This is a genomic window from Nocardia sp. NPDC050710, assembly GCF_040654375.1.
In the GTDB taxonomy this organism is placed as follows: domain Bacteria; phylum Actinomycetota; class Actinomycetes; order Mycobacteriales; family Mycobacteriaceae; genus Nocardia.
In genome coordinates this window covers 57672-173014 of sequence record NZ_JBFAHV010000007.1, presented here as the reverse complement: position 1 = coordinate 173014, position 115343 = coordinate 57672, and the positions used below count along the sequence as shown (strand labels likewise).

90 protein-coding genes and 2 pseudogenes (1 of these 92 only partly in view) are annotated in these 115343 nt (G+C 66.3%); 62 read left to right on the top strand and 30 right to left on the bottom strand.

Translation table 11 applies throughout. The annotated features are described in order from the left end of the window. Positions 1-38: the final stretch of a phytoene/squalene synthase family protein gene (locus AB0H61_RS15760; RefSeq protein ID WP_357304527.1), read on the top strand. It extends 973 nt beyond the left edge of the window; the window shows 38 of its 1011 coding nt (coding positions 974-1011); its start codon lies off the left edge, out of view; its stop codon occupies positions 36-38. A 12-nt stretch (positions 39-50) separates the two neighbouring features. Here AB0H61_RS15760 and AB0H61_RS15755 read toward each other — a convergent pair whose 3' ends face one another. Beyond that, positions 51-419: an Rv2175c family DNA-binding protein gene (locus AB0H61_RS15755; RefSeq protein ID WP_357304307.1), complete on the bottom strand. Its 369-nt coding sequence runs from the start codon at positions 417-419 to the stop codon at positions 51-53. A 201-nt stretch (positions 420-620) separates the two neighbouring features. Here AB0H61_RS15755 and pknB point away from each other — a divergent pair, with 201 nt between their 5' ends. Then, positions 621-2588, top strand: coding sequence for a Stk1 family PASTA domain-containing Ser/Thr kinase (gene pknB, locus AB0H61_RS15750; protein WP_357304304.1), 1968 nt, complete (start codon positions 621-623; stop codon positions 2586-2588). Positions 2589-2647: 59 nt separating this feature from the next. On the opposite strand, the gene AB0H61_RS15745 is transcribed toward pknB, so the two are convergent. Both AB0H61_RS15745 and AB0H61_RS15740 read right to left on the bottom strand, forming a co-directional pair. Continuing rightward, on the bottom strand, positions 2648-4036 hold the full coding sequence (locus AB0H61_RS15745) for a class II 3-deoxy-7-phosphoheptulonate synthase (protein WP_357304301.1): 1389 nt from the start codon (positions 4034-4036) through the stop codon (positions 2648-2650). A 217-nt stretch (positions 4037-4253) separates the two neighbouring features. Then, positions 4254-4424, bottom strand: a complete 171-nt coding sequence (locus tag AB0H61_RS15740) for an HNH endonuclease (RefSeq protein WP_357304524.1) — start codon at positions 4422-4424, stop codon at positions 4254-4256. Between the two features lie 388 nt (positions 4425-4812). On the opposite strand from AB0H61_RS15740, the gene AB0H61_RS15735 reads away from it, so the two are divergent. Then, entirely contained in the window at positions 4813-5301 is a 489-nt protein-coding gene (locus AB0H61_RS15735) for a polyadenylate-specific 3'-exoribonuclease AS (protein WP_357304299.1), read from the top strand. Between the two features lie 252 nt (positions 5302-5553). Here the strand turns inward: AB0H61_RS15735 and AB0H61_RS15730 are convergent, their stop codons facing one another. From AB0H61_RS15730 to AB0H61_RS15715, 4 genes are all read right to left on the bottom strand, one after another. Further along, positions 5554-7173, bottom strand: a complete 1620-nt coding sequence (locus AB0H61_RS15730; protein WP_357304296.1) for a cytochrome bc complex cytochrome b subunit — start codon at positions 7171-7173, stop codon at positions 5554-5556. Further along, complete coding sequence (locus AB0H61_RS15725; RefSeq protein ID WP_357304293.1) at positions 7170-8372, bottom strand: ubiquinol-cytochrome c reductase iron-sulfur subunit; 1203 nt, start codon at positions 8370-8372, stop codon at positions 7170-7172. The genes AB0H61_RS15730 and AB0H61_RS15725 overlap by 4 nt, the downstream gene beginning before the upstream one ends. A 223-nt stretch (positions 8373-8595) precedes the next feature. Beyond that, on the bottom strand, positions 8596-9459 hold the full coding sequence (locus tag AB0H61_RS15720) for a cytochrome c (protein WP_357304292.1): 864 nt from the start codon (positions 9457-9459) through the stop codon (positions 8596-8598). Between the two features lie 57 nt (positions 9460-9516). After that, entirely contained in the window at positions 9517-10128 is a 612-nt protein-coding gene (locus AB0H61_RS15715; protein WP_357304289.1) for a heme-copper oxidase subunit III, read from the bottom strand. A 203-nt stretch (positions 10129-10331) separates the two neighbouring features. Between AB0H61_RS15715 and AB0H61_RS15710 the strand changes: the two genes are divergently transcribed. The 3 genes from AB0H61_RS15710 to AB0H61_RS15700 all read left to right on the top strand — a co-directional run bounded on the left by AB0H61_RS15710 (position 10332) and on the right by AB0H61_RS15700 (position 12373). Further along, on the top strand, positions 10332-10787 hold the full coding sequence (locus AB0H61_RS15710; RefSeq protein ID WP_357304286.1) for a hypothetical protein: 456 nt from the start codon (positions 10332-10334) through the stop codon (positions 10785-10787). Positions 10788-10840: 53 nt separating this feature from the next. Continuing rightward, positions 10841-11902 carry an anthranilate phosphoribosyltransferase gene (gene trpD, locus AB0H61_RS15705; protein ID WP_357304283.1) on the top strand — a complete coding sequence of 354 codons (1062 nt, stop codon included), beginning with the start codon at positions 10841-10843 and terminating at the stop codon, positions 11900-11902. Between the two features lie 189 nt (positions 11903-12091). Then, complete coding sequence (locus tag AB0H61_RS15700) at positions 12092-12373, top strand: hypothetical protein (RefSeq protein WP_357304281.1); 282 nt, start codon at positions 12092-12094, stop codon at positions 12371-12373. A gap of 7 nt (positions 12374-12380) precedes the next feature. Here AB0H61_RS15700 and AB0H61_RS15695 read toward each other — a convergent pair whose 3' ends face one another. Continuing rightward, the gene (locus AB0H61_RS15695) at positions 12381-12656 is read right to left on the bottom strand and encodes an Lrp/AsnC ligand binding domain-containing protein (RefSeq protein ID WP_357304279.1); all 276 of its coding nucleotides are present in this window, start codon (positions 12654-12656) and stop codon (positions 12381-12383) included. 47 nt (positions 12657-12703) lie between these two features. Beyond that, complete coding sequence (locus tag AB0H61_RS15690) at positions 12704-14500, bottom strand: DEDD exonuclease domain-containing protein (protein WP_357304277.1); 1797 nt, start codon at positions 14498-14500, stop codon at positions 12704-12706. Between the two features lie 592 nt (positions 14501-15092). On the opposite strand from AB0H61_RS15690, the gene AB0H61_RS15685 reads away from it, so the two are divergent. From AB0H61_RS15685 to AB0H61_RS15640, 10 genes are all read left to right on the top strand, one after another. Beyond that, positions 15093-15668, top strand: a complete 576-nt coding sequence (locus AB0H61_RS15685; protein ID WP_357304274.1) for a C40 family peptidase — start codon at positions 15093-15095, stop codon at positions 15666-15668. A gap of 233 nt (positions 15669-15901) precedes the next feature. Continuing rightward, complete coding sequence (locus AB0H61_RS15680; RefSeq protein WP_357304271.1) at positions 15902-16927, top strand: NlpC/P60 family protein; 1026 nt, start codon at positions 15902-15904, stop codon at positions 16925-16927. Positions 16928-16933: 6 nt separating this feature from the next. Then, complete coding sequence (locus AB0H61_RS15675; RefSeq protein ID WP_357304269.1) at positions 16934-17932, top strand: hypothetical protein; 999 nt, start codon at positions 16934-16936, stop codon at positions 17930-17932. A gap of 198 nt (positions 17933-18130) precedes the next feature. Further along, positions 18131-19258 (top strand): glycosyltransferase family 4 protein, encoded by a 1128-nt coding sequence (locus AB0H61_RS15670; RefSeq protein WP_357304266.1) that lies wholly within the window; start codon positions 18131-18133, stop codon positions 19256-19258. Between the two features lie 202 nt (positions 19259-19460). Continuing rightward, positions 19461-19844 carry a polyketide cyclase / dehydrase and lipid transport gene (locus AB0H61_RS15665; RefSeq protein ID WP_357304264.1) on the top strand — a complete coding sequence of 128 codons (384 nt, stop codon included), beginning with the start codon at positions 19461-19463 and terminating at the stop codon, positions 19842-19844. Positions 19845-19916: 72 nt separating this feature from the next. Further along, positions 19917-20354 (top strand): SRPBCC family protein, encoded by a 438-nt coding sequence (locus AB0H61_RS15660; protein ID WP_357304262.1) that lies wholly within the window; start codon positions 19917-19919, stop codon positions 20352-20354. Next, on the top strand, positions 20351-21607 hold the full coding sequence (locus tag AB0H61_RS15655) for an ArsA family ATPase (protein WP_357304521.1): 1257 nt from the start codon (positions 20351-20353) through the stop codon (positions 21605-21607). The genes AB0H61_RS15660 and AB0H61_RS15655 overlap by 4 nt, the downstream gene beginning before the upstream one ends. Next, a complete protein-coding gene (locus AB0H61_RS15650) occupies positions 21604-22098 on the top strand; it encodes a hypothetical protein (RefSeq protein WP_357304259.1) in 495 nt (164 codons plus the stop codon). The genes AB0H61_RS15655 and AB0H61_RS15650 overlap by 4 nt, the downstream gene beginning before the upstream one ends. Further along, positions 22095-23108, top strand: a complete 1014-nt coding sequence (locus AB0H61_RS15645) for an ROK family protein (RefSeq protein WP_357304257.1) — start codon at positions 22095-22097, stop codon at positions 23106-23108. Before AB0H61_RS15650 ends, AB0H61_RS15645 begins: the two co-directional genes overlap by 4 nt. A 281-nt stretch (positions 23109-23389) precedes the next feature. Continuing rightward, the gene (locus AB0H61_RS15640) at positions 23390-24118 is read left to right on the top strand and encodes a lysophospholipid acyltransferase family protein (RefSeq protein ID WP_357304254.1); all 729 of its coding nucleotides are present in this window, start codon (positions 23390-23392) and stop codon (positions 24116-24118) included. A gap of 91 nt (positions 24119-24209) precedes the next feature. On the opposite strand, the gene AB0H61_RS15635 is transcribed toward AB0H61_RS15640, so the two are convergent. Continuing rightward, positions 24210-24905 (bottom strand): DUF4189 domain-containing protein, encoded by a 696-nt coding sequence (locus AB0H61_RS15635; RefSeq protein WP_357304252.1) that lies wholly within the window; start codon positions 24903-24905, stop codon positions 24210-24212. A gap of 172 nt (positions 24906-25077) precedes the next feature. Here AB0H61_RS15635 and AB0H61_RS15630 point away from each other — a divergent pair, with 172 nt between their 5' ends. The 3 genes from AB0H61_RS15630 (at position 25078) to AB0H61_RS15620 (ending at position 28432) form a co-directional block, all read left to right on the top strand. Further along, positions 25078-25848 (top strand): sporulation protein, encoded by a 771-nt coding sequence (locus AB0H61_RS15630; protein WP_357304250.1) that lies wholly within the window; start codon positions 25078-25080, stop codon positions 25846-25848. Between the two features lie 147 nt (positions 25849-25995). After that, positions 25996-26871 carry a hypothetical protein gene (locus AB0H61_RS15625; RefSeq protein WP_357304247.1) on the top strand — a complete coding sequence of 292 codons (876 nt, stop codon included), beginning with the start codon at positions 25996-25998 and terminating at the stop codon, positions 26869-26871. 163 nt (positions 26872-27034) lie between these two features. Then, entirely contained in the window at positions 27035-28432 is a 1398-nt protein-coding gene (locus tag AB0H61_RS15620) for an AarF/ABC1/UbiB kinase family protein (RefSeq protein ID WP_357304244.1), read from the top strand. 15 nt (positions 28433-28447) lie between these two features. On the opposite strand, the gene AB0H61_RS15615 is transcribed toward AB0H61_RS15620, so the two are convergent. After that, the gene (locus tag AB0H61_RS15615; RefSeq protein ID WP_357304242.1) at positions 28448-29929 is read right to left on the bottom strand and encodes an FAD-dependent oxidoreductase; all 1482 of its coding nucleotides are present in this window, start codon (positions 29927-29929) and stop codon (positions 28448-28450) included. 173 nt (positions 29930-30102) lie between these two features. Here AB0H61_RS15615 and AB0H61_RS15610 point away from each other — a divergent pair, with 173 nt between their 5' ends. The 3 genes from AB0H61_RS15610 to AB0H61_RS15600 all read left to right on the top strand — a co-directional run bounded on the left by AB0H61_RS15610 (position 30103) and on the right by AB0H61_RS15600 (position 34112). Continuing rightward, entirely contained in the window at positions 30103-31662 is a 1560-nt protein-coding gene (locus AB0H61_RS15610; RefSeq protein ID WP_357304239.1) for an alkaline phosphatase D family protein, read from the top strand. Between the two features lie 201 nt (positions 31663-31863). Then, positions 31864-33141 carry an FAD-binding oxidoreductase gene (locus AB0H61_RS15605; protein ID WP_357304236.1) on the top strand — a complete coding sequence of 426 codons (1278 nt, stop codon included), beginning with the start codon at positions 31864-31866 and terminating at the stop codon, positions 33139-33141. Positions 33142-33278: 137 nt separating this feature from the next. Then, positions 33279-34112: an SDR family NAD(P)-dependent oxidoreductase gene (locus AB0H61_RS15600; RefSeq protein ID WP_357304234.1), complete on the top strand. Its 834-nt coding sequence runs from the start codon at positions 33279-33281 to the stop codon at positions 34110-34112. 57 nt (positions 34113-34169) lie between these two features. Here AB0H61_RS15600 and AB0H61_RS15595 read toward each other — a convergent pair whose 3' ends face one another. Together AB0H61_RS15595 and AB0H61_RS15590 are read right to left on the bottom strand one after the other, a co-directional pair. Further along, positions 34170-34586 carry a cytochrome c oxidase subunit 4 gene (locus AB0H61_RS15595; protein WP_357304231.1) on the bottom strand — a complete coding sequence of 139 codons (417 nt, stop codon included), beginning with the start codon at positions 34584-34586 and terminating at the stop codon, positions 34170-34172. A 14-nt stretch (positions 34587-34600) separates the two neighbouring features. Continuing rightward, positions 34601-35581 carry a cytochrome C oxidase subunit II gene (locus tag AB0H61_RS15590; protein ID WP_357304229.1) on the bottom strand — a complete coding sequence of 327 codons (981 nt, stop codon included), beginning with the start codon at positions 35579-35581 and terminating at the stop codon, positions 34601-34603. Between the two features lie 647 nt (positions 35582-36228). On the opposite strand from AB0H61_RS15590, the gene asnB reads away from it, so the two are divergent. Then, complete coding sequence (asnB, locus tag AB0H61_RS15585; RefSeq protein WP_357304226.1) at positions 36229-38172, top strand: asparagine synthase (glutamine-hydrolyzing); 1944 nt, start codon at positions 36229-36231, stop codon at positions 38170-38172. Positions 38173-38292: 120 nt separating this feature from the next. On the opposite strand, the gene AB0H61_RS15580 is transcribed toward asnB, so the two are convergent. Beyond that, on the bottom strand, positions 38293-39261 hold the full coding sequence (locus AB0H61_RS15580; RefSeq protein ID WP_357304224.1) for a carbohydrate kinase family protein: 969 nt from the start codon (positions 39259-39261) through the stop codon (positions 38293-38295). A gap of 84 nt (positions 39262-39345) precedes the next feature. Further along, entirely contained in the window at positions 39346-39696 is a 351-nt protein-coding gene (locus tag AB0H61_RS15575) for an iron-sulfur cluster assembly accessory protein (RefSeq protein WP_357304222.1), read from the bottom strand. Positions 39697-39950: 254 nt separating this feature from the next. Here AB0H61_RS15575 and AB0H61_RS15570 point away from each other — a divergent pair, with 254 nt between their 5' ends. Continuing rightward, entirely contained in the window at positions 39951-40619 is a 669-nt protein-coding gene (locus AB0H61_RS15570) for a DUF3043 domain-containing protein (RefSeq protein ID WP_357304220.1), read from the top strand. A 65-nt stretch (positions 40620-40684) separates the two neighbouring features. Here the strand turns inward: AB0H61_RS15570 and AB0H61_RS15565 are convergent, their stop codons facing one another. Continuing rightward, positions 40685-40846 (bottom strand): hypothetical protein, encoded by a 162-nt coding sequence (locus AB0H61_RS15565; protein WP_357304217.1) that lies wholly within the window; start codon positions 40844-40846, stop codon positions 40685-40687. Positions 40847-40932: 86 nt separating this feature from the next. Here AB0H61_RS15565 and AB0H61_RS15560 point away from each other — a divergent pair, with 86 nt between their 5' ends. Both AB0H61_RS15560 and AB0H61_RS15555 read left to right on the top strand, forming a co-directional pair. Next, entirely contained in the window at positions 40933-41907 is a 975-nt protein-coding gene (locus tag AB0H61_RS15560; RefSeq protein ID WP_357304215.1) for a helix-turn-helix domain-containing protein, read from the top strand. Positions 41908-41973: 66 nt separating this feature from the next. After that, positions 41974-42525 (top strand): bifunctional adenosylcobinamide kinase/adenosylcobinamide-phosphate guanylyltransferase, encoded by a 552-nt coding sequence (locus tag AB0H61_RS15555; protein WP_357304212.1) that lies wholly within the window; start codon positions 41974-41976, stop codon positions 42523-42525. Positions 42526-42764: 239 nt separating this feature from the next. Here the strand turns inward: AB0H61_RS15555 and AB0H61_RS15550 are convergent, their stop codons facing one another. Further along, the gene (locus AB0H61_RS15550) at positions 42765-43355 is read right to left on the bottom strand and encodes a carboxymuconolactone decarboxylase family protein (protein WP_357304210.1); all 591 of its coding nucleotides are present in this window, start codon (positions 43353-43355) and stop codon (positions 42765-42767) included. Positions 43356-43604: 249 nt separating this feature from the next. Here AB0H61_RS15550 and AB0H61_RS15545 point away from each other — a divergent pair, with 249 nt between their 5' ends. The 4 genes from AB0H61_RS15545 (at position 43605) to AB0H61_RS15530 (ending at position 47591) form a co-directional block, all read left to right on the top strand. Continuing rightward, positions 43605-44483 carry a sigma-70 family RNA polymerase sigma factor gene (locus AB0H61_RS15545; protein ID WP_357304208.1) on the top strand — a complete coding sequence of 293 codons (879 nt, stop codon included), beginning with the start codon at positions 43605-43607 and terminating at the stop codon, positions 44481-44483. A 123-nt stretch (positions 44484-44606) separates the two neighbouring features. Next, entirely contained in the window at positions 44607-45722 is a 1116-nt protein-coding gene (gene cobT / locus AB0H61_RS15540; protein WP_357304205.1) for a nicotinate-nucleotide--dimethylbenzimidazole phosphoribosyltransferase, read from the top strand. Continuing rightward, the gene (locus AB0H61_RS15535) at positions 45719-46468 is read left to right on the top strand and encodes an adenosylcobinamide-GDP ribazoletransferase (protein WP_357304202.1); all 750 of its coding nucleotides are present in this window, start codon (positions 45719-45721) and stop codon (positions 46466-46468) included. Before cobT ends, AB0H61_RS15535 begins: the two co-directional genes overlap by 4 nt. Positions 46469-46877: 409 nt before the next feature. Continuing rightward, positions 46878-47591 (top strand): MBL fold metallo-hydrolase, encoded by a 714-nt coding sequence (locus AB0H61_RS15530; RefSeq protein WP_357304199.1) that lies wholly within the window; start codon positions 46878-46880, stop codon positions 47589-47591. Positions 47592-47644: 53 nt separating this feature from the next. On the opposite strand, the gene AB0H61_RS15525 is transcribed toward AB0H61_RS15530, so the two are convergent. The 4 genes from AB0H61_RS15525 to AB0H61_RS15510 form a co-directional block, all read right to left on the bottom strand. Next, positions 47645-48994, bottom strand: a complete 1350-nt coding sequence (locus AB0H61_RS15525; protein ID WP_357304197.1) for a PQQ-binding-like beta-propeller repeat protein — start codon at positions 48992-48994, stop codon at positions 47645-47647. 72 nt (positions 48995-49066) lie between these two features. Further along, entirely contained in the window at positions 49067-50167 is a 1101-nt protein-coding gene (locus AB0H61_RS15520) for a branched-chain amino acid aminotransferase (RefSeq protein ID WP_357304194.1), read from the bottom strand. 133 nt (positions 50168-50300) lie between these two features. Continuing rightward, the gene (gcvT, locus tag AB0H61_RS15515; protein ID WP_357304191.1) at positions 50301-51401 is read right to left on the bottom strand and encodes a glycine cleavage system aminomethyltransferase GcvT; all 1101 of its coding nucleotides are present in this window, start codon (positions 51399-51401) and stop codon (positions 50301-50303) included. A gap of 73 nt (positions 51402-51474) precedes the next feature. After that, the gene (locus tag AB0H61_RS15510) at positions 51475-52095 is read right to left on the bottom strand and encodes a GNAT family N-acetyltransferase (RefSeq protein ID WP_357304189.1); all 621 of its coding nucleotides are present in this window, start codon (positions 52093-52095) and stop codon (positions 51475-51477) included. Between the two features lie 85 nt (positions 52096-52180). On the opposite strand from AB0H61_RS15510, the gene AB0H61_RS15505 reads away from it, so the two are divergent. Both AB0H61_RS15505 and AB0H61_RS15500 read left to right on the top strand, forming a co-directional pair. Beyond that, the gene (locus tag AB0H61_RS15505; RefSeq protein ID WP_357304187.1) at positions 52181-52990 is read left to right on the top strand and encodes a TetR/AcrR family transcriptional regulator; all 810 of its coding nucleotides are present in this window, start codon (positions 52181-52183) and stop codon (positions 52988-52990) included. A 9-nt stretch (positions 52991-52999) separates the two neighbouring features. Continuing rightward, the gene (locus AB0H61_RS15500) at positions 53000-54511 is read left to right on the top strand and encodes a leucyl aminopeptidase (RefSeq protein ID WP_357304184.1); all 1512 of its coding nucleotides are present in this window, start codon (positions 53000-53002) and stop codon (positions 54509-54511) included. Between the two features lie 52 nt (positions 54512-54563). Here the strand turns inward: AB0H61_RS15500 and AB0H61_RS15495 are convergent, their stop codons facing one another. Next, entirely contained in the window at positions 54564-54926 is a 363-nt protein-coding gene (locus tag AB0H61_RS15495) for an oxidoreductase (protein WP_357304182.1), read from the bottom strand. 257 nt (positions 54927-55183) lie between these two features. Between AB0H61_RS15495 and sucB the strand changes: the two genes are divergently transcribed. The 5 genes and pseudogenes from sucB (at position 55184) to lipA (ending at position 61583) form a co-directional block, all read left to right on the top strand. Then, positions 55184-56959: a 2-oxoglutarate dehydrogenase, E2 component, dihydrolipoamide succinyltransferase gene (sucB, locus tag AB0H61_RS15490; protein ID WP_357304180.1), complete on the top strand. Its 1776-nt coding sequence runs from the start codon at positions 55184-55186 to the stop codon at positions 56957-56959. Positions 56960-56995: 36 nt separating this feature from the next. Then, positions 56996-57904, top strand: coding sequence for a TIGR01777 family oxidoreductase (locus AB0H61_RS15485; protein WP_357304178.1), 909 nt, complete (start codon positions 56996-56998; stop codon positions 57902-57904). Positions 57905-58338: 434 nt separating this feature from the next. Next, positions 58339-58872, top strand: coding sequence for an N-acetyltransferase family protein (locus AB0H61_RS15480; protein WP_357304175.1), 534 nt, complete (start codon positions 58339-58341; stop codon positions 58870-58872). A gap of 336 nt (positions 58873-59208) precedes the next feature. Then, positions 59209-59940: pseudogene (lipB, locus tag AB0H61_RS15475) on the top strand (lipoyl(octanoyl) transferase LipB); the annotation flags it as partial. Positions 59941-60566: 626 nt separating this feature from the next. Next, positions 60567-61583, top strand: a complete 1017-nt coding sequence (gene lipA / locus AB0H61_RS15470) for a lipoyl synthase (protein WP_357304172.1) — start codon at positions 60567-60569, stop codon at positions 61581-61583. A 108-nt stretch (positions 61584-61691) separates the two neighbouring features. Here the strand turns inward: lipA and AB0H61_RS15465 are convergent, their stop codons facing one another. After that, positions 61692-68459, bottom strand: coding sequence for a DUF3320 domain-containing protein (locus AB0H61_RS15465; protein WP_357304169.1), 6768 nt, complete (start codon positions 68457-68459; stop codon positions 61692-61694). Positions 68460-68992: 533 nt separating this feature from the next. Between AB0H61_RS15465 and AB0H61_RS15460 the strand changes: the two genes are divergently transcribed. The 13 genes from AB0H61_RS15460 to AB0H61_RS15400 all read left to right on the top strand — a co-directional run bounded on the left by AB0H61_RS15460 (position 68993) and on the right by AB0H61_RS15400 (position 96945). Then, positions 68993-69427, top strand: coding sequence for a hypothetical protein (locus AB0H61_RS15460; RefSeq protein ID WP_357304167.1), 435 nt, complete (start codon positions 68993-68995; stop codon positions 69425-69427). Further along, positions 69424-73134, top strand: coding sequence for an AAA domain-containing protein (locus AB0H61_RS15455; protein WP_357304164.1), 3711 nt, complete (start codon positions 69424-69426; stop codon positions 73132-73134). Before AB0H61_RS15460 ends, AB0H61_RS15455 begins: the two co-directional genes overlap by 4 nt. Positions 73135-73252: 118 nt before the next feature. After that, complete coding sequence (locus AB0H61_RS15450) at positions 73253-74164, top strand: VWA domain-containing protein (protein WP_357304162.1); 912 nt, start codon at positions 73253-73255, stop codon at positions 74162-74164. Further along, on the top strand, positions 74164-74862 hold the full coding sequence (locus AB0H61_RS15445; protein WP_357304159.1) for a hypothetical protein: 699 nt from the start codon (positions 74164-74166) through the stop codon (positions 74860-74862). Before AB0H61_RS15450 ends, AB0H61_RS15445 begins: the two co-directional genes overlap by 1 nt. Continuing rightward, positions 74859-77228: a hypothetical protein gene (locus AB0H61_RS15440; RefSeq protein ID WP_357304157.1), complete on the top strand. Its 2370-nt coding sequence runs from the start codon at positions 74859-74861 to the stop codon at positions 77226-77228. The genes AB0H61_RS15445 and AB0H61_RS15440 overlap by 4 nt, the downstream gene beginning before the upstream one ends. 280 nt (positions 77229-77508) lie before the next feature. After that, entirely contained in the window at positions 77509-82053 is a 4545-nt protein-coding gene (gene pglW / locus AB0H61_RS15435; RefSeq protein ID WP_357304154.1) for a BREX system serine/threonine kinase PglW, read from the top strand. Positions 82054-82287: 234 nt separating this feature from the next. Further along, entirely contained in the window at positions 82288-85908 is a 3621-nt protein-coding gene (gene pglX, locus AB0H61_RS15430) for a BREX-2 system adenine-specific DNA-methyltransferase PglX (protein ID WP_357304151.1), read from the top strand. 1 nt (position 85909) lies between these two features. After that, a complete protein-coding gene (locus tag AB0H61_RS15425) occupies positions 85910-89770 on the top strand; it encodes a phage resistance protein (protein ID WP_357304148.1) in 3861 nt (1286 codons plus the stop codon). 31 nt (positions 89771-89801) lie between these two features. Then, positions 89802-92645 carry a BREX-2 system phosphatase PglZ gene (gene pglZ / locus AB0H61_RS15420; RefSeq protein ID WP_357304145.1) on the top strand — a complete coding sequence of 948 codons (2844 nt, stop codon included), beginning with the start codon at positions 89802-89804 and terminating at the stop codon, positions 92643-92645. Positions 92646-92721: 76 nt separating this feature from the next. Beyond that, positions 92722-94059 (top strand): BREX system ATP-binding protein BrxD, encoded by a 1338-nt coding sequence (brxD, locus tag AB0H61_RS15415; protein ID WP_357304142.1) that lies wholly within the window; start codon positions 92722-92724, stop codon positions 94057-94059. A gap of 94 nt (positions 94060-94153) precedes the next feature. Then, positions 94154-96301, top strand: a complete 2148-nt coding sequence (locus AB0H61_RS15410) for a DEAD/DEAH box helicase (RefSeq protein ID WP_357304139.1) — start codon at positions 94154-94156, stop codon at positions 96299-96301. A gap of 137 nt (positions 96302-96438) precedes the next feature. Continuing rightward, positions 96439-96714 (top strand): hypothetical protein, encoded by a 276-nt coding sequence (locus AB0H61_RS15405; RefSeq protein ID WP_357304136.1) that lies wholly within the window; start codon positions 96439-96441, stop codon positions 96712-96714. A 12-nt stretch (positions 96715-96726) separates the two neighbouring features. Continuing rightward, positions 96727-96945 (top strand): hypothetical protein, encoded by a 219-nt coding sequence (locus tag AB0H61_RS15400; protein WP_357304133.1) that lies wholly within the window; start codon positions 96727-96729, stop codon positions 96943-96945. Positions 96946-97129: 184 nt separating this feature from the next. Here the strand turns inward: AB0H61_RS15400 and AB0H61_RS15395 are convergent, their stop codons facing one another. From AB0H61_RS15395 to AB0H61_RS15370, 6 genes and pseudogenes are all read right to left on the bottom strand, one after another. Further along, positions 97130-97507 (bottom strand): hypothetical protein, encoded by a 378-nt coding sequence (locus tag AB0H61_RS15395; RefSeq protein ID WP_357304130.1) that lies wholly within the window; start codon positions 97505-97507, stop codon positions 97130-97132. Between the two features lie 25 nt (positions 97508-97532). Further along, positions 97533-98786 (bottom strand): hypothetical protein, encoded by a 1254-nt coding sequence (locus AB0H61_RS15390; protein ID WP_357304127.1) that lies wholly within the window; start codon positions 98784-98786, stop codon positions 97533-97535. Next, a pseudogene (locus AB0H61_RS15385) lies at positions 98680-99090 on the bottom strand (WXG100 family type VII secretion target); the annotation flags it as partial. The pseudogene AB0H61_RS15385 and the gene AB0H61_RS15390, both read right to left, overlap by 107 nt. Positions 99091-99121: 31 nt before the next feature. Next, a complete protein-coding gene (locus tag AB0H61_RS15380; protein WP_357304124.1) occupies positions 99122-99466 on the bottom strand; it encodes a WXG100 family type VII secretion target in 345 nt (114 codons plus the stop codon). A gap of 174 nt (positions 99467-99640) precedes the next feature. Further along, positions 99641-100753 (bottom strand): CBS domain-containing protein, encoded by a 1113-nt coding sequence (locus tag AB0H61_RS15375; RefSeq protein WP_357304121.1) that lies wholly within the window; start codon positions 100751-100753, stop codon positions 99641-99643. 530 nt (positions 100754-101283) lie between these two features. Next, a complete protein-coding gene (locus AB0H61_RS15370) occupies positions 101284-101439 on the bottom strand; it encodes a DUF2399 domain-containing protein (RefSeq protein WP_357304119.1) in 156 nt (51 codons plus the stop codon). Between AB0H61_RS15370 and AB0H61_RS15365 the strand changes: the two genes are divergently transcribed. The 5 genes from AB0H61_RS15365 (at position 101405) to AB0H61_RS15345 (ending at position 107322) form a co-directional block, all read left to right on the top strand. Next, a complete protein-coding gene (locus tag AB0H61_RS15365) occupies positions 101405-102493 on the top strand; it encodes a hypothetical protein (protein ID WP_357304560.1) in 1089 nt (362 codons plus the stop codon). The genes AB0H61_RS15370 and AB0H61_RS15365 overlap by 35 nt on opposite strands. Continuing rightward, positions 102490-103575 (top strand): hypothetical protein, encoded by a 1086-nt coding sequence (locus tag AB0H61_RS15360; RefSeq protein WP_357304116.1) that lies wholly within the window; start codon positions 102490-102492, stop codon positions 103573-103575. The genes AB0H61_RS15365 and AB0H61_RS15360 overlap by 4 nt, the downstream gene beginning before the upstream one ends. A 153-nt stretch (positions 103576-103728) precedes the next feature. After that, a complete protein-coding gene (locus tag AB0H61_RS15355; RefSeq protein ID WP_357304114.1) occupies positions 103729-105213 on the top strand; it encodes a hypothetical protein in 1485 nt (494 codons plus the stop codon). Further along, the gene (locus tag AB0H61_RS15350) at positions 105213-106511 is read left to right on the top strand and encodes an AAA domain-containing protein (RefSeq protein ID WP_357304111.1); all 1299 of its coding nucleotides are present in this window, start codon (positions 105213-105215) and stop codon (positions 106509-106511) included. The genes AB0H61_RS15355 and AB0H61_RS15350 overlap by 1 nt, the downstream gene beginning before the upstream one ends. 124 nt (positions 106512-106635) lie before the next feature. Further along, positions 106636-107322, top strand: coding sequence for a phosphoribosylanthranilate isomerase (locus AB0H61_RS15345; protein WP_357304108.1), 687 nt, complete (start codon positions 106636-106638; stop codon positions 107320-107322). Positions 107323-108186: 864 nt separating this feature from the next. Here AB0H61_RS15345 and AB0H61_RS15340 read toward each other — a convergent pair. Next, complete coding sequence (locus tag AB0H61_RS15340; RefSeq protein ID WP_357304105.1) at positions 108187-108849, bottom strand: hypothetical protein; 663 nt, start codon at positions 108847-108849, stop codon at positions 108187-108189. A 97-nt stretch (positions 108850-108946) separates the two neighbouring features. Between AB0H61_RS15340 and AB0H61_RS15335 the strand changes: the two genes are divergently transcribed. From AB0H61_RS15335 to AB0H61_RS15305, 7 genes are all read left to right on the top strand, one after another. After that, positions 108947-109258 (top strand): hypothetical protein, encoded by a 312-nt coding sequence (locus AB0H61_RS15335; protein ID WP_357304102.1) that lies wholly within the window; start codon positions 108947-108949, stop codon positions 109256-109258. Then, complete coding sequence (locus AB0H61_RS15330; protein WP_357304100.1) at positions 109255-111021, top strand: alpha/beta hydrolase; 1767 nt, start codon at positions 109255-109257, stop codon at positions 111019-111021. The genes AB0H61_RS15335 and AB0H61_RS15330 overlap by 4 nt, the downstream gene beginning before the upstream one ends. Continuing rightward, positions 111018-111731: an LppA family lipoprotein gene (locus AB0H61_RS15325; protein WP_357304096.1), complete on the top strand. Its 714-nt coding sequence runs from the start codon at positions 111018-111020 to the stop codon at positions 111729-111731. The genes AB0H61_RS15330 and AB0H61_RS15325 overlap by 4 nt, the downstream gene beginning before the upstream one ends. A gap of 31 nt (positions 111732-111762) precedes the next feature. Then, on the top strand, positions 111763-112353 hold the full coding sequence (locus AB0H61_RS15320; protein WP_357304093.1) for a DUF3558 domain-containing protein: 591 nt from the start codon (positions 111763-111765) through the stop codon (positions 112351-112353). A gap of 92 nt (positions 112354-112445) precedes the next feature. Then, a complete protein-coding gene (locus AB0H61_RS15315; RefSeq protein ID WP_357304090.1) occupies positions 112446-112874 on the top strand; it encodes a hypothetical protein in 429 nt (142 codons plus the stop codon). Next, positions 112871-114106, top strand: a complete 1236-nt coding sequence (locus tag AB0H61_RS15310) for a hypothetical protein (RefSeq protein WP_357304088.1) — start codon at positions 112871-112873, stop codon at positions 114104-114106. Before AB0H61_RS15315 ends, AB0H61_RS15310 begins: the two co-directional genes overlap by 4 nt. Further along, complete coding sequence (locus AB0H61_RS15305; protein WP_357304085.1) at positions 114106-114882, top strand: ESX secretion-associated protein EspG; 777 nt, start codon at positions 114106-114108, stop codon at positions 114880-114882. The genes AB0H61_RS15310 and AB0H61_RS15305 overlap by 1 nt, the downstream gene beginning before the upstream one ends. The last annotated feature ends 461 nt before the right edge of the window (positions 114883-115343 follow it).

Below are 115343 nucleotides of genomic sequence, written 5' to 3'. Positions count from 1 at the left end.
CCGAATTCACCGCGGCCGCATTACACCGAGCCCGCTGACGGCACGGCCGACTAGAACGGATCGGCGGCGGCGCGGCGCAGTACCTCGCGCGCCAGCGGTCCGTGCAGGGCGTCGACCGGCTTGCCGGGCAGGCTGTCGTCCTCGGTGAAGATCCATTCCAGGATCTCCTCGTCGGTGTACTTGCCGTCCTTCATGACGGTGATCAACCCGGGCAGCGGCTTCACCACCGCGCCGGTCTCGTCGAAGAACCGCTCGGGAATGCCGATGACGCCGGCACGTCGCACGGCGAGTAGTTGGTGGTCGCGCAGCATCTGATGCACCCGGGTCACCACAATCCCGAGATTGTCGGCCACCTCGGGTAGCGGCAGCAGGGCCACCGACTCCGGAAGGACGTCATCGCTGCAGGGAAATGCACTCACCGGGATAACGGTAGACCGTACGGAATCGCGCATTGTGAGACACCCGGGGCGAACTCGGCGCCAACGGGCGAGCCAGCCCGCCGAGCCGCCGGGGCAGGCAGCCAAACACAGTTACGATCGTGGGGAGCCGCACCGGGCGGCCGGTCACTTGTCGGCCTATCGGCGAGGGGTGAGAACTTTGTGAAAGCCGGAGGACATCACTTGATCGGGCAGATGCTGGAAGGGCGCTACCGGATTGACGCGCCGATCGCGCGCGGCGGGATGTCGATGGTCTTCCGCGGTGTGGACACTCGCCTCGATCGCCCTGTCGCCATCAAGGTGATGGATCCGAAGTTCGCCGCCGATCCCCAGTTCCTCTCGCGCTTCGAATTCGAGGCGCGTGCGGTGGCCAAGCTCAAACACCCGTCCCTGGTCGCGGTGTACGACCAGGGCGTGGACGGCGATTGCCCGTTCCTGATCATGGAGCTGGTGGAGGGCGGCACGCTGCGCGAACTGCTGCGCGAGCGCGGCCCGATGCCCCCGCACGCGGTGCGCGCGGTTGCCGAGCCGGTCCTGGCGGCCATCGGTGTGGCACACGCGGCGGGCCTGGTACACCGTGACATCAAGCCGGAGAACGTGTTGATCTCCGATTCCGGCGATGTGAAGATCGCCGACTTCGGGCTCGTACGCGCGGTCGCGGCCGCGAATACCACCTCGGCCAGCGTAATTCTCGGAACCGCCGCCTATCTCTCCCCCGAGCAGGTGACGGCGGGCACCGCGGATTCCCGTAGCGACGTCTACTCGTTCGGCGTGTTGATCTTCGAGCTGCTGACCGGCCGGGTCCCGTTCATCGGCGATACCTCGCTGTCGGTGGCGTATCAGCGCATCGAGAACGACGTGCCGAGCCCGAGCCAGTTCATCTCCGGGGTGCCGCCGGAGTTCGACGAGCTGGTGGCCGGGGCCACCGCACGGGAGCCTGCGCACCGCTTCGCCGACGCCACCGAGATGGCGGCCCAGCTGCGCTCCATCGCGACCGCGTTGAATCTGCCCCCGTATCGGGTGCCGGCGCCGCAGGAGTCGGCCGAACATCTGAGCGCCGGCTTCACCTCGGTCGCGGATCCGGATTACGGCCGCCCGGCCCCGACACCGCGCCCGGGCGCCGATCCGCACACGCCACAACCGGTGCAGCACACCAAGGTGGTCACCGCGGCGCGACCGCGGGTACCGGATTACGGACCGCCCGGCGGGCACGATCCGCAATCCGCCGCCCTGCGCCAGCCCGCGCCGTATCAGGACTTCGTGCCGGATCCGCAGCGCTCGCGGCGCACCACCTTGCTGTGGGTCGCGATCGTGGCCATTCTGACCCTGATCGTCGGGGTCGGCGGCTGGTGGCTCGGGGTCGGCAGATATTCCGCGGTGCCGCCGATCGCCGGACTCACCACCGATCAGGCGACCGTCGCCCTCCAGGAGGCGGGCTTCGAAACCGATATCAGGCAGAAGGCGTCGGACACCATCCCGGTCGGCGGCGTGGTCGGCAGCGACCCCGCAGCCGGATCCCGGGTCACCAAGGGTTCCACGGTGTCGGTGCTGGTCTCCAGTGGCAAACCGGCGGTGCCGCAGGTCAAGCCCGGTGACGATGTGAAGAAGGTCAACCAGCTCATCCGGGATGCCGGACTGCAACCGGTGGACGCGGGCGAAACCGGAAGTCAGGCGCCCAAGGGCAGTCTCGCGCGGGTCGATCCGGGGCCGGGCACGGTGCTCCCGATGGGCGCGCAGGTCAAGGTCTTCCGCAGCAACGGCGCACAGCCGGTCAAGGTCCCCGATGTGCGCGGCAAGACCGCCGAGGAGGCCATGCGGGCGCTCACCGCCGCCGGCATCAAGGTGCGCGAAACCCGCACCGAATACGACAAGGCCATCGAGGCCGACCAGGTCATCGGCACCGACCCCGCGGCGGGCAGCACCGTCAGCTCCGGTGACGGTGTGGCGCTGATCGTCTCCAACTCGGTGAAGCTGCCGTTCCTGGTCGGTCAGAGCGTCGGGGACGCCCGTGAGAAGCTGGTGGCCCTCGGGCTGAACGTGCAGGTCCAGCAGCTGACTCCGTCGGACAATTCGGTGGTGATCGGTCAGAGTCCCGGCGCGGGCAGTAAGACCGCCCCCGGCAGCACGGTCACCCTGACCGCACTCCCCTAGACGCTCTGACAGGCCGAATGCGGCGCCGGATCACCCGACGCCGCATTCGAATCCGTTTCTCAGCGCAGCATTTCCGCGACGAGGAAGGCCAATTCGAGTGACTGCTGGGTGTTCAGGCGCGGGTCGCACGCCGTCTCGTAGCGGTCGTTGAGATCCAGGTCGGAGATATCCTGGGCGCCGCCGAGGCATTCGGTGACGTTCTCGCCGGTGAGCTCGATGTGCAGGCCGCCCGGGTGGGTGCCCAGCGCGTGGTGCACCTCGAAGAAGCCCTGCACCTCGTCGACGATCCGGTCGAAGTGGCGGGTCTTGTAGCCCGTGGAGGCCTCATGGGTGTTGCCGTGCATGGGGTCGCACTGCCAGATGACCTGGTGGCCGGTGGCCTGGACCTTCTCGACGATGGGCGGCAGCACATCGCGCACCTTGGTATTGCCCATGCGCGAGACGATCGTCAGCCTGCCCGGCTCGTTGTTCGGGTCGAGTCGCTCGACGTACTCCACGGCCTGATCCGGCGAGGTGGTGGGGCCGATCTTGAGACCGATGGGGTTGGCCAGCAGCTCCGCGAACGCGATATGCGCGCCATCCAGCTGACGGGTCCGCTCGCCGATCCACAGGAAGTGCGCGGACAGGTCGTAGAGCACCGGTTCGCCGGTCGACGGATTCTCGCCGAGACGCAGCATCGCGCGCTCGTAGTCGAGCACCAGCGCCTCGTGACTGGCGTAGATGCGGGCCGACTGCAAGCTCGGGTCGTTCACCCGGCAGGCGTTCATGAAGGCGAGGCCGCGATCGATCTCCCACGCCAGGGCCTCGTAGCGGGCGCCCGCGGGCGACTGGGCGACGAAGTCACGGTTCCAGTCGTGCACCTTGTGCAGATCGGCCATGCCCGCGCCGGTCAGCGCGCGCACCAGGTTCATCGCGGCGCTGGCGTTGGCATAGGCGCGGACCAGGCGGGACGGATCGTGCTCACGCATCGATGCGTCGGCAACCAGCGAGTTCACCATGTCGCCGCGGTAGGACTTGAGGCCGAGCGCATCGGTGTCGGCGGAGCGCGGCTTCGCATACTGGCCCGCGATCCGCGCGACCTTGACCACCGGCAGGCTGGCGCCGTAGGTCAGCACTACCGCCATCTGCAGTAGGGTCCGGATATTGCCGCGGATATGCGGTTCGGTGTTGTCGGCGAAGGTCTCCGCGCAGTCACCTCCCTGCATGAGGAAGGCCTCGCCCCTCGCCACCTCGGCCAGCCGCACGCGCAGCTCCTCGACCTCGGCGGGTACGCAGATCGGCGGCACACTCTCCAGCACGGTGCGCATATTCGCCGCCTGCTCGGGGTCCCACGACGGCTGTTGTAGCGCGGGCCGGGCCAGCGCGTCGTCCAGACGTCTACGCAACTCGTCGGGGAGCGGCGGAAGTTCCGGCAAACGATCGATGGGTACGTCGACGGTCCAGTTCACGAGTCCAGCTTACGGACCGCGCGGTCGCGGAGATACCCGGAGGTAGGGGTGGACTGATTGCCACCGGGGGGCGAAAAACCAACCCCAGGAACCCTTGCGCAATCCCCGCCGCGCTCCCGACATAGGGTTGGCACTCATGTGGAGCTTCAACAGGCGCCGCGCATTCGACACGGCGCCCGTCGACTTCCGGCTCAGATCACACCGCGCTGTCTTCGCATCAGCCGTACTGCTCGATGATTTCCCGAGCCCACATAACCAGATCTGCTACTCGCCGACCAGTCGGCTGCCCGGTCGACCACAATTCCAGGTTTTCGGGTCGGTTATCGAGTTTGTCACCATTGATATGATGAACATTCTCGCCCGGACGAAGCTTGTGATCAGCTTCGATTCAATCACCAATCGATGCTCCAGCACCCGACCACCCGCTTCGAGCCGAAGCATCCGGTATCCACAACTCGAAATTCGAATACCGTCGTGAGAGCTGTTCCTTTTGCGATCCGGCGTACCCCTTCCGGCGCAGCCTCGACCGATCCCCAACGTCGTATTTTTCGCATATGCGGCATGCATATGCGATGCTTCAGAATCGCCGGGCGAGAACAACCTCGATGGAGCATCGAAGATGTTCTCGTTCAAGGTCAGCTGATGTGCGTGCTGCACATCCCGCGATGGAGCGCAACCCTGGAACAATCAGAAGAACTGCAATCAGACCGATTCACAAAGACACCCCCAGGAAGTTGAAATGTATTACAGCATGATATCAGAAGGGCGGGAAGCGCTTGCGCTATTTTTATGATGCAGAATTCATCGAAGACGGCAACACGATCGACCTCATCTCGATCGGATTTGTCTGCGAGGATGGTCGCGAATACTATGCCGTCTCGACCGAATTCGACCCGGAGCGTGCCGGCCCTTGGGTACGCAAATACGTGCTGCCCCAGCTGCCGCCGCCGTCGTCGCCGCTGTGGCGCAGCCGCGAACAAATCCGCAACGACCTCTACAAATTCCTGGTCCCCCGCCCCACCGTGCAGCCCGAACTGTGGGCCTGGGTCGGCGCGTACGACCATGTCGCGCTCTGCCAACTGTGGGGCTCCATGATCGATCTTCCCAACACCCTTCCCCGCTACACCAACGAACTCCGCCAGCACTGGGAGTACCACGGCCGCCCGGAGTTGCCCCCGGTCCCGCCGGACGCCCACGACGCGTTGGCCGACGCCCGCCACAACCTGGCTAAATTCGAGGCGATCGAGGCAGCGCGCCGCCGCTGAGTATTCCGGTGCTGTCATCCGGTGCGACAACGGCACTCGAAGGCAGATGACCGGGGGACCAGTAATGCAGGAGCAATCGTGGGACCGGCGACGGCCCAGGGGCCGATGGTGCGGGTCACGGCCGTGGCCGACTGGCTGACTGCACCGATCGGACAGTGGAGGGATCGCCCGGCGGACGCCCAGCCCCCGAGTCGGAAAACGCAAAGGCCCCGAGCCGGATTCGACTCGGGGCCTTTGTTCGAACTGTGGCGATCAGTGGCCGCGTGTGCCGCCGCGCGCCTTGTCCTGGGCCTTCTGCAGGACCGAGAGCTGCTTGTGCTCCTCGGCCTCTTCGATCTCGAAGTGCTGCTCGGACTCGTGCCAGGGGTCAGCGCGGAGGAACGAGCCGGTGCCGGGCTTGCCCGCGGCGCCGAGCTTGTTCATCTTCTTCGGGACATGCGCACCCTGGTACTCCAGCGGGATCGGGTGGCCGTGGTCGTCGACCGGGCCCAGCGGCTGGTGCACCTCGATGTACTCGCCGTGCGGCAGACGCTTGATCACACCGGTCTCGATGCCGTGCTCGAGCACCGCCCGGTCACTGCGCTGCAGACCGATGCAGAACCGGTAGGCGATGAAGTAGGCGAGCGGCGGAACGACCAGCAGACCGATACGGCCCATCCAGGTCGTCGCATTCAGCGAGATGTCGAACTTCAGCGCCAGGATGTCATTGACGCACGACAGGGTCAGCACCACGTAGAAGGAGATCGCCATGGCACCGATCGCGGTCCGCACCGGCACGTCGCGCGGACGCTGCAGCAGGTTGTGCGGGGCAGTGTCGCCGGTGAGACGCTTCTCGATCCACGGGTAGGCGATCAGCAGCGTGAACACCAGACCCATGATCAGCGCGACCCAGAACACGGCCGGAACCGTGTAGTTACCTATGTACAGCTCCCACGGCGGCATCAGACGCGCCATACCGTCGGTCCACATCATGTAGAAGTCGGGCTGCGAACCCGCGGAGACCTGCGACGGGTTGTACGGACCCAGGTTCCAGATCGGGTTGATCTGCAACACGCCGCCCATGATGCCGACGATGCCGAGGGTGAAGGCGAAGAACGCACCCTGGTCGGCGGCGAACACCGGCACGATGCGAGCGCCCACCACGTTGTTCTCGGTGCGGCCGGGGCCGGGGAACTGGGTGTGCTTCTGGTACCAGACCAGCGCCACGTGCGCCGCGATCAGCGCCAGGATGATGCCGGGGAACAGCAGCACGTGCGCGATGTAGAGGCGTGGAATGATGATGTCGCCGGGGAAGTCACCACCGAACATCAGCCAGTGCATCCAGGTGCCGATGACCGGGATCGAGATGGTGATGCCGGAGAACGCGGCACGCAGACCGGTACCGGAAAGCAGGTCGTCCGGCAGCGAGTAGCCGAAGAAGCCCTCGAACATCGCCAGGATGAGCAGCAGCGAGCCGATCACCCAGTTCGCCTCACGCGGCTTGCGGAACGCGCCGGTGAAGAAGATGCGGAACAGGTGGACGATGATCGACGCCGCGAACAGCAGCGCCGCCCAGTGATGCACCTGGCGGACGAACAGACCGCCGCGCACCTCGAAGGAGATGTTCAGCGCCGTCTCATACGCCCGCGACATGGTCACGCCGCGCAGCGGCTGGTAGGCGCCGTTGTAGACGACCTCGCTCATCGACGGATCGAAGAACAGGGTCAGATACACACCCGACAGCAGCAGGATGATGAAGCTGTAGAGCGCGATCTCACCGAGCAGGAACGACCAGTGGGTCGGGAAGACCTTGTTGATCGAGCGTTTGACGAACGCGGCGGCGCGATACCGCTCGTCCATCTCATTGGCTTGGGCTGCGACTGAAGGGCTCATGAACGACGCTCCCAGTAGGCCGGGCCGAGCGGCTCGATGAAGTCGCCGTTGGCGACCAGGAAGCCCTCGGAATTGACGGTGATCGGCAGCTGCGGCAGTGCGCGAGCGGCGGGACCGAAGACCGGCTTACCCCATTCGGTCGCCAGGAACTGCGACTGGTGGCAGGGGCACAGGATCTTGTTGGTCTGCTGCTCGAACAGCGACGTCGGGCAACCGAGGTGGGTGCAGATCTTCGAGTAGGCGAAGTAGTCGCCGAAGTTGAAGCTCTCCTGACCCTTGCGCTTGATCGCCTTCTGCGCGTCTTCGGTGCGCAGACGGATCAACATGACGGCGTTGCGGATGCCGCGCAGCGACTGCAGGGTCGCGTGCTCGTCACCGCGCCACTTCTCTTTCCACGGGAATACCGTCTCCATCGAACCCGCGTCCAGATCCTCGGGGCGCACCAGCACGATGTCCTCGGGGCGACCGGTGTCGCGGCGGATGTAGATGGTCTCGCCCGGGAAGTCCGGGGTCCAGCCCGAGACCCACAGCGGCGACTTGTCGCCCTTGGCCCACGGGTTCTTGATCATGCCGCCGACGAAGACCAGCAGCGCGCCGACACCGAGTACGCCGACACCGGCGCCCGCGGTCCGGGTGATCATCTTGCGACGACCCAGGGTGGAGGTCTCCAGCGAGTCGCTGAGCTGCGCCGCCAGGGTGCGGCGCTCGACCTCGGGCGACGGCCCGTCGTGGCGCTCCTGGATGGACAGTTCGGCGGGGATGAACTTCTTGCGGATCAGCACCACGGCGATGCCGATGGCGAGGACCGAGACACCGAAGGCGATACCGACCAGCGGGGTGTACAGCAGGTAGGCGCCGTGATCTTCGTTCCCGTAGCCCTTGAACTCCCAGGGCCAGAACAGGAAGACACCGACCAGCGCGGCGGCGAACAGACCGGAGATGGCGAACCAGAAGGTCACCTCGCGCTCGGCCCGCTTCTCGGCCCTGGTACCCGGGACCGGGAAGCGCTCGCGCCGGTAGGCGACGTCGACGCCGTCCCGCTCGGTGCCGAGCTTGACCAGCTCGTCCCGAGTCATCGCGTCGAGTTCTTCTTCGGTGGGCTCGGCCGGGGCGTGCCCGGTGCTCTCCGTCTTCGACAGCTCCACGTCGTCGTGGCCCTCATCCGGCCGACCCATGTCGTTTGGCTCCTTGTCCGTCATGGCTGTGTCCTTTGGGTCATGAGCGCGGGCCCTGCGTGGTTACGCTGCGCTACCGCCTCCGGGCCTGACGCACTCATGACGGTCCTTTGGGTCATGAGCGCGGGCCCTGCGTGGTTACGCTGCGCTACCGCCTCCGGGCCTGACGCGCTCATGACGGTCCTTTGGGTCATGAGCGCGGGCCCTGCGTGGTTACGCTGCGCTACCGCCTCCGGGCCTGACGCGCTCATGACCGTGATCCGATCCACATCGCGGCGCCGACAACCAGCGTGATGCCGACCACCCAGATGGCCAGACCCTCGGTCGCGGGGCCGAACCCGCCCAGGCCGTAGCCGCCAGGAGCGCCTTCTTCCTGCGCGTTCTTGATGTAGGCGATGATGTCGCGCTTCTCTTCCGGCGTCAGCTGCCGGTCCGAGAACTTCGGCATGTTCTCCGGGCCGGTGAGCATCGCGGTGTAGAGCTGCTGCTCGGTGGCCTCGTCCAGCGGCGGCGCGTACTTACCGGAGGACAGCGCGCCGCCCCGGCCGGTGAAGTTGTGGCAGGACGCGCAGTTCATGCGGAACAGCTCCGAACCGCGAGCGGCGTCGGAGCCGCGCAACGACTCCTGCGCGATCTCGCCGTTGGCGTCGCGCACGACGGTCGGACCGCCGCCGTTGGAGGCGACATAGGCCATCAGCGCGTCGGTCTGCTGCGCGTCGAACTTGACGGGCTTGCGGGTGGCCTGCGCCTGGTTCGCGGCCAGCGGCATGCGGCCGGTGGAGACCTGGAAGTACACGGCGGCCTCACCGACACCGATGAGGCTCGGGCCGCGATCGGTCACACCCTGCAGATTCGCTCCGTGGCAGGTGATGCAGGACGTGTCGTACAGCTGCTTGCCCTCGCGGATCAGCGCGGACTGGTCCTCGTGCGCCGTGGCGATCTGCGGCTCCGGGGTGAGGGCCGTGGCCAGGAAGCCGGCTCCGACCAGACCCACCAGGAGCGCGAGCCCACCCGCAATGCGCCGTCGAGTGCGTCGCTGCTTGCGGATCTTGCTGGCCTCACCGTTCCCGGGGCTGGCGGGCTCTGGCGCTGACGGGGGAGATGAACTCATCTGTGTCCCTTTGGAGTAGACGGAACCGACTTGTACAAATGCTTGGGGTCGCTGCAATCAGCGGACGAAGTAGATCGTCGCGAACAGACCGATCCAGACGATGTCGACGAAGTGCCAGTAGTACGAGACGACGATCGCGGCGGTGGCCTGCGCCGGGGTGAACTTACTGACCTTGGTGCGGATCAGCAGGAACACGAACGCGATGAGACCGCCGATGACGTGCAGGCCGTGGAAGCCGGTGGTGATGTAGAACACCGAGCCGTAGGCGCTGCTGGAGATCGAGGTGCCCTCGTGGACCAGGTTCATGTACTCGTAGCCCTGACCGAGGACGAAGAACGTACCCATGATCAGGGTGATGACGTACCAGCGGCGCAGGCCGAACACGTCACCTTTCTCCGCGGCGAACACACCCATCTGGCAGGTGAAGGATGAGGCGACAAGCACGGCCGTGACCGGGACGGCGAGCTTCAGATTCAGCTCGGTCGGTTCCGGTGGCCAGTGGCCGTGGGCCTGGGCACGCGCGACGAAGTACATGGCGAAGAGTCCGGCGAAGAACATCAGCTCGCTCGACAGCCAGATGATGGTACCGACGCTGACCATGTTGGGCCGGTTCAGCGAGTGCACACGCTGGGTAATGGCCGATCCTGGGGTCCCTACTGCGGTCGTCACGGGGCTAAGTATGACTCGTCGTAGTACGACAGCAGTAGCCGGGTGCGAAACTTGCCCTTCCGTGTTGGAAAACGCACGGACAGACAGGCTCTCGACCGGGTGTCGGCGTGTCCGCGTTTGCGCACTTCGGGGCGGTTCGACGCCGGTGACGCGGGGGCGGCGGCCCGCGCAACTATGACAGCCTTGGGTAAGGAAAAGCTGAGATGGAGGCGAATGTGGCGGGACTGTGGCGGCGCTTGTTCGGACGCGGCGATCCGGAGCCGCTGGACCCGGACCGGACCGATCTGGTGGTGGTCGCGTCGAGCTTCGATGACGCCGAGGCGTGTTCGACGGCGTTGGCCCGCGCGACCGGGTTGGCGGCCGACGAGCCCGCCGTGCTACGCCACCACCTGCGGATACCAGCCGCGCAGCGCGAGCGGGTATGCGAGATCGCGGCGCAGGACGGCTACGCGCCCGCACCGCACCCCGACCCGAAGGCGGCGGATGGACTCGAAATCCTGATCCTGCGGCGGGTGCAGGTGGTGGATGCGCTGCACTGCTCACAGGAAAAGTCCCGGATGGCGGGTCTGGCGCAGCGCCACGACGGATTCGCGGACGGCTGGGACGCGATGCAACCCCGCACCGCGACCGAACCGCGGGAAAAAGGTATGGCCCACTAGGCTGCATCGCGACAAACTGGTGCGCGATTCAGCGTGACGGGAGAATGTGGGAGATGACGGTGCGCAGCTGGCCCCAGGTGCTCGGAGCCCTCGCCGATGGCGGCGACCTGGCCGCTGACGATACGGCGTGGGCGATGAACGAGATCATGTCGGACAACGCGACGTCGGCACAGATCGCCGCGTTCGGGGTCGCGATGAAGATCAAGGGCCCCACCCCGCAGGAACTGAGCGGACTCGCCACCGGCATGCTCGAGCACGCCCGCCTGGTGCATATCGACGGTGACGCGGTGGATATCGTCGGCACCGGCGGCGACCGTTCCGGCTCGGTGAATATCTCCACCATGTCCTCGATCGTGGTGGCCGCGGCCGGGGTTCCGGTGGTCAAACACGGCAACCGCGCCGCATCCTCCAAAAGCGGCGGCGCCGATGTGCTCGAGGCACTCGGGGTGCGGCTCAATCTGGGGCCGGAGGCGGTGGCGCGGTGCGTGCGCGAGGTCGGCATCGGCTTCTGCTTCGCCCCGGTATTCCATCCCGCGCTGCGGTTCGCCGGTGCGGCCCGTAAAGAAATAGGCATCCCGACCGTCTTCAATATCCTCGGCCCGCTCACCAATCCGGCCCAGCCGCGCGCCGGGCTGGTCGGATGCGCGTTCGCCGATCTGCTTCCGGTGGTCGCCGGGGTATTCGCCGAGCGCGGGGGCAGCGCCCTGGTGGTGCGCGGGAACGACGGCCTGGACGAGATCACCACCTCCGACACCACCGAGGCCTGGGTGGTCTCCGGCGGACGGCTGCGCCGGACCACCATCGACCCGACCCGAATCGGCATCGCGCGCGTCGATCTGGACGCGCTGCGCGGCGGTGACGCGGAGACCAATGCCGGTGTGGCCCGGGACGTTTTCGCCGGTTCCCCGGGCGCGGTCCGGGACGCGGTACTGGTGAACTCGGCCGCCGCGATCATCGCCTACGACCTGTCGCGCGGGGAGGGCGATCCGGAGGCCGACGTGCACGAGGCACTGGCCGCCGGGATCGAACGGGCGGCCGTGGCGATCGACAGCGGCCGCTCGGCGGCATTGCTGGACGGTTGGGCCAAGCTCACCAACACCCTCGGCGACGCCTGAGCGGGCGTTCTCCGGTATCGGTAGTGACACTTTCACATTTCACTTGCGCATACCGACCGGTTTTGATGAGCACCGTTGCGGCGCGCGGGGCACAATCCTCGATACAGCCGGACGCCGCCGCTAATGTTGCGGCACCCGATCCGGCGGTGCCCTGTGTTCAGGGCGTTCGACTTGCGAGGAGCACAAGGAATGATGCGCGCAGCACTGGGCGTGCTGGCGGTGATGGGGATGATCGCCACTGCTCCGACAGCTTTCGCGGCCCCGGGCAGCATTGTCGTGAACGGCTCCGTCTACCGCGACCCGGTGAGCTGTCTGCAGGTCAGCGGTGGCCCGATATATCTCGCGGTCGAGAACCACACCGATACCATCGTGATCGTCTACAGCTGGCCCTGGTGCCGGGGCGAGGTGACCGCGGTGCTGGCGCCCAACCAGAGTGCCACGACCACCGGCGCCTCGATCCAGATCTCCTGAGCCGGACTCACTCCCCCAGCGAGAATCCCGCCTCCACGTCGGCGCGCGAATAGGACTTGAACGCGATGTGCGTGGTGGTACGCAGCACGCCGGGGGTCTTGTCGATCCGGCCGGTCACCACGTCGGCGATCTGCTCGTGGTCGCGCACCCGCACGATCGCGATCAGATCCACATCACCCGCGCACGAATAGACCTCGGCGACGCCATCGGTATCGGCCACCGCCTGCGCGGTCTCCGGGATGCGGCCGTTGTCGGCGTGGATCAGCACGATCGCGTTAATCATGGTTGCCAGCCTAAACGGCGCGGGCTGTCGCCGGTCCGGGTCGTAGCTCAGGACCGGCCGCGCCCCGCCGCACCCTCCGCGGCATTCAGATACTCCGCCCCCGCATGCTCGACCCGCGCCGCCGCCTCCGCGGCCTCCGCCCACCCCAGCCACCGCGCGGCACCGTGCACCGGTTCGCGGTAGCCCTCGGTGGTCCGCACGATCCGTACTCCCGGTCGCGCCGACCAGCGCGCCACCAGCGCCACCTCCTCCGGCGCGGCGCCACGCAGCGGCGGCCCCTCCGGAATCACCGTCTCCGCGGCGGCGACGAGGTGTTCCACCACGGGCATGGGTGGTGTCCCGCGCCGGGCTATGCCCGCCGCGGCAAGGCGTCCGTACCGGATCACCGCGAAGTCCCACCCGCCCGCCTCGCCGGGGTGGGCCAGGATCAATTCGGCGATCCGGGCGATGGCGGCCAGGCGCTGAGTGCGGCGCAGGGCGCGGACCACCGCGGCGGTGCGGTCGCGCAGGCGCGCGGCGGCCTCGAAATGTTCGGCGCGGGAGTGCGTTTCGATGCGGTCGAGCATATGTCGGAGGATGGCGTCGGACCGGCCGTGGAACAGGTCGCGCACGGCCGCGGGCGCGGGCGCGTATTCCTCTTTATCAAGCGGGATTCCGGAGAGGGTAGCGGCGGGGCAGCCGCCGACCGCGGCGGGCGGGCAGTCGTGGACGCCACGCCCGGTCAGCTTGGCGGTACAGGTGCGCAGACCGGCGTGCTCGGCGATGGTGGCCCCGAGATCGACGGCGTCCACGCGAGAGTGGAACGGGCCCAGCGCATCCCGGGTCGGGGTGCGGACCACCGCGAAGCGTGGGAACGGCTCCTCGGTCAGCGTGAGCCACCACGCCCGCTTGGGAAATTTGGACCGCCGGTTATAGGGCGGCGCGTGCGCGACGAGCAGCCGCAGTTCCCGCACGCCCGCCTCCAGGGCGTGCGCGCAGACCACATGGTCGACCCTGGTCGCCAGCGCCACCATCTCCTTCATCCGGCCACGGGTTTCCGAGCCGGTGAAGTAATTGCGAACGCGGCGGCGCAGATTCACCGCGGTTCCGATATAGAGGACCTCGTCGGCGGGCCCACGGAAGAGATAGACGCCGGGTTCCGGCGGCAGGTCGGTCGCGAGTACGCGTTTGGCGCGCTGCCGCGTCGTGACGCCAGGTAGATAGTCCATCAACTCGGTCAGGCTGTGCACGCCCTGGTTGCCGACCCGCCCGATCAGCGCGTGCAGCACGTCGACAGTGGCCCTGGCGTCGTCGAGGGCGCGGTGGGTGGGTTCGGTGCCCGCGCCGAGCACCCGGGCCAGTACGCCGAGCCGCACCGAGGGCGCCTCATCCCGGGTCAGCACCCGCCTGGCCAGTTTCACCGTGCACAGCACCGGACCGTTCGGCCACGGGGTGTCGCTGCGCGCCGCGGCGGCGCGCAGGAAGGCCATATCGAATCGGGCGTTGTGCGCGACCAGCACCGCGCCCGCGGCGAACTCCAGGAAGCCGGGCAGCACCGCCTCGATCCGGGGCGCCGCGTAGACCATCGCGGTGGTGATGCCGGTGATGTGGACGACGGCGGGCGGAATCTCCCGGCCGGGGTTGACCAGGGTGGCGAATTCGCCGAGCACCTCACCGCCGCGCACCTTCACCGCGCCGATCTCGGTGATCGCGTCGCCATCCGGGCTCGTCCCGGTGGTTTCCAGGTCGACGACCACGAAGGTGGTGTCGTAGAGCGGCGTATCGAGCTCGTCGAAGGCCAGCTGTTGGGGACGGTGGGTCGGGCGGATCACGGCGGCGGCCGGGTGCGGCGGGGGGTCGGGCACGGCGTGCAGCGTAGAGCCCGGGTACGACAGATGCGGGCACGCGGAAATCCACGCGAATTGTCCGAATTACATCGCGAGGATTTCGTTTCGATGCCCCCGAATTGATCTAGTACACCCAAAAGAGACGCAGCTCACAGTGACGCCGAAAATGGATTAATCGGTCGGGCGTGTCGGATTCCGTCGGAGTGGCTTCGGGAGCATGCTGCCGCCCCCGCGGGGCCGATTGGTCACCCGACCGGTTCCGAGACGGCCGTACCATCCGAATCAGCGCCACGACCTGGGGAAATGCTTGTCATACGTACCGCCTATCGCCGGTCCGGCCACCTGCGGCCGAGCGCGGTAGCGGCCGAGACGCTACCCGTCAATCGCCCGCCGTTATCGTTTCGTGATTGCTGTGAGATACCTCGCACATAATCTTCGCCATTTGTGTTGATTACCGGCATTTCTGATGCGGCGGGCTTTACAAAACACCGTGATGTGTTCGTAACCTTTTCGAGACCTCACGGAGTCCACCGGCCCCACACGGACCGGTGACACGCAGTCCGCCGCACCACCGGGTGTGGCGTCGTGGGGCAGATTGGAAGTACGCATCATGGCGTCCAACACCGTCAAGCGACAGGCGCGGCGTGCCGTTGCCGCTGGAGCCGTCGGCGCTGCCACCATCGGCGCGATCCTCCTGCCCGCCGCTCCGGCATCGGCGCAGCCGGTGACCATCCCAGGCATCGGAACCTTCGAGGTTCCCAACGAGATCCCGATCCCGGGCAACGTCCCGGGCATCGAACTCCCCGGCGTACCGGCGCCGCTGCCGTTCTTCGCCCCGAAGAAGAGCCTCGGTGAGGTCGCTCTCGACGCGGCGATGACCAAGCTCGGCGCCCCGTACGTGTACGGCGCCGCAGGCCCGAACGCCTTCGACTGCTCCGGCCTGGTGCAGTGGTCCTACCGCGAGGCGGGCATGGAACTGCCCCGCACCAGCGGCGCCCAGCTGGCCGCCGGCTCCCCGGTCTCGCTCGACGACCTGCAGCCCGGCGACCTGGTGTCGTTCTACGGCGGCGGCCACTCCGGCCTGTACGCGGGCGACGGCAACATCATCCACGCCTCCACCTCCGGTACCCCGGTGATGATCGCCCCGATCTCGTCGATGCCGTTCGCGGGCGCGCGCCGCTTCTGACCTGCCGAGCCGGGCCGTACGATGCGGCCCGGCTCCTGGACGGCCCGGTTGATCGGTTCGTTGCCCACTGGACACAGACCTAGGCCGTTCCGTAACCTAATCGAGACCTACCCGGGATGTCGGGTCGTCGGACCTTCCCGCTCCCTCGGGCCCGTCCGGAGAACAACGTCGCTCGAGAGAACGGGGCAGCGCAGGCCGTGTCAGCACACCGAAGACATTCGACAAAACGTCTGGTGGGAGGAATACTGTCGGCCGGAGTGCTGGCCACCGCCCTCTGTGGTGGCGGACCCGCGGTCGCCGATCCGGTCGCGATGCCCGCGACGGCCAGCGAGGCCGTACAGCGCATGATCGAGCTGTCACGCCAGTCCGAACAGCTCAACCAGCAGGCCCTCGCCGCCCAGGACGACCTCGACGCGAAGCTCGCCGTACAGAGCGATGCCGATGCCCTGCTGGCCGTCAAGACCGAAGCGGTCACCGCGGCCCGCAACGAGGTACGCAAGTTTCAGCCGGTCATCGACCGCACCGCGATCGCCGCCTATCAGGGCGCGCGCACCAATCGGATGTTCGCGGTACTGGTGAGCGATTCTCCGCAGCAGTTGCTCGATCAGATGTCGACGCTGGATGTGGTGCAGGCGCAGACCACCGACCAGCTCAAGCAGTTCAAGAAGGCCAGCGACGCCGCCGAGACCGCGGAGTCCGCGGCCCGCTCGGCCGCCGACGCCGCGCGCGGCGCCGCCGACAAGGCGAATCAGGTGCGCGCCGACCTCGAGCGCAAACGCAGCGAATTGGGCGGGGCCATCGCGCAAGTGGTCGAGGCGTGGAGCTCGCTGTCCATCAAGGACAAGTCGGCGCTGGCCGGTTCGCCCTTCCCGCCCGGCTTCGATCGGGACACCCTGCTGCAGGGTCTGGTTCCGGGTAGCGGAACCAGCGCGCTCGCCGCGGGCCTGACCCGGGTCGGCGATCCCTACGTGTGGGGTGCGACCGGGCCGCGCCAGTTCGACTGCTCGGGTCTCGTGCAGTGGGCGTTCAAGCAGGTCGGCAAGAATGTGCCGCGGACCAGCTCGCAGCAGGCGGCTTACGGCACCCCGGTCGCCAAGAAAGATATGCAGCCCGGCGACGTCATCTTCTTCTACCCCGACATTTCCCATGTCGGCATCTACGCGGGCAACGGACTCATGTTGCACGCCTCCACATTCGGCGTCCCGGTCGCCGTTGCCCCCATCTCGACGACACCCTTTCATTCCGCTCGGCGATACTGATTCGCTATGAGGATGCGAAGGGCTCGGGCCTGGTGCACGGCGCGCGGTCGCTGGCAGTTCGCCCTGACTCTCGCCATGGTGGTGGTTCTGACCGGTGCCTGCGGCGCGCTGCTCATGCTGCCGAACGTCGCCCTACCGCGGATCCGGACAGCGCAACCGTCCGTGGCGCAGTCGCTGGGCCAGGCTCCGGCCGAGGACCCGCGGCTGGCCGCGGTGCGCCGGACCCTGGAGCCCTTCGGCCCGATCGTCGCCGACCGCGTCGCGACCGGTGACGGCCGGGAGTCGCTGTTGGTCGGCCATTCCGGGCAGCGCGTCGAAATGGATATCCTGCGGAGCGAACTCGCGCCGGCCACCGCCGCCATCACCGAGCTCTGGGGTCCGGGCTGGGCACAGTCAGCGCTCGTCGTCGTCGCGAGCAATCCCTCCGAGTTCGCCGCTCTGGTGCGTGCGGGCTCGATCATGCCGAGCGAGGTCGCCGCGGTCTCGGTCGCGGACCCGTTCGCCCGCGGCACCCAGCCGACCGGGCAGCGCGTGGTCTTCAGCCCCGACGCGGGCCGACGCCTGTCCCCCGACGAACTGCGTACTCTGCTGCGCCACGAGCTCACCCACGTGGCGACCCGAGCCGACACCGTCGACGGCGCACCCCAGTGGATGCTCGAGGGTTTCGCGGAGTACGCCGCGCACCGCGCACAGAATCACCGCTTCGCCGATATCGCCCCCACCGTCTACGCGCGGACGCGGGTGGGCGATCTCCCCACCGAGTTACCCGCCGACCCCGACTTCACCGGCGCCCGGGCGGCCACCACCTATGAGACGGCGTGGTCCGTCTGTGCTTTCGTCGCGGACCGGTACGACGAAGCCCATCTGGTCGAGCTCTATCGCCGCATCGCCGCGGGCAAACAGGATTCGGTGAGTGAGGATCGCATCCTGCGCGAGGTCCTCGGCACCGATCGCTCCGGCTTCGTCGCGGGGTGGCGTGAGTGGCTCTCGGCCCGGACCGCGTAGTGCGAGCCCGGCCGGTGATCGCGCCGCGAACAGACCCCGTTCGACGCCACCGGAACCGGCCGACCACCCGGTTCCCACAACGTCCCCGCCGCCAGATCCGCCGACCATGCCCGGACCGCCCGCACCGGCAGCCGAGCGTCGCCGCACGGGTATGCCCACGGCGACGGTGCGGCACCCGAACACAGTAGGTTGTCCTCCATGGCCCGAACTCTGCTGGTTACCAATGATTTCCCGCCGCGGCCGGGCGGTATCCAGTCGTATCTGCAGGCGCTCGCCGGTGAACTGCCGCCCGATGATCTGGTCGTTTACGCACCACGCTGGCGCGGTGACAGCCACCTGAAGTTCGATGCCAAACAGAAGTTTCAGGTGGTCCGCCACCCCACCACGCTGATGCTGCCCACCCCGCTGGTGTTGCGCCGGGCCGCGCGCCTGCTGCGCGGCGAGAACTGCGACACCGTCTGGTTCGGGGCCGCGGCGCCGCTGGCATTGCTATCGCCGATGCTGCGCCGCGCGGGTGCCGAGCGCATTCTGGCCAGCACGCACGGACACGAGGTCGGCTGGTCCATGCTCCCCGGCGCGCGGCAGGCGCTGCGGTCGATCGGCGAGAACACCGACGTCATCACCTATGTCAGCAAATACACCCGTGCCCGGTTCGCCTCCGCCTTCGGGCCGGCGGCCGGGTTGGAGTATCTGCCCCCCGGGGTCGACACCGAGGTGTTCCGGCCCGATCCCGCGGCCCGCGCGGAGTTGCGTGAGCGCTACGGACTCGACGAACGCCCGACCATCCTGTGCCTGTCCCGGCTGGTCCCGCGTAAGGGCCAGGACGCGTTGATCGTCGCGATGCGCGAGATCCGCGAGCGCATCGACGGCGCGGTGCTGGTGATCGCGGGCGGCGGTCCGTTCGAGGAGAAGCTGCGCGGTCTCGCGGTGGCCGTCGGCGTGGCCGACGACGTGGTATTCACCGGCCGGGTGCCCTCGGCCGAACTCGCCGCGCACCACACCATCGCCGATGTCTTCGCCATGCCGTGCCGCACCCGGGGCTCCGGGCTGGACGTGGAGGGCCTCGGCATCGTCTATCTGGAGGCCTCGGCGACCGGAGTCCCGGTGGTGGCGGGCAATTCGGGCGGCGCGCCCGAGACCGTGATCGAGGGCAAGACCGGACGCGTCGTCGACGGCCGCAGCACCTCGCAAGTCGCCAACGCGATCGTCGACATCCTGGCCGACCGCGATGCCGCCGCGAAAATGGGCGCCGCGGGCCGCGCCTGGGTGGAGCAGCAATGGCGCTGGGACAGCCTCGGCGCCCGGCTTCGCCATCTGCTGCGCTGACCCGCGGCACCCGACGAAAACTGAGCGGGTTCGTCGTGCACTACGCTCAGCGGTGTGAGGCAGCATCGGCATGCGAACAACAGGCACAGCGCGCCTGAACCGCGCGTGAGCGAGGTGGAGTCGTGAGGGAGCGTCAGCGAGCGAACCGTCGACACAGCGCGCCGCTGCGCACGGCCGGACCGAGCGTCAGCGAGGTGCGGTCGTGAGCAGCATTCAGGTCGCGGACCAGACATTCATCGCCGCCTCGGGGGCCGCCGTCGCCGACGTACTCGACGGTCCGAACAATTGGCGCAAGTGGTGGCCCGACCTCACCGTCGAGGTCCGGGAAGACCGCGGTGACAAGGGGATTCGCTGGACCGTGAGCGGGCCGCTGACCGGCACCATGGAGGTGTGGCTACAGCCCTCGCTGGACGGGGTGATCCTGCATTATTTCCTGCACGCCGAACCGCAGGGCGTCGAGCGGATGTCACCGCGCGATCTGCTCGCGGCGAACCGGGTGCGCCGGGTGGCGGGTAGGAATATGTCGTTCGAGATCAAGGCGCGCCTGGAGGCGGGCCGCCCGGCGGGCGTGACACCCGCAGCCTGATCCACCGCGCTTGCCCAACCGAATATCGTCCATGGGACGAGCACCGTCGCTGGAAAGGAACCGTTGACCACCATGGCCGACCGGACCCAGAGGTCGATCCTCATCGAGGCCCCCTCGCAGCGGGTGATGGCCGTCATCGCCGACCTCGAGTCCTATCCGGAATGGGTCTCGGCGGCGAAGTCCGTCGAGGTGCTGGAGAAGGACCCCAGCGGCCGGGCGCACACCGCGCGCTTCGTGCTCGACGCGGGCGTCGTGAAGGACACCTATGTGCTGTCCTACACCTGGCGTCCGGACGATAAGGCGGTCAGCTGGCAGCTGATCAGCGGTGACCTGCAGAAGGCGCAGGATGGCACCTATGAACTCATCGATCGGCCCGACGGCAGCACCGAGGTGGTCTACGAGCTGACCGTCGACCTGAACATCCCGATGATCGGCATGTTCAAGCGCAAAGCCGAGAAGGTGATCACCGATACCGCGCTGAAGGAACTGAAGAAACGGGTCGAAGGCTGACCGGGCGGCGGACCCATCTGGAACTGTTCATCGGCAAGGGTGGGGTCGGCAAGACGACGCTGGCGTGCGCGACCGCGATGTCCTATGCCCGTGCCGGTCGCCGGGTGCTGATCGCCTCGCTCGATCAGGCGCATTCGCTCGGCGATGCGCTCGGGTTCCGATTCCCGCACGATCCCGGCACCGTCACCGGGATCGCGAATGTCCTACCGGATCTCGATGTGATCGAGGTGGATTCGCTTGCGCTGCTGGAGGATCGGTTTCGCGAGGTGGTCCGGATGCTCGGCGCGGGCACCGGCCACGACCACGGGATCGATCTCGCCGCCCTCGATCCGGCCGAACTGACCGGCCTGCCCGGCGTCCAGGAGCTGTTGATGCTGGTGGAGGTCGCACAGCTGGCCGACGAGGACGACTGGGACATCATCGTCCTGGACTGTCCGCCGTCGGCCGACATGCTGCGCATCATGACCGCGCCGGAGACCCTGCTCGGATACCTGGAGCGGGTCTGGCCGCCGCACTCGCGGGCGATGAGCACCGTCAGCACCGATCTGCGCCGGGCCGTGCTCGCGGCGACGGTGGAGAAGATCGTCGCCGCGGTCACCGAGGTGCGCGACCTGCTCGCCGACCACCGGCGCACCGGCGCCCGGCTGATCACCGTCGCCGAACGGGTCGCGGTCGCCGAGTCCGAGCGGGTGCGGTCCGCGGCCGCACTGCTCGGCCTGCGCCTGGACGAAGTGATCGTGAACAAGGTGCTGCCGCCCGCGCCCCCACCCGACGGGCCGAGTGAACATCCCGCGGTGCACTGGTATCTGAACCGGCGCGCCGAACAGCTCGAGGTGATCGCGCAGCTCCGGCGGGGCTTGCACGGCACCCCGGTGCTGATCGCCCAGCACACCGGCCCGGAGCCGGTGGGTATCGGATCGCTGTCGGCGCTGTCCCACGCGGTGGACGCGAACCCTTTGCTGGGCGACAATCCGGCGGAGGTTCGCACAAGTTCCGGTGAACCGGTGGTTCGATTGGAGTCGGGCACCGGTGTGCATTCGGTGTACGCGTTGCGGATGCACCTGCCCGTCGCCGATGCGGCGACGCTGCGACTGGGACGAGTGGAGGACGATTTGATCGTGGGAGCGGACGGGGTCCGGCGCCGGGTGCGCCTGGCGCCGGTGTTGCAACGGTGCACAGTCGACGGCGCCGAACTCGACGACGGATACCTGGTCGTGCGTTTTCGTCCGGATCCGGAAGTGTGGCCCCGATGACGGAGCCGCGCAATCTCGACGGCGAAGGGTTCGGTGAATTCGCCGAAGAGTTGAAACTGCTGGCCGAGACGGTGCTGGAGCGGGTGGAGCCGGTGCTGCGCCATGCCGCCGACGGGCAGACCGACTGGTCGAGCTGCTCGTGGTGCCCGGTATGCGCGGCGGCGGCGCTGATGCGCGGGGAGCATCACGATGTGGTCACGGCGATCGCCGATCACGGGACCGCGATCGTGACGGTGTTGCGGGAGGCGCTGGCCGGGATACCGGTGGAGCCCGTGCTGCCGCCCGACGCCGATCCGGAAGACGCTGTGCCGCACGACCATCGGGGGGCGCATCGGCATTCGCACGGTTTATCCGAGGACACCGAGGGCGAGACGACCACCGATAAGGACGCCGCGAACGGCGCCCCGCGCGACGAGCGCACCGAAAGCTCCGCGACGGGCGGGCGTCGGCGCTCCCGCTACGTCGGCATCCCCGTGACGATCAAGGTATGACACACCCGATGGCAGGTACCCGTCCGCTGACGGTCGGAATCGACGTCGGCGGTACCAACATTCGCGCCTCGGTGGTGGATGGCGACGGCGAGGTGCTCGACACCGTGCAGTCCCCCACGCCGCATTCGGCCCGCGCGTTGGAGAATGCGCTGGACCGGGCGGTCCGCGAGCTATGTGAGCGGCATCCCATCGGTGCGGTCGGGCTGGCGGTGGCCGGGTTCATCAGCGGCGACCGCTCCACCGTCCGTTTCGCCCCGCACCTGCCGTGGCAGGACACGCCGGTGGCGCAGCGACTCACCGAACGGCTCGACCTGCCGGTCATCCTCGAACACGACGCCAACGCCGCCGTGTGGGCCGAGTACCGCTTCGGCGCGGCGGCGGGTGGACACAACGTCGTCCTGGTCGCGATCGGGACCGGTATCGGTGCGGCATTACTCATCGACGGTCAGCTGTATCGCGGGACGCACGGCGTCGCACCGGAACTCGGTCACCTGCAGGTGGTGCCGGAGGGCCGGGCCTGTCCGTGTGGCAAGCATGGCTGCTGGGAGCGGTATTGCAGCGGCACCGCGCTCGCCGACACCGCGATCGAATTGCTTGCCACCGACCCGGTGCGTTCCACCGTGCTGGCCCGCGAGGTGTTCCGGGATCCCGGTTCGCTGACCGGTCGCCGGGTGGCCGGCGCGGCGCAGGACGGCGATCCGATCGCGATGCGGGCCATGGCGGATTTCGCGCGGTGGCTCGGGCTCGGACTCGCCTTCGTCAGCGACATCTTCGATCCGGATCTGGTGGTTATCGCCGGTGGCGTGAGCAGTTCCGCGCCGCTCTATCTGGACGAGGCGCGCGAGGAGTACGCCCGCGCGGTCACCGGCGCCGGGCATCGCCCCCTCGCCCGCATCCGCACCACCCAGCTGGGTGAGGCCGCGGGCATGATCGGCGCGGCCGAACTGGCGCGGGCGGTGCTCGTCGAATCCGATCGACGTCCCTCCCGCGTCGCCCGCACCGGCCGCTGAGCGGGGCGAGTACGCCGCGCACACCGTCATGTCCCGTGCCCGGAACCATCCAGCGAATCATGTGCGGGGGCACCGATTCGTGCGGCGTGAGATCCGCGGCGGCGGACATCCGTTCGAATGGGAATGACCGTCAAGAGGTCTGGCGCGAGTCGATGCCGGACCTGATGCCGGGAATGTGGTGAGATACCTCGCTGAGGTTGGTTGTGATATCCGACCAGCGGTAAAGTCGGCAACGAACGCAGGTTTGCTCGCTTCTATCCCGGTCCCGGGGGAAGGACGTCATGTTCTACTGGCTGCTGAAGTACGTGCTGCTGGGACCGTTGATGCATCTCTACAACAGGCCCACCGTCGAGGGTGTGGAGAATGTGCCGGGCGATGGGCCCGCAATCATGGCGGGTAATCATCTCTCCTTCGCCGACTGGTTGTTCGCGCCGCTGATGAGCCCGCGCCGGATCAACTACCTGGCCAAGGCCGAATACTTCAACACCCCGGGTTTCAAGGGCCGCCTGCAGAAGTGGTTCTTCAGTACCTCCGGCCAGTACCCGATCGACCGCACCGGCGCCGACGCGGCCGAGGACGCCCTCAACGCCGCCCGCAAACTCCTCGACCAGGGTCGCCTCGTCGGTCTCTACCCCGAGGGCACCCGCTCCCCAGACGGTCGCCTCTACAAGGGCAAGACCGGCCTGGCCCGCCTCGCCCTGGAAACCGGCGTCCCCGTCATCCCGGTCGCCGTCATCGGCACCGACGAGGTCTCCCCGCCCGGCCCCTTCCGTTGGCGCCGCCGCAAGGTCACCGTCAAATTCGGCACTCCCATCGACTTCTCCCGCTACGACGGCATGGGCGGCAACCGTTTCGTCGAACGCGCCGTCACCGACGAGGTCATGTACGAGCTGATGCAACTCGGTGGCCAGGAATACGTCGACGTCTACGCCCACAGTCTCAAGAAGGGCGTTCCCTCCGGAAGCGCACCCAAGGCCGCCACCCGGATCCCCGAATCCGCGGCCAGCTGAATCTCCTGACAAAAGCCCCGAGGCCCACCTCGGGGCTTTTTCATGTCGACGTCCGCGGTCGGCGAGCCGCCGATCGAGGTGGGGCACAAGCTCATTCGAAGGCGCACTTGGACCAGAGGTTGAATGGGCCGGAGACGCCGATATTCCGGGCGAAAGCGATGGCCTTGGACTCGGCTTCGGGGATGGTGTTGCCCCATTCGGAGCCCCAGCCGCCACGCTGGCCGATCGCGAGGGCGATGCAGCCGTTGCGGGACCAGCGGGCGGGTGGGCAGCCAGGGCCACAGGCGGATTCGACTTCGGCGGACGCGTGTTCGCTGCCGATCGAGGAGCGGGTCCAGGAGACCCGGTCGGTCACGCTGTTGTAGGTGGCGGCGATCCATATATCACTGCGCGTGGGTGGCGGCGGCGCCGGGCGGGTGGTGGTCGTGCGGGTCGGTGGGGCGGTCGTGAAGCTCGGCAGTTCGAGGCTCGGCGGGGCACTGCGCTGGGAGGTTGAGTGGCCGTCGCGGGCATGACGGGCCTCGTTCTTGGCCTGGTTCTTGACGACGCGCAGGCCGATGATCGCGGCGATGGCGAGGACGCCGACCAGAATCGAAACGAGTACCGCGGCAACCTTTCCGCCGCCACCACCGCCGGAACCGCCGGGCGGATACGGCGGCGGCGCCGGAAAGGGTTGTCCCATCTGCGGACCGGGCGGATACGGCTGACTCGGACCGGGTGGATACGGCTGGCCCTGGCCCGGCGGCTGATACGGCTGCCCCGGATATTGGCCATGCGGATACGACATTCATCCCCCCAAAACTTTCTGCGTGCTTCGATTGCGGCACAACCTTATCGGTCGACCACCCAGCTTGCGAACTCACGCCCCGGGGCCGATCGGGGCCCGACGCACATGACCTTCGTCACATGCCAAGCCGACGACAAGCCGTTCTTATGGTGTGGCGGCGAGACTTCCGAGCATGTTCAGGAAATTGTTGGCCGCCGCAGGTGTGGGCGGGGCCGAGGTGGAGACCGAGCTGTTCACGCCCGGTGTGCAGCCGGGCGGTATCGCCGAGGGCGTGGTTCGGTTGCGGGGCGGTGGTGTCGCGCAGGAGATCACACGCATCGCGGTCGAATTCGTGACGCGGGTGGAGCACGAGTACGACGATCACGAGGGCAGCGGTGCGATGGGGTTCGGGTGGACCCAGGTGCACGGCCCGCTGCACCTGCCGCCGGGCGCCTTCCTGGAATTCCGGTTCGGTGCGCGAGCACCGATGGAAACTCCCATCACCTTTTACAACGGCCGGCACCTACCGTGCCCGCCGGTCGCACTGCGCACCATCGTGGAGATTCACGGTGCGGTCGACGCCGCGGATACCGATCCGATCGGGATCGGCGCCCTGCCCGCGCAGCATATGGTTTTGGAAGCGGTAGAGCGCTTGGGATTTCCGCTGCGCAGTGCCGACGTCGAGGCCGGGCGGATCCGCAACACCCCGCAGCAGCTGCCGTTCTATCAGGAGATCGAGTTCGGCGGTTCGCATCGCTATCCCCGGCTGAACCAGTTGGAGGTCACCTTCATCGCGGCTGAGCACGGGATGAGCGTCGTTCTGGAGGCGGATAAACGCGGCACCTGGCTCTCCGAGGGCAGTGACGTATTCGACGCGCTGTGGGTCGACTACGCGACCTCGGGCCAGCGGGACTGGGCCGCCGAGTTGCATCACCGGCTGGAGGGCATGGCCTCGCGGCATTGACGCCCGAGGCCGATCTGTCCAACATCGACCGCAAATCCCCGCGCCGGTGCACAATCACTGGGTACGTCTTCCGGGTCCGCCACTATGCGGGGCATCGGCACGCGACGCCGAAACCCTGTGCTCCGCAATACGAGCGAGGGGGCCGTCGTGTCCGAGTCATCGCCCGATCTGCTCATGTCGCTGGCCGTCGCGGCCGCGCACCAACTGGGATATTCCTGCCGGATCGCGGCTGCCGACGATGTGGTGCTCTCCGGGCCGACCGGCGATGTACTGGTCGGTCTGACGAACCTGCGCCGGATGGCCGCCGACGAACCGCGCGAGCAGTGGCCCGCGCTGGTCGCGGACTATCTGAGTACCGGCCTGATCGATATGGATACCGACCACGAACCGCTCGACACCACCGATTTCGCCATGATGCGCGGCCTGATCCGCACCCGGCTCTACTCCGCCGACGGCGGCGCCCCTGACGTAGTACATCGCCGGATCGCACCGGGCCTGGTGCAGCGGGTCCTCATCGATCGGGTGCACACCATGGCCCCGGTCACCTACCCCATGCTCGACGGGTGGCCGATCGACGCGGAGGACCTGTTCGAACTGGCCGAACGCAACACTCGCGCCGACGGCCCGCTCGAGGTGGTCACCCACGATTTCGACAGTCCCCGCTCGGCGCATATCGAAATCACCATGCTGTGCGGCATTTCGGACTACATCACCGCGCACGCCAAGTGGCTCGGCCACGACTATCCGGTGGCGGGCGCGGCGGGTGCGGTGTTCGTGGTGCCCTCGCAGCGCCATATCTACGCGCACCCGGTGGCCGATATGCACGTCATCCGGGCGACCACGCTGCTGGCTCAGTTGGCGGTGCTCGAATACACCCAGCGCCCCTGGCCGGTGAGCCAGGACGTCTACTGGTGGCACCACGACACCATCGACCTGGCGGCCTCCATCGAGAACAACGGCGATCAGTTGTGTATCTACCCGTCGGACGATTTCCTGGCGACCCTGGACCGGCTGGCCTCGTAATCCGCAGCGCCCCGGCCGCGTTCGCCCGCCCGATCACGGTCGGGTCTTCGATGCCGAGACCGGACCCGCCGCCGAGTCGTGTTGGTAGCCTTACTCGGGGCACAACGCTGGACAGGGGCACAAATAGGGGTGTTCTCGCATCGGTGTGCGAGGTGAGGTGAGCATGGTCCGCCGCGACACCGGTGGTCGAATCTTTCCATTGACGCGGCGGACGCCGGTCGAGCGCGCCGGGAATCCTCCGACCGGACAGGTCCGCCGGGGCGCCAAGCTGGCGGCGGTGCCGGTCGCCTACGCGGGCAGGCGGGTGGCGGGTGCGGGCAAGCGCGTCCTCGGTCGCTCGGCGGCCGAGGTGGATCGGCAGATCCGGGCCCGGACCGCACAGCATGTATTCGAGGTGCTCGGCGAAATGAAGGGCTGCGTGGCCAAACTCGGCCAGATGCTCGCGGTGTACGAGTTCGCCCTCCCCGCCGATGTGGCCATCCCGTATCGGGAGGCGCTGTGCAAACTCCAGGATTCGGCGCCCGCGATGCTGCCTGGCACGGTGCACGCCGTACTCGCGGCCCAGCTCGGCGACGACTGGCGCGCACTGTTCCGGGACTTCGACGACCGGCGGCCCGCCGCGGCCTCGGTGGGTCAAGTGCACCGCGCGGTCTGGCACGACGGCAGGCCGGTGGCGGTGAAGGTGATGTATCCCGGTGCTCGCCAAGCCATCAACGATGATCTACAGGCCTTGCGCCGCATCGGGCCGCTGTTCAGCGCGCTGCTCCCCGGGGCCGACGCCAGGTCGGTGATCGAGGCGCTGTGCACCTACATCGGCGAGGAACTCGACTACGGGCTGGAGGCGGCCAATCAGCGCGCCTTCGCCACGGCCTATGCGGACGATCCGGATTTCGTGGTGCCCGGTGTCGTCGCGCAGTACCGGGATGTGCTGATCACCGAATGGCTCGACGGCGTCTCGCTGTCGCGCATCATCGCGCGCGGCGCCCCGTTCGAACGCGATCGTGTCGGCCTGCTGATCCTGCGGTTCCTCCTGTCCAGCCCGACTCGCGCCGGACTGCTCTACGGAGATCCACACCCCGGCAATTTCCGGGTCATGCCGGACGGGCGGCTCGGCGTGGTCGATTTCGGGGCGTGCGCGCCATGGCCGCCCGGATATCTGGAGATGGTCAAGGATTTCGCGCCCGCCCTGCTGTCGTGCGCACCCGATGAACTCGAGGCCGCGATCCGCCGCAACCGGTACGTCGAACCGGGCAGACCCCTCGATAGCGATACCGTCGCCGCGCAGCTCATCCCGCTGCGCGACGCGGTGCTCGCCCCGACCATCGACCTCGATCCGGACTGGTTGCGAACACAGCTCGCCGCCGTCACCGACCTGCGGCTGACCAATGTGATCCGGCAGCTGGCCATGCCATCGGAGCACACACCGGTGGCCCGCACGGCCGTCGCCGGACTCGGCGTACTCGGCCAGCTCCAGGCCGAATTGCCGCTGCGCAGCGAGTTCGAGCAGTGGTTTCCCGAGGTGGTCGGTGTCCTCGACGTCGACCGTATCCGGCAGGCCTGAGGAAGCAGGCGGCGCTCAAGCGGCCAGCACCTCACGGGCGGCGCGTTCGCCGCTGCGGATGGCGCCGTCCATGTAGCCGGTCCAGAAGTCGGCGGTTTCGGTTCCCGCCCAGTGGATTCCGCCGACCGGCTGACGGAGGGCGGGACCGAAACGCGTGAGGACGCCGGGACGGGTGGTTGCGGTCGGGCCGCCCCAGGACCACGGATCGTTGTCCCATTTCTTGAAGCCGTAGTCGATGGCGCGGGTGCGGGCCTCGGGACCGAAGTACCGGACGAAGCTGTCCAGGCATTGCTCGACGAATTCCGCATCGGGGCGATTGTCGAGCACGGCCATGGCGTCGGCGGAGATGAAGCCCATCAGCACGTGGTGGCCCTGGCCGTAGCTCTCGTAGGTGACATCGATCGGGACGCCGTCGCCGACCACCTGCCCGGTCAGCCCGGCATCACGCCAGAAGGCCTGATCGTAGACGGCCAGGAACTTGGCGATGCGGCCCATCGTGTGGCCGCGGCACACCTCGATCCGCTCGGCCGGCAGTCCGGGCCGGTAGTCGATCCGATCGCTGATGGCGGGCGACATGGCGACGATCACCTTGCTCGCGGTGAATGTGCCACGGTCCGAGGCGACTTCGAGCCGTCCGCCGGGCCCCTCGACGATGGCGCGCACGCCCGCGCTGTACACCATGCTGTCGCCCATCTCCGCGGCCATGCGCAGCGGCACGAGCGCCGCGCCGCCGTCGAAGAAGCGTTCCTGTGCGCCGCCGTCCACGCCGAGCAGGCGCGAAAAGGAACCCGGATTCCGCTCATTCCCCGCCGCGGCGAAGTAGTTCATCATGTACAGCGCGGAAAGTTCGTGCGGGCGTATCGACAGCGGCGCCGATTCGGCCAGTGCGAGGAAGAGCTTGCCCTCATAGGTGTGCGCGTGCGCATCGATCCAGTCCTGCCAGGTGATCGAATCCAGGTGGGCGGCATGGGGATGACGCCAGGGCTCGCCGACCGGGAATCCGAGTGCGGTGGTATCGATTTCCGCCATGGCGAGCGCGGCCTCGGCGGTGCCGGGCAGCACCGGCAGCGGCACCGCCGCCGGAACCCGGTGCGCGACACCCTGAATCCAGAACAGCGACTCGCCCTGGTTGTAGGTCGGCAGGGTGGCGACACCGTATTCGGTGGCCAGGGCGGCGATCCGGTCCTGGGTCGGGCCGAGGAATTCGGCGCCGCCGTCGACGGTCACCCCACCCCGGGTCCGCACATTGTGTACCCGCCCGCCCGCTCGTTCGCGGGCCTCCAGCACCAGGACCCGTCGTCCGGCCGCCCGCAGCGTCTTGGCCGACGCGAGCCCGGACATGCCACCGCCGACGACGATCACATCGGCATCGGCCGAGGCCGCGGGCGCACGCCGGATCGGCGCCGCCGCCGCGATACCCGCCGCGGTGACGGCCGTTCCGGCGGCCGCGGCCGCCACAGCGCCGCGCAACAGCGTCCTGCGATCGATCTCGGTCATGTGCATCCTCTCAGCATCAGCGACAATCCGATCTCATATTGGTCACTTGTCCAGTTGTGGCCATTTCCCGCGCGTTAAGAGTGCGAAAATCCGTACCGGGCCTCGGCCCGAGTTGTCCGACTCGACCGCGGCAGTTCACACTGCGTTGACATGGCTCCGACATCGTGACCCCCATGGCACCCAGCGATTCGGATTTCGGCATGTCGCGGCGCACCCTGTTACGTACCTCAGCCCTCGGCCTGGTCACCGCACCGGCGCTGGCCGCGTGCTCCTCGAACGATAGCCCCGCCCTGGTGCGGCAGCGTCCGAAACTCACCCACGGCGTCGCGGTCGGCGACCCGCGCACCGACGGCGCGCTGATCTGGGCCCGCTCCGACCAGCCCGCCACACTCATCGTGGAGACCGCCGCCACCGAATCCTTCACCGACGCCAAGCGTTTCACCGGGCCGCTGCTCACCCCGGCCGCCGACGGCACCGGGCGAATCCGGGTAGCCGGGCTGCCCGCGGGTCAGCTGGTGCACTACCGGGTCACCCTGGAGGGCGAGGACGGCGCCACCTCCGAACCGCTGACCGGCGTCTTCCGAACCGCCCCGACCATGCCCGGCGATATCAAGTTGCACTGGTCCGGCGATGTCGCGGGCCAGGGATACGGCAGCAATCCGGATCTCGGCGGTATGAAGATCTTCGCCACCATGGCCGCCCGCGACCCACATCTGTTCCTGCATTCCGGCGACGCGATCTACGCCGATGTCCCGCTACAGGAATCGGTGACACTGCCGGACGGGCGCATCTGGCGCAATGTCGTCACCGAGGCCAAGAGCGCGGTGGCGCAGACCCTCGACCAGTTTCGCGGTCAGTACGCCTACAACCTCACCGACCAGAACTATCGCCGCTTCAATTCCACGGTGGCCCAGCTGGTCCAGTGGGACGACCACGAAACCGTCAACAATTGGTACCCCGGCGGCACCGTCGCCGCGGATAAGGGCTATACCGAGCGGAGTATGGACACCCTGGCCACCCGCGCCTGGCAGGCTTTCCACGAATGGATGCCGCTGGATCCGAGGGAGGCCGTCGACGGCAGGCTCTACCGCAAGATCTCCTACGGTCCACTCCTGGATGTCTTCGTACTCGATATGCGCACCTACAAGGACGCCAACGGCGCCAACACCGCTCCCGACGGCCGGATTTTCGGTCCGGCACAGACGAAATGGCTGATCGAGGGCCTGCGGGATTCGAAGGCCACCTGGAAGATCGTGGCCAACGATTTGCCGCTGGGGCTGGTGGTGCCGGACGGCAAGACCGCCTTCGAGGGTCCGGCCAACAGCAATCCCGGCGCCCCGTCGGGCCGGGAAACCGAGATCGCCCAGGTACTTTCGGCCATCAAGGCGAATCGGGTGGGCGGTGTCGTATGGCTCACCGCCGATGTGCACTACACCGCGGCCCACCACTACACCCCGGAGAAGGCCGCCTTCACCGATTTCGACGAATTCTGGGAGTTCGTATCGGGCCCGCTCAACGCGGGCGCCTTCGGCCCCAATACGCTCGACCCCACCTTCGGCCCGGAGGCGGTCTTCGTGCACGCCCCGCCCGCGCCGAACACCTCGCCATTGGACGGCGCCTTCCAGCATTTCGGGGAGGTACTGATCGACGGCGGATCCCGGGAGCTGACGGTGAATCTGTGCGATGCGGCGGGCACCGTCCTCTTCACCCAACGCCTCGCGCCGAGCCGCTAGGCCGAGTTCATAGAAGGACACCGCCACCGGAGCCGATCGGAGACAGTGATGAACGAATACTCGAGACGGGCCGGCGCGGCCGGTGACGGCGGTCCGACCGCCTCCGCATAGTCGCAGGTCGGAGCGGGTGCGCGCGAAGTGATGCAAGCCCCCCTGACTTCGGGTGCGCATCGAGGGCCCGGCTGTGGTTAGCTTCGTGCCATGAGCACGCCGCACACTGTCTCCGCCGAAGAATTTCTACCTCGTGACACCGCGGATGTCGTTCGCACCGTGCGTGATTCACGGGGGCGCACGGAACGGCTGACCGTGCGCGGCGGCGAACTCCTCGACGACGGCCTCGCACTACCGGATCAACGCACCGTGGTGTCGCTACGGCGGATGAATTCAGTGCTGGATATCAATCTGGGCCGTCGCACGGTGCGCGTGCAGGCGGGTGCCAAGCTCTCCGATATCGACCGCCGCCTCGGCGCGCACGGACTCGGACTGCCGATCGTCGGCGACCACCGCGATATCACCGCGGGCGGTTTCGCATCGGTGGGCGGCGTCAGCAGCGCCTCGCACCGATACGGCTTGTTCACCGATCGGATCGTCGATCTGGAGTACGTCGATCCGGACGGGCGCATCGGCACCTGCGGACGTCACCACCACACCGAGCGATTCCACCGGATCCTCGGCGCGGGCGGGCGCTCGGGCATCATCACCGCGCTAACCCTGGACGCGATCGATATCGACAAGGACCACACCTGGCTCACCACCGACGCCGACCGGTTCCTGGATTTCGATTCGTTCGTCGAGCATGCGCACGCCGAGATCCTGCGGCCGGGCAATGCCGCACTCCAGGTGGGCCGCTGGGTCGATACCGCACCACTGAAGGTCTCCCGACCGGTCGGTACCGGGCACGTGCAGCTGGGCACCGTGCGGTTCGGGCAGTGGTCCAGCCTCTACCCCACCACACCGACGCGTTCGCTGCGTGCGCGCCGCGAGGTCGGCACCCGCACCCGGAAGTCACTGGGCGCCATCGCCTCCGCCGCGGGCGGACGCGCGGGTATGCCGGTGCGCAACGCGGCGGCGGGCGCTCTGATGTTCGCACCGAAGGTGCTGACGCTGCGCGACGCGGAGTACCTGGCCGACACCGTGATCAGCTCGTCCGAGCGCGGACCCGCCTACCGGGTCGGGATTTTCGCGCCGCTGTCGAGCTACACCTCGGTCTTCTACCGGCTGCACGACCTGTTCTCCGGGCACCGCGAGCGGACCGGATGCTTCACGGTCATCTCCGCGATGACCTACGGCGTGCGCTCGGCCTACCTACGGGCCGAGGCCGAGGCGCGCAACCTGCCCACCGAGGACCACGGGCTGATCACCTTCACCTGCCGGTTGCGCCCGTCGGCGCTGCCGTCGGAGCTGTTGCGCGACATCGTCGCCGGAATAGATGACATCTGCGCGTCCGAACACGCCCTGCGGTACGACTCGGCCGATTAGACTGTGCCGAACCGCAAATAGTCGCTGGACGGTAGCTCCACCTGACGAGCTGCCCTCCGGCGCTAGCGGCTTCGGCACTGTCGGCGGGGTGTCGATGCGTTTGATCAGCGTTCATCGACTGTGAGGTTGCTGTTCCAATGCTCGAATTCCGCCCTGCGCCCGTCCGTTTCACCGACCGCATCCGTCGCCCCGGCCGCGGCGAGCGGTGTCCCGCCGATTCCCTGGCGGGTTTGTGCATTCTGGTCACCGATGCGTGCTCCGATATCGGCCGTGCCACCGCCACCCGGCTGGCCATGCACGGCGCCCGGCTGGTGCTGGTCGCGCGGCGCTCCGACCAGCTCATCGGGGTCTGTCAGGAGATCACCGCGACCGGTGGCCTGGCACGCTGGCACCGCTGCGATATCTCCGCCCTCGGCGATATCGATCAGCTGGTCGATTGGGTGCGCGGCGAATTCGGCACCGTCGATGTGCTGATCAACAATGCCGGCCGCCCACAGCGCAGGCCGGTGACCCAGTCGTTGGACCGCTTCCGCGACTATCAGCGCACCATGGCCACCAACTATTTCGGTCCCTTGCGGCTCACCCTCGGACTGCTACCGGCCATGCTGCAATCGGGCTCCGGGCAGGTCATCAATGTCGGCCCGTGGAGCATGAACGCCGCGGCCGCACCGTATTTCGCCTCCTACGCCAGCTCCCAGGCGGCGTGGACCACCTTCGGCCAGTGCGCCGACGCGGAACTGGCGCCGCACGGCATCCAGGTGACCGCGGTGCAGTATCCGGTGATCGGCATCGAGTCCGAGGACGACGCCGCCGATTTCGCACTCACCTCCGCGCAGGCGGCCCGCACTATCGAGGCCACCATCCGCAGCCGTCAGGACCGGCCGGAGCCCCGTCTCACCCGAGCCCTGCGCGGCATCGCGGGCGTGGCCCCGCGCTCCACCAACCGCTTCTTACACGCCTTCGGCATCTGAGTACGAAAAACGAAGCGCCCCACCGGATACTCCGGTGGGGCGCTCGATGAGTCGGGCTCAGTGCTTCTCGGGGCCGAGGTAGTACTCGAACACCAGGCCAGCGGCGGCGGCGAGGATGCAGACCACGCCGATGCCGATCAGCCAGAACTGGAAGAAGGCCAGGCCCAGCGCGGCGATGGAGCCCGAGGCCGCGAGCAGGATGGGCCAGAAGCTACCGGGCGAGAAGAAGCCCAGATCGCCCGCGCCGTCCACGATCTCGGCGTCCTCGTAATCCTCGGGACGCAGGTCGAGACGCCGCGCAACGAAGCGGAAGTACGTGCCGACAATCAGCGACAGGCCCGCCGACAGCACGATGGCCGTGGTGCCCGCCCACTCGACGCCGGTGCGCGACTGGGCGGTGAAGAAGCCGTACACCACCGCCACGAGGACGAAGAACACCGTGAGCAGTTCGAAAATCCGCGCTTCGATCTTCATATCGGATCAGTCCCTTACTTTGCCTCGGCCGCGGTCTTGGTCGTGCGATCGGTGTTGAACGGCCGGGTCGAGGTGGCGACCGGGGACTCACCGATGGACTGGAGCGCCTCGGCGTTGGTCTTGCCCGCCTTACGCGCCTCGATGTACTTCGCGAAGTTCTGCGGCGAGACCGCGCGGACCTCGAAGTTCATCATGGAGTGGAAGGTGCCGCACATCTCGGCGCAACGGCCGACGAACGCGCCTTCCTTCTCGATCTTGGTGATCTGGAAGACGTTATCCGAGTGGTTTTCCTTCGGGTTCGGCATCACGTCACGCTTGAACAGGAATTCCGGCACCCAGAAGGCGTGGATCACGTCCGCTGCGGCGAGCTGGAACTCGATGACCTTGCCGGTCGGCAGCACCAGGACCGGAACCTCGGTCGACGAACCGACGGTCTCGATCTTGTCGTAGTGCAGATAGGACAGGATGTCGTTCTCCGGCTTACCGTGCACCGGGCCCGGCTGCGGGTGGCCGTCCTTGGTGCGCTCGGCGTACTCCTCGAGCTGCGCCTTGGCGGCATCCTCACGGACGGTGTCGATGCCGTCGAACTTGAAGCCTTCCTTGAAGTCGACATCGCGGTAGCCGAACTTCCAGTTCCACTGGAAGGCGGTCACGTCGATGGTGACGTCCGGGTCGGCCACCTTCTCGTGCACGTAGTTCTGCACGACGACGGTGAAGTAGAACAGCACCGCGATGATGACGAACGGGATCGCCGTGTAGGTCAGCTCCAGCGGCACGTTGTAGCCGGTCTGGCGGGGGAACTCCGGCGAGTCCTTCTTCTTGCGGTGGAAGGCCACGGTCCAGAAGGTCAGACCCCACACCAGCACGCCCATCACCAACGCGGCGATGACCGACCAGGTCCACAGTTCCCGCATCCGGGTGGCCTGCGGCGTGATACCCGAGGGCCAACCGAACCGCAGCCAAACATTGTCGATCGAGCAGCCCGAGACGAGCATCGCGGTGATCCCGAGGGACACCGCCAGCCCGGCCCGCCGAAGGACCCGGCCTCGGGGACGGAGAGCCGGCGAAGCCGGTGGGGTGGGTGAACCCTGCCGACCCCGGGCGGGTCGTGCCCCGATCTCTTCGCTCGCCTTGTGCGCCACGCTCACGCCTTCCTGGTCGCCACACATTCCGACATATGCGCCGTCGGGGGTGCGATCGCCCTGACGACACGTTCCAAGCACGTTTCAGGTCGTTCTTCGCGGGCAGCCGCTTTCGCGCACACGCCAGCTGAGAATGACCTGAGTACTACGCAGCGTAGACCAAACCGGTGCGCTCTTTGTCGTCGGGTCGCATTCGACACCCCGCCGGTCCCGGGCAGGTGTCGGCCATCGTCGATTCGGTGCGGCAAAAGCCCTGGACACGGGTCGGAATGGCCGTCGAAGCGGCAGGCCGGGCGGGTAAGGCCCTGCCGCGACGCACGAATTCGGCGCGTGCGGCATACTCGGACACAACATTTCGGCCGCTGTGCTCTACCCGACGGTCGGCCCCGGCACGTCCCGGAGCGACCGCTCGCGCCAGACACCGCGCACCGCCCCCTGAAGACATTTTGGACGCCCCGTGGCCGGGGTGCCCCGACCGGAGAGACGAGGTTGCCGACACCGTGTGCGGACTGCTCGGATTCCTGACAGCTGATGCGGCGACATCCGATGTGGTCGACCAGGTCTACGACGCCCTGCATTGCATGCGCCACCGCGGCCCGGACGAGCGCGGCACCTGGCACGACGACCACATGATCTTCGGCTTCAACCGGCTGTCGATCATCGATATCGAGCACTCACACCAGCCGCTGCGCTGGGGCCCGGCCGACAACCCGCAGCGCTACGCGCTGACCTTCAACGGGGAGATCTACAACTACCTGGAGCTGCGCGAGGAGCTCGCGAAGGCGCACGGCGCGGAGTTCCCGGACGGGAAGATGTTCGCCACGGAGGGGGACTCCGAGGCCATCGTCGCGGCCTTCCACTATTGGGGCGCCGACGCGGTCCAACGGCTGCGCGGCATGTTCGCCTTCGCGATCTGGGATACCGAGACCGAGGAACTGTTCCTGGCGCGCGACCCGTTCGGCATCAAGCCACTGTTCCTGGCCACCGGGCCCGGTGGAACCGCTTTCGCGAGCGAGAAGAAGAGCCTGCTCGACCTGCTGCCCGCGCTCGGCCTGTCGAATGACCTGGACCCACGCGCGCTGGAGCACTACACCGTGCTGCAGTACGTGCCGGAGCCGGAAACCCTCCACGCGGGAATCCGCCGCCTGGAATCGGGCACCTACGCGACCGTGCGGGAAGGCGCCGAACCGAAGCAGACCCGCTACTTCCGGCCGGACTTCCGGGTGCGCTCCTTCGCGGCGGGCGCCGAGGCCGCGCGCTACCGCGAGATCGCCGCCGCGCTCGAGGACTCCGTCGCCAAACATATGCGCGCCGATGTCACGGTCGGCTCGTTCCTCTCCGGCGGCATCGACTCCACCGCGGTCGCGGCGCTGGCCATGCGGCACAACCCGAAGCTGATCACCTTCACCACCGGATTCGAGCGTGCGGGCTACTCCGAGGTCGATGTGGCCGCGGAGAGTGCCGAGGCGATCGGCGCGCGGCATATCGTCAAGGTGGTCTCGCCCGCCGAATTCGCCGCCGCTATCCCCGAAATCGTCTGGTACCTGGACGATCCGGTGGCCGACCCGGCACTGGTGCCGCTGTACTTCGTGGCCAAGGAGGCGCGCAAGCACGTCAAGGTGGTGCTCTCCGGCGAGGGCGCGGACGAACTGTTCGGCGGGTACACCATCTACCGGGAGCCGTTGTCGCTCAGGCCCTTCGAGTACCTGCCGCGCGGGCTGCGGCGGCTCGCAGGCAAGCTCTCGGAGCGGATTCCGGACGGCACCCGCGGCAAGAGTCTGCTGCACCGCGGCTCGCTCACCCTGGAGGAGCGCTACTACGGCAACGCCCGCAGCTTCAGCGACGCCCAGCTGCGTTCGGTGCTGCGTGAGTTCCGGCCCGAGTGGACGCACCAGGACGTGACCGCGCCGATCTACGCGCAGTCCGCGGGATGGGATCCGGTGGCGCGCATGCAGCACCTGGACCTGTTCACCTGGCTGCGCGGCGACATTCTGGTCAAGGCCGACAAGATGACCATGGCCAACTCGCTCGAACTGCGGGTGCCGTTCCTGGACTCCGAGGTGCTGAAGGTCGCCCACGGCCTGCCCTACGACCAGAAGATCACCAAGGAGACCACCAAGTACGCGCTGCGCCAGGCGCTGGAGGGCATTGTGCCCCCGCACGTCCTGCATCGCGCCAAGCTCGGTTTCCCGGTTCCGCTGCGGCACTGGCTGCGCGGCACCGAACTCTTCGACTGGTCCCAGGCGCAGATCGCGGACTCGCAGACCGACCATCTGCTGGACAAGGCCGCGATCAAGACCATGCTCGACGACCACCGCGCGGGCCGTTCCGACCACAGCCGCCGCCTCTGGACGCTGCTGGTCTTCATGGTCTGGCACGGCATCTTCGTCGAGGACCGCATCAAGCCCGAGATTCAGGAGCCGGTCTACCCGGTCTCGCTGTAGCTCCCCGTTGTCCGGGCGGAGCCCCCTCGGCCTCGATGGCGGAGGGGGCATCCGGTCGATATTCGGGCCGGAACGCAGAACGCCCCCGGGCCGAAAGCCCGGGGGCGTCGCAGACTCGATTCAGAGCAGCGGCTTGATTTCGGCCGCCGCCTCGGGTCCGTAGGCCTGGGTCAAGCGCTCGAGGGCGTCATCCTTGTTGAGGGTCCACTCCTGGGTACCCATGGTCTCCAGCACCAGCACCGCGATGAGGGAACCGAGCTGCGCGGCGCGCTCCAGGCTCAGTCCCGCGGTATGACCGGTGAGGAAACCGGCGCGGAAGGCATCGCCGACACCCGTCGGTTCGACCTTCTCCTTTTCCGGGACCACGCCGACATGCACCTCGGTGCCGTCGCGGTCCACGATCCGCACGCCTTCCGCACCGAGGGTGGTGACCCGGATACCGACCTTCGCGGCGATCTCGGCCTCACTCAGCCCGGTCTTCTGTAGCAGCAGCGCCCACTCGTACTTGTTGGTGAAGAGGTAGGCGGCGTCGTCGATCAGCCGCACCGCCTGGTCACCGTCGAGGCGGGCCAGCTGCTGGGAGGGGTCGGCGGCGAACGGGATGCCCAGTTCGCGGCATTCCTCGGTGTGACGCAGCATCGCTTCGGGGTCGTTGGCGCCGACCAGCACCAGATCCAGCGAATTCGATTCGGCGAGGGCGGCGATCGAGATGTCGCGGGCTTCACTCATCGCACCCGGGTAGAACGAGGCGATCTGCGCCATATCGTCATCGGTCGTGCACACGAAACGCGCGGTGTGCGCCCGTTCGGAGATGAGGACCGTCGAGCAGTCCACGCCGTGCTTCTCCAGCCACGTGCGGTACTCGGTGAAGTCCGCACCCACGGCGCCGATCAGCAGTGGGGTGCGATTCAGGATTCCCATGGCGTAGGCGATATTTCCCCCCACCCCGCCGCGCCGGATCTGCAGATCATCGACGAGGAAGCTCAGTGAGACGTGGTCGAGCTGATCGGCCAGCAGTACGTCGGCGAACCGTCCGGGAAAACGCATGAGGTGGTCGGTCGCAATGGACGCGGACACGGCGATTGACACGAGGCTGAGCCCTTCAACGGAGTAGGCGGCACAAGATGAGGACCGGGACCTTGCGGTCCCTGTCCTCACCGTATCAATCCGAGGTCAGTTGAAGGAGTCGCCACAAGCACAGGAGCCCGTGGCGTTGGGGTTGTCGATCGTGAAGCCCTGCTTCTCGATGGTGTCGACGAAGTCGATCGAGGCGCCCTGGACATAGGGAGCGCTCATGCGATCCACCGCGAGGGTGACGCCGTCGAAGTCGACGGTCAGGTCGCCGTCGAGTGAACGGTCGTCGAAGAAGAGCTGGTAGCGCAGGCCGGCACAGCCGCCCGGCTGCACCGCGATGCGAAGCGCCAGATCGTCGCGACCTTCCTGATCGAGCAGCGCCTTCGCCTTGCTGGCGGCGGCATCGGTCAGGGTCACACCGTGGGTGGTCGTCTCGTTCTGCACAGTCATGAACTCTCCTAAGGACAGCTGTGGTCAACCCGTGAACAGCGCACGGCTCCGTGGTCCTCAACACCACTCAGCGGGCTGCTATTCCCTATCTTGCCACCACCGCGCCGGGACGTGACCACAACCTCCGCTCGAGGACGGGTTATCGGCGGGCGACGTGTCCGAACCGACCGAACGGCGCGCGCCTGAGACACACCACACGCCCCGTCCGCCGACCGCATTTCCCGGCGCGCGCCGCATCGAATAGCCTGGTCGCTGTGAAATTGTTCCGTCGCGGCGAGTCCAGCAGCACCGACGCGACCGCCGACACCACGGCGGACGCGAACGGTGGCGTGGCCACCGGTACTTCTCCCAGTTCCACCACGGCGACCCTCGGCAAGGGTCGTCCCACCCCGAAACGCCGTGACGCGCAAGGCAAGCGGCGCGGTCCGGTCGCACCCGCACCGCTCACCGCCAAAGAGGCCAGGGCCCGGCGCAAGGCCGTCCGCGGCACCAAGGAAGAACGCAAGGCGGCCTCCGCCGAGCGCAAACTCGCGGCCCAGGATCGGCGTGCCCGCATGCTCGCGGGCGAGGACAAATACCTGCTGCCCCGCGATCAGGGCCCGGTGCGCGCCTATGTGCGCGATGTGGTCGATGCCCGCCGCAACCTGGTCGGGCTGTTCATGCCGATGGCGCTGGTGCTGATCCTCTCGATGCTCGCACCGCGGCTGCAGACGATTGTGACCCTCGCCATGTTGGTCATGATGCTGTTCATGATGATCGAAGGCGTCCTGCTCGGCCGGATCGTCAACAACCGGGTTCGCGAGCGTTTCCCCGACAGCACCGATACCGGGTACAAGGTCGGCTGGTACGCGTTCGTCCGCGCCTCGCAGATCCGCAAGATGCGCGCACCGAAGCCGCGGGTCAAGCCCGGCGACGCGATCTGAAAATCCCCCTGGACAGCACAGGCCTCCCCGCCCGCGGGGAGGCCTGTGGCGTTCCGGCGCACGGATCAGTGATGGTTCGACGCACGGCCCAGGATCGCATTCAGTTCGGCCTGTAGGCGCTGGGCGTCGCGGTCGACGATATCGGCGGAACCGGCCAGAGCACGTCCGCGGGCGATCAGAACCCCGAAGGCCACGATGGCCGCCATGGTGAGAAGAAAAGTAGTCATGGCAGTAATTTTGCGCTCGTGAAATTACCGCCGAAAGTGGCGGTTCTGTCATTGTTCGCAAAGATTCAGCCAGGTACCCTTGGTGGATGCTGTCCAAGGTCGCCGTGGTGCTCTCCGAGCCCCTCGCCATGTTCGAATTCGGCGTCATCTGCGAGGTGTTCGGACTGGACCGCTCGGCCGACGGGCTACCCGCCTTCGACTTCCGGGTGTGCGGGACCGAACCCGGAAAACCGTTGCGCTCCACCACCCCCGGGGTCACCGTCACTCCCGACTACGGGTTGGACGCGCTCGCCGACGCGGACCTGATCGGGATCGCCGCCTTCCATGTCTCGGCCATGGACAATCCGGCCAGCCGACAGATCGTCGACGCGGTGCGGGCCGCCGCCGACTCCGGAGCGATCGTGCTCACCGTCTGTTCGGGCGCCTTCCTGGCCGGTGCGGCCGGACTGCTCGACGGACGCAAGTGCACCACCCACTGGAAATACGTCGACCAACTCGCCGCCCGCTTCCCGGACGCCACGGTCGACCCCGACGTCCTGTTCGTCGACGAAGGCAACCTGATCACCAGCGCGGGCACCGCCGCGGGCATCGACGCCTGTCTCCATCTGGTGCGTCGCGAGATCGGCAGCGCCGCCGCCAACGCCATCGCCCGCCGCATGGTGGTACCACCCCAGCGCGACGGCGGACAGCGGCAGTTCATCGAACGCCCGGTCGCCGCCTGCAGCTCCGAAAGCCTGAGCGACACCCTGCAATGGATGAGCGAGAACCTCGAACGGCAACACACCATCGACGACCTCGCCGCCCGCTCCATGATGTCCACCCGCACCTTCGCTCGCCGCTTCGCCGCCGAAACCGGCACCACACCGGTCAAATGGCTGACCAACCAGCGCGTGCTCTACGCCAAACAGCTGCTGGAGGACTCCGACCACGGACTCGAACACATCGCGGCCCGAGCGGGTTTCGGATCCGGCGCTCTCCTGCGCCACCACTTCCAGCGCCTGGTCGGCATCGCCCCGACGGAGTACCGCAGGCGATTCGGGTCGGCGGGCGACGCGGACTGAGGGTCGGAGGCAAGCGTGACAGGCGGGCGTCGAGGGCGGGGACGTGGCAGTTGATAGCGTGCTGTCGTGTCACATCCTGCCCCTGATCCCACCCGCCCGGCCCGCACACTCGTGCTCGGCGGGGCCCGGTCGGGGAAGTCCGCGTACGCGGAAGGGTTGGCAGACGCGTCGGGTCCGGTGCGTTACCTCGCCACCGCCATCCCCGATCCCACCGACCTCGACTTCGCCGAGCGCATCGCCCGGCATCGCGAACGCCGCCCGGCCAACTGGACGGTCGTCGAAAGCGCCGATCCGGCATCAGATCTCGCGGACCCGGTCCCCGGAGCGACACTGATCGACGATATCGGCACCTGGCTCACCGCCCGCATCGACGCCCGCGCCGCCTGGGAATCCCCCCGTGGCGCCATCACCCCCGACGCCGACGCCCTGGTCGCCGCCGTCACCACCTACCCCGGCCGACTGGTGATCGTCAGCCCGGAAGTCGGCATGGACGTCATCCCCGCCACCCGCTCGGGCCGCCTCTTCCGCGACGAAATCGGCACCCTCAACCAGCGCCTCGCCGCCGCCTGCGACGAAGCCTTCCTGATCGTCGCCGGACTGCCCGTCCGCCTCAAATAGCCGACAGCGACAGACCACCACGAGAACGTCCGACCGTCCCCGATCGAACCCGCGACCTCGACCAACGAGATCACAAGGCTTCGGCCGGACGGGCGTGCGGGACCGCCGAGGTCGTCGACCACCGAACACCCGGATCTCCGCCCGGCGATATCCACGCGAAGCCGCGCGTGAGGTTGTGCCATGCCGTTCCGTCCAGGCGACGGTGTGGCATATCCGGAGTCCCGGCGGCCTGTGCACCATCAACCCTGACCACGTGTGATCGGCACCGCACACACCATGCCCGCACTGAACCCCGCCGCGCCGACGTCGAGCGCTCGGTTGAACCTGCCCCGGTGGTTCTCCAACGCGATCGTGTGTGTGAGCTCCACGAGCTGGGTATCGTCGAAGTGCTCGCGCAGCTCGGCGAACAGCTCCGCGGGTACGTCGACCGGGGTGCGGCTGATGCCGACCGCGTAATCGAGCACCAGTTTCTCGACGTCGGTGAACAGCGGGCTCGACCGGTAGTCGGGCAACGCGAGCAACTCGTCGTCGCGCAGCCCCGAATGACGCGCGACCTGCGATCCGAGATCGATGCAGTACTCGCAGTTGGTGAGCGTCGCCGCCTTCAATTCGGCGAGATACATCAGCCGCTTGTCGACACGATGCAACCTGGCTGTCGCCATCTCCACCATGCCGTAGGCGAGCATCACGCCCGGGGCACGCGCGTAGATCTCCAGCGGCTCCGTCATCGCTTCGGACTTGTGCCCGGTCAGTCGCGTGAACAGGCGCCGGGTGAAGAAACCGGCGAGCTTGACCGCCAGTCCGCTCGATCGTCCCGAAATTCGTGTCATCGTGGGATCGCCTCTCGTCATATCCCCTGTGCTCGGTTCGTCATAGGTATGACGGATGGCAAGGAGGAAACCTGACACGGTTCGCATGAGATGCGGCGATCTTCTTCCACCCATTCGTAACCTGGTACCAGGAGCCGACGCTGCGACGCGCATTCGGCGCCACCTGGATGACCAGCACCGGCGCACCGTTCCGCGAGGGATCGCGCGGCCCGCGCCACGAGCGATGGACGGCGACGGAGGAGCGTGAGAGTGGACGAGCGCGACCGGCTCGCACTCCGATTCGAGGAGCACCGCGCGCGGCTGCGGGCAATGGCGTATCGGATGCTCGGGTCGCTCAGCGATGCCGACGACGCTGTTCAGGAAGCGTGGCTGCGGCTGAGCCGCTCGGACGCCGACGACGTCGAGAACCTTGCCGGTTGGCTGACGACGGTGGTCGGCCGGGTGTGCCTGGACATGCTGCGCGCACGCGCGTCGCGGCGCGAACAACCGTTCGGAGTGCATGTGCCCGACCCGATCGTGAGTCGCGCGGACCGGCCGGACCCCGAATATCAGGCGCTACTGGACGATTCGGTCGGTCTCGCGCTATTGGTCGTTCTGGACACGCTCGGCCCCGCCGAACGGGTCGCATTCGTCCTGCACGACATGTTCGTGGTGCCCTTCGCCGAGATCGCGCCGGTCGTCGGACGTTCCGCGGACTCGGCGGCCCAACTCGCCAGCCGCGCGCGCCGCCGGGTGCAGGACTCACCGGCCCCCGACGCCGACATCAATCGCCAGCGAGAGGTGTTGGACGCATTCATGTCGGCGGCCCGCGGTGGCGATTTCGACGCGCTCGTCGCGGCCCTCGATCCGGAGGTCGTGCTGCGCGCAGACCGAGGTGCGCACGGCGGATCGCGGAAGCTCCGCGGTAGCCGTGCCGTCGCCGAACAGGCTCTCGCCTTCTCGGCATCGATGGCGCCGTTCGCGTGCCCGGTGCTGGTCAACGGTGCGGTGGGGCTTGTCGCCATACCCGGTGACGAGCCGTTCTCGGTCATGGGGTTCACCGTCACGGGCGGACGGATCGTGGCGATCGACATTCTCGCCGACCCTGATCGCCTCCGCTGCCTCGACCTGACGTCCCTTCACGAGTGACCTCGCTTGCCCGGGATGCCGATGTCCGGTACGGGTCTGGGTTTCGGCGGGCTCGAGCGGCAGGTGGGTGTGCGGGAGCGAATCGGTGACGGGCAAGATTGGGCGGCGGAAGAATGTGCGGCGATGGCTTCGCGCCGCCCCGACCGGAGAGGCTCGACAGTGACACACGGATTCGGACCGGTTGCGCCCCCTGACGCGCAGATTCGCGCGGCGGCGGAACAGCGGCAGGCGCAGCTGACCAAACCCGCCGGGTCGCTGGGACGGCTGGAGGAACTCGGCAATTGGGTCGCGGCCTGCCAGGGGGTATGCCCGCCCAAGCAGTTCGAGCGGGCGCGGGTGGTGGTGTTCGCGGGCGATCACGGCGTGGCCAGGCATGGGGTCTCGGCGTATCCGAGCGAGGTGACCGCGCAGATGGTCGCGAACTTCCTCGGCGGCGGCGCGGCGGTCAACGCACTGGCCCGCGCAGCGGATGCGACGGTGCGCGTCGTGGACATCGCGGTCGACGCCGATACCGATCCCGCCATCAGCACGCATAAGGTGCGCCGCGCCAGCGGAGCGATCGATCGCGAGGACGCGCTCACCGAGGACGAGATCGCCGCGGCGCTCGCGGCGGGCAAGAATATCGCCGATGAGGAGATCGACGCGGGCGCCGACCTGCTCATCGTCGGCGATATGGGCATCGGCAACACCACGCCCGCCACCGTGCTGATCGCGACGCTCACCGACACCGAACCAGTGCGCGCCGTCGGCCGCGGGACCGGCGTCGACGACGCGGGCTGGGCGCGCAAAGTCGCCGCCATCCGCGACGCGATGCGCCGCGCCCGCCCGGTCGCCAAGGATCCGGTCGAACTCCTGCGCGTGGCCGCGGGCGCCGACCTCGCCGCCATGACGGGTTTCCTCGCCCAGGCCGCCACTCGCCGCACCCCCGTCATCCTCGACGGTGTCATCGTCACCGCCGCCGCCCTGGTCGCCGAGGATCTGGCGGCGGGCGCCAGCGCCTGGTGGCTGGCGGGCCACCGCTCCACCGAACCGGCCCACGCTCTCGCCCTCGGACAGCTGCGCCTCGATCCGCTGGTGGATCTGAGCCTGCGCCTCGGCGAGGGTTCCGGCGCCCTGACCGCCCTGCCGATCCTGCGCGCCGCCGTCACCGCCCTCGCCGACATGGCCACCTTCGCCGAGGCCGGCGTCAGCACCTCCGACGCCCCAGGCCCGACCTCCGGAATCAGCCTCCAGAAGTGATCGGGGTGCGGCTGGCGTTCTCGTGGTTGACCGTATTGCCGGTACGCGGCCCGGATGCGGTGGATCGCGACGTCGCGGGGCGGGCCATCGCGTTCGCACCGATTGTCGGGGCGGCGCTCGGGGCCGCGGCGGCCGCGCTGCTGTGGGGGCTCGTGTGGGGCGGGGCGAGCACATTGCTCGCCGGGCTGATCGTCGTGGCCGGGCTGGCGCTGATCACGCGCGGGATGCATCTCGACGGGCTGTCCGACACGATGGACGGACTCGGCAGCTACGGGCCGCCGGAGCGGGCGCGGCAGATCATGAAGAGCGGCGGGGCCGGGCCGTTCGGGGTCGCGGCCATCGTCTTCACCGTTGGGGTGCAAGCGTTTTCCTTCGCCGCGCTGGCCGGATCGCAGCGCTGGTTCGCGGTCGCGCTGGCGATCGCGACCGGCCGGGTCGTGGTGGTGCTCGCATGTCGGCGGGGCCTGGCGGCGGCGCCGGATACCGGTTTCGGCGCCCTCGTCGCCGGAACACAGTCGCCGTTGACCGGCGCGGCCTGGGCGCTGGCCGCGATGGCCGCCGCGGTCTTCGCCGTACCCGGCAGGCCGTGGCTCGGGCCCCTGGTGGTCCTGATCGCGATCGGTGTCGTCCTGGTCCTCATACGGCATACGGCCCGCCGATTCGGTGGACTCTCCGGCGATGCCCTCGGCGCTGCTCTCGAAATCACGGTCGCGGTCACCGCCGCGGGTTTCTCACTCAGCGCCTGAAGTCCAGCCGGAGGCGCCGGATGGGACCTCGGCACAAGGCCTGGCCCACACCGACCTGCGGTACCCATCGCCATCACCACCACCGTGCACAACGGCCCGCACTTCCGACGCTCGACACCATCCGGCAGTCGAAACCACCCGGCAATCGCGGACCGACCGGCAGGCTGTGTTCAGTCCGCACAGCCCATGCGGTGCGTGATGCGTCACATCTGCCCACGGACGGCAGTTGCCTCGTCGACGATTCCATCGCGCGATTCCACCCGCACCACCGCGGCGCGCGCACGGATTCGCGTTCAACGCTGAGGAATTCGGGATATCCGCCGGTTCTGAACGTTTGACCGACTCCGGCAGCGGAGCGTTTGCGGCACCGAGATGCTGACCGTCTGGGTCAGGACCTAAGGTGGGCGATATGTCTTCCGAGCGCCTCTATTTTCGCCAGCTGCTGTCCGGGCGTGACTACGCCGTCGGTGATCCCATTGCGACGCAGATGCGAAATTTCGCGTACTTGATCGGTGATCGGGAGACGGGCGAGTGCGTCGTCGTCGATCCGGCGTACGCGGCGGGTGATCTGGTTGATATCGCCGAGGGTGACGGTCTGCGGCTGACCGGCGTGCTCGCCACCCACCACCATCCGGACCACGTCGGCGGCACCATGCTCGGATTCACCCTGCGCGGCGTCCGTGAACTGCTCGAAAAGGCCAGTGTCCCCGTACATGTCAACGCCCAGGAGCTCGGCTGGGTCGCCAATGTCACCGGGATCGCGCCCAGCGAATTGACCGGTCACGAGCACGGCGACAAGGTCTCCGTCGGCGCCTTCGATATCGAATTGCTGCACACCCCCGGCCACACCCCCGGCAGCCAGTGCTTCCTCTTCGACAACCGCCTCATCGCGGGCGACACCCTCTTCGTCGAGGGCTGCGGCCGCACCGACTTCCCCGGCGGCGACTCCGACGAGATGTTCCGTAGCCTGCGCCATCTAGCGGACTTACCGGGCGACCCCGTCGTATATCCGGGCCACTGGTACTCCCAGGAACCCAGCGCGACCCTGTCCACCATCAAGGACACGAACTACGTCATGCGCCCCCAAACCCTCGAGCAATGGCACATGCTCATGCCCGGCTGAGCCGAGCCGGTTCGCCCGCGACCGACCGCCGGACCTTCCGGAAGACCGTCGGCTCAGGTGTGGAATTCCAGGCCGTCGTCGCCGACAACGGCCACCCAGTCGGTGCCCGCACCGCCCAGAACGCCTTGGTGACGGGCGATTTCGCGGCCGGTCTCCCGGTCATAGACGATCGTGACGTTCGCAATGTGACCCGGTCCGTTCGGGACCCGACCACCGACCACGACCCGGTCACCGATGAGAAAGGTGTTCCGCTGCACGGGGTATCCCTCGAATCCCGGATCCGCTACCGACCACTTCTTCGCACCGGTCGCCATATCCAGCAGGGATAACGCACCCTGATCGGCGAATTCGCTCACGAGCATCGACCGGTCGTCGGCGTCGATGGGCGTACCCGGGTCCGCCGCCTCCCAGACCATCGCTCCGGTGGCGAGATCGAACAGTTGGGGCGCCCCAGCGGAGGTAAGCGCCGCGATACGCGACCCGTTGCCGACGATCTGGCGGTCGTACACGGGCCCGAGAGTCTCGCTGCACTTGTGGTTCTTGTACCGCCCACTGTGCACCGTCGCGGTCCAGCGTTGCGCACCATCTCGCGCACTGGTCGCCTCGATCGCCACCGCGCACTCGGAGCTTCCGCCCTCGGGGCTGTGGTCGGTGACGACGATCGACTCACCGACTCCGAGCTCGAACCACGCGTGATGCTCGGCCCGGCCGGGCAGCACGGCGCCCGTTGCCGCCTCCACCAACGCCCACGGCGCGGGCCCCGATGAGCTGGCATGCAGGTCTCGTACCACGATGGGAAGGAAATCCGGTTCGGCTGGAGCCTGCCGATGCCACAGGCCGATCGCCTCCCCGTTGACCTTGCCCGTGACGGGTGCGGGCCATGTCGGTCTGCCGTCGCGAATATCGTGGCGCGTGGTGCTGCACTGATCCGCGCGCTGCGAGGACCCCGTGCAATCCCAGGTGTAGATCGCGCCGTCGACTACGACGAATCCCGATGCGCTCCAGTGCCATTCGGTTCGGCCGGAGGCCGCGTCCACGACTTCGAACACCTTCGGGTCCGACGAGGCGGGAACCTCTTCACCGACGACGATCCGGCCGCCATCGACCCAGTACTCGGGTTCACCTTTCGGCTGCTTGCGATCTCGGTGCCACAGCTCCCGGCCGGACGCCCGATCCACCGCGACGATCCCGTCGGATCGGGCCGCGACCACCACGTTCCCGACTACGGAGACCGGCGACCCGGATCCCGAGATCGTCCAGGCGGCACCGCTGTTCGCCACCGTCGTGGTCGGCGCCGACGTTCGCGCCGCAGATGTCTGGTTGTCGACCGCCGCGGGCGCATTCGTGCACGCCGATATCAGCACGGTTCCGGCCAGAATTCCCACGGCAACGCGTCGACGCATGCGTCCTCCCCCGATGAATACCGCCGAGCCGTCGATTGCTCGGCGGCGCAAGGATAACCGATCGCGACCGGCTTACATCCCGCGCATCCACCCGTGGATATCGGCGAAGGTACCCCGCTGAATACCGGTCAACGTATCCCGCAGCGCCATGGTGACCTCGCCGGGTTCCCCACCGCCGATGGTGAATTCACCCTCGGCCGAGCGCACCCAGCCGACGGGGGTGATGACCGCGGCGGTACCGCAGGCGAAAACCTCGGTGATTTCCCCGGATTCGGCGCCCTTACGCCACTCCTCCACGGAAACCTTGCGCTCCTCCACCACATAGCCCGCGTCGGCGGCGAGGGTGAGCAGCGAATCGCGGGTAATGCCCGGCAGGAGCGAACCGGAGAGTTCCGGGGTCACCAGCCGTGCCTGCGAGCCGGAGCCGAAGACGAAGAACAGATTGTTGGTGCCCATCTCCTCGACGTAGCGACGTTCGCACGCATCCAGCCACACCACCTGGTCGCAGCCCTTTTCCGAGGCCTGCGCCTGAGCCAGCAGCGAGGCCGCGTAGTTGCCCGCGACCTTCGCCTCGCCGGTGCCGCCGGGGGCGGCACGCGCGTACTCGGTGGATAGCCACACCCGCACCGGCTTCACACCGCGCGGGAAGTAGGCGCCCGCCGGAGAACCGAGCAGCAGATATTTGTAGGCGGAGGCGGGCTTCACGCCCAGCCCGGCCTCGGTCGCGAACATGAACGGCCGCAGGTACAACGACTCCTCGCCGCCCGCCGCGGGCACCCAGTGCTCGTCGACCTCGAGCAGCTGGCGCACCGATTCGATGAACAGTTCCTCCGGCAGCTCCTGCATCGCCATCCGGGCGGCGGACCTGCGGAAGCGCGCCGCATTGGCGTCGATCCGGAAGCAGGAGATGCTGCCGTCGTTCTGCCGGTAGGCCTTCAGACCTTCGAAAATCGCCTGCCCGTAGTGGAAGACCATCGTCGCCGGGTCCAGTGCGAGCGGCCCGTACGGCTCGACGCGGGCGTTGCTCCAGCCCTCGGCCTCGGTGTAGTCGATCGACACCATGTGGTCGGTGAAGAAGCGACCGAACCCGGGCGCCGCCAGAATTTCCTGTACCCGCTGCGCCGGGACGGGCGCAGGATGAGGGATACGGGTGAACTGTGCGGCAACGGTCATGAGCCTGATCCTATCGGGCACCGATTTCCGGCGTTCTGCGTGTTGGCCACGAGTTGGTCCGAGCCGCCGCAACCGATGCCCGCGGCACCGGCCACGCCGCCACCCGGGAGGGTTTCACCGCGGGCCACCGCCGCTACGCCGTCCGCGCCTGCACGAACGGGGGCTTGATGACCTCGCAGCGCAGTCGACGCCCGCGCACATCGACCTCGACCTCGGTGCCGGGCGGCAGATCCGCGTTGGTGTCGAGCAGCGCGAGCGCGATGCCGATCTTGAGAGTCGGCGAGAAGGTGCCGGAGGTGGTCTCACCGACCGGTTCGCCGTCACGCAATACCGTCTGCCCCTGCCGCAGCACGCCTCGGTCGAGTGCCTTGAGCCCCATCAGGATTCGGCGCGGACCCGCCGACTTCTCCTGCTCCAGTGCGGCCTTGCCCCAGAACTCGGGCTTCTTCCAGCCGACCGCCCAGCCACAGCGCGCCTGCACCGGCGAAATCTCCAGCGACAGTTCGTGTCCGTGCAACGGGTAACCCATTTCGGTGCGCAGGGTGTCGCGCGCGCCGAGCCCGGCGGGCTGCCCGCCCGCCGCACGCACCTGCTCGACCAGAGCACGGAACAGCGGGGCGGCGTCATCCCAGCCCGGCAGGAGCTCGAAGCCGTGCTCACCGGTGTATCCGGTGCGACACACCCGCACCCGGCGGCCGTCCCATTCGGCGTCGGCATAGGCCATGTACTCGAGTTCGGTCGGCAGTCCGAGGGCCGTCAGCACCTCGGTCGACTTCGGCCCCTGCACCGCGAAGACCGCGTAGTCATGGTGCTCGTCGGTCACCGTGATGCCCTCCGGTGCGACCTTCCGCAACTCCGCGACCACGGCCGCGGTGTTGGCCGCATTGGGCACCAGGAAGATCTCCTCGTCGCTCACGTAGTAGGCGATGAGATCGTCGATCACGCCGCCATCGGGCGCGCAGCACAAGGTGTACTGCGCCTTCCCCGGCCGGATCCTGGTCAGATCATTGGTGAGCGCCGAGTTCACGAACTCCATCGCACCGGCGCCACGGACGGTCGCCTTGCCGAGGTGGCTCACGTCGAAGAGCCCGACCGCGGTGCGCACCGCCTGGTGTTCGGCCACCGTCCCCGCATACGACACCGGCATCTGCCACCCGCCGAACGGCGCGAAACTCGCCTTCAGCTCGACGTGAACATCATGGATCGGGCCTTGCAGCAGGTTCGTATCGGTCACGCAGCGAGCGTAACGGGTACGACGGGATGCGGTCCGTCACAACCCGCGCCCGCTCGACGCCCCGCGTGGGCCGTCAGCCGCGGAACCACATGGGGATCAGGGTGGGGCCGTCCTCCGGCAATGTGTGCGTCACGCCCTCGCGGGCGAACCCGTTGCGGGCGTAGAGCCGCGAGGATCGGTCGGTACTCGCCTCCAGATAGACCGGGACGGACGCCTGGGACGCCGCCTTCAGCCGGTCGGCCAGGATCGCACCACCCGCTCCCATCCCTCGGAATTCCGGGACCGTGACGATCAGTTGCAGGTAGCGGTGCGGGAATTCACGCGGATGGGTGGCGGCCAGCAGCGCGGTGACGGTCGCCAATCTGGCCAGCGAACGCCGCCCCGGCACCGCCTCGGACATGCCGCAGGCCTCCTCGGCCTCGATCTCGAAACGCCGCGCGGAGTGGACGTGCTGCCAGATCGAGACGGCCCTTATCCGCCCATCGGCTTCCGCGATCCACACCTCGTCGTCCTGTACGGACCGTTCGATCAGCCGCGGCGCGTGCTGGATGCGAAAGGCCTCGGCGAGCTCCGGGTCCTCGGCCATCACCCACGCCGAGACCACCTCGTCGGCGCTGCCTGCCGCGAAGGCCGTGGCGACGGCATCGATGTCGGTGGCCCCCGCCCGTCGGATCGTCAGCGTGCTTTCCATCATCGACCTCCCGATGTGAACGGTGTGGACCTCCGTCAATGTATGGAGTGCAGGAAGGCATTGCCAGAATTTCGTCACACTTATTGGTGTGTCGAAATCGCCGCCCTGCGCGATCTGCGGGCAGCCACTGGACCAACCCTCGCGCGGACGCAGACGCCGCTACTGCTCCCGGTCCTGTCGAGCGCGTGCGTACCGAGCCCGCCGCAGCGCGGTGACCTCCGCCCGCCGCCCGCCCCGACCGGCCAGGCTGACCGCCGTCGGCATCGCCCGCACCGCGGTGGAACTCGCCGACCGGGACGGCATAGATGGACTGTCCATGCGGCGGCTCGCGAGCGAACTCGGGGTCGCCACCGCCGCCCTCTACCGCCACTTCACGGATCGCGAAACCCTACTGGCCGCCATGACCGAACTCGTCCTCGCCAAAGGCCCGGTATCCGCCGCGACCGCGGACTGGCGTGCCACGCTGATCCACGAAACCCGGCAGGAGTGGCGTCTCTACCTGCGTCATCCCTGGCTGCTTCCGGTTCTGGCGCGCACCCGCCCGCCCATCGGCCCCGCACTGTTCGACCTGCTCGAACGTTCCTTCGCGGCGCTCGACGAGCTCGAACTGTCCCGCGACGACATTCTCGCCACCTACCTGACGCTGTCCGGCCTGGTACAGGGCCTGGCGCTACTGCGAAACTCGGAACGCGCCGATCGACTCGGCACCCAACCCGCGACCGGGGCCGTGCCCGCCGACCTCGCCGAACTGCTCGATCCGGCAACCCGCCCCGTCATGCACAAACTTTTCGCCGACGGGCACCCCGGGCCGGACCTGGACTTCGACAGCCTGCTCACGACCGGAATCGGACTGCTCCTCGACGGCGTCGCTCTGCGACATCCGAAGCAGACCGAATAGCCTGGGCTCATGACCGCTGTTGCAGATCGATCCCTCGGACCGGAACTGGCGCGCACCGAGCACATCGGACCCGACACCGATGTACTCGTCATCGGGCTGACATCCTCCGAGAACGGCCCGGCCATCGTGCCGGACGACTTGTTCAGTGATGTGCTCGATGCCGAGATGCGCGCGGAGCTCCTCGACCAGCTCGGCGCGGTCGGCGCCAAGGGCAAGGCGGAGGAACTCACCCGGGTGCCCGCGCCCGCCGCCCTGACGGGCGTGACCAGTGTGCTCGCGGTCGGTCTCGGCCCCGCCGACAAGATCGACGCGGAACAGATCCGGCGGTCGGCCGGTGTAGCGGCCCGCTCGCTGAACGGCACCGAACTCGTGGTGACCACATTGTCGGGACTGGACCTCAGCGCCGCCGCGGAAGGCTTCTACCTCGGCGCCTACTCCTTCACCCCGTTCAAATCCGGTAAGTCCGCGCCCAAGCCGGACGAGCGCCCGGTGGTGCGGGTCGAATTGCTGGTCCCCGAGCCGCACTTCGGCACAGAAGAACTATTGCGCGCGCAGCTGGTGGCCGAGGCCGTCGCCACCGCACGGGATTTCGTGAACACCCCACCCAGCCACCTCTTCCCCGCCGAATTCGCCTCCCGCGCCGCGATCCTCGCCGAGGCCGCCGGACTCGAGGTGGAGGTGCTCGACGAAAAGGCGCTGGAAGCAGGCGGTTACGGCGGTGTGCTCGGCGTCGGCAAGGGCTCCTCGCGGCCGCCGCGGCTGGTTCGGCTGACCTACGCGGGTGGAGCGAAGAAGATCGCGCTGGTCGGCAAGGGCATCACCTTCGACACCGGCGGCATCTCCATCAAGCCCGCGCAGAATATGGAGAATATGACCTCGGATATGGCAGGCGCCGCCGCGGTCGTGGCCACCACGCTGCTCGCCGCCCGCCTCGGTCTTCCGGTGACCGTGATCGCGACGGTGCCGATGGCGGAAAATATGCCGTCCTCGACCGCACAGCGCCCCGGTGACGTACTCACCCAGTACGGCGGCACCACCGTCGAGGTGATCAATACCGACGCCGAGGGCAGGCTGATCCTGGCCGACGCCATCGTGCGGGCCGCTGAGGACTCCCCCGACTACCTCATCGATGTCGCCACCCTGACCGGCGCGCAGATGGTCGCGCTCGGCACCCGCACCCCGGGCGTGATGGGTACCGACGAATTCCGCGACCGGGTCGCCCGCATCTCCCGCGAGGTCGGCGAAAACGGCTGGGCCATGCCGCTGCCCGCCGAACTCCGGGCCGACCTGAACTCCAAGATCGCCGACCTCGCCAATGTCGCGCCGCATCGCTGGGGCGGCATGCTCTCGGCGGCGCTGTTCCTGAAGGATTTCGTCCCCGAGGATGTGCAGTGGGCCCACCTCGACGTCGCGGGACCGGCGTACAACACCGGCGGACCCTTCGGCTATATCGGCAAGGGCGGCACCGGAGTACCGGTTCGCACGCTCATCTCGGTGATCGAGAGCATCGGCGTCGAGTGAGAGCGTGGCGCCCGAACCCATCCGGCTCGGGCGCCATCGCACTGCCGCACGACTAGAGGTCGCGCAGTTCGTCCTCGAAGGCGCGCTGCCGTTCGGCGCGCCTGCGCGCGTCGTAGTCACGCATGCGCCGCGGATACCCCGTCTTGCTGACGTCGTAGACCGGAATACTCAGGTCCGCGGCCAGTCGTCGGGCGCCGCGCTCGCCGACGATCCGGCGCGTCCACTCCCCATCGGCGGCAACCAGCACGGCAGTGACATCGGTCACTGTCGTCTTGGGTTCGATGAAACCCTCGACGCCGACGTGGGTTCGGACCCAGTCGGCGAGATAGCGGAGGTCCTCATTACCCGAGGTCCCCGCACGTCGCGTGCCACTGCCCCGGTTCACGGCGCCACGGAAACGATCAAGCAAACCCATCGGCGCCGACCTCCTTTCGAGACCGGCGAAACCCTCACCGCCGGTCCTCCCATCTTGCCAGCTCTTCGGTAGACCCCCGCCCTGTGCTACATGCCACGCGGACGAGTGCAAGGATGGTTCGCGGTACAAGAACCATACGGATCTCCGGTGCCACAGAATGATCGGTGGCTTCCGGACTTTCGCCGCGACCGCGGCGGGCGTCCGCCGGAAGATCAACTGTTGTAAAACCCGTCGAGCAGTCAGAGGAGTCAACGGACATGGCCTTCTCCGTCCAGATGCCGGCTCTTGGTGAGAGCGTCACCGAGGGAACGGTGACCAGGTGGCTGAAGCAGGAAGGAGACACGGTCGAGGTCGACGAGCCGCTGCTCGAAGTCTCCACCGATAAGGTCGACACCGAAATCCCGTCCCCGGCGGCGGGCGTGCTGTCGAAGATCGTCGCCAATGAAGATGATGTGGTCGAGGTCGGCGGTGAGCTCGGCGTGATCAGCGAGGCGGGCGAAGCGCCCGCGGCCGCACCCGCGCCGGCCCCCGAGGCCGCAGCCCCGGCACCCGCACCCGCCGCACCCGCGCCGGAACCCGCGCCCGCCCCGGTAGCCGCCGCAGCCCCGGCACCCGCACCCGCCGCCGCGCCCGCACCGGCCGCCGCCGGTGGTACTCCGGTCAAGATGCCGGAGCTCGGCGAGTCGGTCACCGAAGGCACCGTCACCCGCTGGCTCAAGGCCGTCGGTGATCAGGTCGAGGTGGACGAGCCGCTGTTGGAGGTCTCGACCGACAAGGTCGACACCGAGATCCCGTCGCCCGTCGCGGGCACCCTGCTGGAGATCAACGCGCAGGAAGACGATGTCATCGCGGTCGGTGGACAGCTCGGCGTGATCGGCAGCGGGTCGCCCGCAGCCGCCGCTCCCGCGCCCGCTCCTGCACCGGCACCGGCGGCGCCTGCCCCCGCGGCCGCTGCTCCGGCTCCAGCACCCGCTCCGGCACCGGCACCGGCCCCCGCTCCGGCACCTGCACCTGCGCCCGCCCCCGCTCCGGCCCCGGCCCCGGCTCCAGCCGCAGCAGCCCCGGCCGCCGCCTCCGGTAACGGCGCAACGCCGTATGTCACCCCCTTGGTTCGCAAGCTGGCCGAGGAGAACAACGTCGACCTTGCCGCCATCACCGGTTCCGGTGTCGGCGGACGCATTCGCAAGCAGGATGTGCTCGCCGCCGCCGAGGCCAAGAAGGCGCCCGCCGCGGCTCCGGCTCCGGCCGCTGCCGCACCGGCCGCCAAGGCTCCGGCCGCCGCTGCCGCACCCGCGGCGAAGCTGGCGCACCTGCGTGGCACCGTGCAGAAGGCCAACCGCATCCGTCAGATCACCGCGACCAAGACCCGGGAATCGCTGCAGACCACCGCGCAGCTGACCCAGGTGCACGAGGCCGACGTCACCAAGATCGCGACGCTGCGGGCCCAGGCCAAGGCCGGTTTCAAGAGCCGTGAGGGCGTCAACCTGACGTTCCTGCCGTTCTTCGCCAAGGCCGTCGTGGAGGCGCTCGGCGTGCACCCGAACGTCAACGCCAGCTATGACGAGTCCTCCAAGGAGATCACCTACCACGCCTCGGTACACCTCGGCATCGCCGTCGACACCGACCAGGGTCTGCTCTCCCCGGTGATCCACAACGCCAGCGACCTGTCGCTGGCCGGCCTGGCCCGCGCCATCGCCGATATCGCCGACCGGGCTCGCAACGGCGGACTCAAGCCGGACGAGCTGGCCGGCGGCACCTTCACCATCACCAATATCGGCAGCCAGGGCGCGCTGTTCGACACCCCGATCCTGGTTCCGCCGCAGGCGGCCATGCTCGGCACCGGCGCGATCGTCAAGCGTCCGGTGGTGGTGACGGACGAGACCGGCAACGAATCCATCGGTGTCCGCTCGATGTGCTACCTGCCGCTCACCTACGATCACCGCCTCATCGACGGCGCCGACGCTGGTCGTTTCCTGACCACCATCCGGCACCGGCTCGAGGAAGCGGCGTTCGAGGCGGACCTGGGTCTGTAATACGGCCGGTAATCCGGGAAAGGTCGTCTGTCACGCATGAAGGTCGTGATCGCCGGTTCGTCCGGGCTGATCGGGACGGCGCTCGTCGCGGCCCTGCGCCGCGACGGGCACGAGGTGGCCCGTCTGGTGCGCCGTCCCGCCGCCGCACCGGACGAATTCGTCTGGGACCCCGCCCGTGCCGAGTTGGACGGGCGGGCCCTGCGCGACGCGGACGCGGTGGTCAACCTCTGCGGGGCCAGCCTCGGGCGGCGCCGCTGGAACGGCAGCTACAAGCAGGAGCTGCGGGACAGCCGCATCACACCGACCGATGTGCTGGCCAACAAGGTCGCCGCCGCGGGCGTGCCGACGCTGGTGAACGCCAGCGGTGTGCACTACTACGGCGGCACCACCGGCGACCGGGTCGTCGACGAATCCTCCCCCGCCGGAACCGGTTTCCTGGCCACACTGTGCCGGGACTGGGAGGCCGCGACCGAACCCGCCGAAGCCGCGGGCGTGCGCACGGTGCTGTTACGCAGCGCCGTGGTGCTGTCCCGTCACGGCGGCATGCTCGGCATGCTGCAACCGCTCTACTCGCTCGGCCTCGGCGGCCGACTGGGCGACGGGCGGCAGTACACGCCGTGGGTCTCGATGGAAGACGAGATCGGCGCGATCATCTTCGCGCTCACCAACAACACCGTCACCGGGCCGATCAACGCGGTCGGTCCGGCCCCGGTGACCAATGCCGAATTCAACCGCGCGCTCGGGAAGGTACTGCACCGTCCCACGCCGTTCGTCGTGCCAGCGATCGCATTGCGCGCACTCATCGGGGAATTCGCCGACGAGGCGATCCTGCGCGGTCCGCGCGCCATCCCCACCGCCCTGGAACAGGCGGGTTACGCCTTCCATCACCCCACCATCGGGTCCGCCCTTGCGGCCGTGGTCGGCAAGGACAGCACCGCCAGGTGACCGAACCCGCATTGCCGCGGTGATCGGCGGCTTGCGGGCCAGCCGAGCACGGCCGACCTGTCGGCGTGACACCGTGTCCGACGCGACCATGTGGCCGCAAGCACCAGAACTTCCCGGACTCACCCGGTGACTGCCGGAGGACAGAAGACAACAGGTGATCCAGCCCGCATTGCCGCGCCCCCGCGGTACGCGCGATGATCGGTGCAGTGGACGTGTCCTTGCTTGCCCCGATCATCCGGGGTCGGCCGACCGCCTGATCGGGACCTTCGGCCCGACAACCCGCCAGGGTCGCGGCCCCGATCACCCGGGCGGGTGACAACCACATCCGCCCTTGTCAACGGCCGCGACCACGTCGAGAGACCGTCGCGGCCCCCGGGTCGCCTCGCCCGCAGTCGGCACTGCGTGCGGCATCCGGCCGAATACGGAGAGAATCGTTGACCGCACTGGAAACCCGCCCCGCCACCGTCATCCGCGATGCCCGGGACAGTGACCTGCCTGCGATCCTCGAGATCCACAACGCGAATATCGCCACCTCGACGGCCATCTGGGATACCGAGCAGGTCGAACTCGACGAACGCCGGACCTGGTTCGAAGCCCGCACCGCCGCCGATATGCCCATCGTGGTCGCCGAACTCGACGGCGAAGTCGCCGGTTACGCCAGCTACGGCCAGTGGCGCCCCAAATCGGGTTACCGCTACTCCGTGGAGAATTCGGTCTACGTCGCCGACCGATTCCACCGCCGCGGCCTCGCCACCGCCCTGCTCACCGAACTGATCACCCGCGCCACACAATCCGGCCGCGTCCACGCCATGATCGCCGCCATCGAATCCGGCAACACCGGATCCATCACGCTGCACGAACGCTTCGGTTTCGTCATCGTCGGCCAACTGCCCGAGGTGGGGCGCAAATTCGACCGCTGGATGGATCTGACCCTCATGCAGCTCACGTTGCCGGTGGATTTTCGATAGTCCCGCCCCCGCCGTTGCGGGCGGAACCGTCGCCTCGGCGAGCGGTGCCGACTCCGAACCGGTCCAGGCGGACATTCTTCGACACTTTTCGACGGAAACCTGTCCGACAGCGGCACGAATGTCCGCACAGACCGGCGGGCCTCCAGCGCGGCCCTGGAACTCCCCAGTCCGTCCCGCTGTATGAGACGAAGATGCCCCATCCTGCCTGCGCGGCAGCCCCCGCCGAGCGACATTGCGCAGGTCGTCAGCGTGCCCACCGGCAAACCGGCAATCGTGTGGCGTCCACCACACCCGCTCACTATCGCGGATAATCGCCGCGGGCGTACCGTCAGGGGCGTGAACGACACGCGCACCACCTGGTCCGCCCGATTCGACATCACCCCGATCGTGATCGAGGACCTCGGACTGATCGACTACATTGCGGCCTGGGACCTGCAGAAAAAGATCGCCGCGGAGCGAGCCGACGGCATCGGATCCGACCACCTGCTGCTGCTCGAGCACCCCTCGGTCTACACCGCGGGCCGGCGCACGGAGGCGGAGGACCTGCCCATCGACGGCAGCCCGGTGGTCGAGGTGGATCGCGGTGGCAAGATCACCTGGCACGGACCTGGCCAACTCGTCGGCTACCCGATCGTGCGGCTGGCCGAGCCGGTGGATGTCGTTCAGTACGTGCGGCGTCTCGAGGAGGCGCTCATCACGGTGTGTACCGATCTCGGCGTCACGTGTGGCCGCATCGAGGGCCGCTCCGGAGTGTGGCTGCCCGCCACCGATCTCTACGCCGAACGCAAGATCGCCGCGATCGGCGTGCGCGTACAGCGCGGCGTTGCCCTGCACGGCATTTCGCTGAACTGCAACTCCGCGATGGACGGCTTCCAGGCGATCATCCCCTGCGGCATCCGCGACGCGGGCGTCACCACGCTGACCCGCGAGCTCGGCCGTGAGGTCACCGTCGCCGAGGTCAAGCCGCTGGTCGCCGATGCGATCGCGCGTGCTTTGAACGGCGAACTCCCGGTGACCGCGCGCGACATCCCGCGCTGCGCCCCGGCCCCGGGTTCCACGGGTGCCGCTTTCAGCCGCGCGACGAGCCCCGCGGATACCGTCTTCGGTGCCGCGGCAGGCCCGGCAGAGGCCATCACGGGGACTCCGCACGTCGCCGCGAACGCCGTCGCTGCGGAAGGCCCTGTTGAGGCTCCTACCCCAGACCTGGCGAACACCGCCCTCACGAACGCTCCCGCTGACGCCACTGCGGCAGGCCCGGCGAACACCTCGGCCAGCCCGACAGAGGCCAAGACTGGGACTCCACAAGTCATCGCGAATACCGCCACTGCGGAAAGCCCGGCTGACCCAGACCTCGCGAACGTCTCCCTCGCGAACGCCCCAGCAGCCACTGCGGCAAACCTGGCCGACACCGCTGGTGCGAACGCCCCAATAGCCACCGCCGCAGCAGATTTGACGAACACCGCCCTCACGAACGCTCCAGCTGACGCCACTGCGGCAGACCCGGCGAACACCGCGACCAGCCCGACGGGCAGTGCTCCCAGCACCGAGACCGAAGCAGGTACCGCCGACAGCCCGGCCGAGGCCGCCGCGAACTCCGCGACGAGCAAGCATGCGGCAGCCCACGCGACCACGCCCGCCACCGGTGACGAGACGGCCTCCGCGGCGTCGGAAACCGCAGGCGTAAGGTCGATGCGGTGACCTCAGCTCAAGCACCGGCAGGACGCAAACTGCTGCGGATTGAAGCGCGCAATGCGGAGACCCCGATCGAGCGCAAGCCCAAGTGGATTCGCACCCGCGCCACCATGGGCCCCGAGTACTCCGAACTCAAGGGTCTCGTCAAACGCGAGGGCCTGCACACCGTCTGCGAAGAAGCGGGCTGCCCCAATATCTTCGAATGCTGGGAAGACCGCGAGGCCACCTTCCTCATCGGCGGCGAACAATGCACCCGCCGCTGCGACTTCTGCCAGATCGACACCGGCAAACCCGCCGCCCTCGACCGCGACGAACCACGCCGCGTCGCCGAAAGCGTCCAGGCCATGGGCCTGCGTTACTCCACCATCACCGGCGTCGCCCGCGACGATCTGGAAGACGGCGGCGCCTGGCTCTACGCCGAAACCGTCCGCGCCATCAAGGCGTTGAACCCCAACACCGGCGTCGAACTCCTCATCCCCGACTTCAACGCCGATCCGGACCAGCTCGCCGAGGTCTTCTCCGCCCGCCCGGAGGTCCTGGCCCACAACCTGGAGACGGTCCCCCGCATCTTCAAGCGCATCCGTCCGGCCTTCCGCTACGAGCGCTCCCTTGCGGTCCTCACCGCCGCCCGTGAGGCCGGTCTGGTCACGAAGTCCAATCTCATCCTCGGCATGGGCGAAACGCCGGAGGAAGTCACCCAAGCCATGCGCGACCTGCACGAGGCGGGCTGCGACATCCTCACCATCACCCAGTACCTCCGGCCCTCCCCCCGCCACCACCCCGTCGACCGCTGGGTGAAGCCGGAGGAGTTCGTGAAGCACTCGGAGATGGCCGAGGAAATCGGCTTCGCCGGAGTCATGGCAGGCCCGCTGGTCCGCTCGTCCTACCGAGCGGGCCGCCTCTACGCTCAGGCGATGGCCCACCACAACCGCGAAATCCCCCCGGCCATGGCCCATCTCGCGGAGGAAGGCACAGCCTCTCAGGAAGCCAGCGCCGTCCTGGCCCGCTTCGGCAGCTGATAACTGATAACGGCGTTCGAACCTGGCAGCTAAACTTCTCCAGGTTCGAACGCCACGTCATTGGTACCTGACGCATTCGCCCGAAGTACTAGATGCCCGTCGGGCTTCTCAATCGCCAGGTGCGGCTCGACCTGAGACGGTTAGGCCGAGCGTGGTCTCGTCGATAACACCCGACTCGATAAGGCTATCGAGATCCGCTGTGAGAGTGGCGCGGATTTCCGATCGGACACGAGTCCAACCGAATACACCAGCAACCTCCGAGAGCAGTTCTTCACGCCGCACCCCAACGTTGTCTGTGATCACGTGGATTGCGGCGAGCTGACGTTCGACCAGCGGAACATGCCGGACAGCACGCTCACACGTGGACGTTGGCGTGCGCACAAAACGCAACTCTCGATCCGGCCGGTCGTAGGCAGTATCGACACGAACGATGATTCCCTTCCGGCCGAGCCACCGCAGCACCTCCCGAATTCGCTCCTGGATGACCGGACCCGACCTTGCCAGGCCCCACGCGACTCGCACCCGAGTGAACAGCAGATCTTCCTCGATCGGCCCTTCGACTTCCACCACATACACGACGATGTCCGCCACCAGTTCGAAGGTATCCGGGTCCCGCAGTGGCACGGATTCCAACCCAAGTCGGTGTGCCGAGACACGGTGGAGTTCGACGAGTTCCGCTGTCCCGACCTCTCGGTAGGGTCGAGTCCACAACACCGGTTCATGATCGACCGGCGCGAATCGCACAGTCGACGAGTTCGGCTTTGCCTCATCGTCGTTCGCATGAACGTCCACTGCCGCCTGCCGGGTCGCACTCTCGATCCGGTCGTGTGTCGTCGCGTGTGGATCGGCAGCACACGCGGCCTCCACTACCGTGCGGAGACTACGAATGGCGGCCTCTCGATTGCGATACCAGTCTGTTCCCCAAATTCGGTGCAGCTTCCAGCCGAGATCTCGTAGCACGGCTTCGCGCAGCCTGTCTCGATCGCGAGCCGCGCGCGACGAATGGTACATAGCCCCGTCGCATTCGATGCCGAGCGCGTAGACGCCCGGGGCAGCTGGGTGGCGGACCGCCATGTCGATCCGGTAGCTCGCAACCCCTACCTGAGGCTGAACATCGTAGCCCCAGTCGCGAAGGACATCGATGACCTGCTCCTCGAATGGGCTGTCGGGTACGGCGTCCACGTCGGCGGGCGCTGTCGCGAGTACCCCGGGGCCGTGCTCGGCGTACTTCAAGTAGCGACCGAGGTGCCGGACGCTTTTGTTGCTGCTCTCCGGCAGGTCTCCACCGCGGAAGGACGCCACCACTTCGAGGCGTCGACGCGCGCGGGTCACCGCGACATTCAGGCGCCGCCACCCCTCGGGCCGGTTGATGGGACCAAATGCGGAGTGCAGCTTTCCCTGTTTGTCGGGTCCGTAGCCGATCGACAGAATGATGACGTCACGCTCATCGCCTTGGACGTTCTCCAGATTCTTGACAAAGAAGCCTGCAAGTCGATCCTCGGTGAAATAGATGTCCAGATCTGGCCGGTCGGCTCTCGCTTTCGCAACAGCCGCTTCGATGGCCTCCGCCTGTGCTTTCGACAGCGCAACCACGCCGAGTGTCAACCAAGGTCGGGTCGCGAAGTGGTGGACGACTCGCTGGGCGACCACAGCCGCTTCACCAGGGTTGTCGCTGCGCCCACCGCGGTCGTAGACGCCGTTCGACTGGAAGAACTCCACACCTATATCCGGTCCATCTTCCAGCGCACCGGGGAAGGTGACCATCGTGTTGTCGTAGAACTCGTGATTGCTGAAGGCAATCAGATTCTCGTGTCGACTGCGGTAGTGCCACCGCAACGGCAAATCACGCAGTACGCCGCTGGCCTTACATGCATCGAGGACCGATTGGAAGGCGTCGCTGTCGTTGTCGACCCATTCATCGTCGTCGTCAGCGGCGCCCGCTGCACCGAAGAACGACGTTGGTGGCAACTGCTTCTGGTCACCCACCACGATGAGCGCATTTCCGCGATAGATCGAGTTGACCGCATCCTCCGGCAGCACCTGCGATGCCTCGTCGAAGATGACAACGTCGAAGCGGAAGTCGGGTGGAAGGAATTGACTGACCGTCAGCGGACTCATCATGAAGCACGGCTTGATCAGCTGAACGACATCGCGCGCCTCCTCCAAGATCCTCCGGACCGGCAGGTGACGACGTTGCTTCTCTGCCTCACGCGTGATTATTCTCGCGGATCCCACTGTGGTCCGGCGCGGACGCCGCGCATTGCCCGCGGCCATCACCGCGGCGGGCGCAGTCCGGACGAGCGCACGGTCTACCTCACGGAACTGCTCCACGAGCCGATCACGATCGTCAGCGTGGTACGGCCGCAGTCGCGCATCGGCGGCAAAGTAGTGCTCGGCCCATGCGGTCAGCAATGCGCGTTCGACAACAGCCGCGAACTCTGCGGCGTCGATCCGTTGCTGGGCGAGCTGAGCTGGCAGATTTCCCAGTCCGTATTCCGCAAGCCCACTCAACCCCGCGCAATAAGACAGCCATGCCTCGGGGCCGTGCGAGTCATTCTCCAATCGCGACAGGAGATTCTCGGCGGCGGGCAGATCGCTCGCCAACTCAGCGCGAATCTGGCGTGCCCGTTCGGTTTCGAACATTGCTGCAAGCTGCTCGCGAACACGGTCCCATTCACTTCGGATCTCAGGAAACCTGAGTTCGGCAGGAGCCGTGAGCATCGTCTGCGCGGCAGCCGCAGACAACGGCACCTGGCCCACCGTCTGGCCGATGTCGCGTGCCCGTCTGCCATGCCCAATTTTGCGGTTAGGCGTGCGATTTGCGGCTCTGCGCACTTTCCGTGCCCAATCAAGTGCATTGGTCAAACCGTCAACGTCGGTATCGACCCCCTCGTACTGATCCCCGAGGAGCTCCCACCAACGCTCGTCGGACGCCTCGAACTCCGCTTCGGCAGCCCGCGCACTGACTACAGCTGCGACCGCAGCGCGAGCCTTCCCAAGGGTCATGCCATTGTTCTCACCCGTTACACGAGATACGGACCGGATGAAGTCAGCGGCATCCTCGAAGGGTTCGACGTGTGCGCGAAGCCACTGCGCCACCGCATCGAAAGGGCCAGCGCGAAGCACCGGTGCGGCAGCAGCCAAATCCGCTCGCCCGGTGCGCTCCTCCCAGGCGTCGAGTTGGGAGGTGATCCGCTCAACTCGTAGTTCTAGATCAGGGCGGGCGGGGCGCCCATCAGCCACTGCCGCTGAGAGCAGGCTACGGCGATCTGGATCTGCAAGTGTTTCCGGGGCCAGTCGAGCAACCGTGTGCGCAGCCTCCAGAGCGCGGCTCAGTGCGTGGATGTCCACACGATGGTTGTCGACGTACCGACCCAGCAATGCGGCCTGCTTGTCGGTGACCAATGGTGTCCGCGCCTCGCGAACCAACACGACGCCACGTCGTAACAAGTCACCGGGTGCCTCGAATTCGGCCACGTCACCCGGAGCAGGCAGTGTCAGACTCTCGGCCGTGGTTTCGAGCCCTCGATACCACGGCCCGAGGAGCAGGCGATCCGACGGTTCTCGCCTATCGAACTCCGCTGTTTCGCGTTGGGCCGTAAGGGCATCGGCGATCGCTGATCGTGCCGCTGCGATCGTGTACTCGGCACCCCCGTCGCGCCCGCGACCGCCCACCGTGGTGATGGTGTCCACTAATGCTTCCGCTCGCTGCAGCGGATCGACGTGAGCGCGCAGCCAGCGCGCCACCTGCCCCGGTGCTCTCTTGGACAGTTCCGTTGCGTAGGCCGACAGCGGCAGACGAGTCGAATCCTCCCGCCAGCGGGTCAGTTCGTGCCCGAGACTGATGCTACGGTCAAGCAAATCTGCTTGCGGCACTTGCCCGTGGGCGAGACAACCTGCGAGCAACCGCCGCCTGTGTGGGTCTCCGACCGTCGCGGTGGCCAAACTATGCACCTGTTCGGCTCGGGCGCAGGCGGCACGCAACCTCGTGACGTCCGGTAGGTCCGCGTCGACGTAGTGGCCGAGCAGGTCCGCATGGGCGCGTGTCAGTCCGCGCAATTGATCATGCGCCGCGTACCAGGTGGCCGCGAGCGGAAGCTTGTCATAGAGCTGACTCCGCCAAGACCCTTCGGTGGTCACCGCAGCAATCAACTTGCGGTCTGCGCGCACCCGGCTCGACAGCAAGCCACTGATCCCGCGCGGCCCTTCCATCAACCGGGTGATCGCCCCGGGCAGCTCTGGCGAATTGACAATATCAGGCAGGAACAATTCCTCGGCGGACCGCCGCGCAGCTATCAATTCCCCTACCGCAGAATCGATCTCATCACAGGCGTTGCGGACCTTCGGCAGTACTTCCGGATCGAACCAGGTGACCAGCGGGCGGTCCTCAGCCCGACACAACCCGACAAGAACCACTAGATCCTCGGCCTGCTCGATCGTCGTCGGCTCCGCACAACCCAACTGAACCGCAAGGACAACTGCATGACCTTCGGCCGACTCGAGGGCATCCGACAGGGCATTGAACCACTGGCTCAGCTCACCCACCTGCCGATGCGTCAGCGGCGCGATCGCCAATCCGACCGGCGTCAGTTCGGCCAGCATGAGCTCGCTGGGCGGCGGCTCCGGATCCGGGGACAGCTCAGCCCAACCTGGTCCAGCCTGGGTGATCGCACGCTGCTGAGCCGCGCGTACGCGGTCACACCGGGCAAAGAATTCTGCTAAGCCGTCGGCTACCGCGAAGACGGCCGCACGATCGACTTCGCGCGCACCGGTCGGCGCCAGCCACGCTTCCGGCGGACGCTGTGAAATACCAGCCAAGGCAACAACTTCGCATATATCCCGCGCACCAGCCGAGCTGTGCGGAGGATCGAGACCGAGTTCCCGCGCAATGTCTACGATGGCCTGGTTCATCGATTCGAGGCTCAGTGCCTCGTTCGCGAACTCCCGGCTGATTCGTCGCGCGTCCGGCTCGTTCCAACCAGCAGGGTCGAGTGCCAACGGCGATAGCTTGACGAGTGCGCGCTCCGCGTCACCAATTTCTGTCGTCAGTCGTCCCGACAACTCTTCCCAACGCTCGCCCGCCGCCTGGGCCGCCGCAGTGCGTGCCCACCGGACGGTTCTCAGCTCGGCGACGAAGGCGTCAACGGGGCCGTCGATCTCATCGGCGAATTCCCGACTTGTCAACCATGCTTCGGGAATTGAGAAGCCCGAACCGAGCAATTCGAGCAGACCGGCCAGTCGATCCAAACCGGGTTCGTTATTCATCGATTCGTCGGTGCGGGCGAGTTCTCGATAGCTATCGACAACCGCCGTAAGACCGGCGAGCGCAGTAATGGCCTGGTCCAGGCTGCGCCGTGGAGCTACCGCCTGAGCGCGCAAGTCATGCCACGGATACATGGGATCCAGCACAGCATCCCAGACGCCGGCGATCGTGCTTGCGACGTCGAGGATCTTCGACAGATCTCTGCCGCTCAAGTCTTGTGCCCGGAATCCGTCATCTCGTCGGCCCGAGTTCTCGATCCTGAGAAGGTGGTATGCGGCCGGGATGTCGGACAGTCCGCTGACCTTCCCGACGACATCGTGCAAGGTCTCGCCGAGTGGCAAACGAACTTCGTTCATTGCCTCGGCGTATCCGCTGAGTGCTTCCCGAGTCTCGCGAGCACGGACCAGCTCGTGCTCGGACAGTCCGCGGGCGAGCGGTTCCTCGGTCAGAGCGCGCCCCAATTCCTGGGCAACCGCCTTGCGGCTGGTGTTGTGGCTGTGCAAGGCCAACGCATAAGAATCCAAGCCGACCGATCCCAGCCGGTTGAGGACAACGTCGAGCGCCGCCGCCTTCTCCGAAACGAAGAGTACGCTGCGCCCAGCGTGCACCAGTGCCGCGATCATGTTGGTGATCGTCTGGCTCTTTCCGGTGCCAGGAGGGCCATCGAGTATGAACGAGTGACCTGCCACGGCGGCAGCCACGGCCTGTCGTTGTGAGGCATCCGCGTCGAGTACAAGAGGGGTCTCCTCGGGCGGACTGATCTCATCGATCCGGCTGACATCGATCTCCTCGAAGTCGAATCGATCGGACGCCAGGGTCGCGCGAGGCCCCAACGCCACGGCACGCACGAGATCGCTACGCATAACGTGGTTCTGATTCTCGAGCAGGTCCTGGTACATCGATTCCTTGTGCGAGGCGAACAACGCCATCACCACCCGCTCGGAGAGGTGCCAACCGCGCCTCCCTCCAATAGCGTGTGTCACTGCCGCCTGTACCGATGGAAGGTCCATCGGGTCCTGTTCGCCGACCGAATCCCAATCGAGGTATAGCTGCTCGAGCTTGACGCGAAGAGCAGGGTTGTGTCGAGGCTCGTCTTCATCGTTGACCTTCAGTCGAAAGGCTCCGGTAGACGTCCTCTCTATCCGAACCGGCAGTAGGACAAGCGGTGCATCGCTGCCCGTTTCGGCGCCCTCTTCGCCCCAGTGCAGCATCCCGACGCCGAGCTGGAGCGTCCAGAGACCGTAGTCATTGAACAGCTGCGTCGACTTGCTCCGCAGGTTCAGCAGCGCCCGCTCCAAAGCAGTTCTGGTCTTCTTCTGGGTGACAATCTCGCGCCCGGGACTACCGAGAATCTCGATGGGCGGACCGGGATCGGCCTTTGCTTCCAGCGTCGGTTCGGCATCAGGCAGCGGGGCGAAGCCCATGCCTCGCTCCAGTCCCTCGATCAATATCTGCGCTGACGGCGCAGAGATCTCGAGTGTCGCCGCCTTGGTGTGCCGGAAATTGAGCAGTCGGTTTCGGCCACTCAGATCGACCAATGACTTTCGCCATCCGGTCAGGACTTTCTCGAACAGCTCGAGTTCCCGACCCCCACCCTGGAATTGTGTCGTCACACCGGTCCTTGTTGCTCAGGTTTCTCGGACGAAAACTGCTCTGAGAGAGCCATTCTGACAGATGACGACCTGGAGTGTCAGTCCTCGATGCCCGAATGATCAGCGAGACATCATGGCAGATCCGGGCTCGCGATGACGCTCCCCGTCGGCGCGGCTCCGATGGGTGGGAATCCGACAGGCATGTCCCGGTCTCGTTCGCGCGACGAATCTGTTACCGTCCGACAACGAGTTCGGCGCACGCAGGCTCTCGATAGACCCACCGAGTAACCATTTGGCCCCAGCGGAAAACCTCTCTCCCGGAACCTGATTCGAGCCAGTACGGTGGTGCGGTCGAACTCGGGATCGGTACCCGCGCAGCCCGAACCGGCAAGCGAAGTGACCACTGCAGCGATGTCGCGACACCACTTACTCAAGTGAAATGCCAACTGCTACAAATATTTTCGTCAAGCGATGAGATCTGCACCGTTGTAGGATCCGACGCGAACGCCCATGCGCACCAAGCATTGTGCGCGCACCGAGATCGAGGGGGAGCTATGTTCGAGATGGACGGTTGGCTGATACAGGTCGCCGCCGGCGGAGACACACTCCGAGCCGAGCGACAAACACGCGAGCTATATGCCGAACTCGACACAGCAGAGGGACTGACAGCGGGATTCGTCGACAACAACGGAACGCGGGCTGCCGGAAATCACAAGGGCGGCGCCACCGGCGATCTGGTGTTGTGGGCCTCTGTTGCCGCCCCGACCGCGGCCGCGGGAGCGCGCGTTCTGGTCACGCTCATCAAGGAGTGGTGTGCGCGCGATCGACACCGCAGAGTCGAACTCACGTACAACGGAAATAAGGCGACCATCGTGGGCCGCCCAGACAACCAACTCCAACACATCATCGACCTCTTCACGATGGATGCCGCGGGAGATCCGACTGCCCCGGACGATCCAACGTCCGACCGGAAGGCCGGAGGAAAGTGACCCCGGGGTTGCGGCGCCGAGCACTGCTGATCGGCAACGAGCAGTATGCCGACCATCGCTTCGCACCGCTTCCGTCCGTCCGCGCCGACGTCTCGCTACTGGCGCAAGTTCTGTCGAATCGACAGATCGGCGCCTTCGACGAGGTGCGTTCGGTTGCGGATTGCACCGCCGAACAGATGTGCAACGAGATCGAGGTCTTTCTCGAAAGCTGCGACGAGGACGAGCTCGCATTGCTGTACATCTCGGGCCATGGCACCCGATTGGTACAGTCCAATGGCGAATTTCAGTTCATAGCAACGGATTCCGATTACGACAAAGTGGCAACTACCGCCGTCGGCGCGGGATTCGTCAACACCCAACTCGAGCGATGCGTGGCCCCGCAGAAGCTCTTGATGATCGACTGTTGCCGCAGTGGCGGTTTCGCACTCGGGTTGAGTACCGAAGATCGAATTGCCAAAGGAACCAGCCAGTCTCGAGAACGAGCACCGATCGAGAGCCGCGGCGTATTCGTGTTGTCGTCCTCCCGGGCCGGGGAGGATTCATTCGCCGGGTCTCCCGATGCCGCCGTCATCACCCCCTCGGTGTTCACCGGAGAAATCGTCGAGGCGCTGCGCAACGGGGACGCGGCCAGACCAGAAACCGGTGAAGTTACAGTCGACGATCTGTTCGACTACGTCAACCAACGAATGCGTGCGCGTGCCATCCAGGTTCCGGTCAAGTCCGCCGTGCTCGTCGATGATCGCATCGTCATCGCGTCCCGCCCGCAGGGACCGCCGACGTTGACGTCGGTCTCCCGAGGTGTGGACGAGAGACGCGACGCTGCCTCCGCCTCGGGCGCGGTGAAGGCATCGACACGGCCGAGCTGGCCCCAACTATTCGACTACTACCGGCGCTGCCTTGATGCAGGACACAACGCCATGCCCATGCTGTCGGTCGACGACCACGATCTGTCACATATCTGTTGGACGGGATCGGAGAGGTTCCTCTCCGGCGACCTGGAGGCAGACCATCGTGTCGCAATGCCCTCCGATGCCGCCGATTTCGTCGATCAGGTGACCGCCGCGGGCGACGAGTTGTGGGCGGGCTACCCGGCCGTGGTGCTGCAGAATCAGGCAGGAGCCCGCAACCGCAACCGCACCCGGCGGCGGTTCGCCCCGCTGCTGGTACGCCGAGTCGAAGTTGTCCCCACAGAACAAGGGATGCGGTTCGAGCCGATCGGCCCGGTCGTGGTTCATCCCAGCCTCCTCGAGGAGCGATTAGGCGAGGGCACGGCGACCGCATTCAACGAGCAGTATCGTCCGAGCTGGCATGTCGGCCAGCATGCGCTGATGGCAAACGACATCGCGAAGGTGCTCACCCAGGAACTCGAGATCGAGTGCGTACAAAAACTTCGGCCTGATCAATTGGCCGACCGCATCGACGCTGATATCCCGCAGGATGGAGCCCGCAATGCCGCGGTTCTGTTCCGGATCCCTCGCACCGGCAGTCCGACTTCCAAATTATTGGAGGATTTCGAGAGCATCGAGCAGCAGATCGGCAAGATCGGACAGACGGCGCTCGGTGCGCTTTCGCCTGACCCGAGGGAGCGCGGGGCTAATCCATCCGAAACTCGCCCCTACCAGCTGGTAACGCCGTTGCCGTGCAACGAAGCTCAAGAAGCGGTTCTACGTTCGGCGATGTCGCAGCGGCTGACGATTGCGACCGGGCCTCCGGGAACCGGAAAGAGCCAGCTGGTGACGAACCTCGTCGCGACTGCCGTAGCCAACGACCAGACCATCCTCGTCGCGTCAACAAATAACCCTGCCGTCGATGAGGTGTGGGAACGGTCCCGGAAAATCGTGCCCGGCAGTATCATACGTACCGGGAATGTCGAATACCGCAAGGGAATCGAAGAATCGCTGCGATTTCTACTGAAGCTTCCTGCACCGGAGAGAAATTCAGCGACAGCGATGATGGCATTGCGCCAGGCGGATCAGACCCTCGGTGCTCAGCGGGCTCGACTGCGGGATATCGCGGATCTCGAACGCGCGCTGCTCGATGCGGGGCGCACACGGGAAGCACCCGCCGGCCGACTGAAACTCTCAGTAGCCGAATTGATCTCTCGACTCGGCCAGACCAGCCCGGACAGCGCCGCGCGAAAGGCCACGCGAGCAAGCAAGGCCCGCTGGTTTCGCAACTCCCGGCAGCCTCGGCTCCTACGGCGCTGGGGCATAACCGATCTCAGCCTCACGGGCGTGGATGCCTGCACGGCGCTCGCCGAATTCGCTGCTGCGGAACATAATTGGCGTTCGTTACAGGGACGAGCGATTGCATTACCGGACGATCTCGAGCTCCTTCACGGACTCCAGGCGGCCGAGTACACAGTCCGAGAAGAGTCGACTGGAGTGTTGGACAACGCAATTCGCGCGAACGCCAGCAACGGGCACCGCGCAATCGCGGACCTTATCGACGCAAATGCCGACGGCCGCACCTGGAAGGCCATCAACGCGGCCCTCCGCTTCGTCCGGGCATGGGCGGTAAGCACCCTCTCGGCCAGGTACTTCACCCCGTCGCCCGCACTGTTCGACTTGGTTGTGATCGACGAGGCCAGTCAATGCTCGATTCCACAGGTACTACCGCTGCTCTTTCGCGCGCGCCGGGCATTGATCATCGGCGATCCGATGCAGTTGCCGCATATCGCCGAACTCGACGCCGACGAAGAGGCCCGGGCGGCGGAAAGCTCTGGCGTGAGTCTCGCGTGGCTGGAGAACCATCGCATGTCATACCGCAGTCACTCCAGCTTTCGCGCTGGTGAACGCGCCGCAGGTGGCCATCTACTGCTCGACGAGCATTTCAGGTGCCATCCGAATATCGCCGAACTGGTCAACGGCCTGTTCTACGACGGGAGGCTGACCGTGATGACCGATGTCCGCGGGCGCCCGGCCATCGCCGACCGTGCTCCGATCCACTGGACTGACGTTACCGGCCCCGCCGAGCAGCCACTGTCCGGCAAGTCCTGGATGAATCGCGCGGAGGCCAAACTGGCGGTCGCCGCCGTACGGTTCCTGCTGCAACCCGGAAGGATGCCCGAGACCACCTCGGTAGGCGTGGTCACCCCGTTCAAGGCCCAAGCGGAACTCATCCGACAGCAACTCGGATCCGAGTTCAGCCATGTCAGGGTCGGGACAGTACATACATTCCAAGGTGGCGAATGCGACATCATGATCTACTCGCTGGTCGCTTCCCCGGAGATGCCGCGTGGTTCGGTAAATTGGATCGACGACCAGCTCAATCTGTGGAATGTGGCCATCACCCGCGCACGCTCACACCTCATTGTCTTCGGCAACCGTGAGCTCTGGTCGCGGCGAAGGATCGGATCCGCACTGGTGAACTCGGACAACGCATCGCTCTCGGACACGGACTTGGACGAGCTGCACGACCGGCTCTTCAATCTGGCCACGCGTCATGCCGATGCAAAAGTCGCAGTCCGGGAGGATGTTTGCGGACATCGAACCGATGCCGTAATGCACTGGGCCGACGGCACAACGACGGCGCTCGTGTTGGATTCGGGAGCCGAGGAGGGCAAGGATTACGCTCGACATCTGCGCTTGATGCTCCTCGGGCGAGATCTCCGCGAGAATCCAGCCGAGGGTATTACGGCCGTACGGGTGCCAGCGTGGCGCCTCTACGATACCGCCGACAACGGATTACCCACCCTGGGAATCTAGTTCGAACGACGACCTCAGTCGTATCGGTATCAGTCGCACATGAAAAGCGGCATCGAACCAAATTTCATTGTCACCGACCATTATTCGTTACGATTCGATCCAGTGGGGAGAAAATCTGATGTACTCAGCAGAGATCAACCGTACGCGACCGGCGCTGTTGCTATTTGCGATCGATCAGTCGTTCTCGATGTCCGAACCGTGGTCGGAGACCGGCCAGTCCAAGGCGGAGGCCCTGGCGGCGGCGGTTAACAATATGCTCGGGAATGCGGTACTGCGGTGCAGCCACGGCGGCGAAAAGACCTACAACTACTTCGAGGTCGGTGTCTTCGGATACGGCCAGGATGTCGGCCCGGTGCTGTATGGCAGTAGCCGCGAAAACCCAATCCTTCCGGTGGGCTTCGTGGCCGACAACCCGCTGCGGGTAGATACGGTGACCCGACGGGTTCCCGACGGCGCGGGCGGCGTGATCTCGGCGCAAGAGCACATGCCCGTGTGGATAGATCCCCTGGCCAACGGTGGTACTCCGATGGTCGCCGCATTCACCGCGATCGAATCCGTGGTGTCCAGATGGTGTGCCGACCATCCGACGAGCTTCCCTCCGATAGTGATCAATGTGACCGATGGTGCGAGTACCGACGGCACCCCGGATGAGGTCGGCGAGCGAATTCGCAAGTCGAGCACCGACGACGGTCCCACGTTGGTGTTCAACCTGCACCTATCCGGCCTACCGAACCAGGCCGTGCAGTTCCCGAATTCCGCTGCTGCTCTGACGGATCCGAATGCGGTAATGCTGTTCGAGCTATCCAGCGAGTTGCCGCCCTCGATGCTGGACGCTGCGGCGGGCATGAAGTATCCCGTACGCGTCGGATCACGGGGATTCCTCTACAACGCGGATGCGACCTCGGTGATCGACTTTCTCGATATCGGCACCCGCTCGGTAACACCGACTGGCCTCGCGGAGTTGCCAGACAGCGAGCGCAAAGCGCTCGGCGATGGTAAAAGCCTCCCGCGGGGAGGCGAGGACGCCTGATGGCGGGGATACCTGCCGCACTCGGATGGGTCCCCAAGGATGGCCGCGATCCCGGGGTGAACGATGATCGCGGCGGCGCTGGGCTCAACCGATTCGCCGTCGCGGACGGAGCTGCGACCTCGGCCCGGGCAGAGGTGTGGGCGGAGATCCTGGTGCACGCCTTCGTCGGACAAGGACTCGACCCGTTCGACCCCGCCGTCCTGGCCGAACTCCGCCGCCTATGGCGCCTCGAAGTAGACCGAGCGCGGCTACCCTGGCATGCCATTGCAAAGCTCAGGGAGGGCGGCGCCGCAGCGTTCGTCGGTCTGGAGCTCGATAGCGCAGAGATGCGGTATCGAGCTGTAGCAGTGGGTGATTCCTGCATCCTGCACCTCCGCGGGCCCGAATTGCTTCGCGCCGGCCCGATCGAAGACTGGAAATGCTTCAACCGATTTCCGCAACTGGTCGGCACGACCGAGGACGAGTCGTTCCGTGCCACGCTGTGGCGTGACGAGGGTTCATATCAGGCCGGTGATGTCTTTGTCCTGGCGTCGGATGCACTGGCGAAATACCTGCTGCGGTCCTACGGCCATGTGAACGAGCTCGACATCGGATCATGTGACGGAGAAGACGAAAAATTCGCCGAATGGGTGATCGACGCTCGCCTGCACGATGGTCTGGACAATGACGACACAACCGTCTGCGTGGTGCGGCCGTGAATTTCCCGTCGCTCGGCGAATACCGACTCGCAGTACAAAACCCGAATATTGCGTTCCGCAACGACAATGAGCTGAAATCCGGCACCGTACAGTTGAATCCGCAAAAGATGCCGACGGTGGCTTGCGGTGGATTCGCGGCGACCTTTCAAGTCAGCAGCGGCGGGACGCGCTGGGCCGTGCGGTGCTTCCACAAGAAAGAAGGCCACGAGCGACAGCTGTTCGATCGCTATGCACGCATCGACGAATTCATCACCGCGAATTCGGATCTCGACTTCCTGGTGCCCGTGACATACAACCCCGAGGGAATACTCGTCGGCGGCGGATTCTACCCCACCGTGCGCATGCGATGGGTCGAGGGCAAACCCCTCGGGCTGTGGCTCGAAGACTGGTCCAAGACACCACATTCCGCCTCGCTCGATACCGTCCGCGCCCGGATTCGCGACGCAGTCGCCGCGTTGCAGACCCGTGGTGCCGCACACGGCGACCTCCAGCACGGCAATATCCTGGTCTGCGCCGACCATTCGATCAGACTGATCGACTACGACGGCATGTATCTGGACAACCTTGCCGATCTCGGCTCGATCGAACAGGGTCATCGCAACTATCAGCACCCGGGACGCGGCCGGAACTACGACTCCGGACTGGATGTGTTCGCCACAGCAAGCATCGATCTGTCGCTGGCGGCACTTGCCGATAAACCTACGCTGTGGAACGACTTCGGCGGTACCGGTGAGAATATCCTCTTCGAGGCCACCGACTTCGCGGCCCCAGACAACTCGCGCCTGTTCACCGAGCTGTTGCGCGTTCCTGGCCTGGAACACCGCACCCGGCAATTCCGCGCCGCCTGCCTGACGGCATACCCGCAGATCTCGGCCGCACTGGCCGGCGGGAGTACCACGCAAAGCAAGCAGCGCCACAGCGTTCCGGCTGCGCTCGTATTCGCGGCGGACGAGGCCGAAGCACTTCGTGCTGAAGAAGGCGAGCTGGTCACGGTGTTCGGGACAATTGTCCGCACCAACGTCTTCGATACCGCCTACGGGCGACTCGCCGTGATCAATCTGGGCGATTACAAACAGGGCGACTTCACAATCGTCGGATACGGACCGGTTGCAGACGCACTGTACGAAAAGTACGGAAGTACAACGCGGAAGGGGGCGAAGTACCTGCCCGGCATCAAAGGTGCACGGGTTGCGATCAGCGGTGCCATTACATTGTATCCGAGTGACCACTCCAGCAAGTTGACACCGCAGATCGAACTCGACCACGCTGGACTCCTCCGAATCCTCGACCGCGGACAGTTCGATGCATTCATCGATGCCGCCAGCCGCCGCGGCTCGATGAATGCCGCCTCCACATCGCTGCCGATTCCGGCCGAAGCGCCTCGCGCTCCCACCGCACCGCCTCTGGATACGTCTGCCTCGGCATCGAGAACCTCTTCCGAACCGCGGACGGTAACCGACCGCAGAACCGACTTGGCGACCGGATTGCACAATCTGTACAAGAACCGGAACCTTCCACCGAGACCTGCTCAATCGCCGCCCACACCGCCCCCTTCCGGCCCATCCAAGCCCGAATCCCGTTCGACAAACAGCTCCCAGCCCGCACACGATCCCACCCGGAAGCCTGCGGCGCGACGACCCGCCCCGCCGCAGCCCCCACCACCGGTCCCAGCCCAGTTCCGACGCGAAGAGCTGCCACGGCGGACAGCTACAACCTCGGCATCGCCCCCGCCTTCCCAGAGATCGACTCCCCCGCCGCAACCAGCACGGGGCCCGGGGCCCGCCGACCACAACGTCGAACGATCGGCGGCCGCCGCGCAGCCGACACCACCGCAGCACCCCCCACCACCCGTTCCACCCCAATACCGCCGTGAACAATTTCCTCGGCCGATATCACCGCCCAAGCAGACACACTCACCGAAGCAGCGCCGGCGCAACAGTGCCATCGCCATCGGACTGCTTATCGGTGGCGCAGCCACCGCCCTCATCACCGGGTACCAAGACCGGACATCGGCTCCGGTGCTATTCCAGTCAGCGACGAATGATCTTGCCTGCCGGATCATTCCCGAGGGTCCCGAAGCCGGCGTCCGCTGCGACCTGGAGGACTACACGTACACGCCACCGAATCCTGCGGGTTGTCCGGCGATCCGCTTCGGCCACGTCATCACCCTCACGCCGGACGGAGCCGGATTCGCATGTGTCACAGATACGCTCGCTGACCCACGGTTGCCGGTACTCGCTCCCGGTGACAGCAAGACCGTCGGGCCCTACACCTGTGTCAACGCCACCGATGGCATGACGTGTCGCGACACCCGGCCCGGCGGGCACCGATTCCGGATCACCCGGGACAGCTTCGAACTGGCTTGATTCCGGATGAGCCTATCGCCCGGCTCATCAATCCGGGCGGCGCCGGATGTCGGCATTCACGGATATCCCAGCTGGAACCGGTTTCCTTTCGGCGGTCAGCAGCAGAACCGCGATCCGCCTTTCGGGACATTTCACCGAGGAGCGACCGAGGTGACCGACGCAACGAAAAGGTGTGACGGATTACAGGAATGCACCGATAACATGAGACGCTGGCGGGTTGTCGGCTGCTTTGACGCAGTCGTCGGATTCGAGTCGACCGAGGATTGGTGGGGACGGACGCATGGACGAAGGCCGGTGGACAACGGTCACCGAGTCCAACTTCGACCACGAGCGACGCGGGCTCGAGGCCATCCGCGCGAAGCTGCCCAATGTCGATCCCTGGTTCGCCTGGTCCAATTTCACCTTCACCGAGCGCTACGGTCACATCCGCGAAGTCGATCTGCTGGTGATCGCGCCCAATGGGGTGCACCTGATCGAGCTGAAGGATTGGCGCGGACAATTGACCGTCGAGAACGGCGACTGGGTGCGCAAGTTCGACAACGGGCGGCGACGAAAGCTACACCGCAACCCTCTGTATCTGGTCAATCAGAAGGCGAAGGAGCTCGCGAGCCTCCTGGCCGACGCAGGTGCGCCGGTATTCGTGGAAAGCCGACTGTGCCTCACCCATCCCGACCTGCGGTTCGAGGTGCCCGAGGGTGACCGGCTCCACACGCACACCATCCGTGAGCTGGTGTCGACGTTGCAACAACCACCACAGGACATCGGGAACCGGATCAGTCCGGGGCGGGCCTTGAAGATCGCCGCGGCTCTGGACAGCATCGGCATCGGACGCAGCGAAGCAGACCGAATGGTCGGCGCGTACAAACTGACCGAGTCGATCGGCACCGGCCCTACGTGGACCGATTACCGAGCCGAGCACACCGATCTGGGCACGCCAGCACGCATTCGGATCTATCTGAGCGAACGCGGCGCTGACCAGGCGGCCCGCACGTCGGTGTACGAGGCTGCCAAGCGGGAGGCCGCTGTCCTGCATCGGTTCCGCCACCCGGGGGTTGTGCGCTTTGTCGACATCGACTCCGGCGGCCATCCAGCCGGACCAGCGCTGATCTTCGAGTACCGCCTGGAGACGCTGCGCCTGGACGAGTACTTGGCCGAGTACGGCCCGAGCCTTGATATCCGAGACCGGATTCAGCTGGTACGGCAGCTGGCAGAGACGATACGAGCCGCGCACAAGGCGCGCGTATATCACCGCGGTCTCGCGGCGCACTCCGTCCATGTGCTGCCTCGGCTGCGCGACAGCACGGGCCGCGAGTTGAGTGGCCCGGAGCGCTGGCAGCACCCGCTGTTGCAGATCTCGGACTGGCAGATCGCCACCCAGCGCAGCTCGACTCGCGTGCGCGGGCTCACACAATATGCACCGACCGCCCTCTCCGCGACCCACCTCGCGCCGGGCACCGATGTATACCTGGCGCCGGAACTGACCGCGGCAAAAGCCGATCCGATCACCATGGATGTATACGGGCTGGGCACGCTCACCTATCTGCTGGTGGCCGGACAGCCACCGGCAGCGAACCAGGCCGAGCTGCTCGCCCGGTTCGAAGCAGGCCAGGGCCTGCGACCGGGTGCGGTGGTGGACGGGTTGTCCGACAATATCGACGACCTGGTGGACGCCGCGACCGCATACCAGCCGACCCGCAGGCTCGCGACGGCCGAAGAGTTCCTCGAAATGCTCGAAATCGTCGAGGACGAACTGACTGCGCCGGCAACTCCGGACCCCGAACCCGCAGCACCGGAGAAGGACCCGCTGGACGCCGTCGCCGGGGACGTGCTCGATGGACGCTGGGAGGTGCGGCGACGGCTGGGTACCGGGTCGACGAGCCGAGCCTTCCTCGTACGGGATCTCCGGGCCGAACCGAAGTTGCGGCCGTTTGCGGTGTTGAAGGTGGCCCTGTCGGATGACCGGGTCGAAGGCTTGACCCGTGAGGCCGAGGTGCTCGGCCGGCTACGCAAGGACGCGCGCATCATCCAGGTGATGGAGCCGGGGCTGATGACGATCGGCAGCCGTACCGCGCTGCTGATCGAATACGTCGGCGACGAAAGGGAATTGGACACACCCGTCGACGGCGGCGTGGTGACGAAGCGTCGTCGCGCCGAGGAGACGGTGGCCCGCCAACTGCGTGACAGTGGCCGACTGTCGGTGGACCAATTGGAGGCGTACGGCGAGTATCTGTTCGGCGCGGTCGAATTCCTCGAGGGTGAGGGCATCTGGCATCGTGACCTGAAGCCGGACAATATCGCAATCCGGGTGCGTCCCAACCGAACCCGCCAACTCGTGCTGATCGACTTCTCGCTGGCCTGGTACCAGGGGCAGGAACCCGGCGCAGGCACCGACGGTTATCTGGATCCGTTCGTCGGCACCCTCGTCCGGTCCACCTACGACGCACATGCCGAACGGTATGCCCTCGCGGCCACGCTGCACGAGATGGCCTCGGCCGAGCTGCCACGCTGGGGCGACGGGTCGATGTCGGCACGACAGACCGATTCCAAGGAATACCCCTACCCGGACATCGCCGCGGATGCCTTCGATCCCTCGATTCGCGACGGGCTGGTCGCCTTCTTCCGAAAGGTATTGCACCGCAACACTACCGAGCGTTTCGATGACCTGAAGCCGATGCGCGATGCGTGGCGCCGGATCTTCTTGGATCTGGCTCGATCGGTGCCGTCCCGTCCGGCCACCACCCGCCCGCCGGTGACGGGCGCGACGACGGACGAGAACGCCACACCCGGTATCGCTCCCGCGGAGGACGATGCCGCGGGGCAGGAGCGCGACCGCATCGCCGCACAGGTCACCCGCGGGACGCACCTGTCGACGGCCGGATTGACCTCGGCGGCAGAGCAATTCCTGTACGGGCTGGACATCACGACGGTCGGCCGACTGCTGGATTACAGCCGCCGCAGCCTGATCAACGCACCCGGCCTGGGGGCCCGCACCCGCCGGGAGATCCAGGACCGCCAACGCGAATGGGGCAAACTTCTCGGGGCAGTAGCGCCACTGACCCGAGATGACCGCAAATCGGCAAAGGCGGAGCTCAGCGAGGCCCGCTCCGATGCCGCCGACGATCTGGGGGAAGCGGCGATGCGCACCCTCAGCCTGGATGCCGTTGTCGCGCAACTGGTTCCCGAGCGCAATAATAACGGGTCCAATGCCAGGCAGGTCGACATCGTCACCAGACTGCTCCAAGTGCCCGATGTCGATGGCGTACCCGACCTCGGGACCTGGCCGAGCCAGAAAGCAGTCGCGGCCTCGTTCGGTGTCACCTCGTCTGCGATTTCACAGAACCTGAAACGACAGCGCCAGCAGTGGAAGAACGACGCGGCTTTCCAGGCGCTGCGCAGCGAAGTCCTGGAGCTGCTGGAGTTTCTCGGACGAGTCGCCGCCGCGACCGAAGTGGCCGATGTGCTCGTCCTGCGGCGCGGCACCCGCTTGGACGGTCGTGCGCAGCGCCGAGCATTGGCCTTGGCGGCGGTGCGTGCGGTTGTCGAGGTCGAGCAGATGTCTCCGGAGGATGCGGAATTCGGGCACACCTCCAAACGTGAGTCCGAGGACGCGTCCATGGTTGTCCTGCTGGCGCTCGAAGCGGGTGAGAATTCGGGACCGAACACTCCATCCCGACATGCACTGCTCGACTATGCGGTACGACTCGGTCGGGTTGCCGACCGACTGGCCGAGTTGGAAACACTGCCCACGGCACGCACCGTACTGGACCGGATGGCGGCGATCGATCCGCCTGCGGGCGGCCTGAATTGGGACGAGAACCGCACCGTGCAAATCGCGGTGGGCGCCTCGCAGCATGCGGCGGCGACGCCGCGGCTGGAGATCTATCCCCGGGATCTGCCCTTGGTTCGCGCGGCGCGCCTGACCCAGGCGGGCTTGGTGAGCTGGACCCCGGGTATTGCGCGCGACAAACAGCCTGGGCTTTTACAGAAGGAAGTACACGAGCGGATCCGGTCCCGTTTTCCAGAGCTGGCCGACACCTTGCCCACCGGTTCGCGGCTGGAGTCCGCGCTGCGCGAGGCCGGCTTCGATCTGAAGCTGGAACTGCGCAGCTACGACAACGAACTACGCTTTCTGCCCGCCCACTCCGCCGACGCTTCCAGCTATCTATCCGAGCGGTTCCGGCGCCACGCCACGGCAACGGCAGTCACCCGGTATGCCGAGGATCCAATGATTGCGGCGGCCGCGCGTGCCGAGGAACAGCTCCTCGACGCCGCACGCCGGGACGGATACCGGGTGCTGACTGTGCGAACCACCCGCAGCACCGCGGCGACAACGGAGCTGACCGCCCGGTTCTCAGCCGAGCCGGTGTCGGTGACCGCACTGCTCCTGGCGGCATTGCACGAGCTGATTCCGGCAAACGGCAAACCGACATGGGAGACGATTCTGCGCGCCGACGTCGCCGCGCCCGGCACCCAGCACGCTCGCCGGTTCGCCGAGTATGTGCGTACCGCGTGGGGCCGGATCGAACCACAGATCCAGGAGCGACTCGCCACGGCGGCGGGACCGGTACTGATGACCGACACCCTCGCCTACGCCCGCTACGACGCCATGGGAGTGTTGGATCGGCTGGCGGAAGCGGCGCGACACGGCGGCCGCGGCCTCTGGTTGCTGTGCCCGCAGGACGATCCGGCGCGCGAGCCGCGGCTCGGCACCGTGGCCGTGCCCTTCCAGGCCGGGTTTCACGAATGGATCTCGCTGTCCGACGATTGGGTGCTCAATGCACATCGTGCCGTGTCGGCGAAAATTACTGGGGGAGAACAGGTATGATCCGGCGCAGCCTGGAAACCGAGTCTGCCTCGGCCCTGTGCGCATTGGGCCGGAGCGCCGACGAGGCATCGCAGTGAGCGGCCGCAACGGGTGTACGGCCGGACCCGGGTCGGCACCCGTCGGCCGAGGATCGGCCACAACGGCACCCGGCCGGTCCGTATCCGCACCGTGGTTGCACGCACCCGCGCCCGGCGCGCTCTCCCAGCCACTCACCTACACCGTAGGAGTATTCGCATGATCGACCGCATCGCACTGCTCGCCGATCTGAAGAAGCAGGTCGGTGCAGTCGAAAGCGATCTAGGGCGGCAACTGGACCGGCCGGAGACCGATCAGGCCCGCCGCGCGGCCACCCAGCTGCGTACCGAATACGACCGAGCACGGAAGGTCGGCCGTACCGCCGCCACCTGGACCGCATGGCGCGACGAACGCATCACCCAGGTCGCCGCGGCCTGGGTACTCGGCACCGTGTTCGTCCGATTCTGTGAGGACAACCGGCTCATCGACGAGCCGTACCTCACCGGTCCTACCGATGACCGTCGCGAGCTGGCCCAAGCCCGCTACGACGATTACGTTGCCACGGTCGACGACCCCACCTACCGCGGCTGGCTGGAGCGCGCCTTCGCCGAAGTCGGCACCGGACAGGCAGGAAAGCTGCTGTTCGACCCCGCCCACAACCCGCTGTACCAGGTGCCGCTCTCGCACAAAGGCGCGCAGCAGCTCATCGACTTCTGGCGGGCCCGCAATGAATCCGGCGACCTGGTCCACGATTTCACCGACCCGCTGCGCGACGACGGCACCGCGGGCTGGGACACCCGCTTCCTCGGCGACCTGTACCAGGACCTGTCCGAGAATGCCCGCAAAACCTACGCACTGCTGCAGACACCGGCGTTCGTCGAGGAATTCATCCTCGACCGGACCCTCACCCCTGCCTTGCGCGAGTTCGGGCACCGGGATCTGAAGATGATCGATCCCACCTGCGGCTCAGGGCATTTCGTGCTGGGTGCGTTCCGGCGACTTGTCCGGGTGTGGGCCGAACAGGAGTCCACGCGGGACCGGCACGAACGAGTCCGCGCTGCCCTCGATTCCGTACACGGCGTCGACCTGAACCCCTTCGCCATTGCCATCGCCCGCTTCCGGCTGCTGGTAGCGGCCATGGCAGCAGCCGGCATCAACACCCTCGCTCGGGTGGCGAACTACGAATGGCCGATCCACCTGGCTATCGGCGACTCGCTCATCAAGGCGCGACAGCTCGAACTGATGGAACTCACCATCGATGACGCCGAGCCCGGCGATCCTGTCGCCGAATTCTCCTATGCCACAGAGGATGTACACGAGCACCCGCGGATCCTGGATCCAGGGCGGTATCACGTGGTGGTTGGGAATCCACCGTACATCACGGTAAAGGATAGTACCCTCAACAATCTGTACCGGGAGTTGTACAGCGCCTGCGGGGGAACCTACGCACTCTCAGTACCGTTCGCGCAGCGATTCTTCGAACTGGCGAGGCTCGGCGATGCCGATGGCCGAGGCTACGGTCGAGTTGGACAGATCACGGCGAACTCATTCATGAAGAGGGAATTCGGGACGAAGCTCATCGAGGAGTACTTCGCGCGGAGCGTCGAGCTGACTGAGGTTATTGATACATCGGGAGCATACATACCGGGACACGGCACGCCGACGGTAATTCTCGTAGGTACACGGCGTTCCGGAAGAGACCGCGCCGTCACCATCCGTACGGTCCGAAACGTACGAGGCGAACCCAAAGCGCCCGACCAGCCCGAGAAGGGACAGGTTTGGCGCGCGATATTAGACCAGATCGATGACCCCGGATCGATCAGCGAGTGGATTTCCGTTGATGACCTGGACCGAAGCCGATACTTCAGCAAGCACCCATGGATTCTTCTCGACGGCGGTTTGGAAATGATTGAGCAGATCGAGCAAAGCGGCGAGGCTCGCCTTTCAAGAATCCTCCGCCTTATCGGCCGATACACTCATACCGGGAATGACCCGGCATACTTTGCAGCCACGAGCACATGGGGACGATACGGCGTCAAAAGCCAGAATATTGTTGCCCTAGTTGAGGGTGACACTGTTCGCGATTGGAGCATAGATCCAAAGACCGAGGCTCTATTCCCATATGACTCTACGCTGAAGCCACATCTCCCCGCAGATCTCAGTCCGTTTCTCTGGCGTTTTCGGTCACTGCTCCGAACTCGGCGTGAACCCGGAGGGACGCACGATGAGATCGGATTAACTTGGTACGAATGGAGTCGATGGCATCCGGAGCGCTTTTCGATCCCACTCGGTATCGCGTTCGCGTTTGTAGCGACGCACAACCATTTCGTACTGGATCGGGGCGGGAAGGTGTTCAAGCAGTCCGCGCCGGTTATCAAGTTGCCAGAAGGCGCGAGCGAGGAGGAGCATCTGCGGTTGCTCGGGCTGCTCAACAGTTCCACCGCATGCTTCTGGCTCAAGATGGTAAGTCAAGGCAAGGCTGGCAGCGGTATGGGACGAGGTATCCAGCCCGAAGAGTGGATGGAGCGGTATGAATTCACCGGGACAAATCTGGAGGAGTTCCCAATCCCAGCTACCCTTCCGAGTTCCCTGAGCACCGCTCTCGACAGGCTCGCACAACAGCTAAACGGCTGCACCGCTGCACAGGTCATCAAGACGAGCGAACCGGGCATCCTGCAACTGCACGAAGCCAAGGCGAACTGGATTTCTGTTCGCGCCCGCATGATCGCCCTCCAAGAGGAGCTCGACTGGCAGGTTTACTCGCTCTACTCCCTCCTTGCTGAGGACATGCGCGCGCCGGAGCCGGATGTTCCCGAACTCGCATTGGGCGAACGAGCTTTCGAGATCGTCTTGGCTCGCCGCCTTGCTCAGGGTGAAACGTCCGCGGATTGGTTCACCCGCCATGGCTCCACTCCCATAACCGAGATCCCCGCCCACTGGCCTGACTCCTACAAACAGATCGTCCAGAAACGCATCGACGCCATCGAATCCAACCGCGCCATCGGCATGATCGAACGCCCGGAATACAAGCGCCGCTGGGCCACGGAGGGCTGGGATGCCTTACAGGAGAAGGCCCTTCGTTCCTGGCTGCTGGATCGCATGGAGTCCCGCGACCTCTGGTACGACGATGACCGCCCAGCGATCCGCACCCTGTCCCGATTGACCGATCTCCTGTCCAACGACGAGGATTTCACCTCTGCCGCCGCCCTCTATGCCCCACGCGTGGAGCTGTCCCGCGTCGTAGCCGACTTGATCACCACTGAGCACGTCCCGTTTCTGGCGGCGCTCCGCTACAAGCCATCCGGCCTGAAGAAGCGTGCCGACTGGGAGCACGTGTGGGATATGCAACGCCAGGAGGACGCCGCTCCCGACGAGGGAGCGAAACGCAAGATCCGTGACTCGATCCCGGTACCGCCCAAGTACACCTCGGCGGATTTCCTCCGCACCTCGTACTGGCAGGCCCGCGGCAAACTGGATGTGCCGAAGGAGCGTTTCATCTCCTATGGCAACACCAACGCCGCGACCCCCGCGCTGTACGGCTGGGCGGGCTGGGATCACCGAGAGCAAGCCCAGGCATTGGCCACGTACTTCACCGAGCAAAGTCTGGAAGCCGAGGAGTTGACCCCGCTGCTGGCGGGCCTGCTGGAGCTGCAACCGTGGCTGGACCAGTGGCATAACGACTTCGACGAGAATTTCAGCGGTTCCCCGGCCGCATTCTTCGCCGGTTACCGCAGACAGCTCCAGGGCGAGCACGATCTCAGCGACGACGACCTGAGGGCTTGGCGCCCGGTCACCGCGACCAGGGCTCGACGTACCCGTACCACCCGTGGGGAGGACTGAGATGGCACCAAAACCGTTGCTGGCGGACCTGATCGATATCAGGGAGACAATCTCCACCTCCGACTTCGTACAGGGCCTCGTCGAGGCGGTGTCCGAGGACGACGCCACGCAGGCGGTACGCGATTACGTGGTCACCGAACGCCTGCTCGGCAATTACGATCAAGCGCTGGGTCTGATCAAGGCGGCAATGGATGGGCACACCTCCAAGCCCACCTACCTGCACGGTTCTTTCGGTTCCGGTAAGTCGCATTTCATGGCGGTGCTGTATGCGCTGCTGTCCGGCAATCCGGTAGCGCGCGGCCGCACCGAGTTCGAGCCGGTGCTGGCCAAACACGAGTGGTTGCAGACCGACGGGAAGAAGTTCCTGCTGGTGCCGTATCACATGATCGGCGCGAAGGCGATGGAACAGCGGGTACTCGGCGGCTACGTCGACCACGTGCGCTCCCTGCATCCGGACGCCTCGCTGCCCCCGGTGTACCGCACCGACGCCATGTTCGACAGCCTGGCGAACCTGCGCAAGACCATGGGCGACGAGGCCGTGCTCAAGGTCCTGAACTCGGGCTACACCGATGAAGACAACGACTGGGGTGATTCGGCGTTCTGGACAGCGGATCTGCTCGACACCGCCATGTCCGCCCCCGAGGCTCATGAACCGGGCGCGAAACTGAATCTGGTCGACCCATCTACTCCGGCCGAGCTGCGTGCAAAGCTCGTCAACGATGCCGCCGAAACGCTGATCACCGGTTTCACCCGTGACGCCGCCGAAAACGAGCACGGGTTCATTTCGCTCGACGCCGGCCTGTCGGTGATCGCCGACCACGCGAAATCCCTCGGCTACGACGGGCTGATCCTGTTCCTGGATGAGCTGATCCTGTGGCTGCACCAGAAGATGCACGATCTGCCGTTCATCGCCAGGGAAACCGAGAAGATGACGAACTTCCGGGAGGGCGGCGACCAACGCCGGGCCATCCCGATCGTGTCGTTCATTGCGCGCCAACGCGATCCACGGGAACTGCTGGGCGGCGAAGCCTCGGGCGCCTACGAGGCCGCCATCCACGACAACCTCAATCTGGCGTCGGGCCGGTTCGACCTGATCGAACTGGAAGATCGCAACCTGCCGGAGATCGCCCACGAGCGGCTGCTGAAGCCGAGGGACGACGCGGCGCGGGCACAGATCGAGGGGGCATTCGCCGAAACGAAGCGGCTGCGCCCGCAGGTCTGGGACACCCTGCTCGGCTCGGAGCAGGACAGCACCGGCGCCGACGAAGCGTCGTTCAAACGCTCCTACCCGTTCTCCCCCGCCTTCCTGTCCACCCTCGTGCAGATCTCCTCGGATCTGCAGCGCGCCCGCACCGGTCTGAAATTGATGGGCCAACTGCTCGCCGACCGCCGCGCCAATCTGCGGCTGGGCCAGTTGATTCCACTCGGCGACCTGTACTCGGTGATCACCGCCGGTGGTGACCGGCCGTTCGTGGCGGATAAGAAGGTGATGTTCGAGGCCGCCGACCGGCTGTACAAGACCGGGTTGCGGCCGTATCTGCTTGCGCAGTACGAGATCACCGAGGACGACATCGAGCAGTACCTGCACCGGCCCGACACCATCACCGACAAGAACCTGGCCGGGCGATGCAAGCAGTTCGTCGGCGACAACCAGCTCGTGGGCACCCTCCTGCTGTCCGCGCTGGCTCCGGGAGCCCCGGCGCTGAACGACCTGACGGTCCGCCGGCTCGGCGCGCTCAACTACGGATCGGTGACTGCGCCGATACCCGGGTTGGAAGACGGCACGATCGCGTCCAAGGTGCGGGAATGGGCCGGCCGGTTCGCCGAGATCAAGATCGGCGACGGCGCCGATCCCGGGGTGCGGCTGGAACTGTCCGGGGTGAATCTCGAATCGGTACTCGCCAACGCGGATGTCAACAACAACCGCGCCAACCGCGCCGCGCTGGCGCGACGAATCCTGTTGGAAGAATTCGGTATCCAGCCCGCGGACGGTCGATTGGGCGCCGACGAATTGCGGTTTGTCTGGCGTGGCTCGGCACGTACAGTCGAAGTCGTTTTCGGTAACGTTCGCGACGAGAACGAGTTACCCAACCACGATATGGACCCGTCCGATCCCACGCTGTGGCGTATGGTCATCGATCTGCCCTTCGACGAAGACGACCACTCCGCCCGGGAGGACGCCACCCGGATCCGGGAGCTGAGACAGCGTCAGCAGGGTCACCCGACACAGACGGTGGCGTGGCTGCCGGATCATCTGTCCAAACCGCGCTGGGATAGCTTCCAGCGATTGGTGAAGATCGATAAGGCGCTGGCCGATCCCGGTCGTTTCGACACCCAGTACGCGGCTCATCTCAATGCCGATCACCGTGCCATGGCCCGAAATCTGCTCACCGATCAGCGCGAAACGCTGATGGCACAGATCAAGGCGGCCTTCAAACAGGCCTACGGTCTCGCCGACAAGCAGGATCCGGACGTCCAGAAATCGTTCGAGGACCACCTGCAGCCGCTTCCCGATATCGAGGGGCTCACCCTGCCTCTCGGCCGATCGATGGCGGAGGCGATCCGCCGAGTGGCGGGCACCCTCCTCGCCCACCAGTACCCGGATCACCCGAACTTCGACCCCGAGGACACCGGGATCGCGATCAAATCCGCGGAAGCGAAAACCGTATTCGCCCATGTGCGTAAGGCCGCGGAGGCGCGCGACGGCCGGGTGGACGCATCCAGGGACCATAAGATCATGCGACGACTGGCCGTCCCGCTCGGTCTGGGTGAGCAGAGCGAAGCATACTTCGAGCTGTCCCGCTCCTGGGCCGACCATTTCAAGCGCACCGCCCGGGTAGAGGGCATCACAGGCGACCTCCCGGTCAACACCCTCGTCGAGTGGACGAATCTGCCCAAACCCCGTGGCCTTGACCCATTTCTGGCGAACCTCGTCGTCGCCGCCTTCGCCGAGATGGACGATCGGGTGTGGGTGCGGGCCGGAATGCCGCTGGATCCGGCACCGGAGCTGCATCAGATCAAGTCCGGTGATGCGCTGCGCACCCAGCCCGCGCCCACCGAAGAGGATTGGGAGACTGCCTGCCGCCGTTTCGAAGTCATCGCCGGAGATAAGCCGCCGACGCTGCGCCGCGGCAGGCTGGTGCAGCAGTTCGCGCGCCAGCTCATTACCTTCGCTCGCACATACAAAGAGGCTGCCGCGGATCTGGTACGCCAGCTGGAACGGCACGCCGAATTCCTCGGCCTCACCGGCGGCGGTGATACAGGCCGGCTCGCCATCGCCCGCCAGGCCGTCGCACTGCTGACAGAGATGGAATCGACCGCCGCCGGCTCCACCTCGGCGAAACAGACCATCGAGGCGTTCGCACGGTTCGATCTCGGCGAGCCGAGCCCCGAGCGCTACGCCGCCTCGATCAAAAAGGCACACGACGTCGCAGACGCGCTCGCTCGTACGCCGTGGGACCATCTGGAGGTCGCTACCGATTTGGGCACCGAAGGCGAGACGCTGCTCGAGTCACTGCGCAACGCCGCGCGCACCGACCAGCTCACCACCGATCTCGTCGCGGTGCTGGCGGAGACGCCGCGTCAGGTCACCGCCCTGATTCGCGCTCGTCAGCCGAAACCGCCCATCCCGACTCTGCCACCACCGCCCGGCCCGGATGATATCCGGCTCGACGGCGGCAGCACTCATCCGCCGGTACCCGGTGGGACCGCACCAACACCCACGACCGGCAGCGGGCGGCGAGCTGGCAGCCGTCGGACCACGGCCCGCACCGCGGTTGCCGATCTCACCACCGAGCTCGCCGATATCGCTGCCAATGAACCGGGCGCCACCATCGAAATCACCTGGCAGGTTATCGAATAATGCCGCCACTGATCGAGCGACAGGTGATCGCATGACCGCGACCAGCCCTCCGGCGAGCGCCACGAGGCTATCTAAAGCCGTAGTGGCGCAGTTTCTTTCGGTACATTCGTCGGCATCCGCCTGCGAAGACCGCGTCGTCGTCCTGCTGCGCGGTGCGCCGGTATGGGAAGACTCCGATGAGCTACCGATCGGGTCGTGCCGAGTGCGCGTCGTCGCGGCGCCGTCAGTGCTGGCGGTACACGAACAGGTACTCGATCATCTGAGCAAAGACAGCACGGACACCGGCCCCCGAGTCCTGGTGGTGCTGACCGATCGCGAACACGATGAGCTGGACCCGGCCATCCTCGCGCGCACTTTCCGGCAGCGCATCAATCAGGTGGATCGGTGGGAAGTGGTGCGGCAGGCGTTCGGCGCCACCGAGATCGACGAGTGGCTCAAGCGCGAAACCTGGGCCGCTGAGCCACTTCTCGATGCGGCGGGCGCGGACAGCTGGCCTCGGGTGACCGGCGGCGTGCTCTCGCAGGACGAAGCCCTGGTTGCACTCGCCGTGCGGCGGCTGCGACTGACTGAGGTCGATCCGGGCGCCAGCCGCCTGGACCCGGAGGTGCTCCTGCGCTGGTCTCATACGCCCGGCGGACCTGAGTTGCTGCGTGCACTCCGTGAACAGGAGCGCATCGGGTTGCGTCAGTTCCTCGGACGCAACGGCCAGGCCGGGTCGGCGGGCAAGGTGCTGCTCGACCTCGTGCTGGCGGGCAACGGCGCCGACGCGGTCGCCTACGGTCTGGTGTGTGCCGCGCTGTGGCTGCACCCGAATCCCGACCACAGCGTGTATCAGGCCAGGGGCCGCGCCGAACGTCGGATCGGTGATCATCCGCCGGTGACCGGGGAAGAGCTGGATCGGCGGATGACGGTATTCGGCCGGGTCTGTGCGGATTACATCGCGAACCTGATCGATCGTGCCAACGATCCGCGAGCGCGCAAGGAGAACACACCGCTGTCCGTGGCGGCACTGAACGCCCGCGCGGTAGCCTATCCGGCCCTGGATCGTGCCGCGGCCCTCGCACGAGAGTTCGGCGCGGATACCGCAATCCAGACCAGTTCGGTCATGAAGGCGGGTTTGGAGGCTCGATTCACCGCGGTTGGGCATGCGCTCGGCCGGGGTGACTTACCCGCCGCCGAAAGGGCACTCGACGAGTTGCGCGCCCATCACCTGGCCGCAGACGACGAGTACTCGGTGCGCATCGACCGGATCGAGATGGCGCGGCGGCTTACCCGTTGGCTGGCGGGCGATCCGGATCCCACCGCCGACACCGTCGCCGACGCACTACAACGGCATCTCGCCGAAACCGGCTGGGTGGATCGCGCACTCGACTTCGTCGAAGCCGGTGGCGACACCGATCCCGCGTTGAAGATTCCGTATAAGGCTCTCATCGAACGGGTTCGAGAACGCAGGCGCGAATTCGACCGCGAGTTCGCGCTGTCGTTGCGCGGATGGACCGAGGCGGGCACCGATCCCGGGTGGATGCTCACCGTCGAAACCTTCCTCTCGCGGGTGGTGGCACCGATCGCCGGACAGCGGCGAGTGCTGCTTATCGTCCTGGACGGGATGAGCGCCGCCATTGCGACGGCCATCGCGGACCAGTTGCGCATCGGCTGGACCGAATACGATCCGGTGCCCGACGGGCGTCCGGAACGCCGCCGCGCCATGGCCGCGGCACTGCCCAGCTGGACGGCGGTGTCGCGCACCTCGCTGTTCGCCGGTCGGCTCATGCAGGGTGACCAGAACGACGAGCGTCGACTGTTTCCGCAGCACCGATTCTGGGGTGGCGCGAAAACCGCCGCCGTATTCCACAAGAACGACCTTCGCCCCGAGCCCGGCCATCCGTTCGGCGCTGAACTCACCGCTGCCCTCGACCAGCCGAACATGCACGTCGCCGTGGTGCTGAACACCATCGATGATCGGCTCGGGAAGGAGCTCAAACTCGGCGACCCGCAGTGGCAACTCTATGAAATCGGTGACCTGCGTGCCCTGCTGCGTGCAGCCGCGGACCACGATATGTCGGTCCTACTCACCAGCGACCACGGCCATGTGATCGACCGACACGGGGTACGGATCGATGATCACGGCACTGCCAAATCGGCCCGACACCGGCTTGCGGATCCGCAGCGCGACGAAGTCGGCGAGACCGAGATTGTGCTGTCCGGCCCGCGCGTAGTGGCGCCCGAACCTAATGCATCCATTATTGCCTTGTGGGACAACGATTCCCGCTACACCACGCAGAAGGCCGGCTACCACGGCGGAGCATCGCTCGCCGAAGTCACCATCCCGGTGCTGGCATTCCTGCCATTGGGTGCAGAACCGCCCAAGGGGTGGCGGGAGCTGGGCCCGCAAGACCCCCGCTGGTGGAATCCGGACGATGCGGAACCGGCCGCAGTGGCGACGACCGCGGGCGAGATACCGGTGCGCACCCGACAGGTCGCCCGCGCCGCCAAGGAACGCCACGACGGCACCGCCCCCATGTTCGACCTTCCGGTGACCGCGTCGGCGCCTCCCCTGTTCGGAACATCGGACAGCGACGATATGGTGACACGCTTGCTCGCGTCGGAGACCTTTCAAGCCCAACGAATGCTGCTGGCCCGGCCTCCGCAGGAACAGAAGCTGGAAAAAGCGATCCGTGCATTGATCGAGACGCCACTGTCCGCCACGGCGCTGGCCCAGCGGATCGGAGAACGCCCGATTCGCGCCGAAGGCTTCGCGGCCATCCTGCGCCAGCTGCTCAACTTCGACGGCGTCGAAGTACTGAGAACCGACGCCGATGGCCGAACCCTGAAGTTGTCCGTCCGGCAGCTGCGTGCGCAATTCGAGCTGACGTGACATCCGGATCCGCTCGGCCCGGATCGAACCGCGAGCCGAAGCCGACGGGCAGGGTGCCCATGGGAGACTCGAGCAGGTGAGCACAGTTAATCCGGCACCGGTGAGCGCCGTCCGTCGACGCGCAGTGATCGACGCTCTGCGTCGCGGTGCCGTGCCCGAGAGCGGACTCGATCTGCTGGCGACCGGGCTGGACCGCTTCGAATCGGCAATCGATGCCGAGCTGGATGCCGTCACCGACGGTGGTTCGGTATTCAAGGCCGTGCGCGGCGAATACGGGTCCGGCAAGACCTTCTTCGCCCGCTGGCTTGCCGAACGAGCCAAACGCCGCAACTTCGCGGTCGCCGAGGTACAGATCTCCGAAACCGAGACCCCGCTGCACCGGTTGGAAACCGTGTATCGCCGACTGACTGAGCGCCTCACCACCTCCAGTTTCCCGCCGAGCGCGCTGCGTTCGGTCATCGACGCCTGGTTCTACACACTCGAGGAGGACGCGCTCACCGACGGCGCCGACGAGGAGAACCTGGCAGCGGCAGTCGAAGAGCTGATGGCCGCCCGGCTCGCCGAGGTTTCCCGGCACGCACCGTCCTTTGCAACCGCGCTCCGCGGATATCGGGGCGCGCTCGAACAGGGTGACGAGGCCACCGCGGCCGCGATAATGGCGTGGCTCGGCGGTCAGCCGAACGTCGCGGCGGCCGCACGACGCGCTGCCGGGGTGCGAGGCGATCTCGACCACTTCGGCGCCTTCGGGTTCCTCCAGGGTTTGCTGACCGTACTGCGCGACAGTGGGCACCGCGGCCTCCTCGTCGTCCTCGACGAGGTGGAGACCCTGCAACGGGTCCGTTCCGACGCCCGCGACAAGGCCCTCAATGCGCTGCGCCAGCTCATCGACGAGGTGTATTCGGGCCGCTTTCCCGGGCTGTATCTGCTGATCACGGGAACACCCGCCTTCTACGACGGCCAGCAGGGCGTCCAGCGACTCGCACCACTCGCCCAGCGACTCGCAACGGATTTCACCACTGATCCGCGATTCGACAACCCGCGCGCCGTTCAGGTGCGGCTGCCCGGCTTCACACTCGACTCACTCACTACGCTCGGCATCACCATCCGGGACCTCTATGCTGCCGGCGCCGACACAGGAGATCGAATCACCAACGTGGCCGATGACGCCTACGTCGCCGACCTGGCCAGGGCCGTCGGCGGCGCACTCGGCGGCAAGGTCGGCGTCGCGCCGCGATTGTTCCTGAAGAAACTCGTCGGCGATGTACTCGATCGGATCGATCAGTTCCCGGATTTCGATCCGCGACAACACTATCGGCTCACCGTCGGCCTCACCGAACTCACCGACATCGAACGCAACCTTGCCGGCGGATCGGTATCGGAGGCAACGGCGGACGACATCGACCTCGACCTGTGATCACATCATTTCGAGGCAACGAGTGTGCATTCGCGCCTGACCGTGAGCCGAAGACCCACATGGCCACAACGGGCAGGCCGCGCGGATATCCGCGATGAAGCCCGCCGTCGACCCGGTGGACCGCTTGGATCCCGTCGTGGTGCACCACATCGTCAACACACTGGGCTGGCCCGATCTGCGGCCACTGCAGAAGGCCGCGATCGCACCATTACTCGACGGCGACGATGCGGTGCTGCTTGCGCCCACCGCGGGCGGAAAGACGGAGGCCGCCTGCTTTCCGTTGCTGTCGGCGATGGCCCAGTACGAGTGGACCGGAGTTTCGGTGCTGTACCTGTGCCCGCTCAAGGCACTGCTTAACAACCTCGTCAGCCGCATCGACGGGTACGCCCAATGGCTGGGCCGCCGGGCGGCACTCTGGCACGGCGATACCACCGAATCCCAACGCAATCGCATCCGCCGTGAGGCTCCCGACATCCTGCTCACCACCCCGGAATCCTTGGAAGCCATGCTGATCGGGGTGAAAACCGACCACAACGACCTGCTCGGAAGTATCCGCGCAGTAGTGGTGGACGAAGTGCATGCCTTCGCCGGAGATGATCGTGGCTGGCATCTGCTGGCGGTACTGGAGCGGCTGCAGCGAGTTACCGGCCGCCCCATCCAACGGATCGGTTTGTCCGCCACCGTGGGAAACCCACGGGAGTTGCTCACCTGGTTACAAGGTTCGGGCGCCGATTCACGACCCGGTCGAGTTGTCGCCCCGGACCTCCCAACGGACCAACGAGTGGCTCACAGTACCGTTGCCGCGCCACCGCCCGGTGACGTGGAGTTGGACTACGTCGGCTCCCTCGACAATGCAGCCAAGGTGATAGCGGCATTGCATCGAGGCCAGAAACGTCTGGTGTTCTGCGACTCTCGCCGCCAGGTCGAACAGCTCGGTGCGGCATTGCGGGCGCGAGAGGTCACCGTCTTCCTGTCCCACGCCTCGCTGTCGCCTGACGAACGCGCGCGTGCCGAACGGGCATTCGCCGAGGCGCGCGACTGCGTAATCGTGTCGACCTCGACACTGGAGCTGGGCATCGATGTCGGCGACCTGGACAGAGTGATCCAGATCGACGCCCCCTCTACCGTGGCGTCCTTCCTGCAACGTATCGGACGTACCGGACGCCGGTCCGGTAGCACCCGGAATTGCCTATTCCTGACCACTACGGAGGACGCGCTCATTCAGGCAGCCGGCCTACTGCTGTTGTGGGGCCGCGGCTGGGTAGAGCCGGTGACAGCCCCACCGGAGCCGCGCCATCTCGTCGCACAGCAGCTGCTGGCCGTCACCTTGCAGCAGCACACCTTGGGTGACCGGTTGTGGCCGCGGGAATGGAATGGTTTGGCGCCCTTCGATTCTTCCGCCGCACCAATCCTGCGCCATTTGATCGATGCCGGGTACCTCGATGACGACGGCGGACTGCTGCACATCGGCCCGGAAGCCGAGAAGCGTTTCGGCCGACACCATTTCCTCGAATTGACCGCTGCATTCACCGCGCCACCCCAGTTCACGGTGCTGGCCGGACGTCAAGAGATCGGGCATGCCGACACCTCCGTCCTCGCCGACGACCGACCAGGTCCCCGTCTGCTGCTACTCGCCGGCCGAAGCTGGCGCGTGACGTATATCGATTGGAACCGCAAGCGGGTCTTCGTGGAACCCGCGGAGGGTGGTGGGGTCGCCAAGTGGTCCAGTTTCGGCGTGCGTGGAATGTCATTCGAGCTCACCCGGGCCATCCGGGAGGTGTTGCTCGGCACGGACCCGCCGGTGTCGCTGACGGGGCGGGCCACCGTGCAACTCGCCGAGCAGCGAGGAGGATTGAAGGTCGAGGTCGGCACGCCTGGGTCGACCATCATTGTCCGCCAGGGCGACGCGCTTCGCTGGTGGACCTGGGCGGGCTATCGTGCCAACGCGACCCTCGCCGCAACACTGGTCGAAATCGTTGACCTGACACAACGTCTGTCCGACTTCTCGCTTCGATTGCGGCCCGAGGCGACACGGGATATGTGGCGCTCGGCCCACTCCCGAGCGGAGGAAAACTCCCGCTGGGTTCTGCCTCTCGCCGACAAGCGCGCTGTTAATGGACTCAAGTTCTCCGATGTCCTCCCGGAGAACCTCGCTGCGGCAACCGTCTCCGCGCGCCTGGCTGATCTCGATGGTGCCGCCTCCGTGTTTTCCGAGGCGGTGCAGTTCCACCACGGCGAATAGCAGAGCGTCACCGACTTCCGCTGCTGTACAAGCCTGCAGCGCTCGGGAGATGACAGTCCGGTCCGTCCGGACGTGGCGAGCCTCCGACGGGGGACACGGGTTCTCACCCGCCTCTGCACCTGCGTATCGCTTCGACGATGTGCGGCGGCGGGCCGGTAGGCGTCGGTCGGGTCGCCGAAGACGAAGCTCTGGCCGCGAGCTATCAACGCGATCACGGCCTCGATGTTTACGTCGACGGACACAACCACATCATGTTGCGGACGGGCTCGGTCGACGGCATCCAAATGCCCAAGCCGCTAGGCGAACTCGTCCACGCCGAACTCCGAGCCCGTGAACTCCCGACACCGGTGATCATCAACACCAAGACCAAGAACCGAACGTTCCTCCCGCACGGAGCGAGTGCGCTCGACTAACGACCTGTGCGGATGTTCGGAAACCTCTTCCGCTGCCAGGCCATTCGCACGGTCGCCGGAGCGCTGATCATGCTGCCCGGCCCAGCCGATACCGTACGCGAATGGTTGGAGCAGCCGCGGGCCGAGCAACGACCGACGTTCGATCTCCTCGTGAACATCACCCTCGCCGCCGCCGACCACCTTCCGAAGGCACAACCGACCGTGCCTACCCGGATCTACCCGCACCCATAGCCGCGCGGTCACAGTTGCTGGACATGTTCTGGACCCGGAATAGGGTTCGATCCACACGCGGTTCCGGGCGCAAGGCCGGACATCCGGGCACGGCGGTCGCGCGACTCGATCACTCTCTCCAGCTGTCGAGTGATCCAGCCGACCAGGTCGGCTCACTCTCGTTCATGCGCAGTGATCGATGGCGTCAACTGGTTCGGAGAACCTCGATCTGGGCCGGTTCCGGCAGGGCGCGAGGGCGCTCGTCGGTATACCAGGCGTACTCGATGCCACTGAGCCACCCATTCTCGACCCACAGGATGATCTCGCCGATCGGTGATCCGTCGCGATCGGTGACCGCGCCATTGGCGAAGATCCCATCGGCGGACCCGGCTGCCTGCGCTGCCCCCGGCCCCACAGCCAAATCGACGCTGGGCGACCCGACGCCCCAGGTCGCGACGACCTGTGAATACGGGATCTGCGTGCGGAACTCGTCAGCGTCAGCACCGCCGACGGACAGCATTTTGGTGACGACATCGGATTCGAGGTCGGTCAGCGGTCGTGGCTGAATGGGCGTGCTGCTCATCGATCTCCTCGGATCTGTCGCTGTGTCAGGGAATGTAGGCGGTGCCGATTCTGAATACACCGTCGATCATCGCGCCGCGAATATGAACGGTCTCACCATTGATGGTGCGCACCAGAGGATTCGAGGCATTGTATACGCCGTTGGGAACGCCCTGAACACTCTCGATGATCTTGGTCATCGTCGCCTCTTCGCCGCCCAGTGACTTCACGAGATTGTCCAGCTTGTGCTTCGGTACGAAGACATGGCCCATCGCCTCCTTGTCGAGCGCGTAATCCAGAGAGCTCTTCAGCTTGTCACGTGCGGCCTTGGCGATATCGGCTGTACGTTGCGCGAGGAGGTCGGCAATGCGCTGGACTGCGGCGCGTCTGGCGGCGAGATCATCGCCAGTTTGGGCGACTTTCTCGACGAATTTGGCTGCGCGTTTGGCGGCGGGAACGCGGTCGACGTACGTCTTCATCTTCAGCGCGAGCTTGCCCGCCCTGGCAGCAGCGATGGCGGCGGTGCCGAATCCGGCTGTCAAGGCGCCCGCGATGAGCCCGAGGACGACCGTTTCGGCGACTTCCTGGGCGAGGTCCTTCGAGAGATCGACCAGCAATTGGCCGAGCTGTGTCCGGAACTCCAGGATCGCGGAACGGTGCTCGCGGCAGGACTTGGCGAGGTCCTTGTAGAGGGTGAGGACGCCTTCGGCCGACTTCTTCAGTTCGCGAATGTCCTCATCGACATATGCTGCGTCGGGCGCGGTTTCGCTTTCGAAGGATTTCGCGAGCCGGTCCAGCAAGGTCGGCAGGTTGCCGATACCCGACTCGGCGGCAAATTTGTCCCAGGTGTCCGCGGCGGTCTGCAGATCGCGCGGTTCGCCGTCGGGCATCGAAACGCCGAATTGCTCGAGCGCCAACACTGCGAATCCGATGTCGTCGAACAGGCCGCTGCCAGGGCCACCGGCCGAAGGTGGTGGGACCAGGCATGGAGCCCATGCCGGGGCGAGCTCGGTCGGTTTGGCCGGTTCCGGCCGCCCGGTGCCGGCGACATAGTCGGCCAAGGCATGGTTGTAGCCGAGCTCCCGCAGGATGTTGGAGTAGTTGCCCATCGCGGTGATGAGCAGCTCGGTGATGCTCATCGCCGTCATGACTGTCGAATCGTAGGAGGTAGCCCACGCTTTGGATTCGCCGACGTTACCGCCCATGTTGGCGGTGTCGCTCAGGGCGGCGATCTGCGTGGAGTACAATCGCTGATACTCGGTGGCATAGGAATGCAGCGACGCCCCGGCCAGCGAGTACACGGCGGGATCGACTACCAAGGTCGTCATCGGGTGCTATGCCTGCCCAGCATCGAGAGGTTCGCGCGATGGCGGCGTTATATCTGCTGTGAGCGTCCTGAACTGCCTGCCGCATAGTGGCGATACCATCGGCGACATCGGTGGCGCCGGCATGCCATTCACGAAATGCCTCGGCTTGGGCGTCGGCGGCGGCGCCGTTCCAGTTCTGCTGGACGGCCGAAACCCGTTGCTGCAGGCCGTCGAGGCTGTCGTTGAGGAACCCGATGAACCCGGACACACGGGTGACGATCTGTTCGAGTTCGTCGAGATCGACGCGAAAGGTTCTGCGTTGTCAACCATCACAGCTCCGGCAGGTCCAGGGACGTGGTCTGGGCGGAGGTTGCCGCCGCTCGTGCCCCGTCCTGGTCGTCGAGGGTCTTGCTCGTGACACCGAGCAGTTCGGCCATGTCGGCCAGCGCGTCCAGAATCGTATCGGCGCCCTGCTTGGTGTCGGTCCAGCCCGCGCTGAACGAATCGGCAGATATGCCATGCCAATTGGACAGCAGCGTCGCGATGTCGGTGTCGAGGGAGGTGAGTCCGTTGACAAGGGATTCGGCTACCTGCTGAAGGTAGCGTCCGGCGTCGGTGACCTCGTCGGGGACCAGGGCGAAGTCGGTGCTGGTCGAGCCCGGTTGGCTTGTCATATGTAAGTCCTTGAATATCTGGGCAGATCACCATGATTAGACGTAAGCCGATACGATCCACCATCGGTCCAGGAGCGGCTTGTGCGCTACCCGGATCTCCGCGGCCCGGTGAAAATCGTTTGGTCCGTTTGCCCTGCCATCGGTAGATCTCACTCATCGCTCGTCTGGGAATTCTCAGGCCTTGCCGATCCCCGGTGTTACCAGCTTCAGCAGGTCCAGCAGCTCACGGGCACGAGCGAGCTGCTGTGGTTCGTCCTCGGGCGCATCAATGTTCCAGTGCGCGATCTCATTGCGGTATTTGGCGACATCGCGCAATCGTTCGACAATGCGCTGTTGCTCGAACGGCCAGCCGAGCCACTTCCATGCCGCCGACTGGTCGAGCAGATACGGGTAGTTCCCCAGCGTCAGGTCCTCAGCCTTCTCCACCTTCTTTTTGCTGCCGGAACGCAGCAGCTCCGGCGGCATGTCTCGAACTGCCTGCCGTAACCGACGTTCAAGCTCCTCGAGCACCATGAACGGCGTGACCCGCGCTTCGAGTTCGTCGGCGAGGTCAGCGGCCGTCACGATCCCGGTGACGACGTTCTCGGAATCGACGATCACCACGAACCCGAATTTGCGGATGTCATCCATACGGCTGAACAGTTCCTGCTCGCCATGTGCGGCAGACGGATACTGCGCTGCTCTTGCACCCCACAGCTCTATATCGCCGCCTGTCAGCGATTTGTGGGCAATGCTCTCCCACGTCACGACCCCGACCAGTCGGTGATGTTCATCGACAATCGGCAACTGCGACAACCGCTTCGTCACCATGAGCTCGATCGCCTTGTGCAACGAGTCGGTCCGCTCAACGGCGACCACGGCCATCTGTTGCCGGACATTGCCGACTCGCCAGGTGAAGTCGTGCTTGTCGGCCTCGGCAATATCGCTACCGTCGACCGCTGACGCACCTTCGTCGTTCTCGGGATCGGCCGAATCAGCCGACAATACTGTGACGATGCTGTCCAGCTGCACGGTCGTGAAGTCCGGACGCACAACCAGATCGTTGTGGTGCAGCGCCGCTGTCACGACCTCGAGTGCATCACTGGTGCGGCGGCCGAAACCCCACAGCCCGAGCAGATCTCGCACCGACAGCTGGCGCGAACCAGCTGCTTCCACCTCCGAGATCAGTGTGTCGATGTCGGTGGGTGGTGCGATAGCCCCCGAATATCCTGGATCGATCCCGGTTTCGGCGAGCGCCCGAACACGCTCGGCAGCGTCACGGCGGCTGAGTTCGCTGACGGTCAGCAAGGTGCCCATGCTGTCACGGAGGTCACCGGAGATCGCGGCTCTTTCCACAACATTCAGCCACTCGACGGGCCGCACATGGCGGTATCCGGCATGCGCGTCGACGCGATATGCGTAGTCGCCGACGACACGCCCGATCGCTACCACGTCCCGGTGCTTGCGGGGCATCACGACGAAATCCCCCACCGCGATATCGTGCAGAAAGCGCCAGATCTGGTGCGCCCAGTTGTCCCGGGTGCGTTGACTCTCGTCCGGGTAGCACCGCGTCAGCAGTTCACGCAACTCGTCGAAACTCGCCAGCGTGGAAAGATCGTGACGAACCTCGGTCCACCCGGCGATCGCCGCGCCGTCCTCGAGCGCCGCGTCCTCTCGTCGACCATCCCATCCGCCACGAACTGTCCACGCCCGCACCATGTTTCCCCTCGCGTCGGCTACCCCGAATCGCCCACCATTCCACCACATGGTGACCAACTACGCGGCCATCTCGCAGGCGGACCCGGTCCACCGGCCCAGCCTCCGTCCGAGGTGTGGCTTCACAGGTCGCCCAGCAGGTCGTCTATGACCGACTCCTCGTGGACCGCTTGGTCGACCCGCTCCATTTCCGCCTGCAGGTCAGGATCCCACGGCGTTGCCGCCTGGTGACCGCTGAGCGGGATGCGGGCCCTACCCACCGGCCGCGTCCAGGTCATCCGCCCCGACGAGCACGACCTCGACCGCGACGGCATCGGCATCGGCATCGGCATCGGCTGCGAGGGAACGAAGGGGGTGCTCGCCCGACGTGCGCCACTCACCCCGACGGCGATCTCCGAGCACACCATAGGAATCAAGTTGTCGGCCCCTGCGGGTACGGTGCGGGCATCCTTCCACGGTCACCGACCGCCACCCTCGGGCAAATGCTGGAAGTTACTGGATTTCCCTGGAAGATATGGATACGCTCGCGCCATGACCGACGCCGCCGAGAAGCTGGAGGCGCGCATCGCCGAGCTGCGTGCCGAGGTGCGGCGCGCGGTGATCGCCGGGGATCGCGTGAGCGCCCGGCAACTTCGGGCCGAGTTGCGGCGGACCGAGGACGCTTGGGATTCGGCCGTCCTCGGGGTTGAAGCTCCGCAGGCGGAGGCGCCCGCGGAGCGGGCGGAAGCGGACGCGATGCCGATCCGCGAGCACGTCCATCGCGCACTCATACTGATCGGCGTGCCAGCGTCGCCGAAACTGGTTCTGGCGGTTCATGAATCGCTCTTTTCTGGCGCGATCGCTCCCGCCCGGCTGACCAGCCTGCGCCGCGACGAGGAGCGATCGTTCCGCGCTTCGCCGTACATGCGCCCGTACTACCTCTGCGCGGCCCTCACAGCCGATCACCTCGCTCCGGCGCGCGGGCTGATGGCGGTGAGCACCTGGCCGTTGGCGCAGCGGATGATCGGGCCGCTCAGTCCGCGCGTAGATCTGCTCACGGCGACCATCCGGCTCGCCGAACACATCGCCGCTCAGCCCGACAGAGGACCCGGTGCGCGGCGGGTGTTGTGGAAGCTCTCGGTTTCCATTCCCGGCGTGCAGGGTTCGCCGGACACCATCGACCCTGTCGCGGTGATCGACGCTGCCACCAGAGAGCTCGCGGTCCACCGCGAGGAGGACGCTCGCCGCCGCGCCGAGGCCGCGCGACGCGCGGATCAGCAGCTCGACGAGGCCTCCCGGTTATTCGGTGTCCGGCTCGGTGTGGCTGGCAGACGACGAAACGAGGTGGGATGAACGCACTTTCGGCACGGCTGGATGAGCTGCGTGGTGCAGCGCCGGCGTGCCGCCACAATGCCCGCACCATCGCGGCGTTGACGGCGAACCCCGGCTGCGCGCGGCGCGCACTGCTGGACGCGGCGGCGGCCGACAAGGCCGCCATCGCCAGGGAGTTGGGCTTTCCACCTCGATTCGGTCAGTCGCAGTTCGCGATCACGCGCGGTAATGCGTTCGAGGCGATGGTGAAGGAGAACGGCTGCGCCGAGCTGCTCGCGCTGTTGCGCGACAAGCTGGACCTCTCCCTTCCTGAGGCCAGCTATCACGACCTGAATTCGGTCGGTGACAACGCGGGTAATGCCGTGCGCTACAAACGGACCCGGCAGCTGCTCGCGCACGCGATCAGCTCCGGCGAGGGCACGCTGTTCGACCATCCGATGCTGCGACTCGACATCGCGGGCGCCACCGCCTATCTGGAGCCGGACGTGGTCGCGTTGCAGATAGGCGGTCGCTTCCATGTGGTGGAGATCAAATCGTTCCCTGTGATCGACGGGCAGGCCGATCCGGAGCAGGTCGCTGCTGCGGCGCGGCAGTCTGCCGTCTACGTCATCGCGATGCGCGAACTCATGACCGAGATCGGCGAATCACCTGATCTGGTGTCGCACAATGTGATTCTGGTCTGCACCAGTAATTTCACCAACCGGCCCACCGCCGAGCTGGTCGACCTGCGCAAGCAGATCGCGGTCATCTCGCGCCAGCTGTCACGGCTTACGGCCATCAGCGAGCTGATCGAGACCCTGCCGGAGGGTGCGTCTTTCGCGCCCGGCGAGCACCTGGCGAAGACGATCGCCGATATCCCCGCGCGCTACGCCCCGGAATGCATGTCGTCGTGCGAGCTGGCTTTCGCCTGCCGCGACGCTGCGCGGGCGAACGGCTCGGTGGACGCACTCGGCCGCGGTGTCTGCGACGACCTCGGCGGCCTCGACGACATCGACACTGTGCTCGCCGTCGCCGACGGTTCGCGCGACCTCGGGCCCGAGTTCGCCGACATCACCCGGATGCTGCGGGATGCCGACCGGCTCCGGCTGGAGATCGCGGGATGAGCGAACGGCGAATCATGTGCCAGCGCACTTCGCGCATGCCGGAGACGAGCACCGGCGAGGTTCGAGCATGAGCGAACCGATCAAGAAGCGGAGCGAGTACATCGCTCGCTGGTGTGTAACGCGCGTGCCACTGAGCGACGGCGAGCCTCGGACATGAGTGCCCTGACCGCCCTCGCCCGCCTGCAAGCCATGCGCGTGGGCCGCGCCCAACCGATCGCCGACGTCCGCCACACTCACCTGTCGGACAATCCGCTGGTACTGGTGCCGCTGAAGCTAGCAGGCGAGGCCGCCGCACCGCTGGCAGTCATGGTGGGAACCGACCCCGCCGCACCAACACTGCTGACCGTGCCGCAACCACGAGACCGGGTGCTGCGCCTGCGTTTCCTCGCCGAACTCGCCGAGATCGTGCTCCCCTACCTCGCGGCCTACGCCGAGAACACCGAAGAGCTGACCACCAAGTCGGGCGAAACATACGAGCGATGCCTCGACGCACCTCAGCTGTGGGTGCCGAACTCGGGCGGGGTGGGGTTCCTGAAACTACTCGGCCGCTCGGTGCGTTTTCATCGAACCGAGGGCGACAACCCTGTCCCCGAATCGATCCCGCTGCTCGGCCGTTGGCTCACCTGGTTCTGCGATCGCGCCGAACATCCCGGCTCCAGCACGCTGGTTCCCCTCACCTCGGTGCTCTCGGCGCACTGGGCTACCGGCCAATCCGCCCTCGAGGATGCCAACCTCGCGGCGCTGCTGGGGTGGATCGCTCCCCCGCCCGGCAGCACCGGCGCCGAGACCGCCGCACGGGCCGAAGACCCGCTGTCGGTACCGCCCGCCGGTCCTGCCACCGACCCCGGCTTCGACAACGAAGAGCTCGCCCTGCTCATCGCCGCCTACGACACGGCCGAGGACGACGAGGCGAAATCCCTTGCCGCACGACGTATAGAGCGCGCTCTACACGCCCAGGTCGAGCCGACCTGGCAGCTCATGTGGCAGGGGCTCGCGCTGCTGCGTGAACTCACGGCCGGTGCTCGAGTCGCCCGGCGATGGAACGAGGACGTCGGGTCGTTCTCCTACTTCGCCGGATCGGTGACCGAAGGTGTGCCGCAAGCGCGGCGGGATTCGGCGGTGTCGGCCGTGCGGAAGTTGCTCGATCGCGAGCGGGCGCTCGAAAAGTATGAGGCGGAAAGGGCTTTCGACGATCATCGGATCATGCTCGAGCATCGGCTGGCCGGAACTGCCTTCGTGGGCACCGTGATCGGTGTCGATTCGGCCCGGGTGGTGATGAGTGAGAAGAACCGTCCCCTCCTGCGACCGATTCTACAGGTGCGCACCGCCGATCCGCTCGTAGCGGCGGAGGGCGACGAGTTCTGCAATGTCGACAATCCCAGCCAGACGGGAACGGTGTTGCCGGTGGAGGGCGATCACGACTACATCGTGCTGGAGCTGTCCGGCGGGATGGGCACCGGAAAGGTCGCCCGTCCAGGGTCGGTCCCCGACCTCGGCGCTACCGTCCGCTTCGCCGGTTTCAAGATCGGGAGTGGCGGGCCGCCCGCGAAGCTTCCTGCCCGCGAGGACACTCCGTGGACACACGGCGGTCCGCCGCCGGAGTGGACGCCGGAATCCGAACCCATCGAGGAACTGTGATGCGAACAGCGGACGCGGCCGTCGACGGCATCCTCACCGACCTTGCCGACAGCTCGCACCGCGCCGTCGTGGTCGATTCGCCGCCGGGGGCGGGCAAATCCACGCTCGTGGTGCGTGCGGCGCGACAGCTCGCCGCATCTGGTGGGCAGCACATCGTCGTCGCCCAGACCAACGAGCAGGTCGACGATCTCATCGACCGCCTCGCCACCGCCGACGCCGCACTGCGTATCGGAAGGCTCTCCCGCACCGGGTATCTCAAGCCGGATCGCATCGACCGGCCGAACGTGACCGTCGGCCAGAAAATCGCGGAGCTCGCCGAGAGCACTATTCTCATCGGCACCGCCGCCAAATGGGCGACGATCGATGACGGGCGCTGGCCGCACGCGATCGTCGACGAGGCATATCAGATGCGGTCGGATATGTTGCTGCGCATCGCGAATCGTTTCGACCACGGGCTGTTCGTCGGTGACCCAGGTCAGCTCGATCCGTTCGCGACCGTCGAGGTCGGGCGTTGGGCGGGCCTGGACTGGGACCCCACGACGAGCGCGGTCAGCGTGATGCTCGCGAACAACGACGACATCCCGGTGCACAGCCTGCCCGTGTCCTGGCGGCTGTCCGCGACGGCGGCGCCGGTGATCTCGAAAGCGTTCTACCCCTTCAATGAATTTCGAGCAGGTACCGGAATCCACGATCGCCGAATGGAATTCGCCGCCGCTGGGCTGCGCAGCCCGATCGACGACGTGCTCGACGAAGCGGCCGAACACGGTTGGAGCTGGTACGAATTGCCCGCCCGCCACACCCTGCGCACCGACAGTGAAGCCGTCCGCGCAATCGCCGAGATCACCTGCCGCCTACTCGAACGCGGGGCGACCGCCCATTCCGAACAAGGCTCCCGCCCGGTGACGGCCGAACGCGTCGCCGTCGGCACCGCCCACCGCGACCAGGCCGAAGCCGTGCGCACCGCGCTGCGCGGCACCCCGGCCGAAACGGTCACCGTCGACACCGCCAACCGCCTGCAAGGCCGCGAATACGATGTCACCCTGGTCCTGCACCCCCTCTCCGGCCGCCGCGACGCCAGCGCCTTCCACCTCGAAGCGGGCCGTCTCTGCGTTCTCGCCTCCCGTCACCGTCACGCCTGCATCCTCGTCGGCCGCGCCGGCATCCCCGAACTCCTCGACGCCCACCCCTCCGCCGAACCCGTGCACCTTGGCGTCCCCGTGAAGTTTCCCGATGGCTGGGAGGCCAATCAGGCCATTCTCACCCACCTGTCCCACCACCGCGTCCCGGCAAATGTCTGACGCCCAGCTCTCCTCACCGGGGTCACATGACCACCTCCGGACCGCCATCGGCGAGTTCGATCGTTACACCCGCAGCGCCCCAGCAATACCGTCCGCAGACCGCTACGCCGGTATCGTCACTGTCGTGACAGTCCGAGCGAAGATCTGCGGAATCCGGTCGGAGACCGATCTCCGACTGGCGGTTGCAGCGGGTGCCGATGCCATCGGATTCATCTCCGGCATAACACATTTCAGTGAGGACAGTCTGAGCGCCGCCGAAGCCGCGCACCTCTCCGCGATGGTCCCACCGTTCGTCACGCGGGTACTGGTCACCCACCTCGAGGATGCGACCTCGATCATTGATTTGGCGAACGAGATCAGCGTCGACTCGATCCAGATTCACGGCCTCGTCTCACCCGAGACTGTCCGCGAAGTCCGCGCGGCGGCCCGTGGCCGTAAGGTGCTGCGGGCCGTTCATGTGACAGGTCACGATGCGGTCGACGTCGCGAGGGCGACCGCAGATTGCGATGCGGTGCTATTGGATTCACGCACCGAAGATAGGCTCGGCGGCACCGGCTTCACACATGACTGGTCGATCAGCGCCGAGATCGTCGAAGCGCTCACCGAGATCGGCTGCCCGGTCGTTCTGGCAGGCGGCTTGAACGCCGACAATGTCGGCACCGCGATCGCCGCGGTTCACCCGTTCGGAGTCGATGTCAACAGCGGCGTGGAGGACGCCTCGGGAAACAAATCCCCGCAAGCCTGCCGCGACTTCGTCACCGCCGCACACGATTTCCCCACACCGACCATCACCCGACCGCTACCGCGCTGAGTGCCGACGTACCCACCATCCACGTCGGCATATCGACTCCGACTCAGACGCGAATACATCACACCTTCGCAACCGGCAGCACCACCGCCACCGGCCTCGCCGACTACTCCGCAGCCCCACCGCCGGTCCCACCCGTTCCGACGCGAACACCTCCCGTCCTCGAGACCGACGCCAGCACCGACTTCATCGTCCACCCCACAACCCCACCGCCAGTGCCACCCCAATTCCGGCGCGAACGCCTACCACCTCCGACTCCCCCGCCTGTGAACCAGAAATCGACACAGAAGCGGCGGCACAACGGTGCGATCGCGCTGACTCTGCTCGCGAGATCTGCCGCAGCAGGCGTCCTCATGCTGCGAGACCAGGAGGGCGTTCCGACACCGACACTCTTCCAGTCAGCGTCGAAGAATCTGGCCTGCCGGATCACACCCGAAGGGCCGCAGGCGGGAGCCCGCTGCGATACACAGGACTTCACCTACATTTTGCCCACCCGGCTGACTGCCCTGAGGCCGGCTACGGACACAGCATCGTCCTCACCCCGACATCAATCGGATTCGGTTGCGTCCCTGACACACTCATCGACGCCGCATTACCGATACTCGCCTATGGCGACAGCAAGTCCGCGGGGTTGTACACCTGCACCAGCGAAACCGACGGAATAACCTGCCTGGATACCCGTCCCGACGGCCACCGATTCAGAATCGCACGTGATACCTACGACCTCGCCTGAACATCACCCGACCGTCTACAAGCCACTCGGGATTCAAAGCCGCTGACCATGGACTCGTGTCTCAGCGGGGCCCTGGCTGCAATATCGATGGGGTCACGAGGCATGGTGGGATCGATATCGAGACATGCCTATTGTCATTGTCGGCTGCCGCGGCCAGGTCGGTGATCGTCCTCTTGGACGATCGAGAACTGTTGGTAATACTCGTCCTCGTCCTCCTCCTCGAAATCGTGACCACCTTCGTACGCCGGAATATCTTGCGACACAGTCGAAGACGTCGAGCGATCCTGTGGGTATGAGGAACGCGATGCCGAAACGAGTTCCTGTGGCGCCGATGTAGCCGGCATCCTGGGTTGATGCGCATCGGGAACAGAATGGGCGAGTGGTTTCGGCGCCGTCGGCTCCCGTCGTTGGGGCACTTCCTCCGCATTCTGCGTTGCTGGCTGTTGTCCGATCGGCAGCGCCGGCTCCGTCAGTGGCGGTTCCGGAACAGATGCGGCGGCAAGCCCCGCGTCAGTGCCCTGCGTGCCCTCCAGTCCCCCGACCGCAGCCTCTACGGCCTGCTGCGCCTGACTCAGCGCCATGCCGTGCAGCAGCCGGATCATCTCCGCTGTGTGCTCCGCAGTCATCCGACGGCCGTTGTCGGACAACCGAATCGCTTGGATCGCGCCGTCGGCAGTGATCTCTATCGTCACCGATCCGGTCGGGTCCGACACCGTCGTGCGCCGCTCACTGAGCGCAAAGGTAAGTAGCTCAATAGGATTCAAGTGCCCGGCCACAATGTCCACCCCTGTTCGCACGGCCCGAATATGGCAGAATCGCTACAACGCGGCGCCCGCCGTCGCGCACAGGGTATCCCCAACACTCTGGTTGGGGCGCAGGCTTGGGGGGCAATTCATGGGTGTCAACGGCACATTCGACTTCGACCCGGACCGGGTTCGGGCGTTAGCCGGTGAGCTTCTGAAAGCGGCGAGCGGCGTGAACGTTCGGGTCGAGGGCAAGAAGCAGGAAGTAGCGACCGAGCTGCCCGATTCGGTCGGAGCAGCCATGTGCGGAACCGTCGCGGTCATTGCGGGCGATGCCATCCGCAACGCCTCTCAGGCGCTGCATGATCTGGCTGTGAACGCTACCCAAGCCGTCTCCGCTGTCACAGGCGTCGACGAGAGCTTCGCCGATGAGGTCAAGTTGGTCACCGAGGCGGTTCGATGACTCCGGCGCCACTGAAGCTGATCAAGGTCTCCCAAGCGAAGAGCTGGAAACCGGATGCCTTCAGTCGTCAAGCCGACGAATGGCAGTTGGCCGCCCAGGATCTGCGCAGTCAGATGGGCGCGGCCGCATCGAACGTCGACGGGTCCAACGACTACTGGGCCAGCTCATCCGGCGACAGCATGCGTACGAAGTTCGCCGAGATCAACACCGGCACAACAAAGGTCATCGACGCGCTCATCGCGGGCGCCGCTGCGGCGCGCGGCGCCGCCTCCGACATCGGCTCACACCGGACGACAGTGGTAGACAAGGTGACCGATGCCGAGTCGAACAAGTACAGCGTGGCAGACGATGGCACCGTATCCATCTCTCAGCAGCTGCTGGATGTCCTCGCTCGCAGCGTCAAGAGTCAGGTCAGTCTCAATGCCGCGATCTCGGCGTTGCAACGCGATGCCCAGCAGCGAACCGCTGCGTTACAGACGGCCCTGAATGATCTTCGATCCGCGGATCTGCATGCCGAGTCCGCGATCCGGGAAGCGTTCAGCAATCTGCCCGTCGCAGAGCGCCCCTATCCGGGTGGGGAGAAACCCACAGTCGAGATGCCGCCGACCAATGCGTCGGTCGAATTGAACCGGCATTGGTGGAACTCGCTCACCCCGCAGCAGCAACAGGACATCATCACCAACCACCCCGACACCATCGGCAACCGCGACGGTATTCCTGCCGAAGCACGTGACCAAGCCAACCGCGTCAGGCTGCCGCGGCTTCTCGAGCAACTCGAAAACGATCAGCAAACCGTCGCCGCCACCTACGGCACCAACAGCGACGAGTACAAGAAGGTCCAGACGCAGATCAACGATCTCAAGGCGGTCGACAAGGCGGTCAACGGCCCCGAAGCACCCGCCAATGCGAAGCTGATGCTGCTCGACACGGCCGGCCGACGCACACGAGCAGCGGTCGCGGTCGGTGATCCGGATAAGGCCGACCACGTATCGGTGACCGCCCCGGGGGTCAACACGACAGTCGGTGAATCCATCGAGGGCATGACGAAGGAAGCGGCCAATCTGCAGCAGGAGGCGGAGTCCCAGCTGCGGGACAAGGGCAAGAACGAGACCGTTGCGACAATTGGCTGGATCGGATACGACACCCCGCAGCCCCGCAACTTTCCGAGTCTCGAGGGCATCGAAGGCGCCGGGGATACCGGCACCACCGCACGTGCCGAAGAAGGCGCAGCCGCACTATCCCGGTTCTACAACGGCTTGGAAGCCGCGCATGACGGCGAAAGTCCGCCCCACATCACCGCTGTCGGGCACTCCTACGGTTCCTTGACCACCGGCTTGGCCCTGCAGCAGGCCGGCGGCCACCCGGTCACCGACATGGTCGTATACGGCTCACCAGGTATCGCCGCCCGAACCCCGGCCGACCTGGGACTCGATCCCGGACATGCGTTTGTGATGCGGGCCGACGACGACCGGATCAGCCTGGCCCAGGATCTGCCACGTGTACTACTGCCGACCGGCAACACTCAAACGGACCTGACGTTCGGCCCCGATCCGGCCCACAACCCCAACTTCCGGCAACTGGACACCCATGCCGGATTCACCGCGGACGGCCGATGGCTGGAAGGGGCCTCCGGACACAGTGAGTACCCCCAGGCCGGGAAGAACGTGGCGCCTGACGGTTCTCCGGTGCCGCGGATCACGGGCTACAACGTGGCAGCCGTGGTCGCGGGCCTCGCCGATCACAATGCGGTTCCGAGGCGATGACAACGACATCGAAAGGTATTCGATCGCATCGCCGCCGGACTGGTGGCGCGGTCATCGGCATGGTGGCGGCCACCGTGAGCATGACGGCGTGCGAGTACAACCCGTACCCTCCGCCGTCACGGGAGGCCGAAGCGTCGGCTGAGGCGCTGCTGGCCACGTTGCCGTCGTTCGAGGAGACCGACCGCCGGATCCAGGTTGCCATCAATGAGATCACCACGGCGGCAACGACTATCGATCCGACCGTGCAATGGCGGCGCGAAGATCAGTCCGGCAATCCGTTGGATTACAAGCCTACCGGCGAGTGTAGCGACGCGTTCGCCCACACAACGGGTCTGGCCAGGCGGTTCGAAAATTACGTCGCGGACGCCGTGATCTCCAGAGCGAACTGGCCTCGGCTCGTCGAAATGGCACGAGCGGCGCTGATTGCCGCGGGGCTGGACGAGAATCCGGACTACAACGCACCACGTTCCGCCTACCACGGCCCCGAAGTAAGCGGAATCTACTACTGGAATGCCGACGGCACCTACGTGGAACTCCGAACCAGCTACATCGAGGCCCGTACCAGCCGACGCACGCTCTTGACCGCGAAGATCGGCTGCCGTCTATCGGACGGAAGTCTCGGCCCCATACCGACTACGCGACCATCGCGCACCACACCGTTACCTACACCGATACCTACGCAGCGCACCACGCCCTCGCCTACGCGCTGATGAGACCTACGACGACTCGAGGAGGTAGCCGGTGACCAATATCGCACGGCACACGGTTTCGGCGCACAGCCGGCTCCATTCCGGAAGGGCATGGACTGTCGCCGCCTGCGCGCTCGTGGTTGTCGCCGTCGGCTGCACCGATTCCGGCGGATCAACCACACCGACCTCGTCGCTAGCCGCTGCCACATCCACTGCCAAGCCCGCGAAGTTCGACCCATGCACTGATATTCCGGAAAGCGTGCTGAGGAAAGAGGACCTCGAGAACCGCGGAGTCGAGAACAGAAAAACAGGCGAAATCACGTGGACAGGCTGCGGATTCCAGCAAGACAAAGGTTACGACGTCAGAATCGTCGCGACCAGCGTCACCCTGGACAAGCTCAAGGAGAAGTATCCGGACTCGTATCGAGAGCAGTATTTCGGCGGGCGAAAAGCCGCGTTCTACACGCTGTTCCCTTCGTTGGGATCGACCAGTTGCGTACTCAACGTCGAACTATCCTCGGGCACAATCGAATTCGACCTGTCCAACCAGAAATCCAACCAGCGGACCGGGCACCTTGACACCTGTGGTTTGTTGACCGGCCTCGTCGAGCAGGTTGTACCTGCGATCCCGCCAGGGGCTTGAGCAAGAACACAACGAGGACCAGCCGATGGAACCGATGTCGCAGCAAGGTCATTGACCGTGACAGATATGAGAACTGGGGAGAGGGGACCCCGATGACCGATGAAGGTAGCCAGCAGGGATTCGGCCAGTTGATCGAGCAGGCCAAGTCAGGCGCGCTGTCCTTGCGAGCTGATCCAGCCGCATTCATCGCACTGGCCAAAGCCTTGAATAACCGCATGAATGAAATCCGCGATATTCAGCGAGCCATTCGCAATATCTTCGATCAGCAGGATTGGGGGCTGGGCGAGAAATCCGAGTACCTCACCTCCGCGCAAACCATCGTCCAACGTTTCCGCGAGAAGGCGATGACGGGGCCGAACAATGCCTTCGACATCCTGGATGGTCACTTCAAGGTCGCAACAGACCTACAGTCCACACTCAACACGATTCGTGAAAGATACGAACAAACCGACGCCGAGTTCGCCGCTCGTTTCAAGGAACTGCAGTGGGCTCAGCGCCCGGAGCACGGTGGTGGGCGATGACCGAGTATGACCCACCGGGCATTACCAACCCCGAGAACGTCGACGCGCTGACCCATCAGCAAATCAACGATGCATTCTCCGCGATCGACCCGGCCGCAACGATGGAGATGTTCGAACAGTGGATCAACGCATTGTCACTGTGGCGCGGATCCACCGAGCGGCTGGTCCAGGCCGTGCGCGCAGCTGTCGACGGGAACTGGACAGGCCAAGCCGCCGACACAGCGACCACCGCGGTCGTCGATTACTGCACCCGTGCCGACCAACTGACGGATCTGTTCAAGGAGACCTCGACCGTCGCGGGCGCAACCGCCAATGCCGCGGTGATCGCGAAATCATTTCTGCAACCCGTGGTCCAGGTCACCGCCGATCAGAACGCCGACCCGGTCGAGTACGACCGCCAGACCCGCGAGGCTGAAACCGCGCAGGCCGAAGCCCGGCGAGTCATGCAGGAGCGATATATCGTTCCTTTCCAGGATCAGGACTCCAAGATCCCCACCTTCCCGCCCGCAGTGTCGCCGGTGGATAACGGCACCCAAGAAGACATTCCGTTGGCAGGCTCTCCGTCTGCGACGCCCAGCACGCCCGGCAGCACCCAGCCAGCCCCCGAGTCCCCGGCGCAGCCGGGTAACCCCGGCAGCGAACCGGACACCACTCAACCAGCGGCAACCAACGAACAACCCTCACCAGACCCGCCGCAATCACCTGCCGGAAACTCCAACCCGGGTCAAACCTCGTCGGCTGCAACCACTCCCGCATCAGCCGGTTCACCGTCGGCTGCAACCACCCCGGCATCAACCGGTTCTCCGTCGGCTGAGCAAACCACCCGCAATGGACCCGGAGCCAGCTCGAGCAGTGAACCCGGAGCGCCCGCCTCTGGAGGCCGATCCACCACCGACCCAGGACTGGGTAGAAGCGGCCGCGGTTCGACGCCCGTTGCAGGCCCTGGTTCACAAGCGCCGTCGACCCGGCCGCCGTCCCCCGGTGTCTCCGTCCGGCCCACTCTCCCCAATACGCCCGGAGTGCCTGCACCAGCGGCCACCGCCACCGGCACCTCTCCAGGAGCTACAACGACGGGTACCGGAGCGGCTCCACACGGAGCAGGCGCCGGGCGGGCACCCGAGCGTGATCGGGAGAAGAAGGAGCAGGAGAAGAAGGTCGATTTGCAGCACGACCGGAACATCGATGATCTGGTCGGCAGAACCAAGTACGTTCCGCCGACGATCGGTTCCTGATGGCGACCTGGTCCCTGGATCCTGAAGAGTTCGCTGCCCTTTGGTTCGGTCCGGCCAATGATCGGATGCTGCACCCGCTCACCTATCTGAGCAGATTCACCCACGTCAACGAACGCGACGAATACTGGACACGGGTACGGCACGAATGGTCCGATCGCGGTCGTCTCGACTGGGACGAATCCGACTTGCTGACAAGAACTTTCGCTGTGCTGACGGAGCCCGAGGCCTGGGTCGAGGTGCACGGCAGCTGTGAAGGCGTCGGCCCCATCCGGATTGCCGCCGCCCGCCACGACCGTCACGCAGCCGTCGCCGTCCAATTCACCAAACGCCCCCGTATTGACGTCTCGATCATCTCTGCAGAGAACCTACCGACAGCGCTGGCCAAACTCCTGCCCGATCGACCACCCGGACAACGCGGTCCGGAGACATTCCACACCGACGACCTCGACCCAACCAAACAACCAATTGTCCGATATACCAACGACTCCACACCTCTCGAACGCTACCGGCGCCTCCTCGACCTACCTGGCAGCGGAGCTGGGCTGATCACAGTCCTCCGCGGCCCGCGCTACTCGACGTCAGCGCCGCCCCGCCGTATCGGCACGGTCCGATGGTTCGACACCCGCGACGGCCGATACCTCGAAACCGGCTCCAGCAACCGCACGGTCCGCCCAGCAACAATCTCCACGCTCCGCGATGCCCTCACCCGCATGCTCGACCATGCGATCAACGAATACCGTGAATACACAGACGAGTTGGGAGAATTCGCACGGTAATCGAACCTGGTGTGCACGCCAGCGCTTGTAGCCGGCGCCAAAGTGATCAGCCACCGCGCACTAGCTTGGGGCGATCGACCACAGTCGCAATTTTTCGTCGATGACTCGACGCAGGTAGCGCAGCTTGCTCACGTCGCTGTAACCGATGTCGGCCGGCCGAGGTGGGCCAGCGCTCGTCGATTTCCGCACGCGGACGGTGCGATGTCTGGTCCGGGCAAGTCGTCGAGGTGAGGGGGACTCTATCGCCTCCGATTCGGTGGGTGCCGACCGCACCCCGGAGATGGCGCTGTAGGCCGCCCAGCCTATGACCTGGCAGATCACGCCGGGCCTTCGCCGACGAGCAGGAGCAGCATGGGTTCCAGCCGCCGCTGAGGGCGACGCGGCAGCGGGCCGCCGGTGCGGCTGTCCGAAGCGGATGCGCTGAACCGGTCCTCGACCCTGATTTGCGTTTCGGCGCGGAG

Bases quoted from the DNA above. Each gene is read 5' to 3' on its own strand.
- AB0H61_RS15730 (WP_357304296.1), bottom strand. From the start codon at position 7,173: ATGAGCCCTTCAGTCGCAGCCCAAGCCAATGAGATGGACGAGCGGTAT.
- AB0H61_RS15725 (WP_357304293.1), bottom strand. From the start codon at position 8,372: ATGACGGACAAGGAGCCAAACGACATGGGTCGGCCGGATGAGGGCCAC.
- AB0H61_RS15720 (WP_357304292.1), bottom strand. From the start codon at position 9,459: ATGAGTTCATCTCCCCCGTCAGCGCCAGAGCCCGCCAGCCCCGGGAAC.
- AB0H61_RS15710 (WP_357304286.1), top strand. From the start codon at position 10,332: ATGGAGGCGAATGTGGCGGGACTGTGGCGGCGCTTGTTCGGACGCGGC.
- trpD (WP_357304283.1), top strand. From the start codon at position 10,841: ATGACGGTGCGCAGCTGGCCCCAGGTGCTCGGAGCCCTCGCCGATGGC.
- AB0H61_RS15700 (WP_357304281.1), top strand. From the start codon at position 12,092: ATGATGCGCGCAGCACTGGGCGTGCTGGCGGTGATGGGGATGATCGCC.
- AB0H61_RS15695 (WP_357304279.1), bottom strand. From the start codon at position 12,656: ATGATTAACGCGATCGTGCTGATCCACGCCGACAACGGCCGCATCCCG.
- AB0H61_RS15685 (WP_357304274.1), top strand. From the start codon at position 15,093: ATGGCGTCCAACACCGTCAAGCGACAGGCGCGGCGTGCCGTTGCCGCT.
- AB0H61_RS15675 (WP_357304269.1), top strand. From the start codon at position 16,934: ATGAGGATGCGAAGGGCTCGGGCCTGGTGCACGGCGCGCGGTCGCTGG.
- AB0H61_RS15670 (WP_357304266.1), top strand. From the start codon at position 18,131: ATGGCCCGAACTCTGCTGGTTACCAATGATTTCCCGCCGCGGCCGGGC.
- AB0H61_RS15660 (WP_357304262.1), top strand. From the start codon at position 19,917: ATGGCCGACCGGACCCAGAGGTCGATCCTCATCGAGGCCCCCTCGCAG.
- AB0H61_RS15650 (WP_357304259.1), top strand. From the start codon at position 21,604: ATGACGGAGCCGCGCAATCTCGACGGCGAAGGGTTCGGTGAATTCGCC.
- AB0H61_RS15645 (WP_357304257.1), top strand. From the start codon at position 22,095: ATGACACACCCGATGGCAGGTACCCGTCCGCTGACGGTCGGAATCGAC.
- AB0H61_RS15640 (WP_357304254.1), top strand. From the start codon at position 23,390: ATGTTCTACTGGCTGCTGAAGTACGTGCTGCTGGGACCGTTGATGCAT.
- AB0H61_RS15635 (WP_357304252.1), bottom strand. From the start codon at position 24,905: ATGTCGTATCCGCATGGCCAATATCCGGGGCAGCCGTATCAGCCGCCG.
- AB0H61_RS15630 (WP_357304250.1), top strand. From the start codon at position 25,078: ATGTTCAGGAAATTGTTGGCCGCCGCAGGTGTGGGCGGGGCCGAGGTG.
- AB0H61_RS15620 (WP_357304244.1), top strand. From the start codon at position 27,035: ATGGTCCGCCGCGACACCGGTGGTCGAATCTTTCCATTGACGCGGCGG.
- AB0H61_RS15615 (WP_357304242.1), bottom strand. From the start codon at position 29,929: ATGACCGAGATCGATCGCAGGACGCTGTTGCGCGGCGCTGTGGCGGCC.
- AB0H61_RS15610 (WP_357304239.1), top strand. From the start codon at position 30,103: ATGGCACCCAGCGATTCGGATTTCGGCATGTCGCGGCGCACCCTGTTA.
- AB0H61_RS15605 (WP_357304236.1), top strand. From the start codon at position 31,864: ATGAGCACGCCGCACACTGTCTCCGCCGAAGAATTTCTACCTCGTGAC.
- AB0H61_RS15600 (WP_357304234.1), top strand. From the start codon at position 33,279: ATGCTCGAATTCCGCCCTGCGCCCGTCCGTTTCACCGACCGCATCCGT.
- AB0H61_RS15595 (WP_357304231.1), bottom strand. From the start codon at position 34,586: ATGAAGATCGAAGCGCGGATTTTCGAACTGCTCACGGTGTTCTTCGTC.
- AB0H61_RS15590 (WP_357304229.1), bottom strand. From the start codon at position 35,581: ATGCTCGTCTCGGGCTGCTCGATCGACAATGTTTGGCTGCGGTTCGGT.
- AB0H61_RS15575 (WP_357304222.1), bottom strand. From the start codon at position 39,696: ATGACTGTGCAGAACGAGACGACCACCCACGGTGTGACCCTGACCGAT.
- AB0H61_RS15565 (WP_357304217.1), bottom strand. From the start codon at position 40,846: ATGACTACTTTTCTTCTCACCATGGCGGCCATCGTGGCCTTCGGGGTT.
- AB0H61_RS15560 (WP_357304215.1), top strand. From the start codon at position 40,933: ATGCTGTCCAAGGTCGCCGTGGTGCTCTCCGAGCCCCTCGCCATGTTC.
- AB0H61_RS15550 (WP_357304210.1), bottom strand. From the start codon at position 43,355: ATGACACGAATTTCGGGACGATCGAGCGGACTGGCGGTCAAGCTCGCC.
- cobT (WP_357304205.1), top strand. From the start codon at position 44,607: ATGGCTTCGCGCCGCCCCGACCGGAGAGGCTCGACAGTGACACACGGA.
- AB0H61_RS15530 (WP_357304199.1), top strand. From the start codon at position 46,878: ATGTCTTCCGAGCGCCTCTATTTTCGCCAGCTGCTGTCCGGGCGTGAC.
- AB0H61_RS15525 (WP_357304197.1), bottom strand. From the start codon at position 48,994: ATGCGTCGACGCGTTGCCGTGGGAATTCTGGCCGGAACCGTGCTGATA.
- AB0H61_RS15520 (WP_357304194.1), bottom strand. From the start codon at position 50,167: ATGACCGTTGCCGCACAGTTCACCCGTATCCCTCATCCTGCGCCCGTC.
- AB0H61_RS15510 (WP_357304189.1), bottom strand. From the start codon at position 52,095: ATGATGGAAAGCACGCTGACGATCCGACGGGCGGGGGCCACCGACATC.
- AB0H61_RS15500 (WP_357304184.1), top strand. From the start codon at position 53,000: ATGACCGCTGTTGCAGATCGATCCCTCGGACCGGAACTGGCGCGCACC.
- AB0H61_RS15495 (WP_357304182.1), bottom strand. From the start codon at position 54,926: ATGGGTTTGCTTGATCGTTTCCGTGGCGCCGTGAACCGGGGCAGTGGC.
- sucB (WP_357304180.1), top strand. From the start codon at position 55,184: ATGGCCTTCTCCGTCCAGATGCCGGCTCTTGGTGAGAGCGTCACCGAG.
- AB0H61_RS15485 (WP_357304178.1), top strand. From the start codon at position 56,996: ATGAAGGTCGTGATCGCCGGTTCGTCCGGGCTGATCGGGACGGCGCTC.
- AB0H61_RS15460 (WP_357304167.1), top strand. From the start codon at position 68,993: ATGTTCGAGATGGACGGTTGGCTGATACAGGTCGCCGCCGGCGGAGAC.
- AB0H61_RS15450 (WP_357304162.1), top strand. From the start codon at position 73,253: ATGTACTCAGCAGAGATCAACCGTACGCGACCGGCGCTGTTGCTATTT.
- AB0H61_RS15445 (WP_357304159.1), top strand. From the start codon at position 74,164: ATGGCGGGGATACCTGCCGCACTCGGATGGGTCCCCAAGGATGGCCGC.
- pglW (WP_357304154.1), top strand. From the start codon at position 77,509: ATGGACGAAGGCCGGTGGACAACGGTCACCGAGTCCAACTTCGACCAC.
- pglX (WP_357304151.1), top strand. From the start codon at position 82,288: ATGATCGACCGCATCGCACTGCTCGCCGATCTGAAGAAGCAGGTCGGT.
- AB0H61_RS15425 (WP_357304148.1), top strand. From the start codon at position 85,910: ATGGCACCAAAACCGTTGCTGGCGGACCTGATCGATATCAGGGAGACA.
- pglZ (WP_357304145.1), top strand. From the start codon at position 89,802: ATGACCGCGACCAGCCCTCCGGCGAGCGCCACGAGGCTATCTAAAGCC.
- AB0H61_RS15410 (WP_357304139.1), top strand. From the start codon at position 94,154: ATGAAGCCCGCCGTCGACCCGGTGGACCGCTTGGATCCCGTCGTGGTG.
- AB0H61_RS15405 (WP_357304136.1), top strand. From the start codon at position 96,439: ATGTGCGGCGGCGGGCCGGTAGGCGTCGGTCGGGTCGCCGAAGACGAA.
- AB0H61_RS15400 (WP_357304133.1), top strand. From the start codon at position 96,727: ATGTTCGGAAACCTCTTCCGCTGCCAGGCCATTCGCACGGTCGCCGGA.
- AB0H61_RS15395 (WP_357304130.1), bottom strand. From the start codon at position 97,507: ATGAGCAGCACGCCCATTCAGCCACGACCGCTGACCGACCTCGAATCC.
- AB0H61_RS15380 (WP_357304124.1), bottom strand. From the start codon at position 99,466: ATGACAAGCCAACCGGGCTCGACCAGCACCGACTTCGCCCTGGTCCCC.
- AB0H61_RS15365 (WP_357304560.1), top strand. From the start codon at position 101,405: ATGCGGGCCCTACCCACCGGCCGCGTCCAGGTCATCCGCCCCGACGAG.
- AB0H61_RS15370 (WP_357304119.1), bottom strand. From the start codon at position 101,439: ATGACCTGGACGCGGCCGGTGGGTAGGGCCCGCATCCCGCTCAGCGGT.
- AB0H61_RS15360 (WP_357304116.1), top strand. From the start codon at position 102,490: ATGAACGCACTTTCGGCACGGCTGGATGAGCTGCGTGGTGCAGCGCCG.
- AB0H61_RS15355 (WP_357304114.1), top strand. From the start codon at position 103,729: ATGAGTGCCCTGACCGCCCTCGCCCGCCTGCAAGCCATGCGCGTGGGC.
- AB0H61_RS15350 (WP_357304111.1), top strand. From the start codon at position 105,213: ATGCGAACAGCGGACGCGGCCGTCGACGGCATCCTCACCGACCTTGCC.
- AB0H61_RS15335 (WP_357304102.1), top strand. From the start codon at position 108,947: ATGGGTGTCAACGGCACATTCGACTTCGACCCGGACCGGGTTCGGGCG.
- AB0H61_RS15330 (WP_357304100.1), top strand. From the start codon at position 109,255: ATGACTCCGGCGCCACTGAAGCTGATCAAGGTCTCCCAAGCGAAGAGC.
- AB0H61_RS15325 (WP_357304096.1), top strand. From the start codon at position 111,018: ATGACAACGACATCGAAAGGTATTCGATCGCATCGCCGCCGGACTGGT.
- AB0H61_RS15315 (WP_357304090.1), top strand. From the start codon at position 112,446: ATGACCGATGAAGGTAGCCAGCAGGGATTCGGCCAGTTGATCGAGCAG.
- AB0H61_RS15310 (WP_357304088.1), top strand. From the start codon at position 112,871: ATGACCGAGTATGACCCACCGGGCATTACCAACCCCGAGAACGTCGAC.
- AB0H61_RS15305 (WP_357304085.1), top strand. From the start codon at position 114,106: ATGGCGACCTGGTCCCTGGATCCTGAAGAGTTCGCTGCCCTTTGGTTC.